At 42.3% G+C, this 115,343-nt stretch carries 110 protein-coding genes, 1 pseudogene and 1 riboswitch (2 of these 112 only partly in view); of the genes and pseudogenes, 85 read left to right on the top strand and 26 right to left on the bottom strand.

From position 1 onward, the window contains the following. The 7 genes from JOC95_RS05785 to JOC95_RS05755 form a co-directional block, all read left to right on the top strand. Positions 1 to 298, top strand: partial view of an alpha/beta fold hydrolase gene (locus JOC95_RS05785; protein ID WP_204414327.1) — the 3' end only. It extends 449 nt beyond the left edge of the window; the window shows 298 of its 747 coding nt (coding positions 450-747); the start codon falls outside the window, past its left edge; it ends in the stop codon at positions 296 to 298. Between the two features lie 77 nt (positions 299 to 375). Further along, the gene (locus JOC95_RS05780; protein WP_204414326.1) at positions 376 to 798 is read left to right on the top strand and encodes a GNAT family N-acetyltransferase; all 423 of its coding nucleotides are present in this window, start codon (positions 376 to 378) and stop codon (positions 796 to 798) included. Between the two features lie 594 nt (positions 799 to 1,392). Next, positions 1,393 to 1,932, top strand: coding sequence for a sigma-70 family RNA polymerase sigma factor (locus tag JOC95_RS05775; protein ID WP_239582714.1), 540 nt, complete (start codon positions 1,393 to 1,395; stop codon positions 1,930 to 1,932). A gap of 3 nt (positions 1,933 to 1,935) precedes the next feature. Continuing rightward, complete coding sequence (locus tag JOC95_RS05770) at positions 1,936 to 2,913, top strand: DUF4179 domain-containing protein (RefSeq protein ID WP_204414325.1); 978 nt, start codon at positions 1,936 to 1,938, stop codon at positions 2,911 to 2,913. 175 nt (positions 2,914 to 3,088) lie between these two features. Continuing rightward, positions 3,089 to 3,835: an ankyrin repeat domain-containing protein gene (locus tag JOC95_RS05765; protein ID WP_204414324.1), complete on the top strand. Its 747-nt coding sequence runs from the start codon at positions 3,089 to 3,091 to the stop codon at positions 3,833 to 3,835. A 186-nt stretch (positions 3,836 to 4,021) separates the two neighbouring features. Continuing rightward, positions 4,022 to 4,531 (top strand): RNA polymerase sigma factor, encoded by a 510-nt coding sequence (locus tag JOC95_RS05760; RefSeq protein WP_204414323.1) that lies wholly within the window; start codon positions 4,022 to 4,024, stop codon positions 4,529 to 4,531. Next, positions 4,528 to 5,406: a hypothetical protein gene (locus tag JOC95_RS05755; RefSeq protein ID WP_204414322.1), complete on the top strand. Its 879-nt coding sequence runs from the start codon at positions 4,528 to 4,530 to the stop codon at positions 5,404 to 5,406. Before JOC95_RS05760 ends, JOC95_RS05755 begins: the two co-directional genes overlap by 4 nt. A 78-nt stretch (positions 5,407 to 5,484) precedes the next feature. On the opposite strand, the gene JOC95_RS05750 is transcribed toward JOC95_RS05755, so the two are convergent. Beyond that, positions 5,485 to 6,003, bottom strand: coding sequence for a gamma carbonic anhydrase family protein (locus JOC95_RS05750; RefSeq protein WP_204414321.1), 519 nt, complete (start codon positions 6,001 to 6,003; stop codon positions 5,485 to 5,487). Positions 6,004 to 6,116: 113 nt separating this feature from the next. Between JOC95_RS05750 and JOC95_RS05745 the strand changes: the two genes are divergently transcribed. The 16 genes from JOC95_RS05745 to JOC95_RS05670 all read left to right on the top strand — a co-directional run bounded on the left by JOC95_RS05745 (position 6,117) and on the right by JOC95_RS05670 (position 24,034). Next, entirely contained in the window at positions 6,117 to 7,064 is a 948-nt protein-coding gene (locus tag JOC95_RS05745; RefSeq protein WP_204414320.1) for an NAD(P)H-dependent flavin oxidoreductase, read from the top strand. A 757-nt stretch (positions 7,065 to 7,821) separates the two neighbouring features. Then, the gene (locus JOC95_RS05740; protein WP_204414318.1) at positions 7,822 to 8,826 is read left to right on the top strand and encodes an ABC transporter substrate-binding protein; all 1,005 of its coding nucleotides are present in this window, start codon (positions 7,822 to 7,824) and stop codon (positions 8,824 to 8,826) included. A gap of 30 nt (positions 8,827 to 8,856) precedes the next feature. Further along, a complete protein-coding gene (locus JOC95_RS05735) occupies positions 8,857 to 9,879 on the top strand; it encodes an ABC transporter permease (RefSeq protein WP_204414316.1) in 1,023 nt (340 codons plus the stop codon). After that, entirely contained in the window at positions 9,857 to 10,651 is a 795-nt protein-coding gene (locus tag JOC95_RS05730) for an ATP-binding cassette domain-containing protein (protein WP_204414314.1), read from the top strand. Before JOC95_RS05735 ends, JOC95_RS05730 begins: the two co-directional genes overlap by 23 nt. 205 nt (positions 10,652 to 10,856) lie before the next feature. After that, positions 10,857 to 11,246 (top strand): thioesterase, FlK family, encoded by a 390-nt coding sequence (locus JOC95_RS05725; RefSeq protein ID WP_204414312.1) that lies wholly within the window; start codon positions 10,857 to 10,859, stop codon positions 11,244 to 11,246. 70 nt (positions 11,247 to 11,316) lie between these two features. Continuing rightward, a complete protein-coding gene (locus JOC95_RS05720; RefSeq protein WP_204414701.1) occupies positions 11,317 to 12,423 on the top strand; it encodes a Leu/Phe/Val dehydrogenase in 1,107 nt (368 codons plus the stop codon). A gap of 18 nt (positions 12,424 to 12,441) precedes the next feature. Next, positions 12,442 to 13,512: a pyruvate dehydrogenase (acetyl-transferring) E1 component subunit alpha gene (pdhA, locus tag JOC95_RS05715; protein WP_204414310.1), complete on the top strand. Its 1,071-nt coding sequence runs from the start codon at positions 12,442 to 12,444 to the stop codon at positions 13,510 to 13,512. Further along, on the top strand, positions 13,509 to 14,504 hold the full coding sequence (locus JOC95_RS05710) for an alpha-ketoacid dehydrogenase subunit beta (protein ID WP_204414308.1): 996 nt from the start codon (positions 13,509 to 13,511) through the stop codon (positions 14,502 to 14,504). Before pdhA ends, JOC95_RS05710 begins: the two co-directional genes overlap by 4 nt. Positions 14,505 to 14,521: 17 nt before the next feature. Then, entirely contained in the window at positions 14,522 to 15,772 is a 1,251-nt protein-coding gene (locus tag JOC95_RS05705) for a dihydrolipoamide acetyltransferase family protein (protein ID WP_204414306.1), read from the top strand. 1 nt (position 15,773) lies between these two features. Further along, positions 15,774 to 17,207, top strand: coding sequence for a dihydrolipoyl dehydrogenase family protein (locus JOC95_RS05700; protein WP_204414304.1), 1,434 nt, complete (start codon positions 15,774 to 15,776; stop codon positions 17,205 to 17,207). 119 nt (positions 17,208 to 17,326) lie between these two features. Continuing rightward, entirely contained in the window at positions 17,327 to 18,445 is a 1,119-nt protein-coding gene (gene hppD, locus JOC95_RS05695) for a 4-hydroxyphenylpyruvate dioxygenase (RefSeq protein ID WP_204414302.1), read from the top strand. A 590-nt stretch (positions 18,446 to 19,035) separates the two neighbouring features. After that, complete coding sequence (gene hisC / locus JOC95_RS05690) at positions 19,036 to 20,148, top strand: histidinol-phosphate transaminase (protein ID WP_204414301.1); 1,113 nt, start codon at positions 19,036 to 19,038, stop codon at positions 20,146 to 20,148. After that, entirely contained in the window at positions 20,145 to 20,762 is a 618-nt protein-coding gene (locus JOC95_RS05685) for a flavin reductase family protein (protein WP_204414300.1), read from the top strand. The genes hisC and JOC95_RS05685 overlap by 4 nt, the downstream gene beginning before the upstream one ends. A 1-nt stretch (position 20,763) precedes the next feature. Beyond that, entirely contained in the window at positions 20,764 to 21,675 is a 912-nt protein-coding gene (locus tag JOC95_RS05680; RefSeq protein WP_204414299.1) for a fumarylacetoacetate hydrolase family protein, read from the top strand. Positions 21,676 to 21,705: 30 nt separating this feature from the next. Further along, the gene (locus JOC95_RS05675) at positions 21,706 to 22,842 is read left to right on the top strand and encodes a homogentisate 1,2-dioxygenase (RefSeq protein ID WP_204414700.1); all 1,137 of its coding nucleotides are present in this window, start codon (positions 21,706 to 21,708) and stop codon (positions 22,840 to 22,842) included. Between the two features lie 379 nt (positions 22,843 to 23,221). Beyond that, positions 23,222 to 24,034 carry a CAP domain-containing protein gene (locus JOC95_RS05670; RefSeq protein ID WP_204414298.1) on the top strand — a complete coding sequence of 271 codons (813 nt, stop codon included), beginning with the start codon at positions 23,222 to 23,224 and terminating at the stop codon, positions 24,032 to 24,034. Between the two features lie 62 nt (positions 24,035 to 24,096). Here JOC95_RS05670 and JOC95_RS05665 read toward each other — a convergent pair whose 3' ends face one another. Both JOC95_RS05665 and JOC95_RS05660 read right to left on the bottom strand, forming a co-directional pair. After that, a complete protein-coding gene (locus tag JOC95_RS05665; RefSeq protein WP_204414297.1) occupies positions 24,097 to 24,474 on the bottom strand; it encodes a hypothetical protein in 378 nt (125 codons plus the stop codon). A 107-nt stretch (positions 24,475 to 24,581) separates the two neighbouring features. Continuing rightward, complete coding sequence (locus tag JOC95_RS05660; protein ID WP_204414296.1) at positions 24,582 to 25,949, bottom strand: MATE family efflux transporter; 1,368 nt, start codon at positions 25,947 to 25,949, stop codon at positions 24,582 to 24,584. 165 nt (positions 25,950 to 26,114) lie between these two features. Here JOC95_RS05660 and JOC95_RS05655 point away from each other — a divergent pair, with 165 nt between their 5' ends. From JOC95_RS05655 to JOC95_RS05610, 10 genes are all read left to right on the top strand, one after another. After that, the gene (locus JOC95_RS05655; protein ID WP_239582712.1) at positions 26,115 to 27,038 is read left to right on the top strand and encodes a YncE family protein; all 924 of its coding nucleotides are present in this window, start codon (positions 26,115 to 26,117) and stop codon (positions 27,036 to 27,038) included. 279 nt (positions 27,039 to 27,317) lie between these two features. Beyond that, positions 27,318 to 28,100, top strand: a complete 783-nt coding sequence (locus tag JOC95_RS05650; protein ID WP_204414293.1) for a TerC family protein — start codon at positions 27,318 to 27,320, stop codon at positions 28,098 to 28,100. A gap of 128 nt (positions 28,101 to 28,228) precedes the next feature. Next, on the top strand, positions 28,229 to 29,104 hold the full coding sequence (locus JOC95_RS05645; RefSeq protein ID WP_204414292.1) for an ATP-binding protein: 876 nt from the start codon (positions 28,229 to 28,231) through the stop codon (positions 29,102 to 29,104). 11 nt (positions 29,105 to 29,115) lie between these two features. Continuing rightward, on the top strand, positions 29,116 to 31,035 hold the full coding sequence (locus JOC95_RS05640; RefSeq protein WP_204414291.1) for a vWA domain-containing protein: 1,920 nt from the start codon (positions 29,116 to 29,118) through the stop codon (positions 31,033 to 31,035). Between the two features lie 75 nt (positions 31,036 to 31,110). Then, positions 31,111 to 31,749, top strand: a complete 639-nt coding sequence (locus JOC95_RS05635; RefSeq protein ID WP_204414290.1) for a phosphatase PAP2 family protein — start codon at positions 31,111 to 31,113, stop codon at positions 31,747 to 31,749. 60 nt (positions 31,750 to 31,809) lie between these two features. Then, positions 31,810 to 32,325 (top strand): YusW family protein, encoded by a 516-nt coding sequence (locus JOC95_RS05630; RefSeq protein WP_204414289.1) that lies wholly within the window; start codon positions 31,810 to 31,812, stop codon positions 32,323 to 32,325. Between the two features lie 107 nt (positions 32,326 to 32,432). Next, positions 32,433 to 33,635: an MFS transporter gene (locus tag JOC95_RS05625; protein WP_204414288.1), complete on the top strand. Its 1,203-nt coding sequence runs from the start codon at positions 32,433 to 32,435 to the stop codon at positions 33,633 to 33,635. A gap of 105 nt (positions 33,636 to 33,740) precedes the next feature. Continuing rightward, positions 33,741 to 35,156 carry an NAD-dependent succinate-semialdehyde dehydrogenase gene (locus tag JOC95_RS05620; RefSeq protein WP_204414286.1) on the top strand — a complete coding sequence of 472 codons (1,416 nt, stop codon included), beginning with the start codon at positions 33,741 to 33,743 and terminating at the stop codon, positions 35,154 to 35,156. Positions 35,157 to 35,318: 162 nt separating this feature from the next. After that, positions 35,319 to 35,942: a 5-bromo-4-chloroindolyl phosphate hydrolysis family protein gene (locus JOC95_RS05615; protein WP_204414284.1), complete on the top strand. Its 624-nt coding sequence runs from the start codon at positions 35,319 to 35,321 to the stop codon at positions 35,940 to 35,942. A 15-nt stretch (positions 35,943 to 35,957) separates the two neighbouring features. After that, positions 35,958 to 37,151, top strand: a complete 1,194-nt coding sequence (locus tag JOC95_RS05610; protein WP_204414282.1) for a toxic anion resistance protein — start codon at positions 35,958 to 35,960, stop codon at positions 37,149 to 37,151. Between the two features lie 29 nt (positions 37,152 to 37,180). Here the strand turns inward: JOC95_RS05610 and JOC95_RS05605 are convergent, their stop codons facing one another. Beyond that, entirely contained in the window at positions 37,181 to 37,717 is a 537-nt protein-coding gene (locus tag JOC95_RS05605) for a YhcN/YlaJ family sporulation lipoprotein (protein ID WP_204414279.1), read from the bottom strand. Positions 37,718 to 37,828: 111 nt separating this feature from the next. Here JOC95_RS05605 and JOC95_RS05600 point away from each other — a divergent pair, with 111 nt between their 5' ends. Next, positions 37,829 to 38,689, top strand: a complete 861-nt coding sequence (locus JOC95_RS05600) for an alpha/beta hydrolase (protein ID WP_204414277.1) — start codon at positions 37,829 to 37,831, stop codon at positions 38,687 to 38,689. Between the two features lie 51 nt (positions 38,690 to 38,740). Beyond that, the gene (locus tag JOC95_RS05595) at positions 38,741 to 38,932 is read left to right on the top strand and encodes a DUF2187 family protein (RefSeq protein WP_204414275.1); all 192 of its coding nucleotides are present in this window, start codon (positions 38,741 to 38,743) and stop codon (positions 38,930 to 38,932) included. A 43-nt stretch (positions 38,933 to 38,975) separates the two neighbouring features. On the opposite strand, the gene JOC95_RS05590 is transcribed toward JOC95_RS05595, so the two are convergent. Together JOC95_RS05590 and JOC95_RS05585 are read right to left on the bottom strand one after the other, a co-directional pair. Beyond that, positions 38,976 to 39,563, bottom strand: coding sequence for a cell wall hydrolase (locus JOC95_RS05590; protein WP_204414273.1), 588 nt, complete (start codon positions 39,561 to 39,563; stop codon positions 38,976 to 38,978). 235 nt (positions 39,564 to 39,798) lie between these two features. After that, positions 39,799 to 40,500 (bottom strand): class I SAM-dependent methyltransferase, encoded by a 702-nt coding sequence (locus JOC95_RS05585; protein WP_204414264.1) that lies wholly within the window; start codon positions 40,498 to 40,500, stop codon positions 39,799 to 39,801. 116 nt (positions 40,501 to 40,616) lie between these two features. Between JOC95_RS05585 and JOC95_RS05580 the strand changes: the two genes are divergently transcribed. The 4 genes from JOC95_RS05580 to JOC95_RS05565 all read left to right on the top strand — a co-directional run bounded on the left by JOC95_RS05580 (position 40,617) and on the right by JOC95_RS05565 (position 44,397). Further along, positions 40,617 to 40,820: a DUF6501 family protein gene (locus tag JOC95_RS05580; RefSeq protein ID WP_204414262.1), complete on the top strand. Its 204-nt coding sequence runs from the start codon at positions 40,617 to 40,619 to the stop codon at positions 40,818 to 40,820. 102 nt (positions 40,821 to 40,922) lie between these two features. After that, positions 40,923 to 42,017 (top strand): PQQ-dependent sugar dehydrogenase, encoded by a 1,095-nt coding sequence (locus JOC95_RS05575; RefSeq protein WP_204414260.1) that lies wholly within the window; start codon positions 40,923 to 40,925, stop codon positions 42,015 to 42,017. Between the two features lie 44 nt (positions 42,018 to 42,061). After that, entirely contained in the window at positions 42,062 to 42,847 is a 786-nt protein-coding gene (locus JOC95_RS05570) for an STAS domain-containing protein (protein WP_204414258.1), read from the top strand. Between the two features lie 107 nt (positions 42,848 to 42,954). Continuing rightward, positions 42,955 to 44,397: a phospholipase D family protein gene (locus JOC95_RS05565; RefSeq protein WP_338083059.1), complete on the top strand. Its 1,443-nt coding sequence runs from the start codon at positions 42,955 to 42,957 to the stop codon at positions 44,395 to 44,397. 41 nt (positions 44,398 to 44,438) lie between these two features. Here JOC95_RS05565 and trhA read toward each other — a convergent pair whose 3' ends face one another. The 4 genes from trhA to JOC95_RS21370 form a co-directional block, all read right to left on the bottom strand. Continuing rightward, positions 44,439 to 45,086, bottom strand: coding sequence for a PAQR family membrane homeostasis protein TrhA (gene trhA, locus JOC95_RS05560; RefSeq protein WP_204414254.1), 648 nt, complete (start codon positions 45,084 to 45,086; stop codon positions 44,439 to 44,441). Between the two features lie 128 nt (positions 45,087 to 45,214). Then, positions 45,215 to 46,315 carry an AI-2E family transporter gene (locus JOC95_RS05555; RefSeq protein WP_204414248.1) on the bottom strand — a complete coding sequence of 367 codons (1,101 nt, stop codon included), beginning with the start codon at positions 46,313 to 46,315 and terminating at the stop codon, positions 45,215 to 45,217. Positions 46,316 to 46,436: 121 nt separating this feature from the next. Then, on the bottom strand, positions 46,437 to 48,056 hold the full coding sequence (locus tag JOC95_RS05550) for an ABC-F family ATP-binding cassette domain-containing protein (protein ID WP_204414246.1): 1,620 nt from the start codon (positions 48,054 to 48,056) through the stop codon (positions 46,437 to 46,439). Positions 48,057 to 48,171: 115 nt separating this feature from the next. Then, positions 48,172 to 48,633, bottom strand: coding sequence for a cupredoxin domain-containing protein (locus JOC95_RS21370; protein ID WP_204414243.1), 462 nt, complete (start codon positions 48,631 to 48,633; stop codon positions 48,172 to 48,174). Between the two features lie 169 nt (positions 48,634 to 48,802). Between JOC95_RS21370 and JOC95_RS21605 the strand changes: the two are divergent. Beyond that, positions 48,803 to 49,261, top strand: a pseudogene (locus JOC95_RS21605) (DUF3231 family protein); the annotation flags it as partial. Beyond that, positions 49,253 to 49,783 carry a DUF3231 family protein gene (locus JOC95_RS21600; protein ID WP_338083064.1) on the top strand — a complete coding sequence of 177 codons (531 nt, stop codon included), beginning with the start codon at positions 49,253 to 49,255 and terminating at the stop codon, positions 49,781 to 49,783. The pseudogene JOC95_RS21605 and the gene JOC95_RS21600, both read left to right, overlap by 9 nt. A 38-nt stretch (positions 49,784 to 49,821) precedes the next feature. Here JOC95_RS21600 and JOC95_RS05535 read toward each other — a convergent pair whose 3' ends face one another. Both JOC95_RS05535 and adh read right to left on the bottom strand, forming a co-directional pair. Then, a complete protein-coding gene (locus JOC95_RS05535; protein ID WP_204414240.1) occupies positions 49,822 to 50,151 on the bottom strand; it encodes a DUF779 domain-containing protein in 330 nt (109 codons plus the stop codon). A 1-nt stretch (position 50,152) separates the two neighbouring features. Next, on the bottom strand, positions 50,153 to 51,673 hold the full coding sequence (gene adh, locus JOC95_RS05530) for an aldehyde dehydrogenase (protein ID WP_204414238.1): 1,521 nt from the start codon (positions 51,671 to 51,673) through the stop codon (positions 50,153 to 50,155). A 197-nt stretch (positions 51,674 to 51,870) separates the two neighbouring features. On the opposite strand from adh, the gene JOC95_RS05525 reads away from it, so the two are divergent. The 3 genes from JOC95_RS05525 (at position 51,871) to JOC95_RS05515 (ending at position 55,068) form a co-directional block, all read left to right on the top strand. Further along, positions 51,871 to 52,428 (top strand): HD domain-containing protein, encoded by a 558-nt coding sequence (locus tag JOC95_RS05525; protein ID WP_204414236.1) that lies wholly within the window; start codon positions 51,871 to 51,873, stop codon positions 52,426 to 52,428. Between the two features lie 120 nt (positions 52,429 to 52,548). Beyond that, positions 52,549 to 54,705 carry a DNA helicase RecQ gene (gene recQ / locus JOC95_RS05520; RefSeq protein WP_204414235.1) on the top strand — a complete coding sequence of 719 codons (2,157 nt, stop codon included), beginning with the start codon at positions 52,549 to 52,551 and terminating at the stop codon, positions 54,703 to 54,705. A gap of 96 nt (positions 54,706 to 54,801) precedes the next feature. Beyond that, complete coding sequence (locus tag JOC95_RS05515) at positions 54,802 to 55,068, top strand: hypothetical protein (protein WP_204414234.1); 267 nt, start codon at positions 54,802 to 54,804, stop codon at positions 55,066 to 55,068. Between the two features lie 46 nt (positions 55,069 to 55,114). On the opposite strand, the gene JOC95_RS05510 is transcribed toward JOC95_RS05515, so the two are convergent. Then, positions 55,115 to 56,650: a hypothetical protein gene (locus JOC95_RS05510; protein ID WP_204414233.1), complete on the bottom strand. Its 1,536-nt coding sequence runs from the start codon at positions 56,648 to 56,650 to the stop codon at positions 55,115 to 55,117. A gap of 243 nt (positions 56,651 to 56,893) precedes the next feature. Here JOC95_RS05510 and msrA point away from each other — a divergent pair, with 243 nt between their 5' ends. Genes msrA through JOC95_RS05495 form a run of 3 tightly spaced genes read left to right on the top strand, consistent with a single transcriptional unit; the run spans position 56,894 to position 59,085 of the window. Further along, a complete protein-coding gene (msrA, locus tag JOC95_RS05505) occupies positions 56,894 to 57,439 on the top strand; it encodes a peptide-methionine (S)-S-oxide reductase MsrA (protein WP_204414232.1) in 546 nt (181 codons plus the stop codon). Positions 57,440 to 57,489: 50 nt separating this feature from the next. Continuing rightward, positions 57,490 to 58,677 carry a DHH family phosphoesterase gene (locus JOC95_RS05500; RefSeq protein ID WP_204414231.1) on the top strand — a complete coding sequence of 396 codons (1,188 nt, stop codon included), beginning with the start codon at positions 57,490 to 57,492 and terminating at the stop codon, positions 58,675 to 58,677. A 21-nt stretch (positions 58,678 to 58,698) separates the two neighbouring features. Then, on the top strand, positions 58,699 to 59,085 hold the full coding sequence (locus tag JOC95_RS05495) for a VOC family protein (RefSeq protein WP_204414230.1): 387 nt from the start codon (positions 58,699 to 58,701) through the stop codon (positions 59,083 to 59,085). Positions 59,086 to 59,326: 241 nt separating this feature from the next. Here JOC95_RS05495 and JOC95_RS05490 read toward each other — a convergent pair whose 3' ends face one another. Next, positions 59,327 to 60,388 carry a DUF3900 domain-containing protein gene (locus tag JOC95_RS05490; RefSeq protein ID WP_204414229.1) on the bottom strand — a complete coding sequence of 354 codons (1,062 nt, stop codon included), beginning with the start codon at positions 60,386 to 60,388 and terminating at the stop codon, positions 59,327 to 59,329. A gap of 89 nt (positions 60,389 to 60,477) precedes the next feature. Further along, entirely contained in the window at positions 60,478 to 61,710 is a 1,233-nt protein-coding gene (locus JOC95_RS05485; protein ID WP_204414227.1) for an MFS transporter, read from the bottom strand. 126 nt (positions 61,711 to 61,836) lie between these two features. Between JOC95_RS05485 and ltaE the strand changes: the two genes are divergently transcribed. Beyond that, entirely contained in the window at positions 61,837 to 62,871 is a 1,035-nt protein-coding gene (gene ltaE / locus JOC95_RS05480) for a low-specificity L-threonine aldolase (protein ID WP_204414225.1), read from the top strand. A gap of 377 nt (positions 62,872 to 63,248) precedes the next feature. Here ltaE and JOC95_RS05475 read toward each other — a convergent pair whose 3' ends face one another. From JOC95_RS05475 to JOC95_RS05455, 5 genes are all read right to left on the bottom strand, one after another. Then, a complete protein-coding gene (locus JOC95_RS05475; protein ID WP_204414223.1) occupies positions 63,249 to 64,886 on the bottom strand; it encodes an AMP-binding protein in 1,638 nt (545 codons plus the stop codon). 89 nt (positions 64,887 to 64,975) lie between these two features. After that, the gene (locus JOC95_RS05470; RefSeq protein ID WP_204414221.1) at positions 64,976 to 65,773 is read right to left on the bottom strand and encodes a hypothetical protein; all 798 of its coding nucleotides are present in this window, start codon (positions 65,771 to 65,773) and stop codon (positions 64,976 to 64,978) included. 154 nt (positions 65,774 to 65,927) lie between these two features. Next, entirely contained in the window at positions 65,928 to 68,084 is a 2,157-nt protein-coding gene (locus tag JOC95_RS05465) for an MMPL family transporter (RefSeq protein ID WP_338083058.1), read from the bottom strand. Positions 68,085 to 68,349: 265 nt separating this feature from the next. Further along, positions 68,350 to 68,553 (bottom strand): hypothetical protein, encoded by a 204-nt coding sequence (locus JOC95_RS05460; protein WP_204414219.1) that lies wholly within the window; start codon positions 68,551 to 68,553, stop codon positions 68,350 to 68,352. Between the two features lie 190 nt (positions 68,554 to 68,743). Then, on the bottom strand, positions 68,744 to 69,721 hold the full coding sequence (locus tag JOC95_RS05455) for a Gfo/Idh/MocA family protein (protein ID WP_204414217.1): 978 nt from the start codon (positions 69,719 to 69,721) through the stop codon (positions 68,744 to 68,746). A 369-nt stretch (positions 69,722 to 70,090) separates the two neighbouring features. On the opposite strand from JOC95_RS05455, the gene JOC95_RS05450 reads away from it, so the two are divergent. From JOC95_RS05450 to JOC95_RS05350, 21 genes are all read left to right on the top strand, one after another. Continuing rightward, entirely contained in the window at positions 70,091 to 71,227 is a 1,137-nt protein-coding gene (locus tag JOC95_RS05450) for a M20 family metallopeptidase (protein WP_204414216.1), read from the top strand. Between the two features lie 111 nt (positions 71,228 to 71,338). Further along, positions 71,339 to 72,376, top strand: coding sequence for an N-acetyl-gamma-glutamyl-phosphate reductase (gene argC, locus JOC95_RS05445; RefSeq protein ID WP_204414698.1), 1,038 nt, complete (start codon positions 71,339 to 71,341; stop codon positions 72,374 to 72,376). Between the two features lie 21 nt (positions 72,377 to 72,397). Beyond that, positions 72,398 to 73,639 (top strand): bifunctional glutamate N-acetyltransferase/amino-acid acetyltransferase ArgJ, encoded by a 1,242-nt coding sequence (gene argJ / locus JOC95_RS05440; protein WP_204414697.1) that lies wholly within the window; start codon positions 72,398 to 72,400, stop codon positions 73,637 to 73,639. A gap of 13 nt (positions 73,640 to 73,652) precedes the next feature. Continuing rightward, positions 73,653 to 74,447, top strand: coding sequence for an acetylglutamate kinase (gene argB / locus JOC95_RS05435; RefSeq protein WP_204414215.1), 795 nt, complete (start codon positions 73,653 to 73,655; stop codon positions 74,445 to 74,447). A 25-nt stretch (positions 74,448 to 74,472) separates the two neighbouring features. Further along, positions 74,473 to 75,624 carry an acetylornithine transaminase gene (locus JOC95_RS05430; RefSeq protein ID WP_204414694.1) on the top strand — a complete coding sequence of 384 codons (1,152 nt, stop codon included), beginning with the start codon at positions 74,473 to 74,475 and terminating at the stop codon, positions 75,622 to 75,624. Positions 75,625 to 75,626: 2 nt separating this feature from the next. Further along, positions 75,627 to 76,703: a carbamoyl phosphate synthase small subunit gene (locus tag JOC95_RS05425; RefSeq protein ID WP_204414214.1), complete on the top strand. Its 1,077-nt coding sequence runs from the start codon at positions 75,627 to 75,629 to the stop codon at positions 76,701 to 76,703. Then, on the top strand, positions 76,690 to 79,920 hold the full coding sequence (carB, locus tag JOC95_RS05420) for a carbamoyl-phosphate synthase (glutamine-hydrolyzing) large subunit (protein WP_204414213.1): 3,231 nt from the start codon (positions 76,690 to 76,692) through the stop codon (positions 79,918 to 79,920). Before JOC95_RS05425 ends, carB begins: the two co-directional genes overlap by 14 nt. Continuing rightward, the gene (gene argF, locus JOC95_RS05415) at positions 79,905 to 80,879 is read left to right on the top strand and encodes an ornithine carbamoyltransferase (protein ID WP_204414212.1); all 975 of its coding nucleotides are present in this window, start codon (positions 79,905 to 79,907) and stop codon (positions 80,877 to 80,879) included. The genes carB and argF overlap by 16 nt, the downstream gene beginning before the upstream one ends. Positions 80,880 to 80,947: 68 nt before the next feature. Then, the gene (locus JOC95_RS05410; RefSeq protein WP_204414211.1) at positions 80,948 to 82,162 is read left to right on the top strand and encodes an argininosuccinate synthase; all 1,215 of its coding nucleotides are present in this window, start codon (positions 80,948 to 80,950) and stop codon (positions 82,160 to 82,162) included. Between the two features lie 32 nt (positions 82,163 to 82,194). Continuing rightward, on the top strand, positions 82,195 to 83,568 hold the full coding sequence (gene argH / locus JOC95_RS05405; protein WP_204414210.1) for an argininosuccinate lyase: 1,374 nt from the start codon (positions 82,195 to 82,197) through the stop codon (positions 83,566 to 83,568). Positions 83,569 to 84,315: 747 nt separating this feature from the next. After that, positions 84,316 to 84,425, top strand: a riboswitch (SAM riboswitch). Positions 84,426 to 84,508: 83 nt separating this feature from the next. Beyond that, entirely contained in the window at positions 84,509 to 85,603 is a 1,095-nt protein-coding gene (locus JOC95_RS05400; RefSeq protein WP_239582711.1) for an iron-containing alcohol dehydrogenase family protein, read from the top strand. After that, positions 85,600 to 86,415, top strand: coding sequence for a MetQ/NlpA family ABC transporter substrate-binding protein (locus JOC95_RS05395; protein WP_204414207.1), 816 nt, complete (start codon positions 85,600 to 85,602; stop codon positions 86,413 to 86,415). The genes JOC95_RS05400 and JOC95_RS05395 overlap by 4 nt, the downstream gene beginning before the upstream one ends. A gap of 71 nt (positions 86,416 to 86,486) precedes the next feature. After that, positions 86,487 to 87,527 (top strand): methionine ABC transporter ATP-binding protein, encoded by a 1,041-nt coding sequence (locus JOC95_RS05390; protein ID WP_204414205.1) that lies wholly within the window; start codon positions 86,487 to 86,489, stop codon positions 87,525 to 87,527. Continuing rightward, on the top strand, positions 87,499 to 88,173 hold the full coding sequence (locus JOC95_RS05385) for a methionine ABC transporter permease (protein ID WP_204414203.1): 675 nt from the start codon (positions 87,499 to 87,501) through the stop codon (positions 88,171 to 88,173). Before JOC95_RS05390 ends, JOC95_RS05385 begins: the two co-directional genes overlap by 29 nt. A gap of 11 nt (positions 88,174 to 88,184) precedes the next feature. Then, the gene (locus tag JOC95_RS05380; protein WP_204414201.1) at positions 88,185 to 89,306 is read left to right on the top strand and encodes an alpha-hydroxy-acid oxidizing protein; all 1,122 of its coding nucleotides are present in this window, start codon (positions 88,185 to 88,187) and stop codon (positions 89,304 to 89,306) included. 68 nt (positions 89,307 to 89,374) lie between these two features. Continuing rightward, entirely contained in the window at positions 89,375 to 89,893 is a 519-nt protein-coding gene (locus JOC95_RS05375; RefSeq protein ID WP_204414692.1) for a DJ-1/PfpI/YhbO family deglycase/protease, read from the top strand. A 66-nt stretch (positions 89,894 to 89,959) separates the two neighbouring features. Continuing rightward, entirely contained in the window at positions 89,960 to 90,919 is a 960-nt protein-coding gene (locus JOC95_RS05370; RefSeq protein ID WP_204414199.1) for a Gfo/Idh/MocA family protein, read from the top strand. 172 nt (positions 90,920 to 91,091) lie between these two features. Beyond that, positions 91,092 to 91,277 (top strand): hypothetical protein, encoded by a 186-nt coding sequence (locus JOC95_RS05365; protein WP_204414197.1) that lies wholly within the window; start codon positions 91,092 to 91,094, stop codon positions 91,275 to 91,277. Positions 91,278 to 91,336: 59 nt separating this feature from the next. Continuing rightward, positions 91,337 to 92,179, top strand: coding sequence for a CAP domain-containing protein (locus JOC95_RS05360; protein ID WP_204414195.1), 843 nt, complete (start codon positions 91,337 to 91,339; stop codon positions 92,177 to 92,179). Positions 92,180 to 92,352: 173 nt separating this feature from the next. Next, entirely contained in the window at positions 92,353 to 93,210 is an 858-nt protein-coding gene (locus JOC95_RS05355) for a dimethylarginine dimethylaminohydrolase family protein (protein WP_204414691.1), read from the top strand. A gap of 27 nt (positions 93,211 to 93,237) precedes the next feature. Further along, positions 93,238 to 94,095 carry a YihY/virulence factor BrkB family protein gene (locus JOC95_RS05350; RefSeq protein WP_204414193.1) on the top strand — a complete coding sequence of 286 codons (858 nt, stop codon included), beginning with the start codon at positions 93,238 to 93,240 and terminating at the stop codon, positions 94,093 to 94,095. Between the two features lie 50 nt (positions 94,096 to 94,145). Here JOC95_RS05350 and JOC95_RS05345 read toward each other — a convergent pair whose 3' ends face one another. Further along, positions 94,146 to 94,460, bottom strand: coding sequence for a hypothetical protein (locus JOC95_RS05345; protein WP_204414191.1), 315 nt, complete (start codon positions 94,458 to 94,460; stop codon positions 94,146 to 94,148). Between the two features lie 180 nt (positions 94,461 to 94,640). Next, positions 94,641 to 94,811 carry a hypothetical protein gene (locus JOC95_RS05340; RefSeq protein WP_204414189.1) on the bottom strand — a complete coding sequence of 57 codons (171 nt, stop codon included), beginning with the start codon at positions 94,809 to 94,811 and terminating at the stop codon, positions 94,641 to 94,643. A 246-nt stretch (positions 94,812 to 95,057) separates the two neighbouring features. Here JOC95_RS05340 and JOC95_RS05335 point away from each other — a divergent pair, with 246 nt between their 5' ends. The 4 genes from JOC95_RS05335 (at position 95,058) to JOC95_RS05320 (ending at position 98,982) form a co-directional block, all read left to right on the top strand. Continuing rightward, entirely contained in the window at positions 95,058 to 95,423 is a 366-nt protein-coding gene (locus JOC95_RS05335) for a hypothetical protein (protein ID WP_204414187.1), read from the top strand. Between the two features lie 67 nt (positions 95,424 to 95,490). Continuing rightward, positions 95,491 to 95,793, top strand: a complete 303-nt coding sequence (locus tag JOC95_RS05330; RefSeq protein WP_204414185.1) for a hypothetical protein — start codon at positions 95,491 to 95,493, stop codon at positions 95,791 to 95,793. Between the two features lie 101 nt (positions 95,794 to 95,894). Next, on the top strand, positions 95,895 to 98,153 hold the full coding sequence (locus tag JOC95_RS05325; protein ID WP_204414183.1) for an AAA domain-containing protein: 2,259 nt from the start codon (positions 95,895 to 95,897) through the stop codon (positions 98,151 to 98,153). Between the two features lie 121 nt (positions 98,154 to 98,274). After that, positions 98,275 to 98,982, top strand: a complete 708-nt coding sequence (locus JOC95_RS05320; protein WP_204414181.1) for a DsbA family oxidoreductase — start codon at positions 98,275 to 98,277, stop codon at positions 98,980 to 98,982. Between the two features lie 146 nt (positions 98,983 to 99,128). Here the strand turns inward: JOC95_RS05320 and JOC95_RS05315 are convergent, their stop codons facing one another. After that, a complete protein-coding gene (locus JOC95_RS05315; protein WP_204414179.1) occupies positions 99,129 to 100,208 on the bottom strand; it encodes a citrate synthase/methylcitrate synthase in 1,080 nt (359 codons plus the stop codon). A 115-nt stretch (positions 100,209 to 100,323) separates the two neighbouring features. Between JOC95_RS05315 and JOC95_RS05310 the strand changes: the two genes are divergently transcribed. The 8 genes from JOC95_RS05310 to JOC95_RS05275 all read left to right on the top strand — a co-directional run bounded on the left by JOC95_RS05310 (position 100,324) and on the right by JOC95_RS05275 (position 109,422). Beyond that, positions 100,324 to 101,202 carry a LysR family transcriptional regulator gene (locus JOC95_RS05310; protein ID WP_204414177.1) on the top strand — a complete coding sequence of 293 codons (879 nt, stop codon included), beginning with the start codon at positions 100,324 to 100,326 and terminating at the stop codon, positions 101,200 to 101,202. A gap of 35 nt (positions 101,203 to 101,237) precedes the next feature. Continuing rightward, on the top strand, positions 101,238 to 102,011 hold the full coding sequence (locus tag JOC95_RS05305) for an NUDIX domain-containing protein (protein WP_204414175.1): 774 nt from the start codon (positions 101,238 to 101,240) through the stop codon (positions 102,009 to 102,011). Positions 102,012 to 102,260: 249 nt separating this feature from the next. Further along, the gene (locus JOC95_RS05300; RefSeq protein ID WP_204414173.1) at positions 102,261 to 103,091 is read left to right on the top strand and encodes an electron transfer flavoprotein subunit beta/FixA family protein; all 831 of its coding nucleotides are present in this window, start codon (positions 102,261 to 102,263) and stop codon (positions 103,089 to 103,091) included. Beyond that, a complete protein-coding gene (locus JOC95_RS05295; RefSeq protein ID WP_204414171.1) occupies positions 103,088 to 104,113 on the top strand; it encodes an FAD-binding protein in 1,026 nt (341 codons plus the stop codon). The genes JOC95_RS05300 and JOC95_RS05295 overlap by 4 nt, the downstream gene beginning before the upstream one ends. After that, the gene (locus JOC95_RS05290) at positions 104,106 to 105,401 is read left to right on the top strand and encodes an FAD-dependent oxidoreductase (protein ID WP_204414169.1); all 1,296 of its coding nucleotides are present in this window, start codon (positions 104,106 to 104,108) and stop codon (positions 105,399 to 105,401) included. Before JOC95_RS05295 ends, JOC95_RS05290 begins: the two co-directional genes overlap by 8 nt. Beyond that, positions 105,401 to 105,697: a ferredoxin family protein gene (locus tag JOC95_RS05285; RefSeq protein WP_204414168.1), complete on the top strand. Its 297-nt coding sequence runs from the start codon at positions 105,401 to 105,403 to the stop codon at positions 105,695 to 105,697. The genes JOC95_RS05290 and JOC95_RS05285 overlap by 1 nt, the downstream gene beginning before the upstream one ends. 258 nt (positions 105,698 to 105,955) lie before the next feature. Continuing rightward, positions 105,956 to 108,289, top strand: a complete 2,334-nt coding sequence (gene helD, locus JOC95_RS05280; protein ID WP_204414161.1) for an RNA polymerase recycling motor HelD — start codon at positions 105,956 to 105,958, stop codon at positions 108,287 to 108,289. Next, complete coding sequence (locus tag JOC95_RS05275; RefSeq protein ID WP_204414159.1) at positions 108,286 to 109,422, top strand: SMP-30/gluconolactonase/LRE family protein; 1,137 nt, start codon at positions 108,286 to 108,288, stop codon at positions 109,420 to 109,422. Before helD ends, JOC95_RS05275 begins: the two co-directional genes overlap by 4 nt. Positions 109,423 to 109,533: 111 nt before the next feature. On the opposite strand, the gene JOC95_RS05270 is transcribed toward JOC95_RS05275, so the two are convergent. Both JOC95_RS05270 and JOC95_RS05265 read right to left on the bottom strand, forming a co-directional pair. Beyond that, positions 109,534 to 109,872: a hypothetical protein gene (locus JOC95_RS05270; protein WP_204414157.1), complete on the bottom strand. Its 339-nt coding sequence runs from the start codon at positions 109,870 to 109,872 to the stop codon at positions 109,534 to 109,536. 293 nt (positions 109,873 to 110,165) lie between these two features. Further along, positions 110,166 to 110,492, bottom strand: a complete 327-nt coding sequence (locus tag JOC95_RS05265; protein ID WP_204414155.1) for a hypothetical protein — start codon at positions 110,490 to 110,492, stop codon at positions 110,166 to 110,168. Positions 110,493 to 110,596: 104 nt separating this feature from the next. On the opposite strand from JOC95_RS05265, the gene JOC95_RS05260 reads away from it, so the two are divergent. The 3 genes from JOC95_RS05260 (at position 110,597) to dat (ending at position 113,224) form a co-directional block, all read left to right on the top strand. Beyond that, a complete protein-coding gene (locus JOC95_RS05260) occupies positions 110,597 to 111,502 on the top strand; it encodes a DUF899 family protein (protein ID WP_204414153.1) in 906 nt (301 codons plus the stop codon). 90 nt (positions 111,503 to 111,592) lie between these two features. Beyond that, a complete protein-coding gene (locus tag JOC95_RS05255; RefSeq protein ID WP_204414151.1) occupies positions 111,593 to 112,354 on the top strand; it encodes an exodeoxyribonuclease III in 762 nt (253 codons plus the stop codon). A gap of 15 nt (positions 112,355 to 112,369) precedes the next feature. Next, positions 112,370 to 113,224, top strand: a complete 855-nt coding sequence (dat, locus tag JOC95_RS05250) for a D-amino-acid transaminase (protein WP_204414149.1) — start codon at positions 112,370 to 112,372, stop codon at positions 113,222 to 113,224. A gap of 44 nt (positions 113,225 to 113,268) precedes the next feature. On the opposite strand, the gene JOC95_RS05245 is transcribed toward dat, so the two are convergent. Continuing rightward, positions 113,269 to 114,024, bottom strand: coding sequence for a helix-turn-helix domain-containing protein (locus tag JOC95_RS05245; protein ID WP_204414147.1), 756 nt, complete (start codon positions 114,022 to 114,024; stop codon positions 113,269 to 113,271). Between the two features lie 212 nt (positions 114,025 to 114,236). On the opposite strand from JOC95_RS05245, the gene JOC95_RS05240 reads away from it, so the two are divergent. After that, positions 114,237 to 115,343 carry the 5' portion of a hypothetical protein gene (locus JOC95_RS05240; RefSeq protein ID WP_204414145.1) on the top strand. Its footprint extends 180 nt past the window's final position, so only the first 1,107 of its 1,287 coding nucleotides appear in the window; it begins with the start codon at positions 114,237 to 114,239; its stop codon lies off the right edge, out of view.

The raw sequence follows: 115,343 nt of genomic DNA, 5'->3' as shown, positions 1-115,343 counted from the left end.
AAATAAAATTGTGCACCGATCACTTATTGATTCCTGGCGAGCTTTCATTAAGCAGCCGAGTCTACTGAGGGACATTTCAGAACTGGATCTTCCGACTCTCTTTGTGTTTGCAGAGAAAGATATTCGCCCCTCCTGGCCCATACAGCAACTGTCCTTTCTGATGAAAAATTCTAGATACATAGAGTTAGAGGGGGCGGAGCACTATATTTGGCAAACGAAGCAAGACGAGTTGGCAGAAGTGCTTCGAGAGTTTATAAAAAGAATAAATTATACTAAAGTGAAACCGATGATAAAGTAACAGAGATAAAGGTTCGACACGGTCAATATGATACTTACTAATAAGAGCTGATTGAAAAATAGAAGGGGAATGACAGAATGAATTTACACATTACAAAAGAATCAGATGACAAGAAGAAGCGCCATGTAAATAAGATGCTATATGAATATAATCTGCAACACTTCCCCGAGGATTTAAGAGGTAGATACAAGGAAATCAATCTATATCTCACAGACGAAGATCAGAACGTTCGCGGCGGTTTATTGGGAGAGGTCTGTTGGAACTGGCTTGAAATCCATATCCTGATGATCGATGAAGACCTACGTAAACATGGTTACGGCTCCAAGCTAATGCAAGAAGCCGAGAAAGTTGCCATGGAAAACAAATGCGACTTCATCAAGGTGGACACACTAAGCTTCCAGGCATTGGACTTCTACAAGAAGCACGGCTATGAAGTGTATGGCGTGCTCGATCAGGTCGGCAGGGATCATGAGCATTATTTTTTGAGGAAGGTTTTATAAATTTAAGCTGATGATCCAAAGAGATTTTGGATAAAACGGAGAGATTAGGAATAATCTTTACCTAAAAAGATGCAAGCAGAGGGGAAATTCCCGGATAACTGCTTGCTTTTTTAGATTGTGATACGGCGAAAAGGGAAAAACGACGTTAGAGGCCTTTCAACTTCACCCCCAAAATGCATTATGCAGAAAAAAGAGATTTGCGATGAAAAATCATTGCCTTTCGATGAAAAAAATCAAAATATGCACAATTAACCTTGGTTTACGGTGAAAAAATTAAAAATATGCACAAACCGCATAATGCGATTTTTTCCGACACGTGTATTCAAAAGACACTATGAGAAAAAATTTATATTGTACTCCCCCGTCTGTTTTGAAATAATTGGTATATACTGCTTAAACTTTTGGGATTAATGTTCGACAAAAAGATAGAGTAAGCGATCATTCCACTTATGGAAAATCTAAAACCAGTACCATAAAAAATGGTGGAAGACAGGATGGATGCCGAATTCCGTCTTTTTTTTTATTTTTTGATAGGTTTCCAATATCCAGTACGTATTAATAGGCAGGTACCGAACATCGAGTAAGGGAGGGAACATGTTGAAGATAACCGAAGAAAATGTTGTACAACAAATAAAGCTGAAAAATGAAGATAGCGTTTCTTTTCTGGTTGAAAAGTATGGCGGCCTGATCCATGCAATTGTCCGGAAATACCTTGCAGGCAATCAGCAGGATATAGAGGAATGTGTAGCTGATGTATTGGTGGCCATCTGGTTCCATATCGAATCTTTCAATCCGGATAAAAATGAATTCAAGCAATGGGTTGCAGCAATCACCAAATATCGATCCATAGATTATGTGCGCAAAATGGAAAAGGCTAAAAATCAAAGAACTACGTGGGAGTTCGATGAAAACAGAGTAATCGTAAAAGATAGAAGTGAATCAGTGCCGGATGTACGCAGTATGATCAAGGATTTGAATGAAACCGAACGGGTTGTAATGGAAAGGTACTATTTAGATGGGATTTCTTCTAAAGAGATTGCAAATCAATTCCACTCAAAAGAATCCTGGGTCCATAACAAGCTTTCTAGAGGCAGGAAGCGATTAAAAACGATTCTATTAAAAGGCGAGGTGTAGGGAATGAGTATTTATAAAGAGTTGAATGATGTGCAGCTTGATATTAGTGAGTTTGAAGAGAAATCTTTATCAGAGAGTGAAAGAAAGCGTATTATCAAGAATGTCCAGAAAAAGATCCGTCCCTATCAAAGGAAGAATAACTGGACTTGGGCAGGTATAGCGGTTGTAGCTGCCTGTGTAATCGGTGCCACTACATTAACATTGGACAAAGGAACAATTGCAAGTATGCCCTTTGTTGCAGAACCGATTGAGAAATACATTAATGAGTTGCAGCCAAGTGATTTTTCCTCCTATAAAACAGCAATTGGAGAAACTGCAGAGAACGGTCTAGGAAAATTGACATTAAACGAGGTCATGATGGATGATCAGCAACTATACTTCAGTGCGACGTTCCAGCCAGCGGAGGGTGTGGAATTTGACTATCAGACGAATATTTTCCCGACAGTGAAAATCAATGGTGAGGATTATACGGTTTCTTCTGGTGGGCAATCCATTGAACTAAATGACAGCATGTTCACCATATACAATGATATCGATTTAAGACAATCCATCGACTCTGAGGAGCTTAACATAGAGATCAGTTATGATAAGTGGGAATATGATACGTTCATTGATCAGCCTTGGACTTTCGATGTGAATGTGTCGCAAAAGAATTTGCTCGAACAGAAGAGAGTCTTTACCCTGAATAAAGAGGTCACTTTAAATAATGGTGAGATCGTCACAATTGAAAAGGTGGTTTCAACTCCTATTTCCACTGCTATTTATTATGATCTTACACGGAGCTCAACCGAGGATATTTATTTTTCTATAAAGTCAGCAGATGGAACAGAGGTAAATGGGGGAAGCTCTTTTGTTTCCAATGAACCTGGGGAAGTATCCACGATTCGAATAAACGGATTGTCCATGAATGATGAGAAATATTTCTTGGTAGCCCATAATTCGGAGGATGTGGTTTTAAGCGACCCGATACCGATCAATTAGATTTGAAAAAGTACCATTCAAAAGGCATTACCGGTATTTAGGTAATGCCTTTTGAATGTTTGAGGAACCATTTTAAGTGTTAATTGTAAATAAAGAGGTCTAGTGAGTTTTATGTCGAATTTAAATCCTTATAGAATAACCAGTCACCACATCAACGCCATAGGAGGAATACATCATGAAATATATATACGAAGATAACAGATTGGGTGCCGAAGTTGTAAATGCCATTCGTTCGGGTGATACTCTCACGTTAAAAAGATTGCTGGCGGAGAATCCAGGGCTTACAGATGCGAGACTTATCGGAAATGATTATGAGGAAACTGGAACTTCACGGACCTTGCTGCATGTTGTGGCAGATTGGCCAGGTCACTTCCCGAACGGTGCTGCATCTGTGGGGGTGTTGGTGGATGCCGGAGCGGATGTGAATGCCAGATTCACCGGACATCATTCCGAGACGCCTCTTCACTGGGCAGCCAGCAGCAATGACTTAGAAGTACTTGACGCGCTACTTGATGCCGGTGCCGATATGGAGGCTGATGGAGCAGTCATCGCAGGCGGCACACCGCTAGATGATGCAGTGGCTTTTGCACAATGGCAAGCCGCTCGCAGGCTGGTAGAACGTGGTGCAAAGACAAAGCTCTGGACCGCAGCCGGGCTCGGATTGATGGATCAGGTCCAAAAACGGTTTGCGGGTGGCACAAGTCCAACCGAATTTGAGATCACACAGGCATTTTGGCTCGCGTGTCACGGTGGCCAACTCACTGCAGCGCAGTATCTGTTAAAACAGGGAGCTGATTTACAATGGATTGGTTACGATGGTCTAACTCCATATGATGCAGCAGTTCGTAGTGAAAATGACGAATTGATTGAGTGGTTAAGTAGCAAGGGAGCAAAATCCGCAGGTGGAAGAAAGCAAGATTAATTGGACAATTATTAGGAATTTATAATCATTGGTAGAAAAGCAAATCATGTTCTGTTGAAGGCATCCTATTTCTCTACGATGAAATAGGGGCCTTTTTGATTTGGTGAAGATAGTTTTCTAGCAAAGTGAAAGTATCCGGGAAAAGTGGCGTCTAATATGTATCAAGTGTTTTACGGGGGAGAAGGAATGAGAGAAGAGAACGAGATAACAGATTGGTTCAGGGCCTATCACAATGACATCTATAATTTCCTAATTTATTATACTGGTGGGGTGGATGTGGAGGATCTTGTGCAGGAGACCTTTGTAAAGGCTGTACGAAACATACATAAGTTTAAGGGAGACGCCAGCCCAAGGACCTGGCTGATAAGCATTGCCAGGAATGTGGCGATTGACGAAAGCAGAAAGAAAAGGAAAGAGAAAACGAAGAGAACACGTCTTTTCCGATTCAGTGATTCAGCAAAGGTATCAGATTCTCCAGAAGAAATTGTCGGCTTAAGCGAGACAAAGGCGGAACTCTATATTGCAATAAGGACGTTGAAGCAAAGCTATTATGATGTACTCATGTTAAGGGGAATCAATGAGCTGTCCGTACAAGAGACTGCACAAGCACTGAAGTGGAGTGAAAATAAAGTGAATCTCAGCTATCATCGGGCTTTGAAAGCACTGGAGAAAAAAATGGGAGGGCTGAAATTATGAAGGAATCCAGACTCCATGATGAACTTCGATCGTTTCCTAAGAATCATAGTTTAAAGGAAGAAAGCATAAGGAAAATAAAAGGCAACATAGAAAAGGAACTGGCAGAAAGACAAAGGAAATATCAAAATGGTACTTTTTTTAATAAAAAAGTAATTGCTATCGGATTTCTGACGATGACTTTGGCAGCAATTTTAATTTGGGTCATAGGTGCTCAGGAAGTGAATCTGCAAAAGCATGCTGGAAACCATAGTGATAAAATATTAACGATAGAAAACAAACAGAATGTAAGCATCCAGGATGAGATAAGGCCAGAGGATATTCATTCTGTCTCTCAAAGCGAGAACATCTGGGCATGGAATCCTAAAGAACCAAGGATTATACTTATGAATGTGGACGGTGCATCTGTAGTTCATTTAAACGTTCAATCCACCGGGGAGGCAGAAATCCTTCCTAAATTTGAAAATTTCTATACCTATATGCCATACACACCCTTGGAAGTTGAGATAAGTGAAACCCTCTATGGCAATGCATCAACTGGGAAAAAGACGATCTACATCCAAGGTGGGGACATAAGAATATCCAACTTGCTCGATTCTTGGGTAGGGGAAGAATATGATGGTTTAGAAAAAATGGGTCTAACCAAACTGTCGAGAGAAGAACAGGAAACCAAATTTATTTCTTATACATCTGAATACGATTATAAGATGGAGCCAGGAAAAGAATATGCCGTAATTTTAGCAAAACAGCCAGCAGATGATGAAATCTACACAGTCATCGAACGTGGATATGGGATCTTTGAAATAGAAGAGACAGAACAAGGTGAAAAAATATATAGAAATGTCATAACCGGAAAAACTTTGAATCTGAATTTCTGAAATTAAATAAGCAGCAGATCAAAAGGTGGTATGCACCAGTTGTTTTGCTGCTTATTTCAAGAAGAGAATATGTAAAAGCTATTTTTCCTTAAGTTCCACCATATATTCTTTTCCTTTTTGAACATAGGTATCAATCGAAAGCTGAATAAGATCTACGTCTTTATCCGTGATCTCCCGAATGACCTTTCCTGGAGAGCCGACAACAAGGGAACGCGGTGGAATCTTTTTACCGGAAGGGATCAATGTGTTTGCGCCAATGATACTTTCTTCCCCGATTTCAGCCCCATCCAAGATGGTTGCCCCCATTCCGATGATACATCTCTTTTTAACGGTACATCCGTGCAGGATGGCATTATGACCCACTGTTACCTCGTCTTCAATTACTAGAGGAAACCCTTCATACAGATGAGCTGTCACGTTATCCTGTATACTGCATTTCTTCCCGATGCTGATTGGTCCTTCATCCCCACGAAGAACGGCATTAAACCATACTGTCGATTCCTCGCCGATAGTAACATCACCAATAATATGAGCCCCTGGTGCAATGAACACTGATGAATCCACATTTGGACCCTTACCGCCATATCGGTATAACATAGGAAATTTCCCCCTTCGATTTTTGTCGGGCCTGCCCAAGCCGGCTCCACTTTTCGTATTGTCTAAATATTAAAATTAGTATAACATTATTTTTACGAGGGGTGAAAGAATAGATGAATAAATTAATAGAAATATTGAATATAAATCTACCAATCATACAGGGGGGGATGGGGAATATCAGTAATGCCCCGTTAGCTGCCGCTGTCTCGAATGCCGGGGGACTGGGAACAATCGGTGCCGGTACGATGACACCGGACGAGGTGGAAAAGATCATACTTGAGACAAAACAGCTTACAATGAAGCCATTTGCAGTCAATGTTGCTCTTTCGGTGTCTCCCTATACTAAAGAAATTTTAAGCTTGGTCATCAAGCATGGGGTCCAAGCGGTCTCTCTTTCTGCAGGTAATCCTGCTCCATTTATTCCAAAGCTGAAGGAGCATGGAGTCAAGGTCATTTGTGTGGTGGCCTCCCCGAAGCAGGCGGTCAAGGCTGAAACTTCAGGGGCTGATGTTATAGTAGCAGAGGGATATGAAGCGGCAGGCATCAATTCGAATCTGGAAACGACCACTTTCACCCTGATCCCGCAAATCGCTTCAAGGGTATCGATTCCAATTGCCGCTGCGGGAGGGATAGGTAATGGAAAAGGGCTTGCCGCGGCTATTGCTCTCGGGGCATCAGGTGTCCAGATGGGGACAAGGCTGATTGCAACAAGAGAAGCTCCTTTTCATGAGGAATATAAGAATGCGCTCCTTGCTGCCGATGATGGGGGAACAGTCATTGTAGGACGTTCTGTCGGGAGAGTCAGAAGGGTACTGAAAACGCCCTATTCAGACTATCTATTACAAAAAGAGGTAAATGGAATAACGCTTGAAGACTTCAATAGTTTGACGACAGAGGAGCACCACAGACTCGGGGCCCTTCATGGAAAACTTGACAAAGGCTTTATCAATGGGGGTCAGATTTCCAGCATCATTTCAGATATACCAAGTGTTGAAGATCTGTTTACTAGTATGATGAAGGACGCGAAGGAAGAATTAATACGTGCGGGTAACCTAATATAGTGCACCACATCTTCAGTACACGAAAATTTGATGTATCCGGCGCATATGATGTACCTTTTAACTCGCCTGACCGGCGAAAAGGGCGTTCATCCCGCTTATGATAGACCTTTTACCTCGCTCGACCGGCGAAAAGGGCGTTCATCCCGCTTATGATGGCCCTTTTAACTTGCCTGACCGGCGAAAAGGGCGTTCATCCCGCTTATGATAGACCTTTTACCTTGCCCAAGCGACCAAAAGGGCGTTCATCCCGCTTATGATGGCCCTTTTACCTCGCCCGAGCAGCGAAAAGGTCTTTCATCCCGCTTATGATAGCCCTTTTACCTCGCCCGAGCAGCGAAAAGGTCTTTCATTCCGCATATGAAGGACTTTTACCTCGCCCGAGCGATCAAAACATTCTTCATCCGGCATATGGGGCCTTCTAATACCACTAACATAAGAACCTTTTCAACTAAAAAAGGTTCTTTTAACTTTAATCTTAAACGAATTTATCCTCGACTTCCCCTAATCTGGAAGTCTTTTTTAATCTGATAGAAAAAGGTTTTTTTGACATAGAAGGCGTATTTATCTTAAAATAATAAAATATATAAAATTTTTAGAATATATTGACATTGAGAAAAATGGAGTGTTAATATAACGTTGAAAAAACGAATCTCTCTTTTTGCATGATAGAAATACATAATCTGTCAGTGCTATGTTATCCAGGGTTTACAGCTTGTAACTTTTTGCAAGCTTTAAAAATATTATTAGGGGGATATCTATGAAAAAGTTTCGAATGAAATCTGCATTGGCACTAATGGCAAGCTTCATGTTAATGGCTGGGTGTGGCTCAAACTCCACAGGCTCAGGGGATGATGAAAAGAAACAGGTAGTCATCGGTGTAACTCAGATTGTGGAACATCCTTCCTTGGATGCAGCTTTTGCCGGGTTTAAGAGGGCGCTAGAAGAAAACGGCTACAAAGAAGGAGAAAATGTAAAATATGATGTTCAGATTGCACAAGGGGAAATGAGCAACAGCCAAACGATCGCTCAGAATTTTGTTGCGGATGAAGTGGATCTAATTTTTGCCAACTCCACTCCTAGTGCACAAAGTGCGCTTCAGGCAACAAAGGACATCCCTATCGTCTTCACTTCAGTAACTGATCCTGTTGGGGCGGAATTGGTCGAGTCGTTTGACAAGCCAGGCGATAACATTACAGGAACTTCCGATACGCATCCAGATGCACTATCAAGTACAGTAGATTTTATGACTGGTGAGATCGGCGCGAAATCCATTGGCGTACTTTACAATGCAGGAGAGCAAAACTCTGTGGTGCAGGTAGAAGCGTTAAAAGAACTGGTGAAAGCAAAAGGTGCAAAATTGGTGGAAGCGTCCGTTTCCAATTCTGCTGAGGTCAAGCAGGCTGCAGAATCCTTCATCGGACGTGTTGATGCCATCTATATCCCTACTGATAATACAGTTGTATCAGCATTCCAGACGGTAGTCGGTGTGGCCAATGACGAACAGATCCCATTGTTTGCAGGTGAGCTTGATTCCATGAAGCTTGGAGCTGTGGCTGCCAGCGGCTTCAGCTATGAAGACCTTGGATATGAAACAGGCCTGATGGCAGTGAAGATATTAAAAGGCGAGAAGAAAGCATCTGAAATCCCAGTATCCTATCCACAGAACCTGAAGCTTGTCATCAATACAAAAGCGGCAGAAGCACAAGGTGTGGAAGTGAAGGATGCTTGGACGGAAATAGCTGAATTCTTTGATGGAAAATAATTATTAGGACAACAAGGAGATGATTCTAACATGAGTACAGCACTATTTGGTTCAGTCGAATTAGGAATCATCTACGCAATCATGGCCCTAGGGGTATATTTATCCTTTAGGGTCCTTGATTTTCCCGATCTTACCGTAGATGGTAGCTTTGTAACAGGGGCTGCAGTTGCAGCGACAATGATTGTGAACGGGTCCAACCCGATATTGGCAACTGTAATAGCGATGCTTGCTGGTTTTCTGGCAGGATGTATCACTGGTGCCTTACATACTTTTGGTAGGATCAATGCATTGCTGTCAGGTATCCTGATGATGATTGCTTTGTATTCCATCAATTTGCGGATCATGGGAAGGTCGAATGTCCCCATGCTGAATACGGAGACATTCTTCACTAAGCTCCGTACATGGTGGGAGGGAACGGGGATCGATCCACTCATCAATAACGCTTTTGGCTCCATCGGGTTAGGGGAATTCGTCCCAAGAACGTGGAGTGTCATATTTGTCATGATCATCGTAACGCTGGCAATCAAGTTCATAACAGATTGGTTCCTGAAGACGGAAATTGGACTTGCGATCAGAGCTACCGGTGATAACAAAAGAATGATCAGAAGCTTCTCGGCAAATACAAATGGCCTTGTCATCCTTGGTCTTGGAGTATCAAACGCAATGGTCGCTTTCTCTGGTGCGCTCATTGCCCAGCATGGAGGGTTTGCCGATGTTGGTATGGGTATCGGGATGATCATTATCGGACTTGCCTCGGTCATCATCGGGGAAGCGCTTTTCGGGACAAAAACGATTGCAAGGACGACACTTGCTGTAATCGGTGGAGCGATCATCTACCGGATCGTCGTGACACTTGCACTCCGCGTTGACTTCCTTGAGACTGGGGACATGAAGATCATCACGGCAACCATCGTGATCATCGCCCTGGTTGCACCTAAAATGATGGATGCGTATAAGGAGAGAAAGCGAAAACGGCAAAAAATGATGAAGCTGCAAACATTAAATGCAACCAGAGGAAAGGGTGATCAGCGTGCTTCACTTAACTCAGATTAACAAGGTGTTCAACGAGGGTACTCTTGATGAAAAGAATGCATTGGATCATGTGAATCTTTCCTTGAATGAAGGTGATTTTGTCACGATCATCGGAAGCAACGGTGCCGGAAAATCGACACTGATGAATATGATATCCGGTGTATTGACACCTGACACCGGAACGGTCGAAATCGATGGGAAAAATGTAACCTTCATGTCGGAGCATAAACGTGCAAGATATATCGGTAGGGTGTTCCAGGATCCCATGGCCGGGACTGCACCAACCATGACCATTGAGGAAAATCTCGCAATGGCCTATTCGAGAAACAGAACCCGCACATTCAGGCGGGGTGTCTCAAAGGCAAGAAGAACTTATTTCAAAGAGGTGCTTGAAACGCTTCATTTAGGGCTTGAAAATCGCTTGAATGCAAAAGTCGGAATGTTATCAGGTGGAGAAAGACAAGCGCTCTCCCTGTTGATGGCCACTTTTACCGAGCCTTCGATCCTCCTGCTTGATGAGCATACCGCTGCCTTGGACCCATCACGAGCCGAGCTTATTACCAACATCACAAAGGAGATTGTGGCTGATAAAGGATTGACCACTCTCATGGTGACGCATAATATGCAGCAGGCACTTGATCTTGGGAACCGCCTGATCATGATGGACAAGGGTCAGATCATACTGGAAGTCGGGGAAGAAGAGAAAAAATCGTTGACCATCGAGCGACTGCTACAGGAGTTCCAAAGAATCCGCGGTGAGCAGATGGCCAATGACCGGGCTTTATTGAGTTGAATGAAATTTAAAGTGATTTAAGCCGGAGCACTGAATGTGTTCTGGTTTTTTTGTTTGGGATATGGTCCACCCAGGGGTTGTCGCGAATTTACCAATTATCAAAATGAAATGATTATTTACAAAATTTCTACAATTTATTGACGGTTTATTTAACGAAATGTTATTATAGCGTTGAATAAACGTTATACGTTTTGAGGTGAAAAAGGTGAAGCCTGGACTAAAGGAAGGCTCTCATAAAAGCCTGACCATCAAAGTTACCCCATCCATGTTTGCACAATTCGAAGGGCAAGTGGTGCACCCCGTCTACTCCACGGCCACCATGGTCTATCATATGGAGTGGGTCTCGCGGCAGATCATCCTTCCCTTTTTGGAAGAGGAAGAAGAGGGGATGGGCGCGGAGGTTTCCGTAAAGCACCTCTCACCTGCTGCAGAAGGAACAGAATTGATTTTACATGCACTAGTCACCAATTTGACCCGCAACAGCATACATACAGAAGTCACGGTAAAAGCTGGGGATAGGGTAGTTGGTGAAGGAAAAGTAAAACAGGCTGTGCTGTCAAAAAGTAAGATAAATAGAATAATAGGGCAAGACTAAACAAGAATATGAGATAAAAAGGGTGATCGTGTTGACAAATTTGAAAACGCTTACTTCCGAAGTGGGGGGAATGGATATGTTCGACAAAATCCAAAATCATCAGCAGGTGGTCTTTTGTAACGATCCTGATACAGGCTTAAAAGCAATTATCGCCATACATAACACAACATTGGGACCAGCCCTAGGAGGCTGTCGCATGCAGCCTTATCAATCTGTTGACGCGGCACTTTTTGATGTATTGCGCCTGTCAAAGGGGATGACTTATAAATGCGCTGCAGCAGACGTGGATTTTGGTGGAGGGAAGGCCGTCATCATCGGGGATCCCAATAAGGACAAATCCCCCGAGCTGTTCCGCGCATTCGGACAGTTTGTGGAATCCCTCAATGGCCGATTTTATACAGGAACGGATATGGGGACTTCTCCGGAGGATTTTGTTCATAGCTTGAAAGAAACAAACTGTATCGTCGGAGTGGATGAAGTTTACGGCGGCAGCGGCGATTCTTCTGTACCGACAGCCCAGGGCGTCATCTATGGAATCGAGGCAACAAACCTGACAGTCTGGGGATCGAAAAACCTTTACGGTAAAAGCTATGCGATCCAGGGCCTTGGAAAAGTCGGGGCTAAAGTGGCGGAACAGCTTCTGCATGCGGGAGCCGATCTGTACGTTTCGGATATCAATGAGTTTGCCATCAATCAATTGGTCACGAAAGCAAAAGAGATAGGTGCCGGAATCAAAGTGGTAGGCGGCGATGAAATCTATTCAGTGGAAGCGGATGTCTTTGTGCCATGCGCGCTAGGTGGCATCATCAATGATCATACGGTGGAGCAATTGAAAGTGAAGGCTGTAGTCGGATCTGCAAACAATCAGCTGATTGAAAATCATCATGGTGCGATGCTGCAGGCTAAAGGCATCCTCTATGCACCGGATTACATTGTAAACGCCGGCGGACTCATCCAAGTGGCTGATGAGCTATACGAACCTAATAAAGAAAGAGTCCTGAGAAAAACGAAAGCCATCTATAATTCTTTGATGGATGTATATAAAGAGGCGGAGAAAATGAACATCACGACGGTGGAGGCTGCAAATAATTTCTGTGAACAGCGTCTTGCCGACCGTACGCGCCGAAACAGCTTTTTCACTCATTCAAAACGTCCTAAATGGTCTGTGCGAGTTTAATAGATGGAGGGGAAAGCGATGGAGAATCAATTTCCGATAAAAACATTGATGGATGAGAACGGAAATCTCACTGATGAGAACTACGCATCAAAAATCTCAAAAGAGCTTACAGAAACTCTTTATAGAAATATGCTCAGGATCCGTACATTCGATAAAAAGGCGATCAGCCTTCAGCGGCAAGGAAGAATCGGGACTTATGCCCCTTATGAGGGACAGGAAGCCTCCCAGGTTGGAAGTGCCCTTGCTTTAAATCAAGAAGACTGGCTGTTTCCATCCTATCGTGATCACGGAGCAACAATGACATTCGGACATTCCCTGAAAAATATCCTGCTATTTTGGAATGGACGGAACGAGGGCTGCGTCCCTGCTGATGGCAAAAAGGTGTTTCCTCCTGGAATTCCTATTGCAACTCAACTTCCCCATGCTGTTGGGGCAGCTTACGCAGAAAAAAGAAAAGGAACGAAAAATGCGAGTATCGTCTATTTTGGAGATGGAGCGACATCAGAAGGCGATTTTCACGAGGGATTGAACTTTGCAAGCATTCTCCAGGCTCCAGTCGTGTTTTTCAACCAGAACAACGGGTATGCCATTTCTGTTCCCATGTCGAAGCAGATGAAGACTGCAACAATTGCCCAGAAAGCCCTGGCCTACGACATGCCTGGCCATCGGATCGACGGCAATGATATATTTGCTGTTTATTTCCTTACACAAGAAGCCTTGGAACGGGCACGGAACGGGGAAGGCCCTACTCTGATAGAGGCGGTCACCTGGCGCTACGGTGCCCATACCACAGCTGATGATCCGACCAAATATCGAAACCAAGAGGAAAGTGAAGAAAGAAGGGAAAAGAAAGATCCCATCCTTCGCCTGGAGCGTTTTATGAAAAATAAAGGCTGGTTCGATGACGAAGCGAAATCCAAATGGCTTGCCCAAGTATCAGAAGAAATTGACAGTGCGATAGCGGAAATGGAGAGTTTTCCTAAGGCAGATCCTACAGATATGTTCGACCATGTCTTTGAAAAGCCGACATGGGGAATACAACAGCAAAAACAAGATCTTCTTCAACTGTTAAGGGGTGAATCAAGATGAAAACTGCAATCAAAACGAATACCTTGACGATGGTCCAGGCGATCACGGATGGGTTGGATACTATGTTGAAAACGGATGAGAACGTTGTATTGATGGGCGAGGATATCGGGCTCAACGGTGGAGTGTTCCGGGCAACAGAAGGATTGCAGGCTAAATTCGGGGAAGAACGCGTCATGGATACCCCTCTAAGTGAAGCAGGATTTGTCGGTGCTGCAATCGGTATGGCTATAAACGGTTTCAGGCCTGTGGTGGAGATTCAGTTTCTTGGATTCATCTATCCTGCCTATGAACAGATCATGACCCATGCCTCCAGGCTCCGCGCAAGAACGATGGGGCATTTCACTGCACCGATGGTGATACGCGCCCCCTATGGAGCTGGAGTTAGAGCCCCGGAAATACATTCGGACTCAACAGAAGCACTTTTTACGCATATGCCTGGAATAAAAGTGGTCTGCCCTTCCAATCCATATGATGCAAAAGGTCTCTTGATCTCTGCAATCGAGGATCCCGACCCTGTCCTGTTTTTGGAGCCGATGCGCTGCTATCGCTCGCAAAGAGAGGAAGTGCCGGAAGGGAAGTATACGGTTGAGATCGGTAAAGGCAAGATCTGCAAGGAAGGCGACGATGTAACTGTCATTGCCTGGGGTGCCATGATCCCTGTCGCCATGCAGGCAGCAAAGGAAATGGAACGAAAGGGAGTAGGCTGTGAGGTAATCGATCTTCGAAGCCTTTACCCGATAGATAAGGATATCATAGCTGAATCGGTCCAGAAGACAGGAAGGACAGTCATCATCCATGAAGCACATGCCGCTACGAGTGTCAGCGGAGACGTGATGGCCATCATCAATGAAACGTCCTTCCTTTACCAAAAGGCCCCGATTGAACGTGTGACAGGCTTTGATGTGCCGGTACCATATTTCGGTTTTGAAGATTATTATCTGCCGACAAGCAAAAGAGTTGAGGCAGCCATAGAAAAAGTGATGAAGTTTTAGCTCTTGGAGGTGCAGTGATGATAGAAGTGAAGCTACATGATATAGGGGAAGGCATGACCCAGGCAGATGTGTTGGCACTCTTCGTCCAGCCGGGAGACCGGGTGAACCCAGATGAGCCGTTGGTCGAGGTTCAGACAGATAAGATGACTGCGGAAATTCCTGCTCCCTATGCCGGTGTGATCAAAGAGGTGAAGGTCGAGGTCGGCCAGACGATTTCAGTTGGAACGACAATTTTTCTCCTGGATAGAATGTCACAAGACAGTGAAGCCGAGGTTGCTTCTGCTGTTGAAACAATTCCCGTTCCAGACACCTCCCCTGAAATTAATATAAAAGCATTGAATGAAGCAACGTCCGATCATGTGAAGTCGCAAGTCAAACGAACAATGGCATCTCCCTATACAAGAAAGCTAGCAAGGGAAAATGGAATAGATATTGAAAAGATCTCAGGTACTGGTCCAGCCGGGAGAATAACGGATCAAGATGTACTGAATTACGAAAAAGGGAAACGCCAACAAGGCTTAACATCTGAATCACCTACACAAAACAGCGTAGAAAAGAATCATTCAGAAGCCAAACCTACGACCATTCCTTTTAAAGGAAGAAGAAAGCAGATTGCCGCCAAGATGACACAATCTTTGTTAACGATCCCTCATTGCACCCATTTTGAGGAAGTGGATGTAACAAACATTTTGGAGATGCGTGAATTTTGGAAAAAGCGCAATGCGAGCATTTCTGCGACGGCGCTATTTGTAAAGGCGATAAGCATTTCGTTGAAAGAATATCCAATCTTCAATGCACGCTTGAATGAGGAAAAAGCACTTATCGAGCTACATGAGGAGCATCATATCGGAGTGGCAATCGATACACCGGATGGTCTGATTGTCCCTGTTGTACGAAATGTTGAGAAGAAGTCGCTGATTTCAATTCATAATGAGTTGAAGGAGCTTACTGCCAAAGCACAGGAAAACAGGCTTAACGTCGGCGAAATGACAGGAAGCACATTCACAATAAGCAATGTCGGTCCATTAGGTGGAAGCATAGGTGCTACACCGATCATAAATCAGCCTGAGGTAGGCTTGATTTCCTTCCATAAAACAAAAAAGCGGCCAGTAGTAAATGAAAAAGATGAGATTGTCATCAGGTCGATGATGAATATTTCCATGAGCTTTGACCACCGTGTGGCAGATGGTGCGACTGCAGTGGCTTTCACAAACCGGCTGACTGAATTATTGGAAGAACCAAAACTTTTATTGCTGGAGCTGGTCTAATATGGTAGTTGGAGAACTGACTCAAGAAAGGGACCTTGTGATCATTGGTGCCGGGCCAGGGGGATACCATGCCGCCATTCGGGCAGCACAGCTGGGTCTTGGGGTTACCCTGATCGAAAAAGGGGAAATGGGTGGTTTGTGCCTGAATGAAGGGTGTATCCCTTCCAAGGTACATACAGCAGCAGCCCAAAACCTGCATCGATTGAATGGCATGAAAAGCATGGGTATCCAAACTAATGATCCCACTTTTGATATGAGGACCTTGCAGGAGTACAAGAATGTCACAATCCAGCAGTTGAAGCAGGGAATCGAGGCGCTCTGTAAAGCGAATAAAATAGAAGTTTTAAAAGGCGAAGCGATGTTCCTTTCCCAAGACAAAATAGGGGTGGAAAATGGACATCAATATGATACTTACTCTTTTAAGCATGCAATCATTGCTGCCGGGAGGGAAAAGAAACCCATAATAAACTTAGAGGGAAATTACTTAACTATAACAACGTTATGGAAACTAGATGATATTCCTCCTTCGTTAATTTTATATGGGAATGATGATTTTACGGTGGAAGCTGCGATGTGCTTCAGTAAAATGGGCTCGGATGTGACAATGATTTTCCCACTAGGACAAAATGATTTCACTTTTGATGATGCAATAAATAAAGAGCTTACGCGGCAATGTAAAAAGCAGAAATTAAAACTGATCAAAGATGTGAAGGTAAATAACATCCATTATTCGGACAACAGCTGGGAAGTGGAAGTTCAAAATCCAGACGGCAAACTCCAGACATTGAAGGGCTCTCATCTTTATGTGGAGTCTAAGCCTGAGGGAATCAAGGAAGGATTAGGTATGGATAGGGCAGGCATCGAACTGGATGATAACGGAGCTGTAGTAGTGAATCACGCCTGCCAGACATCCGTTGGGCATATTTACGCAATCGGGGATATCACAGAGGGACCTGCGCTTGCAGTAAAAGCGATCAAACAAGCAAAAGTTGCAGCAGAAAATATCGCAGGCTTCCAATCAGAAGTAGACCTCACATTCGTTCCAAGAGTATTGCAGACGATCCCTCCCATTGCCTCTGTGGGGTTTAGCGAGAAACAAGCTATCGATGCGGGATATGAAATTACCGTCGGGGAATCGGCATTCAGGACCAATGGGTATGCATCCATCATGGGACAGAAGGATGGCATGATAAAAACAATCAGTGAAGCAGGGACGGATCTTATCCTTGGCGTCCACATGATTGGAGAAGGCGCGATCGAACTCATTTCTTCAGGTATTGTGGCACTTGAAATGGTGGGCAGGCAAGAAGATCTGCTCTTTCCGTTGTATCCACATCCGAGCCTTAATGAAAATTTCCTGGAGTCCCTTGAAGACCTATCCAACAAAGCGATTCACAAGCCACCCGCAACAAAAAAACATAAAGTGAATGTTTAAATGCTTTTGCACGTCAAAGCATTCTAGCTTTAAATGGGACTCTTGCTAGGGGAATGAATTTTCCATTATATTAAATTCAGAATAAAAATATTTTTCAATATATTTATGGAGGGGTCAAAATGAACGTAGAAAAAACGATGCAAAACCAGCCGCAAACAGAAGATTTCTTTCCAGTCAGGGATGTTGATTACTTAGAAATATTTACAGGGAATGCAAAACAGGCTGCCCACTTTTTTACGACTGCATTCGGTTTTGAACCAATCGCTTATTCCGGACTTGAAACAGGCAACAGGGAAAATGTCTCTTACGTGCTGAAACAGCGCAATGTACGTCTTGTTATTTCCGGCTCCCTTAAGCAAGATACAAGAATTTCCGAGTTTGTCAAAAAGCATGGAGATGGCGTGAAGGATATTGCCCTTTTGGTGGATGATGTTGAAAAGGCTTACAATACTGCCGTTGAAAGAGGCGCTATCGCCCTGCAGCCTCCACAGGAACTGACAGATGAAAATGGAAGCATCAAAAAAGCTGTCATTGGTACATATGGTGATACAATCCATACCCTGGTTGAAAGAAAGAATTATTCAGGTGTTTTCATGCCTGGTTTCAGAGCATACAAAAATTCCACTCCTGTGAAGGATGCAGGGATCATCGGCATCGATCATGTTGTCGGAAATGTTGAGAGTATGGAGGAATGGGTTGCATATTACGAAAAAGTGATGGGTTTCAAGGAAATGACCCATTTCACTGATAAGGACATCAACACTGAGTACTCGGCTTTAATGTCAAAAGTGATGCATAACGGCGGACGCATCAAATTCCCGATAAATGAGCCGGCTGAAGGGAAAAGAAAGTCACAGATCGAGGAATACCTGGAATTCTATAATGGCGCAGGAGTGCAGCATATCGCCATCCTTACGGAAGACATCGTTCAAACGGTCAGCAGGCTCAAAGAAAACGGTGTGGAATTCTTAAACACTCCTGATACGTATTATGAAATGCTATCTGAAAGAGTCGGGGAGATCGACGAAGAAATTGCCAAGCTGCGTGAATTGAGCATCCTCGTCGACCGTGACGACGAAGGCTACCTGCTTCAGATTTTCACCAAGCCTATAGTCGACAGACCGACACTATTCATCGAAGTGATTCAACGAAAAGGCGCCAAAGGATTTGGAGAAGGAAACTTCAAAGCACTATTCGAATCCATCGAAAGAGAACAAGAACTAAGAGGAAATCTTTAAGACTGGCTCTATATGCAGAGATTCTTGATATTGAATAATTCTTGGATAAAAATTTGACTTTAAACTCCCTGTTGGTCTCCGTTTCAGGTGTTCGCTTATCCAGGAAGGCCTCGGGAGCCTCCTCGGTGCTTGCGCACCTGCGGGGTCTCCCTTGACACGCTGCTCCCGCAGGAGTCTCACACCTTGCTCTCCAACCAACAGGGGTGACTGCTAGTATAAATTCGCCTTCCTAACGTGCAAAAATTGCAATTTATAAATATTTTTCAATTCAATAGAGTATTTAATCTGTTCTAAGACCATTTTTATTAACAAACAATGTTTAACCTGTGAGTTGATTGTAGCGGAGGACACTTGACTCCTGCGGGAAAGTAGAGGGCATGGGAGACCCCGCAGGCAAAGCCGAGGAGGCTCCCATCCGTCCCCGCGGAAAGCAAGTGTCTGGAGCGGAAATCAATGGGCAATATTTAATAACAACATTTTTACGTTTATTTAAAAAGCAAAAATCTTTGCGAAAACAGTCTATAGATTATATAAGCTTCAAAGAAAAAAGGAGGTATCTTACCCTCCTTTTTTTAAAAGGGGGATAAAAGATGGCAGTGAAAGTGAAGAGCAGGAAAATTCTACAGATGGTGACTGCCTATCCATTGGGAAAGAGTGTCTTCGATCTGCAAAAAGAAATGGGCTTGCCGAGCATCATCAATTTATCTGAAATTGAAAATGTCTTTGGATGCTCCCCTTATGTGAAAAACCATTTGACGCAACAGCTTGATCATTTATTTACATACCCGGACGGGTCGGCGAGATTGCTAACTGCCAAACTGGCTGAATTTTTAAACGTAAAAAGTGACCGTCTTTTTATTGGTAATGGATCTGATGAAATCATCCGTCTACTATTAAGGGCCTTTTTGAATGCGGGGGATGAAGCTGTCATGGCGGAAATCACCTTTCCTAGATATAAAACGAATGTCACCATAGAGGGAGGACGACCGGTATTAGTCCCGCTAATTGAAGGTAAACATGACCTTGATGGGATGCTCTTAAGCATCACGGAGAAAACAAAGCTGATTTTCGTATGCAACCCCAACAATCCGACAGGGACGATTGTGGAAAAAAAGAAGCTGGATGATTTTATTTCAAAGGTCCCTGAACATATTTTGGTTGTCTTGGATGAAGCGTATTACGAATATGTAATGAACGATGAATATCTTCAGTCTGTGCCTTACTTAAAGAAATACAGTAATCTGGTGATCCTGAGGACTTTTTCAAAAGTATATGGACTTGCAGGTCTAAGGATTGGATATGGATTGATGGATCCTTTTATTGCTGAGGAACTGAATAAGGTAAAAGAGGTATTCAATGTGAACCAGCTTGCCCAGGCTGCAGCGATCTCAGCATTGGATGATCAGGAGTTCCGGGTGGAATGTGTGGAAAGAAATGAAGAAGGTAAACGATTTTTGGAAAATGAACTGACCAAAATGGGCTACACTTTTTTCCCTACCCATGCCAATTTCATGATGATCCATACAGGACAGCCTGGGGATGTTGTCAGAAATGAGCTATTGAAAAATGGCATCCTCGTAAAATCCGGCTCCGCATTGGGATACCCAGATGCAATAAGGGTCACAATCAGCTCCATGCAGGACAATCATTATTTTATTAAATGCTTGAAAAATATCGAAAGTGGAAATGGTGGGATCTCATGAATGTTCAGCCAAGCAGTCTTGAATGGAAGGATGCCTATAAACTCTTAGTGGGTTCCATCCTGCCAAGACCGATAGCACTAGTATCCTCTATTGATAAAGATGGCATTGCAAACATTGCTCCTTTCAGTTTCTTTACTGCCATATGTGCAGACCCGATGCTTGTCTGTTTTTCCCCGATGAGAAGGGGGACCGATGGGGCAAAGAAGGACACGCTCCAAAACATAGAGGCAACAAAGCAATTTGTCATCAATATCGTGAGTGAGGATATGGTGGAGAAAATGAATATCACTGCAACTGAATTTCCTAGTGTTGTGGATGAGTTTCATGAGTCGGGCTTCACTAAAATCGATAGCCACGTAGTTTCATCCCCAAGGGTCAAGGAAAGTGCCGTTCAATTAGAATGCACGTTACACGAGGTGCTGCACTTCGGGGATGAACCTGGAGCTGGAAGCCTGGTAATCGGAAAAGTGGAAATGGTACACATTTCGGATGACCTTTATTATGAAGGCAAGATAGATACGAAAAAGCTGAACCCTGTGGGGAGAATGGCAGGTAATATTTACTCACGGGCAACCAGTGATATGTTTGAGCTAATCCGTAAAAGAGGCGATTAACATGAAATATATTAGCTTTACCCTTGGAAATGGGGAACAGCGGGCAGGATGGCTTGATGGTGACTTTGCTGTCGATATGCACGTGGCATCCGGAGGGATACTCCCAAAAGATATGCTGACTTTTATTGAGCATCACGAAAGCTTAGCTGAAAAGGTAAAAGAAACAGCTAAATCTCAAATTACTCAGGGCCGCTATCCATTAAATGATGTTGAGCTAATCTCGCCATTACCAAGACCGGTGAGTGTAAGGGATTTTTACGCTTTTCTTGAGCATGTGAAAACAGCTAGGGCAAAAAGGGGTCTTGAGGTCGTCCCTGAATGGTATGAAATACCCGTGTTCTATTTCACAAATCATTTGGCGATAAAAGGGCCAAATGAGCAGATCGAAAAGCCTGAACAATGTGAATGGCTTGACTATGAGTTGGAAATAGCCTGCATCATCGGGAAACAAGGAAAGAACATAAGTGCCGAAGACGCAGAATCACATATTTTCGGATATTGCATCATGAACGACTGGAGTGCCAGGGACCTTCAGGCAAAAGAGATGAAAGTCGGATTGGGTCCTGCAAAGGGGAAGGATTTTGCCACATCACTTGGCCCTGTGATTGTGACCAAGGATGAACTGGAAATATATAAAAGGGATGACAGATATGATTTAGCCATGACTGCCAGTGTCAACGGACGGCAGCTCTCGTACGGGAACTTCAATCAAATTCATTATACTTTTGCTGAGATGATCGAGCGGGCATCAGCGGGTGTGACATTGTATCCGGGAGAAGTGATCGGGTCCGGAACCGTAGGCACAGGCTGTATCTTGGAGCTGGGAACCGATGTCCATCCTTGGTTAAAATCAGGCGACTCGGTGGAATTATCCATTACCGGACTTGGTAAGCTTGTAAATTCCATAAAATAGATAGGAGGGTGCAAAGTGTATTATCGTAAAATGGGGGAAATCCCACATAAGCGTCATACGATGTTCAAAAAGGAAGATGGGACATTATACCGGGAGCAGGTGATGGGTACGAAGGGATTTTCAGGGTCACAATCCATACTCTATCATCATTTTTTGCCGACGGAAGTGGTGAAATCTGAGGTTCTGTACAGTTATCTTCCTGAATATGAAGAGCATACTGCCTTGAATCACCGTCATCTAAAGACAACTTCCATCGAAAAGAAGGGCAATGCATTGGATGCAAGGGAGTATTTGCTTGGCAACAATGATCTTTTGATTGGGACAATACTCGTCACTGAGGACATGAAGAGCTATTATCGCAATGGTGATGGAGATGAGCTGTTATACATCCATTACGGCTCAGGGAAAGTGGAGACGATGTTCGGGACCTTGACGTATAGACCTGGGGATTATGTAACCATTCCGATCGGCACCATCTATCGTGTGTTGCCGGCGGAGGAAACGAAGATCTTATTCATTGAATCCTTCAGTCAGTTGACGACACCAAGAAGATATCGGAATGAATATGGTCAACTATTGGAGCATAGTCCTTTTTGCGAAAGGGACTTCAGGGGTCCGGAGGTATTGGAAACCTATAGTGAAAAAGGTGAATATGAAGTACTTACCAAATCACGCGGTTTTGTCCACTCCCATATCCTTGGGCACCATCCATTGGATGTCGTCGGCTGGGACGGCTATTTGTATCCATGGGTATTCAATATAGAAGATTTTGAACCGATCACAGGCCGGGTGCATCAGCCGCCTCCAGTACATCAAACGTTCGAAGGGCATAATTTTGTCGTCTGCTCCTTTGTTCCAAGATTGTATGACTACCATCCGGAGGCAATTCCAGCACCTTACTACCATAGTAATGTGAACAGCGATGAGTTGCTTTATTATGTGGAAGGGAATTTTATGAGCCGGAAGGGCATCGAAATAGGTTCCATTACCTTGCATCCTTCAGGAATCCCGCATGGACCGCATCCAGGGACGACGGAAGCCAGCATAGGTAAAAAGGAGACTTTGGAACTTGCAGTCATGATAGATACATTCAAACCTCTAAAAATAGTGAAAAAAGCACAAGAAATAGAGGATAGGAACTATATGTTTACCTGGATTGAGAAATAATTGATCAGATGAGCCAAGCTTCTTCCAATAAGAAGTCTTGGTTTTTCTTTTTCATGTTACAGATGAGTGAATTTGTGTAACTCCTGTAATCAAAAGGCCGTGTTTGTAATAATTGAGGCTATTATTTATGCTTGTCAACACTCATTTACTAGAATAATTTATACAAACTGGATGATTGTGGGGAATTTCTCGATATGATTAAAAAAGTTTGTTGTCCTTCTACGTCTTGATATGCTTGGGTAGACTCACGATTTGGAATTATTATGAAAATAAGTGGATTTTAATTTCAAAAAATATCCAGTATTATTACATAAAACCCGTGATATGATTTTCGTGTAGCAAAAAACACTACAAAAAATTTCAAGGGGGAATTTCACCTATGAAAATCAACAAGAAATCCATTATTACAGCTGTGACTACAGCAGCGGTATTAACAGCAGCGCCATTCGGAATGAATGCAAAGGCTGAAGGTAATGCTCCTTCAAAGCCTACATGCGATCTAGGATCAAATGTTCAAACATTTAATAATCAAGAGGATGCTAAAGCATTTTTAGATAACTATATGAAAGATCTTGAAAATAAATTTGGTGTGAAGGTACAGTTTGGCCAAGGACAAGCACCGGCTCAAGCTGAGACACCACAAACTGAAGCACCAGCACCACAAAAGCAGGATGAACAAAAGCCTGCTGAATCAGTGGAAGCACCAAAAGCTGAGGAAAAACCAGTGGCAGAAGCCCCTGCTCCACAGCAACCGGCTCCACAACAGCAAGCTGAAGCACCAGCTGAAAATAAGACAGAACAACCTGCAAGTGCAGTAAGTGAATTCGAAAAGAAAGTGGTAGAACTTACGAATGCCGAACGTGCAAAGCAAGGATTGGCACCACTTGAGCTTGATGAAGAATTAAGTAAAGTAGCAAAAGAAAAATCAAATGATATGAAGAAAAACAACTACTTCGCCCATAATAGCCCAACTTACGGATCTCCATTTGACATGATGAAGCAATTTGGAATCGAGTACCGTACTGCAGGGGAAAACATTGCAATGGGTCAGCAATCACCTGAAGAAGTGGTGAATGCGTGGATGAATTCAGAAGGACACCGTGCGAATATCATGAATGGTGAGTTTACTCATATCGGTGTGGGTCATGTTGAAGATGGTAACTACTGGACTCAAATGTTCATCGGTAAATAATAGTTGATGGAAAAAAGACAGCCGAACTGGCTGTCTTTTTTTTTCGGATTATAGATTAACATCTATTGATCATTTACAAGCTGAGAATGATATTTCTGAATGAATCCGTTAGCTTTAACGGCAAGTTGCCTGACCTTGTGAATGCTGTTTGGGTTGATCCGATTGATACCGGTATCCTGGAAATGCGTAGAAGCTACACATAATGGTGGAAGGAGATAATCGACAACCAAGGCGTTTGCATCGTATTCAATCAACACTTTTATCTGCTTTTTCAACTCATCTTTTACATATTTGAATTGCTGTTTTATTTCAGCTTGCAAGCTGGATTTTTCACCGAATGGTGTATCTTCATATTTGACCAGTAAATGGATGAGCACATTTAATTCCTGTTGGAAAAAGTTAAGAACGGATACTGCTTTATTGAAATCATAGCTATTCATATAAGATCTCCTCATAATTTGTAGTAAATAATGTTTATTCTGCTTTATTCGACAATAAACTACAAAATCCTTTAATTATTCCTATAAGAATAGTGTGATACGTTTCATCAGCTTGCTTTTTGATTTTGAACGATCAAATACTTCTTTTGGATAATGGAGAGTCTAGATGCTAGTCCGATTGCTCCAGCAGCCAATCCTCCAATTAACCCGAGCCAATATCCGAAGGCCTCAAATCCCGTAAAGTTGGCAAGAACATATCCCAATGGAAGGCCGATTACCCAATAAGAAACGAGTGCTATGATAAAAGTAATATTAACGTCTTTATATCCTCTTAATGCACCTTGAATAGGAGCAGCGATGGCATCAGAAAGCTGAAAGAAAATCGCATACAGTAAAAAGGAAGTGGTCAATAGGATTACGTCTTCATCTTTTGTGTAAAGTCCGGCAACTTCTGCCTTGAAGAAATACAGGAAAATTGCACAAAGTGATGATAGAACAACAGCTGAAACAACACCGATAATGGTGTATTGCTTGGCATCCTTGATTCTTTTGGCTCCCACTTCAAAGCCAACGAGGATGGTTAATGCCATCGAAATGCTTAAAGGGATCATATAAAGTAAGGAAGCAAAATTCAATGCAACCTGATGAGAGGCGATCGTCACGGTATCGAAGGAGCTCATCAGAAGTGTCACTGCAGAGAAGATGCTTGTTTCGAAAAATATTGATAACCCGATAGGTACACCAATCAGCAAGATTTCCTTCCATTTTGTAAAGCTGACAGGATATAAAACCTTAAATAGGTTAAATTGGGTAAATGGCTTTTTCTTCAACACTATATAAAGCGAAATGATCAAGATGACCCAATAGGTGATTGCAGATGCAATCCCAGCCCCGATTCCTCCCAATTGCGGCAGACCGAATTTGCCGAAAATCAGCAAATAGTTGAGCACGATATTGGTCGGCAAGGATAGCAAGGTGATGATCATTGAAATTCGCGTATGGCCCAGTGCATCTATAAAACAGCGTATGACAGTGTAACAAAATAACGGGACGACACCAAAACCTAAAGCCATCAAATAATGTTTTGCAACATACCGAACCTCTGTTTCAAGGTTCATATTCTGAAGTATGGGATCCATGAATAATGCACCCGCAGTTAACACTAACAGACTCATGGTAATTGCCACGTACAGTCCTTGAGTTAAGGAGAAAGGGACACTTTCAGTTTTCTTCGCACCAACAAGCTGAGCGACTATAGGGGTTATGGAGAGAAGAATTCCGCTTAGACCTGTAAATATAGGGACCCAGAGACCTGATCCTATCGCGACACCTGCAAGGTCCTTGGCTCCGACATTCCCGGTCATCATGATATCGAACAGGTTCATGGAAAAGAGCCCGATCTGGGTGACAAGGATGGGAATGACAATTTTTATGAATAGTTTGATGCGTTCTTGGTAGGAGAATACCTGTCTCATTCGATTTCACTATCCTTCTATTTCATAGTAATTAAGAGATTATACCATAACCGGATTATTTAGAGTGCAGAAATAAATCAAACAATCCATTATCTGAATAATGCCGCTTTTTCGAAAAAACATGATATAGTATTATCGTTGATTGAAAATGAGGAGTGAGTGATAATGGAGTATTTATTGGTCCTAAATAAAGATGAAGATACCGTTTCCATTGTATGTATGAAAACAAAAGCAACAATCAAGAAGGTTGAAACGGATTATAATCCGCATGAAATAATTGTTTCAAAGGATGGTAAAAAGACGTATATCACATGTTCCCAAGGGAATAAGATGAACATCTTGAACAATGAAACCTTTGAAATTGAAAGACGACTGGAGCACCCCGATTTTCAATTTCCTCATGGTCTTGGTCTATCCCAAGATGGAAGGAAGCTTTATATGGCAAGTACATTCAGTGAAAAAGTATTCATTTTTGATACTGAAACAGATGAAATTACGAAGGTTCTTTCTACAGACCAGAAGCATTCACACATGGTGGCGGTCTCCCCTGATGGTAAGAAACTATACATACCAAACATAGGCAGCCATACAATAACCGTGGTTGATACGGGAACAGAGGAGATCTTGACACATTTTCCTGTCGGGAAAGGACCGGAAGGAGTAGCGGTCCATCCTGATGGTAAAAGCATATATGTTGCTAATCAAGAGGATGACACCTTATATGTTATGGATACCGAAAAATATGAGATGAAATTTAAACGCAGAATAGGACATGTACCCATAAGAATCGTTTTTTCCCCAGATGGAAAATATGCTTTGATTCCAAACCGTGAATCAGGGGACTTGTCCATCATCGAATCGGAACATGAATTGAAGGGGAATGTCCGGCCTTGGGAAGTGAAACGGATCCGGGTGGGGGTCTGGCCAGGTGGTACTGTCTTCAATGAGGAGGGTACATTTGCTTATGTTGCAAACAACAAGACCAACGATATTTCCATCATTGATATGGACCTTCTAGAAGAGGTTGAAAAAATAAAAGTGGGGATTCACCCTGATGGGATTGCATATTTAAAGGTAAATAAGCAATAGGCATTTAACTATATCTTGACAGGATACTAAGTTGCTACTAGAATAGTAATATATTAAAACTATATACTTACAAGCCCATCAAAGGGGAGTAGCTATGAAAACAATATTGCCGTCATTACGTGACTGTTCAGCAGCCACCGGCTTTATTGGCAACGATTCCGTTGTTAGCAAGACCTTTGCCTAAACTTAACACAGGTCTAGGTGAAGGTCTTTTTATGTTGTATAAAAAGCCTTTTCCGATGATCTAGGTAGAGGCTTTTGTAATTAGGAGGAGAAAAAATGGAACTTCAGTTGTTATTGGAGTATGGTTGGGTACTTCTTGTCCTGATCGGTCTTGAAGGTATACTGGCAGCAGACAATGCACTGGTACTAGCCATCATGGTAAAGCATTTACCTGAAGAACAAAGAAAAAAGGCATTATTTTACGGCTTGGCCGGAGCATTAGTGTTCAGATTAGGGTCCTTATTCATCATTTCATTTCTTGTTACTATATGGCAGGTTCAAGCAATTGGTGCAGCATACCTGTTATTTATCGCCATCAATCACCTATGGCGCAGATTTATAGTCCACAGAGCTGAAACAGCGGTGGCGGTTGACAAGCCGGAAAAAGCTTCCGGTTTCTGGATGACTGTCCTGAAGGTTGAAATTGCAGACATCGCTTTTGCAGTGGATTCCATTTTAGCTGCATTCGCGCTTGCATTGACTTTGCCAGAGACAAATCTTCCAACAATAGGAGGAATCGATGGTGGACAGTTTATCATCATTTTCCTAGGAGGATTCATCGGGGTAGTCATCATGCGTTTCGCTGCAACTATGTTCGTGAAGCTTTTAAAGGAGCGCCCAAGCTTGGAAACAGCGGCATTTGTCATCGTAGGTTGGGTCGGATTCAAGTTATTGGTGTTCACGCTTGCACATCCTAAAGTCGGGGTATTGCCATACCACTTCCCGCACTCCCCGCTATTTAAGACAATGTTCTGGGTTGTACTGATCGGTATCGCAGTTGGTGCTTGGATCATTTCCGGGAAGAAGAAAAACGTTCAGGAAGTAGACAGCATCAAGTAAAATACTTTAAGTGGATCATATATACTGCTATAATAAACTTTAGCTGTTGACAATACTTTGTCAGCAGCTTTTTTCTAGTTTGTGTAACAATAGTAATACAATATCCTCTACATAGAAAAGGAGCTAATATGTTGTTTAATATAAATAGCCTTCCAAGTGATATCCAAGAGAAAATCAATAATGCTGCAACAGTTACATCCCGATCAAACCTGATTGGTAAAGGAGGATACTCCGCCTCTGATGAGAGCATCATCCTTGATGCCATCATTGCCCTGTCACTAGGGAAAAATGTACTGTTGAAAGGCCCCACCGGTTCAGGTAAAACGAAGCTTGCCGAAACCTTATCCTCCATCTTCCAAAAACCGATGCATAGCATCAACTGTTCAGTCGATCTTGATGCAGAGGCACTGCTCGGTTTTAAAACGATTCAGAATATTGAAGGGCATGCATCCATTGAGTTTGTACCAGGCCCTGTGATTGAGTCCATGAAGGAAGGTCATCTGTTATATATCGATGAAATCAACATGGCAAAGCCTGAAACATTGCCCATCCTGAATGGCGTCCTTGACTACCGCAAAACCATCACCAATCCATTTACGGGTGAGGTCGTGACCGCTCAACCAGAATTTGGGGTGATTGCGGCTATCAACGAAGGCTATGTGGGAACGGTACCACTAAACGAAGCACTGAAAAATCGATTTGTTGTCATTGATGTCCCTTATATTCAGGGCGATGTCCTATTGCATGTACTCCGTGAACAGTCCCGGTTAAAGGACGAGAAACTACTGAAGAAATTCGTCACACTGTCATCAGACTTGATTGCACTTGTCAAAGGCGGCCAGCTTTCGGAAGAAGCGGCATCAGTCCGTGCTCTACTCGACACTTGCGATTTGAGTGTCTATATCCCGCCAATCCGCGCCATAAAAAGAGGAATCATGGAAAAGCTGGAAGATGAACGTGAGAAGGCAGCAGTAATCAATGTTGCCCAAACATTGTTTGATTGAGGGATGTCCAATTGAGACCTATAGTTTTTAACGACAAGAAAATCGATTCCTTTCTGTTCATGGAGCTTGCAGACCTTGCAATGTCACTGGCAAAGAAAGATTCCCTGGAAGTGTCATATGCTTTTAAATCCTACTATGACCCATATGAAAATACGGTATTTATCAGCCTTTTCTGGGATAACCATCCTCATGTAGAAAAGATTCATGGATTAAAAAGCGATGTTTTTCTGAGGACCATCGGAACAATAACCCATACAGATTTTTCGAGCGTTTCCCGTTTCATGACAAAAGCGAGGACTTCTCATTTATTCAGTTTCAGCAGACAGCTGTTCATGCTTTTGGAGGACCTTCGCCTGGAGGAACTCTGTAAAAGGGAAAGACCCGGCACCACCAAGTCTTTCCTCGTTAGAAGAGCGGAATATCGCAAATATTTCCGAAGCCAGTTAAAGGTGAACCTTGATAGGGCTATTAGTACGGATGCCTTATACAATCTCTTGTATCTCCTGTTGACGACTGATGATCCATTGGAGGAAATCCCTTCTATAAATAACGAGATAGATCCTGCGCTCCCTTTTATCATAGCGGAAGCTTCTAAATGCTATGAAGTGAGCTCAACTGTTGAAATTGAGAAAATATGTCGGAATATCTTGGAAGTACTCTATGAACTTTTGGATAAAGATATGCTCAATATGTATTTTCTTCTGCCTGATTTTACGGAAAAAGAAGAAATGGATGACACAATGACATTTGACGATTTAAAGCGAAACAGCGACTTGAAAAATGACGATAAGAAAGACAAAGAAACAGAAGACGAAGATATCCATGAGGAGAAGCTTCCGACTTGGCACAGGGAATCCGAGTCCAATTCCCAGAGCTTCTTGCAGTTTGATCTAGAGCAGGGTACGAAAATGGACCTGATGGGCGAAGGAGGCCGTGAAGGGGAAGACGGAGATCAGGCGATGGGATATGTGCAAGGGTCCAGTAAGCAAACGAATAAAAATGACTATTCCTCCCGCGATTTGGATGTCCTGCATAATGACGAGAAAAAGGAAGGGGGGGCACATTTGGAATTCGGGAAGGAGAATAAATATGCCTACCCAATTTTCTTAAACCCTTCCACAGTAACGAATGATCAAAAGAACGAGTATGAAAAATACAAACTGTTCATCTCTTCTTATCAAAAGAAACTGAAGCAGCTTATACAAAAGACGCTTGAACATAAAAAAATCCTTCCTAGAAGTGAATTGGCCTTCGGCAGGTTAAGCAAGAAACTGCTACCTTGGTTTGTCGAAGAAAACCCAAAAATGTTTTACAAAAGGGACAACCCTTCCATTGAGATAGATGCTGTTTTTACACTGCTTGTAGATTGCTCCGCCTCTATGTTTGATAAAATGGAACAGACCAAATTTGGAATAACCTTGTTTCATGAAGCACTGAAATCAGTACAGGTTCCCCATGAAGTTGTGGGCTTCTGGGAAGATACAAATGATGCAACATCAACCAGCCACCCCAATTATTTCAAGTCAGTGATTGATTTTTCTTCAAGCACAAGGAATAAATCTGGCCCGGAGATCCTCCAATTGGAACCCGAAGAGGACAATCGTGATGGATATGCGATCCGACATATGTCAAAGAGATTGTTGAACAGAAGTGAAAAGCAGAAATTCCTGCTCGTCTTTTCAGACGGAGAGCCTGCAGCGATGCAATATGAACAAAATGGAATAGTCGATACACACCAGGCAGTAATGGATGCACGCAAAAGTGGCATTGAAGTAATCAATGTTTTTCTCAGTAATGGTGAAATCGAGGAAAGCCAGGTGAAAACAATTCAAAACATGTATGGAAAATATAGTATCCTTGTTCCTGATATTGAAGAACTTCCTGATGTTTTGTTCCCGCTTCTGAAAAAATTGCTTCTTAAAAGTTTATAAAGAAATACATTGGCTAACTATACCTATTAGGGTAAGTTAGCTTTTTTGGTTCAGATCCGGATTGGGGTGTAATAAATGAACATTCAAGCAAAGTATCTATTTCTATGTAGTTTTCTATTGATCCTCTTATTTCTTCTGCTGGGATTTTTATTGGAGTTTCAGTCAGTGGAAAATCTGGATGTGCGATGGGGGAGAATGGGGTACCAGTTTTGGGAAGCAGATTCGTTTTTTATTTTCATGTCATTTTTAGGTTCAAGGAACTTTTTATATCCAGTGATGATCTTGGTTTCCATATATTTGATTGTAAGGAGATATTATTTTGCCGTCATGGTGGTCTGGGTGAATATATTAGGTGTGCGCCTTCTCAATACTATTATCAAGGGTCTATTCCAGAGAGAACGGCCCAGCCTGGATCATATTGTCGACGTTCACTTTTATAGCTTTCCAAGTGGTCATGCCATGAATTCCATGGCTGCATATGGGATGCTTGCATTATTATTTCACTTGATTGTCCGTAATAGAGTGATCAAAATCTTAACAGTAGTTATCGCCTCCATCATCATTTTGTTGATTGGGACCAGCCGGATCTATTTGGGAGTACACTTTCCGTTGGATGTTTTTGCTGGATACATAGCTGGGGCAGCGTGGCTGACATTATTAATCGGCATATGGAAAAAGCTAAGAAGTGAAAGCAAGGAGAGAAAATTCATGTAAATGGTTTTTTTATTGATAAATGGGTAAAATATCCGGTAAATTGACTTAGGAGGAAACCAGATGAAAAAATTCATTACTTTTAAATCGGTTCTATCAGTGCTTTCCATACTCCTGTCTGCTGTTGTCATTTCAGGCTGTGGGACTGACAATGATAATATGTCCGCACCACCAGAAAATGCCCCTGCACAGGATGAAACCCAGGCACCGGGAGATGAAAATACAACTGAAGAAGGCGTAGACCAAGATCAAGAATCTCAAACTGGTCATACTTTCACAAAATTTGATTTGGATGTCGAATATAAGGATAATAAAAAGTTTGAAGCAGAATACGAAGCAGAAGGAAACGGAGAAGCGGAAATTAAGGACACCTTGAATGATAAGTCATCAAAGGGTGATGATGCATACAAGGAATTATCCCCATTGCTTGAGCAACTGAAGATTGACGCGAACTCAGACGAGCAAGAAGTTGTCACACAAGTCATCGAAGTCTTCGGCCTGGAGAAGGACTACACAGAATTTGAATTGGAAGTCACCTATGAAGACGGAACCTCAAAAGAATATAAACTGAAACAATAAAAACGGGAGCTTATCCCGTTTTTATTTTTACAAAAAATTTCGTGTGGCGAAAAGAATTTAACCGTGTTATGATTTTACTATTATAATAGGAAACAGGGGAACATAACATGTGGAAAAATAGAAATGTATGGATTATTTTAATGGGGGAGTTTATCGCTGGTATAGGATTGTGGACCGGAATAATCGGAAACCTTGAATTTATGCAAGCTCACGTTCCATCTGACTTCGCAAAATCCCTGATTCTATTTATCGGCCTTCTCGCAGGAGTCCTCGTCGGACCATTGGCAGGAAAAATAATCGATTCCTACAGCAAGAAAAAAGTGATGATCTATTCAGGTTTCGGTCGCATGCTCAGTGTGTGCTTCATGTTCCTGGCAATCGAATACCAATCCATCCTTTTTATGATTTTGTTCATGATTGCCATTCAGCTTTCTGCGGCATTTTATTTCCCTGCACTTCAGTCTTCCATTCCGCTTATCGTCCCGGATAAGGATCTACTGCAAATGAATGGGGTACATATGAATGTTTCCACCGTTTCAAGAATAGCAGGAACCGCAATGGCCGGGGCGATGCTTGTCATTATGAGCCTATCGTCTTTGTATTTGGCTTCGATGGTGGCATACGGGATCCTATTTTTGTCCACATTTCTTCTTGATTTTGAGGATAAGGCAGCAGATGAGCGGAAAAAGGATGGAAAGGGATCTGGCAGTTTCAAGGAAATTATGCCGGTGCTCAAAGAAACACCTATTGCACTGACTGTCTTGATTTTGACAATAGTCCCGATTCTCTTTATCGGTGGATTCAATCTGGTAGTCATCAATATAAGTGAAATACAGGATGATCAGACCATCAAGTGTCTTATATACACAATTGAAGGTATCTGCTTTATGATCGGGGCATTCGGCGTGAAAAAGTTATCAAATGACAATAACATGGTACAGCTTATGTTTATCTTCGTTACACTGATCGCTGTGGCTCATCTATCCTTGTTCTTTGCAGATATGAAAATCATGACACTTATCTCATTTGGAATATTCGGTTTGGCTGTAGGATGCTTTTTCCCGATCGCGGCAACCATATTCCAGACAAAAATTCCAAAAGAGTATCATGGCCGATTCTTTTCATTCCGTAATATGCTTGATAGGGTCATGTTCCAGGTAGTGCTTCTTGGTACAGGATTATTTCTTGATACGATCGGATTGCAGATGATGGCTCTTGTATTTGGATTCCTATCCTTGACACTTATAACCATGTATGGACTTAAGCTGTTCAGGCAGCCAATGAAAATTGCACATCAGAAGACACCTTAATGACCTTAGGGTGTTTTTTTCTTGTTTGTAGAGGGAATGAGAGATAGATAGTGAATATATTAGGTAGATGAACAGAAGCTTTATATTTTGAAGGAGGTAATAACGATGGAGAAATATTCTATGTACATAAATGGTGAATGGGTCAGATCTGAAGATGAGATAGAGGTAACCAATCCGGCAACTGATGAGGTGATTGGCACAGTTCCGAGTATTGACGAAGAGCAGTTGGATCAGGTCATAGACCATGCATCTGTTGCCTTCCAATCCTGGAGAAAAAAGACGGCATACGAACGTGCAGATCTCCTAGGCAAGTGGTATCAATTATTGGATGAAAATAAAAAGAAGATCGCCGAGACATTGACGGTGGAGCAGGGCAAGCCTTTCAAGGAAGCTCTTGGAGAAGTAGTATATGCGAATAATTTTGTTGATTGGTATAAAGAGGAAGCGAAGAGAATCTACGGCGAAACCATGCCCGCAAATCAGGATAGTAAACGAATCTTGATTCAAAAGCAGCCGGTTGGTGTGGTTGCGGCCATCACACCATGGAATTTTCCAGCAGCCATGATTACACGTAAAGTTGCACCTGCTCTTGCAGCAGGGTGTACTGTCATAATCAAACCCGCGAGCCAAACACCGTTAACAGCACTGCTGCTTGCCAAGTATGCCCATGAAGCAGGAATCCCCAAGGGTGTGATACAGGTGGTGACAGGTAAATCAAGCCTTATTGGAGAAAAGCTGATGAAAAGCAATAAAGTGAAGAAGCTGACATTCACCGGCTCGACCGAAGTAGGTAAAACACTGATGAAAATGGCTTCTGATACTGTAAAAAAGCTATCTCTTGAGCTTGGCGGACATGCACCGTTTATCGTATTCGAAGATGCCGATCTTGAAAAAGCGGCAAAAGGGCTCATCCAATCGAAGTACCGCAATGCAGGCCAGACTTGCATTTGTGCGAACAGGATATATGTTCACGAAAAAGTGGCCGAATCCTTCACTTCCCTATTCATTGAGGAGGTCTCCAAGCTGAAGGTTGGAAATGGCCTGGAGAGAGGCATTGATATCGGCCCTTTGATAGACCGGGATGCCTTGGATAAGGTTCAAGAGCATATCGAGGACGCGAAAAGGAAAGGGGCGGAGGTCATCCACGGTGGCAAGGTAATGGATAAGACCTTTATGGAGCCTACCGTCTTGTCCAATGTGAAGGATGATATGATTTGTATGCAGGAAGAAACATTTGGACCGTTGGCGCCAATCAGTACTTTTACAGAAGAAGCGGAAGTGCTCGATAGGGCAAATAATTCACCATATGGTCTGGCAGCTTATGTATATACCGAAAGTCTTGGCAGAATGTATCGCGTCACCGAAGCTTTGGAATATGGCATCATCGGTGTCAATGATGGTGCACCATCTTCAGCACAGGCCCCATTCGGAGGGCTTAAGGAAAGCGGTATCGGAAGAGAAGGCGGACATCATGGATTGGAAGAATATCTGGAAGTGAAATATATATCTATCGGAATATGAACAAAATCTTTACAGCCTGACTCGCCAAGTAAGGAGTTAGGCTTTTTTTTATATGCAGAAATCATATATAATGAATTTAACGAAAATGAAACTTTTTTTCTAAATATCCGTATATAAAGCATAAGGATGATATGCCTACAGGAAAGGGCGAGGAGTGATAGGATGAAACGATTTTTAAAGAGAGCATTTATTTTTGTTGCTTCTTCCAATATAGCGATCATGTCCTTTGTGATCGTATTTTTCTCAACAGAAAATCAGGTCCTGCTTGGTGGGATCGGTGCTATTTCAGCGTTTTTGGTTAGCCACTTGCTTCTGAAGCGCAAATTATTGCCACAAGATGAGTTGGATAAAGTGGAACGGAAAGAGAAGAAATATGTTCTCGCGCAAGTCAAGGACGCAAAGATGAAGCTGCAAAAGCTGAATAGTAACAGATTTAAAGTCAGGAGCATCTTTGTCTATCAAAATATAACGAAGCTTTATAAAATATCCCAAAAAATCATTAAAATGGTGGAAAAAGAACCTATCCGCTATAGAAGTGCACAAACCTTCTTCCACCAGCATTTGGACTCATCGGCGATTATCGCTGAAAAATATGTACAATTATTGTCCCAGCCTGTCAGGACACATGAAGTATCAGCAGCATTGAGAGAGACGGAAAATGCACTTAAACAAATGGAACGCAAGATGGAGAAAGAACTCATGGTGGTCCTTGAGGGTGATATGAACAATCTGAACACAGAGATCAAATTGATGAACCAGCAATCCCTTACAATAGAGAAGAAGTAATGATGAGGTGAAAAGATGAATAATAAAGAGAAATTGGATGAAAAAATCAAAAATGATACATTAAATGACCTGCTCAGCAACCCTTTTTCCACACCTACGATGGAGAATGAAGTTGCAGCCCAAAGCGGGCAGCAACCGGAACCCAAAAGGGAAAAAGTGATGGATAGCCTTTCAGAAGACATGAAGCTTAGAGCGATGGAAATAGCCAAACAGATCGATCCGAATGATCAACATGCCATTTCTTCCTATGGGATTACCGCCCAAAACGAGCTCTCGACCTTTTCAAATTCCATCCTATCCCATGTTCAGGCGAAGGATGCTGGACCTGTGGGAGAAGTGGTATCAGATTTGATGCGAAAAATCAAAGAAGTGAAGCCTGGGGAACTTGAACCGCAAAAGAAGGGCTTTTTTGGCAGGATTTTCGGCAGCGTAAACAATTCGGTGAATCAGCTTTTTGCCAAATACCGAAAAATCGGGTTTGAAATCGACAAAATTGCCGACCAGCTCGAAAGCTTTAAGAAAGTGCTGCAGCGGGATAATATTATGCTTGAGTCCTTGTATGACAAAAACAAAGACTATTTTAAGGCATTGAATGTATATATTGCAGCAGCAGAACATAAGCTTGAGGAGATCCAGACGAATCTTATACCCGAGATGGAACGAAAAGCACGTTCAACAAATGATCAAATGGATGTGCAAGCAGTCAGTGACATGATGCAATTTGCAGATCGCCTGCAAAAGCGTACACATGACCTTAAAATCAGCAGGCAGATCACCTTGCAAATGGCTCCACAGATAAGGATGATCCAGCATACAAATCAGACCTTGGTCGAGAGGATCCAGTCCTCGATCCTTACAGCTATTCCGCTATGGAAGAACCAACTGGTGATTGCCGTATCCCTTTATAATCAGCAAAAAGCCGTCGATACACAAAAGAATGTTTCGGAAACAACAAATGAACTGTTGCTGCGCAATTCCGAAATGCTGAAGCAGAACACTATTTCAGCAGCTAAAGAGAATGAGCGTGGCCTTGTGGATATCGAAACTTTAAAGAAAACACAGGAGAACCTGATCGAAACCTTGGAAGAAACACTTCAGATACAGCAGGAAGGTCGCCAAAAACGCCAACAGGTTGAACTGGAGCTTGTACAGATGGAAAACGAATTAAAAGACAAGCTGCTTAATATACGTGCAAAATCACAAAAATAGAGAGAGGAACTAGCCTCTCTCTTATTTTATTATCTGTTTGTCGGGAAGACACGTTGAACCGTTTGTGTAAATTCATCGAGCAATCCGCTTACCGGTCTTCCTGAACGCAGGTCGTTTGCATAGCCATCCATGCGCTTTACAAAGTCAGGGTTAACGGAAACAAATACATCGTTAATATCCTTGTCTGTTTTACGCACTTGATCTGCAATTTTACGTTCCACATCTTTCGTGACCTTATCTTCACCATTTTCAAGAACTGCTGCTACATATGCATTTTCATCTGTAACTATGACATTGCAGGTTTCCACTTCTTTCAATGCTGTTACCTTATCTGCCGCACGGTCAGCAATCGCCATCCTTGGTTCATTCTCATCATTCACTCTGCGTGGGTTGATGTTATTACGGACATTTTCCGGCCTGTTAAACCGATCCTGATCATAATTCACATTTAATGAATCGTTCGGAGCGTTTCTTTTTTCAGCGCCATAATCATTTACATTCCCACAACCACTAGCAAAGATAGTGAATGCTAGTCCTGTAATAACAAAGCCTTTGATGTTCATCATTTTCACCTCTTTCCATTTCTGATTACAGTTAGAATTCATCAAATGAAGAAACTTTATACAATCATCAGGGTAAACTAGTGATGATCATTTTAGAAGATAAGGAATGACAGTATGTCTGTATTCGAAAAAGAAACGTATCTCAATCAATATGATCTATCCGGTTTATCTTCCATACATCATTTTCAGTTCATTACTACTGATTATGGAACGATATTCAGGCAATCTTTTTTGCCGGCAGCATCCAAAGGGACCATCTTTTTGGTGCATGGATATTTGGATCATTCCGGATCATTATCGCTCCTCATCCGATTTCTTGTTTCAAACTCCTTTTCTGTCATAACCTTCGATTTGCCCGGACATGGGTATTCTTATGGTCCAAGGGGCGATATCGATTGTTTTGGTGAATATGTAAATGCTTTAGATGGTGTGATATCTTCAACAATCGAATCTGATCAAAACAGAAGTTATCATATAATAGGGCATAGTACAGGTTGTTCGGTCATTACCGAATATCTTATTCATCATCCGCCTATTTTTGAAAAAGTTATTTTTGTAGCGCCACTTATCAAGCCTTATTTATGGTCATTTTCACAGATAGGGGTTAAACTGATAGGGAAGAGGTTGAAAAGCATTAAAAGAAAGTATAGGAAGAATGCTTCCAATAAACATTATCTTGAATTTGTGAAAAATGATCCATTACAATTTGATACATTACCGACCAATTGGGTTGTTTCACTATCAAAATGGCATGAGGATGTCTTTGAATACCCTATTCAAAAGCAGAGATTGCACCTGATACAGGGGAATAGGGATACAACGGTTGATTGGCGATTCAACGTATCATTTTTACTCGGCCTTTTTCCAGGTAGTGATGCAATATTGATTGATGAAGGAAACCATCAGCTATTCAACGAAGCGGAGGAAATTCGCTCCATATGTTTTAATTGTATAAAAAGTATTTTGCTTTCTTAGGTTTAAGGGTAATAATAGAGAAGTACATAAATTTTAAAGGTGGAATGAAAAATGGAAGAGACAAAAGCCAATGGGATTCAAATAGGTGATACCATCCTGATTAAAAATGGCACGAATAAAGGAAGCAAGGGGAAGGTAATTGTCGTCCGTGACAGTTCCGTAATTGTTGAACTCGGAAAGAATCCAAACACAGGCGAACCGATCCGCACTGTCATTAATCATAAAAATTACAAAACGGTATAAAAAAGAAGGTGCGTAATCCGCACCTTCTTTTTTAAGTTATATATTATTGTGCAAATACATGGTTTCCGATTGTTTTTGTTACAGTTCTTGTGCGGATCCATTCGTCACTTGTTTTGTCAGGATTGAAGAAGTAAAGTGAGTTGTTTCCATCACCACGGAAGGCAATCGCTTCTTCTACAGCCTTGATTGCTTCTTCATCCGCTTTTTTGTTGATTTCACCATTTTTCACTGGAGAGAACTGATACACTCCACCAGCAGAAGTCTCAGTCACCACTTCTTTGATTGAATCTGGAAAAATATCACTATCTACACGGTTTAGGACCACTGTTGCCACAGCTACTTTCCCTTCATATGGTTCACCCTTGGACTCGGCGTGAACAAGGCGGGCAAGTAGATCTTTTTCTTCCTCAGATACTGGGGTTGGCAACTTTAAAGCTTCTCCAGGGAAGATTAAATGATTACCTTTATTATTGATGGCTTGTACCTCTTTTACAGATACACCATATGTTTTACCAATATTCCAAAGGCTGTCGCCTGATTGAACTTTATATGTTTCTTCAGCCTGCGCACTGAATCCTGTACCAGAAATAAATGCTGCTGCTAAAGTTGTAATCGCAATAAGTTTTTTCATGAATTGAATTCCTCCTTGTGTTGTTTATTAGCAACTCTCGGACACTCTAATGTAAATGGTAACAAGACCAAGGAATCATTTCACTATATAAATGTTGCCAACATAACATAATAATTGTAGATATTGGCTTTATCTCACAATAATATGGGAATATGTAGGATGGTAATTTGAAAAAATAACTATAAATACGTATTCTTGGAAAAATAGCTAATGCCTTAAAAGACATTAGCCTTGTTTATTTAGTGCAACTGATCACACAAAGTTCTATATATGGACGGGACAGGGATGTGAGTTCTTCATGTTCCTGCATTACTTGAAAGTATTTTTCTTCAATATCTGAGGAGGGGTTGAAATCGGGTTCGACCGGTTCTAAATCATCTAAAGGAATAGACTTAAGGGAAATGCTTGAAAAACCACTCTCCTTCAAAACATGCTTCCAGCCATCGAAAGAGTAAATGTTCGATAAACCATAGAATTCTTTCATTCTGTTTTCAATGACTTCAGGGAGAGTGTTTTTCTTCACCATTTCAATTCCCATAAAAGTACCACCGAAATTCAATAGCCGATGTATTTCTTTCAATGAAGGAAGTGTATCTGTAAAAGAAAGGACTGATTCTGCAAGAATAAAGTCGAAAGTATTTGAAGTGAAATCTGATTTTTCAATATTGCCTAGCATTGCCCTGCATGCCAGACGCATTTCAATGAACCTTGTGTTTGCCTTTTCCACCATCAAAGAATGTGCATCCATGGTGGTGAGTAAAGCTCCTCTATCGTGGAGATAGGCACTTGTTTGCCCGGTGCCACAACCAACTTCCAAGAATTTCTTATCTTTGATGTCGAACTCCATCATAATATCTTTCGTAAGTTCTATCCCGCCAGGATGGGCACCTCCAATTCCGAGTAAAGCAAGCAGGTCTGTATAGTAGGATTTCTTCATATTAATCACCTCCATTATTCATATGAGTATAAGTGGTGGAACGTTCAAAAGTGACTGGCAATTATACATAAGTTAAGATATGATATGGAGGAAATAGAATCAGGAGGTGCTTTTAGATGATACATGCAACATGGAAAGATCGTACCAGCGTTAAGATGATCAAATGTGTACATACAAATGCAGAAAAATATGTAGTTAACAATATGCTGACCGCCGGGAAGACATATGAAGTAAAAAACGAAACCGAGGAATTCTTCTTTGTAGTGGACAACAGCGGTCACATCGGTGGTTATTATAAGGATTATTTCGAGACTGTCTGATAGATATTTCCTAAAGCATGACAATAAATGTCGTGCTTTTTTATTTTTCTTAAAAAAGGTTAGAATGAAGAAAATAGGGTATAAAAATGGAGGAGTGAGCTCATGAAGAAAAGGATGATTTTCTGCTTTGCTCTATATTTTATCTTTGCCAGCGGATGTATTGTAAAACAGGAAAATGACACAAATGATACAAGCACCCAACCCGCTAAGGAAGTAACGAACCCTTTGGGGTCATCAGTTGAAACTGTTGCAGAAAAACTGGATGTTCCCTGGGCAATCACCAAATATAAAGATACTTTTTATATCACTGAAAGAAACGGAACAATCGCCAGGATCTCAGATGGTAACTTATCCAGGGAATCAGTTCATCTAGATAAGGATGTTCTCCGATACGGAGAGGGAGGGCTACTGGGGTTGGCACTGCATCCCGATTTTGCAGCAAACAACCAGGCATTTGTCTATCATACATACGGTACAAAAGAGTCTGTCAAAAATCGTTTAGTACTACTTAAATACGAAAATGGAGCCTGGAAGGAAGAGCGCGCACTATTGGAGGACATACCTGGAGCAATCTATCATAACGGAGGAAGAATTGCGATCGGACCTGATAACATGCTGTATGTTACAGTCGGGGATGCTACCATACCTGAGGAAGCTCAGAACACTGGTAGCCTTTCTGGCAGCATTCTGAGGATGGAATTGGATGGGTCCATCCCAAAGGATAATCCAATTCCGGATTCCTACGTATATTCATTTGGTCATCGGAACCCCCAAGGTCTAGCTTGGGATAGAGAAACAGGCATGCTTTATGAATCTGAGCATGGACCTTCTGCAAGAGATGAAATAAACATCATTGAACCAGGCAAAAACTATGGCTGGCCGGTCATTTCTGGATCGGAAGAAGAGAACGGAATGGAAACGCCTTTATTTAATTCAGGGACCAATACTTGGGCTCCTTCCGGCCTGGTTTATCATAATGGTTCGTTATTCGTTGCAAGCCTAAGGGGAGAAATGATCCGGAAATTTGAACTCGAGAGTAAAAAGGAATATGCACTTGTTGAAGGGTTTGGGAGAATGAGGGATGTTCTAGTGGATGGGGACACTATATATGCAGTGACGAACAATACTGATGGTCGAGGTAACCCTATCCCTGAAGATGATCGACTGATAAAAATACCACTAAATAGAGAAGATTGATCCACATGAAATTTTGCTGAAAAATGTGGTGAGGGGGAGAAGTAATGGATTCAAACAAAATTGAAATGTTTAAAGGCTTGAATGTATTAAGGCTATTGGACAGTATAGGGGAAAGCCTGATTTTTGCTGATGAAAATCAAATTATCAGGTGGATGAATGTTCCTGCAAAAGAGCTTTTAACAAAGATCGGGCCATTTGTAAAAATCAATGATCCCGAAGACTTTATCGGTGTCAATCTTTCCATGTTCCATGGTCCAAGACAGAATGGTATACTGGCTGGGGAAACGTTCCCCCATACAGCACATATAAAGCTTTTTAACCGTTTTTCAGCGAAAATTGTGGTGGATAAGGTGTTTAGTGAAACCGGCGACTTTTCTGGATATGTATTGACTTGGAAGGACGTATCGGATTTTCAGCAGGAGCTTGAGGTCCAGCAGAATATGTTAAAGAGCCTATATACACCTATCATCGGCACAGCCATCGATTCAGTCCTGCTCGTAGCATTGACCGGGTTGTTGACCGAGGAAAGAATGCAATACACGAAGGATGCCATCCTCCTTGCATGTGCTGAAAAAAAGGCGGAATACGTCATTTTCGATTTTACAGGGATAGTGGATGATATCGACGATGTGGTTGTATTTCACCTGGACCAAATAGCTGAAGCTTTAAGATTGATGGGTTCCGAGGCAATATTCGTAGGATTGAACTCCCAATTTGTCCAACAGATGATAAGGAAAGGACTGAAGGTACGTGTGAAAACCTGTCAGTCGTTCAAGCAGGGTGTAAATTACGTATGGTCAAAAATGGGATACAAACTTGTTAAAATTTGATAAGGGCTTAATAAATAGGCTTGATGACTAACTGGCCTATTTTTTTTATGTTTTAATAAGGAAAATGGAGGAAATATATTATATACATGAATGTAGGGGGAAGCTTTGTGATCAGGCTGATAAAAAAATATAAAATTTCGCTTTTCATTGGATTTATTGTTCTTATAGTCATTGGTACAAGTATCTATCATAGCTACAAACCATTGCCGGAAAATGTTTCTTTTGAAGGGAAAGAGCATTATGTCGATGACGTAGAATTCCTTTACGATTTGACTTATAAAAGAAATGATGAGGTTGTTACGGAACATGAAATATTCGACCGAATATTCGAAGTAATCGAAGAGGCTGAGGAATTTGTGGTTATCGATATGTTTTTATTCAATGGCTACAATGATGGGGAGAGAGACTTTCCACCCTTAAGTGAAAACTTATTGAAGGCGCTTCTTGACAAAAAGAAGAAAAACCCTCAAATGGAAATGGTTTTTATAACGGACGAAATTAATACCACATATGGCTCCCATGAAGCGGAGGAGCTGAAGATGCTCGATGAAAGTGGAATAAAAGTAGTGAAAACAAATTTGGACGTGCTTCGCGATTCAAATCCACTGTACTCAGGTGTATGGAGAGTGTTTTTTCAATGGTTCGGGCAGGGAGGGACTGGCTGGATAAAGAACCCGATGTCTAAAAATGCTCCAGAAACAACCGTTCGTTCCTATTTAAAATTACTTAATGTTAAAGCTAATCACCGCAAAGTTGTCATTACAGATAAGACAGCAATCATTTCATCTGCAAATCCTCATGATGCTAGTGGCTACCACTCCAATACGGCATTCGAAGTTTCAGGTCCCATCATAGGAGATCTTCTCAAAACTGAGCAGGCTGTCCTTGATTTTTCTGATGAGGGAGAATTACCAGCCTATGATAATAAGGCAGACCTAGAGGAAACTGATAATAAAAATATTGCAGTACAACTGTTGACAGAAGGGAAGATCCTAAAACATCTTGTAGAAGAAATCAAACAAACAGAAAAAGGAGAAGATATTTGGGTTGGGATGTTCTATCTAGCCGAAAGAAAAGTAGTGGATGAGCTGATAGCAGCTTCTCAAAGAGGGGTAACGATCAAGATGGTCCTCGATCCGAATGAACATGCTTTTGGGCAACAAAAAATTGGAATGCCAAATAGACCTGTGGCAGCGGAGATGGTAGAGGAAGGGAAAGGGAAAATAGAGATAAAATGGTTTAATACCGGCGGAGAGCAGTATCACCCAAAAATGATTTATTTCAAACGTCCAGAAGAGTCGACAATCATTGGAGGTTCTGCAAACTTTACAAGAAGGAATCTGTTTGATCTTAATCTGGAAACGGATATTAAAATTATGGCACCGAATAATGAAGATATCATAAAGGAAATGGACAGCTATTTCCAAAGATTATGGAATAATGAAGATGCAGAGTTCACCCTTCCATTGGAAAAGTATCAGGATGAAACGACTCCTGTCAAAAAAGTATTATATCGCATACAGAAGCTACTGAGGTTTACGACCTATTAAATAGCAAAGCAAAATAAAACAAGCAGGGATTCCTGCTTGTTTTATTTTATAGGAAGCACATAAAGCAACACGAAGAAGAAGTGAAGCACTGTACCTCCAAGCACAAAGACATGCCACACTGCATGATGATAGGGGAATGCCCGCCACATATAGAAAATGGCGCCAAGGCTATATACGACCCCACCTGTGACTAAGAAGGCGATACCTGTCATACCCACCTTTGCAGTAATTTCACTCCAGCCGAAGATAGCCAGCCAACCCATCAATACATATAGGATGGTGGAGGCAAAAAGAAATTTGCGTACAAAGAATACTTTGAAAACCGTGCCTGCCAGAGCAAGCGTCCAAACGATTCCGAATAGGGTCCATCCCAAAACCCCATCCATGATGATCAATGTAATGGGAGTATAGCTCCCAGCTATAAAAAAGTAGATGGAGGAGTGGTCCAGGATCTCAAAGACGTTCTTTGCCCTGCCTTTAGGCAATGCATGCAACAAAGTGGAGGCGGTATATAACATCAGCATCGTCACGCCATAAACGATGAAGGTGAGTATATGTAGTTGTGTCCCATTCATTGCCGAAAAAACGATGAGAAGTACCAGTGCCGCTGCACTAAGCAGAATGCCGATGCCATGTGTAATGGAATTGGCAATTTCCTCTCCTTTTGAAAAAGTATGTGTTTGAGCCATCACTTATCCCCACGCTTTCTCAAGTTAATGAACTAAAAACTTAATACCATCATATCAGGAAATTAATTCTAGTTCCATTGAAAAGAAAAAAAGCATGGGAAGGAGCAGACCTTCCCATGCTTTAAGAATCATAAAAGTGTATCTTCAGTCACTTTTACCTTTCTCAAGTTAATGAAACGAATCGTATGGAGAACCACGACTTTGGATATGGCATATGTCGGTACTGCGAGTAATAATCCCAAAAGGCCGGCAAACTTACTCGCTACAAGCAATAATAAAATGATAGTCAAAGGGTGTACGTCTAGTTTCTTTCCCATCACCTGTGGGGAAACAAGATTACTTTCAAGCTGTTGGACGATAATGACCACAATAAGAACCCAAAGGGCCATGATCGGTTCATCGAAAAATGCCACGATGATACTAGGTATGGTTCCAATGAATGGACCAATGAACGGTATCACATTGGTGAACATCGCAATCAAGGCCAAGACAAGGGAATACTCGAGGCCGATGATCAAAAATCCAATATAGATGAGCACACCTACGAAAATACTTACTATGATCTGACCTTGAATATAGGAACTGATGGCAATATCCATATCTTTTAGGACATCCCGTCCTTCACGTTCATGCTGTCTTGGGATGAATTTTATTATCTGATCAGGAAGGCTGTTTCCATCCTTCAGCATGTAAAAGAGGACAAACGGAATGATGACAAGCAAAACGATAAAGCCTGTTATGGCGCTTATGACATTGATCACGTTCGATCCGAAAGCAGTCAAATAGGCGTTCAGATTATCAGCTATCTTACCGGAAATTTCTTCTAACGAGAACCGCTCGTCCTGTTGGAATCTTGCAATATACTCATTTTCCTGCAATTCAACAGTAAAGTCACGTATATCATTTACAATATCAGGTGTATTTTTCACTAAGCTGTTTACCTGTTGCTGAAGGGTTGGACCGATCAGGAATAGCAATAACGTGATCAATCCAATGAACATTAAATAAATACTTAAAATTGCCAATCCTCTTGGAATATAGCGAGCTACCAGATTCACCAGGGGCCGGAGCAGATAATACATGACTCCCGCCAATATGATTGGCGCAAACAATGTTTTGATCATGATAGTAATAGGGGTGAAAATGAAATTAACAAGGGAAAGCAAGTAAATGATCAATAAAATGACAATCAGCCCATAGCCGATACGAAACCACTTCGATTGTGGCAATTTCTACACCTCTTTTATTAAACTAGTTAAATTGGAAAGCTGGCCTTATCTACGTTTTATTGTCCCAAAAGGTTTCAGTCATTTAGAAAAAAGCCTTCCGAGAAGAAGACTTTTTTCTGAATTATGCGTATAAATCAGCTAATTGCTTTTGTACAGCAGGATCTTCCAAGTACTCATCATAAGTCATTTGCTTATCGACGATACCATTTGGTGTGATCTCAATGATACGGTTTGCAATCGTTTCAATAAACTGATGATCATGGGAAGTGAAGATCATGGACCCTTTGAAACTGATCAGACCGTTATTCAATGCAGTGATGGACTCCAAGTCAAGATGGTTTGTAGGATCATCCAATAAGAGGACATTCGATCCGCTCAGCATCATTTTGGAAAGCATGCAACGTACCTTTTCCCCTCCGGAAAGGACACTTGCTTTCTTTAACACTTCTTCTCCGGAAAATAGCATTCTTCCTAAGAAGCCGCGCAAAAAGCTTTCTGTCTGGTCGTTAGGAGAGAAATCACGCAACCAGTCGACAAGATTTGCATCCACACCTTCAAAGTATTCGGAGTTGTCTCTAGGGAAATATGCCTGGGAAGTGGTGATACCCCATTTATACGTTCCACTGTCCGGCTCCATTTCACCAGTCAAGATTTTCATCAAGGTCGTATTGGCAATTTCATTGCCACCAACCAGGGCAATTTTATCATCTTTATTCATGATGAAGCTCACGTTGTTTAAGACATTTACCCCATCGATCGTTTTCGTTAATCCTTCGACACGAAGTAGGTCGTTACCAATTTCACGTTCAGGAGTAAAGTTAACGTATGGGTATTTTCTTGATGACGGTTTAATATCATCGATGGAAATTTTGTCAAGCAATTTTTTACGGGAAGTAGCTTGCTTCGATTTGGAAGCATTTGCACTGAATCGGGCGATGAATGCCTGAAGTTCCTTGATTTTCTCCTCTTTTTTACGGTTTGCATCAGAAGAAAGTCTTGAGGCAAGCTGGCTTGATTCGTACCAGAAGTCATAGTTTCCGACATAGATCTGTATTTTACCGTAGTCAAGATCGGCAATGTGTGTACAAACTTTATTCAAGAAGTGACGGTCATGGGAAACCACGATGACTGTGTTCTCAAAGTTGATAAGGAATTCTTCCAGCCATTGGATCGCTTTCAAGTCCAAGTGGTTGGTAGGCTCATCCAGTAGAAGGACATCCGGTTTACCGAAAAGGGCTTGAGCAAGAAGGACTTTCACTTTCTCTCCACCAGTCAGTTCCGACATCTTCTTATCATGAAGATCCACAGAGATTCCTAGACCCTTTAATAGGATCGCAGCTTCGGATTCAGCTTCCCAACCGTTTAGCTCGGCAAATTCGCCTTCAAGTTCAGCAGCACGCATACCGTCTTCATCAGAGAAATCCTCTTTCATGTAGATTGCATCTTTTTCCTGCATGACTTGATACAAGCGGGAATGCCCCATAATAACCACTTTCATTACTTCATGCTCTTCATACTCAAAGTGGTTTTGTTTTAGGATGGCCATACGTTCGCCTGGATTCATATGGATATCACCAGTTTGTGCTTCTATTTCGCCAGATAGAATTTTAAGGAACGTAGATTTACCAGCTCCGTTTGCCCCGATAAGACCGTAGCAGTTGCCAGGAGTGAATTTTATATTAACATCTTCAAATAATTTTCGATCACCAAAACGCAGACTTATATTTGTAACTGTAAGCATGTATACTTTTCCTCCAAAATTAATGTCGTTGAAATTATACCATTAAATAGAGGGGTTGCAAAAGAATCATTTCGTTTTTGGGGAAAATAAAAAAGCCGGGTGTGACCCAGCTTCCCTAATATACATAGATATAGGCAATCATTGGAGGGATTTTTTGGTTCGCATGATGTTCATGATTGGTATGTGTTGTACAAACCAGCTGATACACGCCAGGCTTGTCAAAAGTGGTGGTGATCAGCGTCTCTTCGCCCTTTTTTATGACACCAGATATATCGGTACCTTCAATTGTAAAAGGATGCTCAGAACCGTTCACTCCGATGACGCTGATTGTAACTTCCTTGCCTTTTGGAACAGTGAGGGTACCAGGATCAAAACGATAGGCTTCCATTTCGGAGCCATCAGCCAAGGTCGTCTTAAATTCCGAGGTAATCATATGATATATATACTGATCATCCTGTGCAGGTTTCCCTGTGGTCGGTATCACGCCTATATTGACGATATACCAGCCGCCCAAGGCAACTATGAAGAAAAGAAATACTGTAATGATCCAACTCTTTTTTACGATTAAGAATTTCACAGAAAATCCACTCCCTTTTCAAGCATGTCTATCTAATAATAGGTATGCTCGATGTCGGAAAGGGTTGTCTCTTTTTTTATCATAGTGCTGAAAATTTAAGGCAGCATTATCATATCTGTATTATTTCTGTACATACTAAGGTCATTGAAAAGAGTGGAAGGATGGGAATGGAATGGATAAAAAATTATCATCCTCTGAAATAGGAAACCTCTGGATGACCTATCAACAAAAAACGATGCTTGCGAGGATTTTGGAACATTTTTTGGAGACACAGATGCAGGAACAATTAAAAGAACCTATACAAAGTTATTATGATGAGGAACTCAAGTTTATAAACGAAATAAAGAGTATATTTGAAAAAGAAAACATAGCGATTCCCATGGGGTATGTCAGCAATGATGTTATTTCTGGGACTCCTCGGTTGTATGACGAGTATTTTGATTTGCTTTTTTTAAGAATCATGATGAAAGTGACAATCGGCTTGAATGCCCTTCATTTGACCATGACTTATAGAGAGGACATTACAGACCTCTTCATGAGGATGTCAAATCTGTCTCATCATACCTACAATTCAACGACACAGTTTCTTTTAAAGGAAGGGATCCTTGCACGACCACCGATGATTCCGATGCCTGAGAAAGCGGAGTTTGTAAAAGGGGAAGGTTATATGGCTGGATTTAACATTTTAAGTGAAAAAAGGCCATTGAATGTCATTGAGCTTTCTTTGATATATCAAGGGATTGAAACAAATATATTGGGATTCCAGCTTTTAAAAGGATTCGAACAAGTTACAGAAGATAAAGATGTGAAAAAGTATTTCAAGGAAGGAAAGGAGTTAGCAAAGAAAATAATCGATACTTTCAGTGAAATCCTTTTAAAAAGTGATATCCAACCTCCTGCAGTTGCATGGGGTAATCCGACACTTTCTACAAAAGCTCCTTTTTCCGATAAGTTGATGATGTATTTAACAAGCTTGCTCTCAAGCTTTGGATTAACGAGTAATGCTTTGGGTACTTCCTTTAGTCTGCGGTCTGATCTTCCGACAACTATGACAATGATAGCAAAAGATATTTTCGATTATGCAAAAGATGGTGGAAAGTTGATGATTAAACATGGCTGGATGGAGGAGCCGCCTCATACAAAACTGTAATAAAAAGGATGCCCCCTGGAATTTGGGGACATCCTTTCTTAGGAAGGGAAAACTTTGGATCTGGTAAGGAACCTAACACCTTCAGGGCCTTCAAGGGAAAACATCCCGCCCCGTCCTTGAACAACGTCGATGATGAGCTGTGTGTGCTTCCAATATTCGTATTGCTTTTTGTTCATGTAGAAGGGGGTGTCACCAATCTCCCCAAGACACACATCAGAATCACCGATCATAAAGTCATCCCTAGGATAGCACATGGGTGAACTGCCATCACAACAGCCACCGGACTGGTGAAAAAGAACAGGACCGTGTTTGGCTTTCAGCTTTTCTATCAGCTCAATAGCAGCCTCTGTCGCCTTGACCTTTTCCATTTTAGAAGAATCCTAGTTTCTGGGGACTATAGCTCACCAGCATATTCTTTGTCTGTTGGTAGTGGGAGAGCATCATCTTGTGATTCTCCCGTCCGATTCCGCTCATCTTATATCCGCCGAATGCAGCATTTGCAGGATAAGCATGGTAGCAGTTTGTCCATACTCGGCCAGCCTCAATTTGACGGCCGAATCTGTATGCGGTATTTACATCCCTCGTCCATACTCCTGCACCAAGGCCATATAGGGAATTATTAGCGATCTCAAGTGCTTCCTCTGCAGTTTTAAAGGTTGTGACCGATACAACCGGACCAAAAATTTCTTCTTGGAAGATACGCATTTTATTGTTCCCTTTAAAGACAGTCGGTTTTACATAATAGCCACCTGAAAGGTCTCCTTCAAGCACATTTCGCTCTCCGCCAGCCAACAGTTCGGCACCTTCCTCTTTACCGATCTCCAAATAGGAAAGAATCTTCTCCAACTGCTCGGACGAAGCCTGTGCCCCGATCATGGTTTCGGTATCAAGTGGATTTCCTTGTTTGATTTGTGCAACTCGTTCCAATGCCCGTTCCATAAATTTATCGTATATGGATTCATGGATCAGTGCACGGGAAGGGCAAGTACATACCTCGCCTTGGTTAAGGGCGAACATTACAAAACCTTCCACGGCCTTATCAAAGAAATCGTCATCAGCTGCAAGGACGTCCTCGAAGAAGATGTTAGGCGACTTGCCGCCAAGCTCGAGTGTGACAGGGATGATATTCTGTGAAGCGTATTGCATGATCAGTCTGCCGGTCGTGGTTTCCCCGGTAAAAGCAATTTTTGCAATACGGTCACTCGAAGCAAGCGGCTTTCCGGCTTCCACACCAAAGCCATTAACTATATTCAATACCCCAGGAGGAAGGAGGTCAGCTATAAGTTCAGTCAGCTCCATAATGGATGCCGGTGTCTGCTCGGCAGGCTTCAATACTACGCAATTTCCGGCAGCAAGTGCAGGGGCAAGCTTCCAGGTAGCCATCAGGAGCGGGAAGTTCCATGGGATGATCTGTCCAACAACACCTAGTGGCTCATGGAAATGATAGGCAATGGTATCATTATCGATTTCACCAAGCGATCCTTCCTGTGCACGTATGCAGCCAGCAAAATATCGGAAATGATCAATTGCAAGTGGAAGGTCGGCAGCCAGTGTTTCCCTGACAGGTTTACCATTTTCCCAAGTTTCTGCAACTGCAAGCATTTCCAGATTTTCTTCCATTCTATCGGCAATTTTATTTAGTATGTTTGCTCTTTCCGCAACAGAGGTTTGACCCCAGGCTTTCTTTGCCTTATGAGCGGCATCGAGAGCCAATTCAATATCTTCTGACGTGGATCTTGCAACCTCACAGAAGACCTGTCCTGTAATAGGAGTGGTATTTTCAAAATATTCACCTTTAACAGGTGCAACCCATTCTCCACCAATGAAATTGTCATATCGGTTCTTATAGGAAACCATTGAATCTTTTTCACCAGGATTAGCGTAAATCATTGAAAATTCCTCCTAAGTAGATACTAATAGGCTTCCAACTATGTAAGCGGATACAAAACTATCAATACAAGTTGTTAGACAACCTATTGTAAGGTAAATTTTAAACATTCTGAAAATATAAATCAAGCAATACGATGTTATAACATGATAGAATAAGAGAACTGAACTTGGAATTTATAGTAAGGTGGGGGAGTTTGATGGATAAGATTGATAAAGCTTTGAAAGTAGCGGCCAAGGCGCATCAAGGTCAGGTAAGAAAAGGGACAAGCATACCTTATATTGTACACCCTGTAAGAATGGGGATGATTTTGCAGGAGTACGGGTGTTCAGAAGATGTAATCTGTGCTGGCATCCTTCATGATACTGTGGAGGACACTGAAGTTACTCTCTCTGACATTTCTATACTTTTTAACGAAAATGTAGCGAGGATTGTGGAGGGATGTTCAGAGCCAGTCAAGGATGCGCCATGGGAAGAAAGAAAAGATCATACCCTAAAGTACATCATGACGGTGGATAGGGAGACTGGATATGTCATCTGTGCCGACAAAATGCATAATCTCCAAAGTATCATCGAAGACAAAAAAGAGTCGGGAGATGCGATTTGGTCCCGGTTCAATAGAGGAGCAGAACAGCAGGAGTGGTATTACAGGGGCATCCTCGCAAGCTTCGCCAAAAATGAAAATATGCAAGAAACCAATATTCTTCAAGCTTTGATCGAGACCGTCCACGAACTATTCCCTGAGGAAGAAAGTTGAATGCTATCAAAAATTCAGATAGTATGGTGGTAGTTCCCCTTCCACCTACTCTATTCTTTTTCCACGTAACACCTATACTCATTAGTTTACCAATCTACATTTAGTAAAAAGAGGTGCATTATGTACGGACAAGCTGTTGAGATGCTTCAACATTATTACGGTTATCAGGATTTCAGGCCTGGGCAGAAGCAAATCATACAAAACATATTGAATAGAAATAATACGCTGGGTGTCATGCCGACAGGGGGAGGAAAATCCATTTGTTATCAGATACCTGCATTGCTTTTGGATGGGGTGACCATTGTCGTTTCCCCTCTCATCTCCCTTATGAAAGATCAAGTGGATACTTTGAACAGCATCGGGGTGAAGGCTACATATATAAACAGCTCGCTATCCTTCAGTGAAGTTCAGCATCGGTTAGGGCTCATCGAACAAGGTGAAGTGAAGCTTGTTTATTTAGCACCGGAAAGGCTTGATTCCTATGATTTTGTTAATGCGATTCAGCATATCGAGATTTCACTCGTAGCAGTCGATGAAGCTCATTGCATGTCACAATGGGGACATGACTTCAGACCGAGCTACAGGGAAGTGGGCACATTCATACAAAGGCTCGCCGGAAATCCTATCATTGCAGCCTTTACAGCGACAGCCACGAAGGAAGTCATCCATGATATCAGTTCCATTTTGAATATTGATGCGGATTTTACCTTTGTGACAGGATTTACAAGGGAAAACCTAACCTTTTCTGTATTGAGAGGAGTAAATAAAGAGTCGTTCCTAAAAAAATATTTAAAAGCAAATAAGGACGAAGCTGGCATTGTATATGCTTCCACAAGAAAGGAAGTAGATCAACTATACGGTCTTTTAAGCGAAACAGGATATGCAGTGGGGAAGTATCATGCAGGACTTTCTGAAGAGGAACGAAAACAATTCCAGGATGATTTCCTTTTTGATCAGGTAAAAATCATGGTTGCCACCAATGCATTTGGAATGGGCATCGATAAATCGAATGTCCGTTTTGTCGTTCACTATAATATGCCTAAGACAGTGGAAGCATATTATCAGGAAGCAGGAAGGGCAGGCCGTGATGGAGAAGCAAGTGAATGTGTGCTTCTGTTTAACGCAAGGGATGTTCAGTTACAGAAATTTTTGATAGAAGAGAGCATCAGATCTCCCGAAAGAAAGCAGCAGGAATACCAAAAACTACAATCCATGATGGATTATTGCTACACACAACAGTGTCTACAAAGCTATATTGTCCGATATTTTGGAGAGACCACGCAAAAAGACTGTGGGAAATGCAGCAACTGTTCAGATGAATATGTCGAGCAGGATATTACGCTTGAAGCACAAAAGATTTTTTCGTGTATCCATCGAATGAATGAAAGGTTCGGTGCCACGCTTGTTGCAAAAGTGTTGAAAGGCTCAAAGGATAAGCGGATCCAGCAATTCCGCTTCGAACAGTTGCCTACATATGGACTTATGAGCAATTATACGGAAAAGGAACTTGTTGACTTGATAAATATCCTGATTGCAGAGGGTTATCTATATTTGACTGAAGGCCAATATCCTATTGTGAAACTTGGTTCGAGGGCTGTACCGGTGTTAAAGAACCAAGAAAAGGTCCTTTTAAAATTGAAGGAAACGGTGGAACGGATATCGGAAAACAGCGATTTATTTGAAGCCCTGAGAGCGTTGAGGAAGAAGGTCGCCGAAGAGGCCGGGATCCCGCCATATGTCGTCTTCTCCGATAGCACCTTAAGGGAAATGAGCAAGTTCTACCCTCAGGATAAGGATGCCATGCTTGGAATCAAAGGAGTGGGAGAACAAAAATACGAGAAGTTTGGCAGGCTGTTTGAAGAGGAGATAATCAGGTTTGTAACAGAGAATGGCATAGAAATGGATACTTCTTCGAACCTGATGGAATCATCGCAGCGTAAACCATCCCCAGTAAGCACAAGAAACAAAGCTACAACAGGAGAGCCGAGTCATCTTATTACCTACAAGCTTTTCATGGAAGGGTTGTCCATAAAGGAAATAGCAAAAGAAAGAGAAATGAGTACCATCACCATTCAAAACCACCTATTTAAATGTGCAGAAGAGGAAGACGTGGTAATAGATTGGGATGTTTTCATTCCACAAGAATATGAAAAAGCGATCATTCAAGCTGTAGAAGAGGCTGGCGCCGAGAAGCTGAAACCAATAAAAGAGGCTCTGCCGGAAGAAATCGATTATATGGCTATCAAGGCCGTCATGATCAAGCACCAGATGATTTGAATGGCATCTTCAGTTCTCCTGCATGTTTTATACCTCCCATATGGGGTATAAACAAAGAATAATCATAAAACATTTCTAGTAGGAGGTTTATGTAAAATGAATAAAAGTCCACTAAAGTCGTATCTATTAGTAGGAGCAGGGCTTACAGGCGTGGGATTGATTGCATATAATCCAAGCAGGAATAAGCTCGTTTCGTTTACTAAAGGACTTAAAAGCAGAATCGGTTCTTTTAATCTGAAAAAATCAAACCTTCCGATTGAAAAGGCGGGAAATCCGGACCCTGAGGATATCGAGGATAATAAAATGGTAAGTGAGGGTGCGATGTACTCTGTGGATTATTATAATAAAAAGGTACAGGAATAAAAATAAAAGCCAGGAAATCCAAATGATTTCCTGGCTTTTCATATTTTTAAACACCAAAAATGGCAAAAGCAACGCCGGCAACACCTATTAAAGCAAGGATATAAACAGGTTTGATCGGCATTTCACCATTGTTTTCCATGGCTTTACCAAACATGAAAAACACCAACGGGTGAACCAGGAATGGCATGGAGAAGATGAATGGAATCAGGGCAGAAGCCTCCGAGCCAAACATTCCTCCTTGAATGGCTGCAAACAGTCCGAAGTGGGAGATGGCAGAAGATTGAGCCATAGCGGCATAATCAAGACTCATCGTGCTGAGGCTTAAAAGTGCGAGACCGCCAAACACGGCACACATCTGCCAGCCGAATGAAAATTGCATCAAGGCCTTTACTTCCTTCTTATCTTCCCCGGCAGATTTTCTTAAATTTATCAAGGAAAGAACAGTAAGGAAGATACCTACTGCTACAATAAGTAGCGATGGCCAGATCCAGAGGCTTCCGCGCTCTGCACTGATGGCCAATACGGAAAACACGAAAATATGCCCGAAAAATGGGATGTTGATCATGATTGGTGCCCTTTTTGCAGCAGTCGCACCGAAGTCACCTGCGGTACAGGCCCCGGTCAAACCTGAGTGAGACAAGGAACCAGCCATACCAGGTGCAAGGTTGCGAGCGTGGGCTGTTTTGGCAAAAAACATGACAAGTGCGATCCCACCGAACATCCAGAACAACTGGCCGAAAAACCCGTATGCCAACACTGCGTTCATTCCGGTGATAGAAAAAGCATCACCGATCCTCGAACCACCGACCATGAAGTTTGCAGCAAGTACTACAGGAATACCGGCATATAAGAGCGCACGGACAGTAGGACCAAATGTCCAATTATATAGTATTGCACCTAAAGCAGCAGAAATCATCATGGCAAAGAATATCTGCGGCAGAGCAATGAAAGGTTTCACGAGAGTGGCGATATGAAAAGAAAATACCAACACAAGAACAATGGTACCCATTTCAAGGAGCCCTTTACGTATATATTGATGTTTGTTATTAATTTTTGCACGATTATCGATGAAGAGAACTGCTCCGATGATTCCGATATACGCAATCAAAGGATAGGTGCTGCTGAAAATACTCCCCTCATCGTTCAATAGTAGGCGAGTTAAGCCTTCAAGCCCGAATAATAGGAAAAATGCGCGAATGATAAAAATGAATTGACTGCGATTTGTTCCTAGGATCGTTTCTTCATCAGAAGGTGTGATGATATCCTCAGAATCGAGATCTTTGTTCCCGAGAATTTTTCGAAGCTCCTGGCCTCCAACAAAGAATGAGACAATCAGGGCAATGATGGTCGTCCTTGCCATAAAGTCAACCAATGGAAATTCCGCCAATCCAGGTGTAGCGACACCAGTGTAAACCAGCAAGTAACCCAAGGATAATCCTAATATGACAATGATCAAGATAGGGGAAAAGCGTGTGCCTGCAACTGCCATCCTTGAAATCAAGACCATCGGAATCAAAAAGAGGAGAAGAAGCCAAAATTGATTCATTAATTGCAGATGTGTAATCTGTTCTATTATTTGCATGAGTGTACTCCAATCGTTCTATTATAGATATGTTTTTGACAGAAAGGATTATCGTACAATACTACGAAAAGATAGTAAATGTATGTAAACGCAACCACGAAAAAGTTTAAAGATTAAGTTTATATTTCTTAATCATAATTTTATTATGTAAACTAATCGGAGAACAAATTCATTGTATCAACCTCATAATTAGTGTAAAATTCCATCAAATACATAATTGCTTTAAGAGGAGGGTTTTGTTTAATGACAACTGTAAAAACAGAAGTGGCAACTTTTGCAGGAGGTTGCTTCTGGTGCATGGTTAAGCCTTTTGACGAGATGCCCGGGATAGTCAGCGTCATTTCAGGCTATACGGGAGGAAAAAGCATCAATCCTGTTTATGAAGAAATTAAAAAAGGGGACTCTGGTCACTACGAAGCTGTTCAAATCGAATTTGATCCTGAATTGTTCCCATACACACGGTTGCTTGAGCTCTATTGGCCGCAAATTGATCCGACTGATGACGGCGGCCAATTCTTTGATAGAGGGAGCCAATATAGAACAGCAATATTCTACCATAATGATCAACAACGAAAGCTTGCAGAAAGCTCCAGAAAAGAGCTTGAAGAAAGTGGTCGTTTCAAAAAGCCGATTGTTACCGAAATCCTTCCCGCAATGATTTTTTATCCTGCTGAGGACTACCATCAGGCATTCTACAAAAAAAATCCCGAAAAATATAAACAAGAACGGGTCGAATCCGGAAGGGATGCTCATATAAAGGAGTATTGGGGAGCAGAATATACTAAATAAGGAGGTCGAGTTTTTCGGCCTCTATTTTGTTCAGAAAAGGAGTGACTGCATTGATCCACTTGTTTACACACAACGATCTGGACGGGGTCGGCTGTGGAATATTGGCTAAAATCGCATTTCAGGAAAAAGTCGAGGTACACTATAATTCTGTTGGAAGCTTAAATTATCAGGTTGCCAATTACCTTGAACACGCCATTCCCAACAACACCATTTACATAACGGACTTATCGGTCCATGAAGAAAATGCAAAAAAGCTGGATTCCCTAAATAAAGCCGGAGGAAAGGTTCAGTTTATCGATCATCATAAAACGGCACTTACACTTAATGATTATGATTGGGCATTTGTTCAAGTAGAATATGAAGATGGACGTTTGACAAGTGCAACCTCCCTGTTTTATGAATATCTTCAGAACCATCAGCTATTGGAAAGAACAGAAGCGATCCATGAATTTGTGGAACTCATCCGCCAATACGATACTTGGGAATGGGATAGGAACAATAATACTAAGGCAAAAAGGTTAAACGATCTATTGTATATGATGTCGATTGAAGAATTCGAAGCAAGAATGCTTGCAAAGCTTGAGGATTCCACGGATTTTCGATTCGATGACCTCGAAGACCAGTTGTTGAATATGGAAGAGAAAAAGATGGAAAAGTACCTGCGCCGCAAAAAAAGGGAGCTGGTTCAAAAACAGGTTGGAGACAAATGGGCAGGGATCGTGTATGCTGAATCATTTTTGTCGGAGCTAGGAAATGCACTGGGAAAAGAAAATCCACATCTTGATTACATTGCCATGATCAACATGGGAAGCAAGAGAATAAGCCTGCGGACGATCCATGATCATGTTGATGTGTCCGAGGTGGCTGGCAAATTTGAAGGTGGCGGCCATGCGAAGGCTTCGGGATGCAATCTAAATGAATCGGCCTACAAGCTTTATGTGGCTGAATCATTCCCATTGGAGCCGTTGAAAGCAGATGCAGACAAGAATATATTCAATGTCAAGGAATCTCCTAACGGAGTTCTTTATGAATCAAAATCGAAGGGCATCCTATTCCTGATTCCGAGGAAAAATGGTTCATGGGAGATTGAGAATAATGAACAGCTTCTCGATAAAAGTTTTCAGACATTCCAAGAGGCGGAAACGTATATTAAAAGAAACTTTGCTGCATGGCTTGTGAAGGATGAGGAATATGTGACATTCCTTATTGAAAATATCCGCCGCCTGCGCAGCAGCTAATAAGGAAGGGAGAGGTTAACGTTGGCAATAAAACGTCTAGAGCATGTTGGGATAATGGTGAAGGATATCCAAAAATCGACATCATTCTATACAGATGTCCTCGGATTGAAATTGAAAGGGGAGCTCGACCATCCGAACGGAAAAATTAAACTCGCTTTCTTGGGGTTTGAGGTGGAAGGTGAAACAGAAATTGAGTTGATTGAGGGATATAATGATGCTTTGCATGCAGAAGGCAAGGTACATCATATCGCTTTGACTGTGGATGATGTCGAGGCAGAATACGAGCGTCTTCAGAGCATGGATGTCAAATTTGTGGAAAATGAAATCACTACCCTTCCCAATGGAGCAAGATACATCTTTTTTGAAGGACCAGATGGGGAGCGGATCGAGCTTTTTGAGAAAAATTGATGTTAATGAAGAAAGCAGGGGTCAATGGACTCCTGCTTTTTTTAGTTATTCCATTTTTTCTGTTTTCTTTTTAGAACTCTTTATCATTAATGCATAGGTAAAGCCAAGACAAATCATCCCCGAAATAGAGCATGCATAGCGCAGGAACGTCCACCAATCCATTTGCTCACCCCATCTAATTGATAGGGATATGTTTCCACAAAAATCAATCTATATTCATATCCTCTAGATTTCTAATATGCTAATGCTTTCGTTCCAGCTTTTCCACTATCAGCTTCAGATCGCTCGGTTTCAGCATTTCGACAGGGGAGACGTTTTTCTCGAATTGCAGAAAATCCCCCTCCAAAAGGACGACCACCCTATTATTGATCCTTGCGATATGAATATTTTCCCCGAAATCTGCTAGAATGCCTTTAACGGAAAGGTGGTCGAGCTTGAATTTGAGTTCGATATCGGGCGTATGTTCGATTATGCTCGTGGAAGCTTCGATTACTTGTTCATCCGACCAGCGTTCCTGCAGCTCCCGTTTTGGGCTTGTTGCCCACGCTTCCATCGCCGACTCCGCTTTTTCCTTTTCTTCACTTTCGTCCTGATAGGTTTCTGCGAGCTCCTGATGGACCATTCCCATCACTTGGGTCTTGATGATTTCCGGCATCGATTCCCCGTATTCCACATATTTGAGGAAATCCTCAAAATAGCGGGAATGGGAGGATTGATGGATCTTCAGTTCACCTTCCTCAACCATCCCTTCCTCAGGCATGAAAGGGTATTGAATCGACTTCATATTTTTAGTCGTGATGGCCATTTGCACATTATGTATCAATGTCTTTTCATCTGTAATGCTGGCAACCTTCTGTTCAAAGTCACATTTTAGGACAAAAACAAAAGGTTCATCGAAATATTTATTCAATTTGGCACGTGCAATGATCAGCACCCCGCCCCTCACTGCAGTGGTATCGGTATAGGTTCTTGCTACTTCTTCACTTGCCTTGGAGAACTGTTCCATTGTCTCGGCAAATTTAATGCGGTGGAATAGATTGTAGTTTGGATTTGAGCCAAGATCGTAGCCTGGTTCCACTGTGAAACGACCTATCTTTGTTGGCACCTGATCACTTTTGGGGTGACGGTCCACCTTTCGTTTGGAGATTTTCATGAGTTCCCCGTTAAGAAAGGATTTTAAAGGGCTATCCTGATAGTGCGCTTCATCAAGAGTTGCCATTTGCTTATAATGCTTTTTTGCATTATCTCCGCTGCCTTCAATTTCAATCACATAAAAGGCCAGAGACTGAATATCAAAATCCAAGATTAATCACCTAATTCATATTATTATCTTTTAAAAATCACTCTATCAGTATAGGCAACTGACCACGGTGGGTCAATTGCGAGAAGTGTTCACTCTCCATGCATTTCCCTTAACTTCTGATCTGTTGGAAGGAGGAAGGTGAGCAGTCCGATCAACGGCAGGCAAGCTGCAAACATGATGGTGTTATTCAAACCAATCCAGTCAGCTAGGATACCAAGAACTACTGATCCCACAGCACCCATTCCAAAAGCAAGGCCAACAATAAGGCCGGATACAAGTCCTATCCGCCCTGGAACTAGTTCTTGGGCATAAACAACGGTTACTGAGAAACTGGAAAGGATGATGAACCCGATCACACCCAATAGAACATAGGAGAACATCGGACCCGCATAGGGAAGAAGGAAAGCTAGCGGTGCAGAACCGAGCATACTGAGGAGGATCATGTTTCTCTTACCGAATCGATCGGCAAGGGGTCCCCCAAAGAAAGTCCCGACGGCTCCAGTTCCAAGGAAAATGAAAATATAGATCTGTGATTCGGCTATTGACAGGCCATAATTTTTAATTAGGTAGAAGGGATAGAAATTTGTTATTCCTGCATGGAACCAGGATCGGGCGAATACAAGGAAAATTAATAGAGTGATAGAGAATAGTACAAGTTTTTTTTGTTCAAGCTGTTTGTTCCCGGAAACTGTCTTTTTTTTGATCACAGCTTTTGCTGCTGATTCGGAAACCTTCATTTTATACCATCTGGCAATATAGAATAATAGAAACACCCCGAGACCGGCGACCAAGGTGAACCATATTGTACCGAATTGCCCGAATGGGACCAATAGAAATGCTGCGATAAGTGGTGCAAGCGCCTGACCGGAATTGCCTCCGACCTGATAGATGGATTGTGCCAATCCCCTGCGGTTCCCTGCAGCCATATAGGCCACCCTTGAACCTTCCGGATGGAACGTGGCAGAACCAATACCTATAAACATAACAGAGATTATGATCAGCCAGAATGTAGGTGCAATTGCAAGGCCCACAATCCCAACAAATGAAAAGATAAGACCTATTGGAAGAGCATATGGCGAAGGTCGTTTATCTGTATATAATCCGACTACCGGCTGGATCAGGGATGAGGTTGCATTTAACGCGAATCCAATCAGGCCGATTTGCGTAAATGTCAGTCCCATCGAATTTTCGAGAACAGGAAACAAAGCAGGGACAACCGACTGGATGGCGTCATTCAAAAGATGCACCAAGCCGATGATGAATAGGATGGAATAGACTGTTTTGTTTTCTTCTTTAGGTATAGAGATTTTTTGAGCTAACATATTGAATACTCCCTTTGCGCTGAACTATGATAATCATAGCATGACATTTTGTGCAAAAGGTATCGTTTTTTACGGAAAGCGAAATAAATTGGGACAAGGAACCTGTTGTCCCCATGGAGGTTCATAATGATAGATCTAAGAAGTGATACGATTACAAGACCGACGGAAGAAATGCGGAAGGCAGCATATGAAGCGGAAGTGGGGGATGATGTGTATGGAGAAGATCCCACTGTTCGCAGATTGGAAGAGAAAGCTGCTGAAATGCTGGGGAAGGAAGCGGCGCTGTTTGTTACAAGCGGAACGCAGGGGAACCAGATTGCCGTTCTTACACATTGCAGACCGGGAAATGAAATATTGCTGGAAGCGGATTCACATATCTTCTATTATGAATCGGGGGCTGTGGCAGCACTTGCTGGGGTTCAAACAAGAACAATCAAAGGTGAAAATGGGGCAATGAACCCCGATGATGTGCTCGCAGCCATCAGGGCTGAGGACCAGCACTTTCCTGAAACCGGCTTGATCTGCATCGAAAATACCCATAACCGTGCCGGTGGAGCTATTGTTCCTGTATCCAATATGAGGGATATCTATCAGCATGCACAGTCTCATCATATACCTGTCCATGTGGATGGGGCAAGGCTATTTAATGCAGCAGCCGCTGCAAATTGTTCCATTCAGGAATTTACCCAATACTGTGATACAGTGCAGATTTGCCTTTCAAAAGGGCTTGGTGCGCCAGTCGGTTCCATCCTTGCAGGGTCTGAGGAATTCATCAAAAGAGCAAGAAAGTGGAGAAAACGCCTGGGCGGTGGTTTGAGGCAGGTAGGGATCATCGCAGCACCGGGATTGGTGGCATTGACTAAAATGACGGAGAGACTTTCCGAGGATCATGAAAATGCCAGATTTTTGGCTGAGGCACTAGGTGAGGTTGATGGCTTGATCATTACCAACTCCGTGGACACCAATATCGTTGTCTTGGAAGTTTGCGGGCTTGGATGTTCAGCTGATAAGTTCGTCGCTGCGCTGAAAGAAAAAGGAGTCCTTGCCGTGACTTTCGGACCTACACAGGTGAGATTGACAACCCACTATGATGTGAGCCGGGCAGAGTTGGAGAAAGCAGTTGAGGCGATTATTGAGGTAAGGGAAGAGATTAAGAAATAGGGAGAGAATGGGAGGGCCTTAATGTTGGGTCGTCCTTTTCCTACTTTTATAGTAATTATGGCGATTCTATGGAAGCACTATCCGATGTCCCCTTAATGGACTTTTCACGGGGGAAACTTGAATAAAAGTGCCATAGCATGTTGCTAATGGACATTTAAAAGGGTCAAAAGCTCAAAAAGGTCAATAGAAGGTGGCTAATGGCCATTTCTAAGGGAGACATACTCAAAAAGGCCAATAGAAGCCCGCTTAATGGATTTCATAGAAGGAAGCCCGCTAAAAAAAATAAAAGTAAGCTACTAACGTAATCCCAACAAGTGTGTATTTAAAAAGAAGCTGCCCAAAAAGTCAAACCGACTTTCTGGACAGCCTCCAATAGCTTATTTCACAAGCTCCCGCACGGCATATTCCTTTAGCTTGAACTTCTGGATTTTTCCGGACGCGGTCATCGGGTACTCATCTACTATTTCGACATAGTGTGGAATTTTAAAACGCGATATTTTGCCAGAGCAATAGCTTTTTACTTCTTCAGCCGAGAGCATCTCTCCTTCTTTTACCTTGATGAAGGCGGCAACCTGCTCGCCGAACTTTGCGTCGGGGACACCAACAATCTGGACATCGAATATTTTCGGATGTGTGTAGAGAAATTCTTCAATTTCACGTGGATAGATGTTTTCTCCGCCACGGATGATCATGTCCTTCAACCGGCCAGTGATCTGGATATATCCATCATCATCCATCGTGGCAAGGTCACCGGTGTGAAGCCAGGAATCCCTGTCAATGGCAGAAACGGTCTGGTCCTTCATTTTATAATAGCCCTTCATGACGAGGTATCCTCTTGTACAAAGCTCCCCTTGGACACCGTTCGGAACGGTTTCTCCAGTTGTCGGATCGATGATCTTCACCTCTACATTTTCAAGGGCCCTACCTACGGTTGAAACTCTTCGCTCGATGCTATCATCTGGTCTTGTCTGGGTGATGACCGGTGAAGCTTCAGTCTGTCCGTATGCAATCGTGATTTCACTGGCCCCCATTTCATGTACCACTTTTTTCATAACCTCTGTCGGGCAGGTGGAGCCGGCCATGATGCCGGTCCGTAAGCTCGATAGGTCATACTGATGAAAATCTGGATGGTTCAGCTCGGCAATGAACATGGTCGGTACGCCGTAAAGCGCTGTACATTTCTCCTGTTCCACCGCTTTAAGCACAAGAAGCGGATCGAATGTTACGAGAGGAACCATTGTTGCACCGGTTGCAACCGCTGCAAGCGTCCCCATCACACAACCGAAGCAATGGAAGAATGGCACAGGGATACAGATCTTGTCCGCCTCTGTCAGCCGCTGGCATTCCGCGACATTGATGGCATTATTGATAATGTTGGAATGGGAGAGCATGACACCTTTTGGAAAACCGGTGGTACCTGATGTATATTGCATGTTGATCACCTCATCCGGTGAGAGGCTTTGCTGAATTTCCTGCAGTGCTTCATCTGAAATCTCAGTCCCTGCCCGTAATAAGTGATTCCACGTATACATTCCAGCATGAGGATAATCTCCAAGAAAGACGATGTTTTTCAGTTTTGGAAACCGGGAAGATGTCAACTCGCCAGGGGGCTGTTCTGCAACCTCCGGACAGATTTCTTTGAAAGTATCAAGATAGCTGACCCCTTTGAATTCTTCCATAAGAAGGAGGGTGGTAGAATCCGATTGTTTCAGGAGGTACTCAAGCTCTTGGGATTGGTAGCTGGTATTTACAGTTACAAGCACTGCACCTATTTTTGCACTTGCATATTGAGTAATGACCCACTCTGGTTTGTTGGATGCCCAGATGGCGATATGATCACCTTTTTTGACTCCCATGCTCATAAGACCTTTTGCTACAGTGTTGCAAACATCCTGGAACTCGCGATATGTATAGCGAAGGTTTTGCTCCACATAGACGACAGCTTCCTTGGTCGGGAATTTTCCAGCGGTTTCATCCAATAGGTCTCCAATCGTTTTATGTACAAGTTCTGCCATTTGAGATACCTCCAATATATGTGATACTTAAATATTAGTATGAATGTTCTGAAAAATCAATTTAAAAAAGACTAGCTGCATAATAGCAGCTAATCTACACTGACTTTTTCTTTTTCGGTCATTTCAATTGATTCATCCTTTTGTTGAGGGAGCTTCCTAGGAATAATCCGTTTTCCTTTTGTATTAAACAGATTCCCCAAATAGTAGAGAGTTTGTTTGTATTTGGTTTCGAAATAGAGGACTGCAGCATCAATCTTATCTATCATTGTTTGCCTTAATGTATCCATTTTATTTTCAATCTGCTTTGTATTGGCATCCTGTTGATCCATGCGCTGAATGACTGTTTGATGAAACATATCCTGTATTTCAAGTTGTCTATTAATTTGCTCGTAAAGGGATTCCTGATCCTTCATTTTCTGTTGAATATCTTTATATAGCATTTCATAGTCATTCAGCTGATTGTGTATTTTCCTCGTCAAATCCTCTTGATATGACAGTTGATCGATTGTTGCCTGGCTCATCAGACGTTCTTCCTCAAGGGTTCTGCTCACTTCTCCGCTCATTGATTCCAGGGCCTTGAGCCGATCTATTACCTCCTTTGTGTTTCTATCGTTAAGATGTATTTCTTTCTTAAGGAGTTCGCTTGCTTCCTCCTGGATCCCCATTTTGGTTAGGATATTATCGAATTGATGCAGTTGATGGGCATTTGTCTCTTCTAATTTTTCCTGAACATAAAATACAGAATGAGAGAGTGTATCATTGGTTTGGGCTTGCTTGTTCAAAAGCTCCATCAAATAGTTTTTCCTAAGGACACTCTGATTGCTCTCACTCATTATATGGTCGACATATAATTTAGGTTTGGGATGTAACTGTTCTTCGTCGGTCATCTTAACACTCCTTGGTTATGTGATTAAAAACAGAAGGGGGGTACTATATCATATGGAACTTCAGTGAGGATGCGGATTGTCTACTGAAATCTAGGCATTTGACTAGTAAAAAAGAGCAAGAATCCATTTTGAGATCCTTACTCTTTTTCGTACACTATTTAGCTGTCGCTTTTTTGGGCTTCTTAGTATGGAAGAACCACCAATTCCAATCTCCAAGCATTTTCATGAAGGCGGGCACAAGTATCATTCGGACGATGGTTGCATCAATGAAAATGGCAAGAGCGATTCCGACACCCAATTGTTTGACAGGCATGACACCTGTAAAAGCAAATGCGCCTGTGACAACGATCATAATTGCCGCAGCAGATGTGATGATTTTACTTGTTGCTGTCAATCCTTCCAAAGTGGCGCTATCATTATCTCCGCTTTTCAAGTAGTTTTCATGAATTCTTGAAATAAGGAACACTTCATAATCCATACTTAAAGAAAAGACTATCGAAAAGACGAAAATGGGCAGGATCAGTGCCAGGGAAACTGGCTCCATCCCGAAATGACCACCTTGGAAGATCCAGACGACAATTCCAAAAGTTGCAGCAAGACTCAGGATGTTCATCATAATCGCCTTTAGAGGGATAAGTAAGGAACGGAAAGCCACAAGCAATATAAAGAATGTCGTGATAACGATAAAGGCAAATCCATATGGTGCCTTTTCAACAATCTCGTCGAAGATTTCCTGTTCGAATTTAGGTACCCCCCCTAGATGAAGGGTCAAATCAGTATCTTTTTTCTCCCATTCCTTGACCCACTGCTGTGCGGATTTTTCATCCTCAAAATAAACATAAGAGAGCATCATCTCTGAAGATGTAAAATTATCAATGATGGGTGCCAATGAAGATTTGCCTTCAGGCTGCTGCAGAGTGAGGTAAAAGTCTTCGGCATTGTCTATCCCCGACAAGGTAAATGGGGACTCCACAGATACTACGTCATCCGATTCTGTGATGGAGGAGAGCATGCTTTCAGCTTTGATCAGATTATCTTCATCAAGTATCTCTCCGTTGGATTCAAGAATCACAACAGCTTTTACGTCTTCACTTTTATTCTTTTCGACAAAATTCATCTTGTACTTATCATAGGCCACTCTAGAATCATATGAAGTCGGGAGTGCATCAGCCCCAGGAACAACCAAGTTCATATCCTTTACAGGTAACAGTGCAGTTATCAATAGTACAAGCGTCACGAGTACCATGATTACAGGACGGTTCATGACAAATGTAGCGAACCTTCTCCATAATGGGGAACGGACACTTGCAACTTTCAGGATGGAATACTTGTTAATATTTTTGCCTATCAGAGAGAGCACCGCTGGAAGGAACGTAAGTGCAGATAAAACTGAGACGAAAACCACAGTCATGCCTCCCAATGCGACATTTCGGAAAATGTCAATTTCGATGAACATCAATCCAAGAAGTCCGATGAACACGCATAATCCGGAAAAAACAATGGAACGTCCTGCTGTCGCGAGAGTAATTTCAATTGCTTCTTTTATGGAAGCTTTCCTGACTTCCTCCCTGAATCTGTCGATAAACAACAAGGCAAAATCAATACTCAATGCCAAACCGATCATCGGAACTATGTTCAGGATGAAAATGGTCAGATTCATTTGATAGCTGAAAAAATACATGATTCCCATGGTAGAAACAATGGAAACTATCCCGATTAACAGGGGAATACCGGCTGCAACCAGGCTGCCAAAAGCAAGGAGGAGAATGATCAGTGCGATAGGAAGGGCTATCATTTCCGCTTTTGCCAGATCCTTTTGACTAGCTACATTCAGATCTTCTTCAATAACCGGACCACCCGTCATCTCCACATTAAATCCTGGTTTTTCCTCTAGACTTGATGAGAGGCTGCGGATTTCTTTCCCAATATTTTCAGGTTTATCTTCATAGGACAGAACGGCATAAGCTATATTTTCTTTCATCATTTCTTTTTGACCCAATGGACTTAATATTGTGCCCGAGTTGGCGTCTAAATCTATTCGAACCAAAGTATCCTCTATATAATTTTCAAACTCTGCCTGGCTGATTTTGTTTTCCTTTTCAAAAATAAAAAGGATGGAGGATTGATTCTGATTGAACTCCTCTTCTAGAATCGCCTGTGTTCTCATATAGCTTCCATCATATTCAAATCCATTGCCGCTTAATACGGTAGGCAGTTTCGAGGCGAAAAATCCGAAAAAAATGATAAATATGCACCACAACACGATCATCCATTTTCTATGATTATAAATAAAACGTCCAAACCCCTTCACTTGCATCTCCTCCGAATTATGTATTAACCCGATATCCATTATCTTATTTGAAAGGAGGATTGTATACAAATAAGTTTTTCTAACAGTCAAATAAAGAAGACCCCCACTACGGGCCTTCTTTAAGGCTATTAAAAGGTGTGGTTTATTAGAAATTAATTTATAGGAGACTGTAGGCGGCAGTTTCCATGTGTACGAAGGAAGGTGAAGATAGGTGGCCCTTGCAGGTGGCGTTTTAACTTTGGCTAAAAGCTGGCGTTATAGAATATCATTGCGAACTCCGAATGCAGGTAGCTATTGAATAGAACCTGTAAATCCTGAACCAGTTTTTTCGCTGAGATTTTTGCTCGCTCATCAGATTGTTTTTTTCCAGTTTGACATTATGCTTTTTGAGAATATTATCTACTAGAAGATTTGTGCTGTTTAGAGTGAGCTTGGAAATTTCATTTTGAATATCAACACGCTTAGCCATAAATCAACCTCCTTTTAATGCCTCACCACATACTATGTGAGAGAGTAGAAAAAGACTTGGACAAACATCTTCTATCAAAGGACCATTTTTACAATTTTAAATAGAAAGGGCGATAGTATAATAGGGAGTATAGGGGAGATAAGTTTGAGAATAAAAATAAGGCTCCCTAGTAGAGAGCCTTAAAAGAAGGTCAATCAGCCGGATATACCAAGTCTATCTGTTTCCTTGCTTCTTCCAATATTCCATGCGTGGACATTGAATTGGTAAAGCTGTTTATGGTTGGTTCCAGCGTGCCATTATTCACAAGATTCATGAATTCTTGAGCTTCGTAATACATGGAATTTGATTTCTGAGGGACACTGATATCTTCTGACGTGCCATCTTTATAGAAAATCTGGACCATTTCAGGTGTATGGATTTTATCTATCACCATCGTGCCGGCTTCTCCCTGGATTTCAGCAGGTACGTACGAATTGACAATCTTGGAATGGGTAATGACAGCTTCCATTCCCGGATACTCAAATAGGACACTGCCTTGTCCATCTACGCCGGAATCAAGCATCACGGCATTTGCCTTGATCGATAAGGGTGCACCAAAAAGAACGACCATCGGATAAATGGTATAGATGCCGATATCCATTAAGGATCCATTCGAAAACTCAGGCTTGAAGGCATTAAGGATGATACCTTCTTTATACTTATCATAACGGGATGAATATTGACAGTAGCTGGCAGAATATCTTCTGATCTTACCGATCTTATGGAGATTCTCCTTAATTGTAATGAAGTTGGGCAGATAGGTTGTCTTTAGTGCTTCCATAAGAAGTACTTTTTGTTCTTTGGCGACTCTAATCATTTCTTGAAGCTCTCTTGTATTGGAAGCAATCGGTTTTTCGCAAAGTACATGCTTCTTGTTTTTCATGCATAGAATGGCCTGCTCGTTATGTAAAGAATTGGGGCTGGCAATGTAGACTGCATCGATTTTATCACTGGATGCAAAATCATTTAAATCTGTATAAATGTTTTCTGCACCATGTTTGGCGGCAAATTCCTGAGCTCGTTCTTTTGTACGGGAATAAACGGCAGTCAAAGTGAAACCCTCGACTTCACTTGCAGCAGCGATAAAGCTCTCTGTAATCCAGTTGGTCCCAATAATTCCAAATCGCATATGTAACGACTCCTTTATGTATGGATGATGGTACAATCTTATACTAAAAAAAGATAATAGACAAAAAAAGAAGACACCGTTGAAGGTGTCTTCTTTGCGTATTGAGGCGATATTCTGCATGACCACATTCATGCATTGCTACAAGTAGCGTGAATATCGACTTACACAATTCAGCTCATCGCCAAATTAATATATCATATACATAAGAGGGATGCAAGCCATCTTTATTACTTCCTGAATTTACTATGTTTAAACTTATGAAAATAATAGAATAAATGAAATATAGGATATTATGCTTATTTTAAAGTTATAATGGAGAAAAGGTGAAAAACTATCAAATTGTGTTAATCATGTCAGGAGAGAGTAGAAATGCGTCAGTATTTAATGGAAAAACAAAATGAAATGCTAGAACTGCTAGAAAGAATGGTAAATATCGATAGCGGTTCCTATATCAAGGAGGGAGTGGATGAGATCGGGGCAATACTCATGAAGGAGTATAGGGACATGGGTTTTGCTGTACAGGAAGTGAAGCAAGAGGAATATGGTAACCACTTAATCATCCAACACCCACTGGCAAAAAACCCCAAAACGCTCATCATAGCCCACATGGACACCGTATTTCCTGAGGGTACTGCAGAGAAACGTCCTTTTCACATAAAAGATAACCGTGCGTATGGTCCTGGTGTCATCGACATGAAAGCAAGTCAAGTAGCGGTCTTATATGCAATGAAAGCCCTGATAAAGTTTCATTCGAAAGCATACCAGGATGTTCTCATCGTCCTGAACAGCGATGAGGAAATCGGATCGCCGACCTCAAAAGGTCTGATAGAGAATAAAGCGGAAGGAAAGAAATATGCCTTGGTTATGGAGCCGGCCAGGAAAGATGGTTCCGTGGTTACTTCAAGAAGGGGAAAAGGGCATTATACCATCAGTGTAAAGGGCAGGGCTGCCCATTCCGGGATCGAACCGGAAAAAGGAAGAAGCGCTATCGAAGAACTGGCATATAAAATTATCCGTTTGCACGATCTGACCGATCATGAAAAGGGAATCAGTGTAAATGTAGGATTGATAGAAGGCGGATCTTCTGTGAATACCGTATCTGATACCGCCATGGCAGAAGTGGATATTCGTATTTCGGAAAGGGAGCAAGCAAAACCAATGGAAGAAAAAATAGAATCCATTTGCGCATCAACAGATGTAAAAGGGACAGAAATCCATTTGGAAGGAAAGATGAACCGTCTGCCCATGGAGAAAAACGCCCAAACCACTTCCTTGTTGCATATGATTGAAGATGTTGGAGTGGAAATGGGGTTAAAAGTGAAAGATACCGCAACAGGAGGTGGCTCTGATGCTTCCTTTACCGCAGCGATGGGAGTGGCAACAATCGATGGGATGGGACCGGTCGGCGGAAATGCCCATAGTGAAGCGGAATATCTTGAAATACCTTCACTGATCGAACGGATAGAACTCCTTGCTAAAACGATCAATAAGCTTTCAGAAGAATAACCGAAGTCGTCTCTATAAAAAGAGACGGCTTTTCTAAAAATTATTATTGTATTTTTATGCATACGAAGTTATAATGATTCATATTATTAGCGAGAGGAAGCGGTGTTGAAAATGAATGTTGGAATAATCGGGGCTAATGGCTACAGCGGTGTGGAGCTGATACGATTGCTGCATCAACACCCGTTTGTTCAACTGAAATATCTTGCTTCCCATTCTTCAAGCGGCAAGCTGATCAGTGAACAATACCCCCATCTACAAGGGATTATCGAGGATAGAATCGGAGAACTGGATATAAATGAGGCAGCTTCAAAAATAGAATTGATGTTTTTCGCAACTCCATCAGGGGTTTCAAAAGATTTGATTCCGGCTTTCCTTGAAAAAGGCATCACATGTATTGATCTGTCGGGAGACTTTCGGCTGAAGGATGGGACGATATACGAAAAGTGGTATAAAAATGCAAAAGCGTCTGACGAAAACCTACAAAATGCTACATATGGATTACCAGAAATTTTCCGTGAAGAGATAATAGGCTCGACACTGATTGCCAATCCCGGCTGCTACCCGACTGCAACACTCCTTGGCCTTGCACCTGCACTTAACAATGGATTGATATCCGGTGAAAATATTGTAATCGATGGGAAATCAGGGGTTTCCGGAGCAGGAAGAAAAGCTTCTTTGGGAACACATTATGGGGAAATAAATGAAAATATGAAAGCATATAAGCTTGGTTCTCATCAGCATATACCAGAAATCGAGCAAATCATCTCCCATCTTTCCGGCACAGATCATCCTATCACGTTTTCTACACATCTTGTTCCGATGACAAGGGGCATATTATGTACGATTTATGCTGATTTAAAAATAGATACCACAACAGGAGAATTGTTAACACAATATGAGGAATATTATCAAAACAATTTTTTCGTTCGGATTCGACCGCTTGATGTATGGCCGGCCACCAAAGAAGTACTTGGTTCCAATTACTGTGATATTGGACTTAAGGTGGAAGAGAGGACGAACAAACTTATCATCGTTTCAGTGATTGATAATGTCGTGAAAGGTGCGGCTGGGCAGGCTGTACAAAATATGAACCTACTGAATGGCTGGGCGGAAGAGACCGGTTTAACGTTCAGCCCTGTTTATCCATAGAGAAGTGAAAGGACGGATATGATGAATACAAACTTGACGGTAAAAGAAGTGAAATCATGGATAAAAGTGGAAGGTGGAAGCGTTAGTTCCCCTATCGGATTCTCTGCTGGAGGCTTGCATTGCGGAATCAAACGTAAGCGGAAGGATTTGGGCTGGATCTATTGTTCCGTACCGGCCATTTCGACAGCAGTCTATACGACAAATCTATTTCAAGCTGCTCCTCTTAAGGTGACTAAGGAAAGCATAGGTTCAAATGGTAAGCTGCAGGGCATCATCGTCAATTCAGGAAATGCAAATTCCTGTACAGGTGATGAAGGCCTTCAACATGCATATATGATGAGAAGCGCATTTGCAAAGCAAACCGGGTTAGAGGAAGAGGATGTGGCTGTCGTCTCCACCGGGGTCATCGGTGAACAATTGCCAATCAATAAAATACTGAATGGTATAGAAAAGATAACCGGCTTAGAGGAAGGCAACAAAGCCCCGGAATTTGAAGAGGCAATCCTTACAACGGATACTTTCACAAAGAATGAGTGTCTGCAGGTCAAGTTAAAAGATAAAACCATCACCATTGCCGGTGCCGCAAAAGGCTCAGGAATGATCCATCCAAACATGGCAACCATGCTTGGATTCATTACAACAGATGTCCATATTGAGCAGGGTGCCTTGGAAAAGGCCCTTAAAAGCGTAACAGATCAGACCTTTAACATGATCACCGTGGATGGGGACACCAGCACCAATGATATGGTCATCACAATGGCAAGCGGTTTGGCGCATAACGAACTTCTTCAGGAGGACGATCCGGAGTACCCTCTCTTTGTTGAAGGGCTGCAGGAAGTTGCTTTATCTTTGGCCAAACAGATTGCCAGGGATGGAGAGGGTGCGACTAAATTGATTGAAGTGACTGTAGAGGGATCTCTTACTGAACAGGATGCACAAAACATCTCCAAAACCATTGTTGGCTCCAGTCTTGTAAAGACAGCAATTTTCGGGGAAGATGCCAACTGGGGAAGAATCGTGTCTGCCATCGGGTACAGCGGCATCCATATCGATCCAAATTCGATCAGAGTCAGCATCGGGCCAATCAAAGTGGTGGAAAACGGTTTCTCATACGGATTTTCTGAAGAGGAAGCTAAAAGCTATCTTTCAAATGAAGAGATAAAAATTTTTGTTCATATCGGGGCAGGCAATGAAAAAGCTACTGCTTGGGGCTGTGACCTTTCTTATGATTATGTCCGAATCAATGCTTCATATAGAACATAAAGGGAGTGCTGGAATGGAATATCTGGTAATTAAAATCGGCGGAAGTGTCATGGATAAGATTCCACCTTCTTTTTATAAGGATCTTGTAAAGATGAAAGTGCAACATGGGGTACAGCCTGTACTTGTCCATGGAGGAGGACCGAATATCTCCTCCCATTTAGAGTTGATGAAGATTCAAAGTCCATTCATCAATGGCATACGGAAAACAACCGAGCCTGTCCTACAAGTGGTAGAAATGATTCTGTCAGGGAGCACGAACAAAGAACTCGTGCGAAACATCATAAAAGCTGGAGGGAATGCTTTTGGGCTTAGTGGTGTAGACGGAATGCTCCTTGAGGCAAAGCTTTTGGAAAGTGAAGTGGACTTTGGACTTGTTGGTGAAATAGTCTCGGTTAATCAAGGGATATTGCAACAGTTGGCAGCCATTGAAATGATCCCCGTTGTATCACCCGTCGCAGTCGATGGGCTGGGGCAAAGCTATAACATCAATGCAGATTGTGCAGCTGCAGCGATTGCGAAGGCGCTTCACGCATCACTCTGTATCGTTACAGATGTAGATGGTGTTTTTGCCAATGACAAGGTCATTCCGGCTATATCAGATTTGGAAGCAGATCGGCTCATAGAAAATGAGACCATTACAGGTGGAATGATCCCAAAAGTCCAATCTGCTTTTCAAACATTGAATGAAGGTGTCAAAGAGGTTGTCATTCTTAACGGATCTAGCGAGCGAATTCTTTCGGACTTTATTCAGGGCAAAGACGTAGGCACCACTTTTTACCTAAAGGAGGCAATGAAGAACATTGGCTGATTCCATCAAAGCTCTTTCTCCAGTCATGGATACATATAAACGATTCCCAATTAACTTCGTTGAAGGAAAAGGCTGTTATTTATGGGATGAGAATGGTACCGAGTTTCTTGATTTTACATCCGGGATAGCAACATGCAATCTTGGTCATGTTCCTGAAAATGTCAAGAATGCCGTACAATTGCAGCTTACTAAACTCTGGCATACTTCCAATCTATTTCATATAGAGAATCAGGAAGAGCTCGCCAAAAAACTAATTTCACATAGCTGTCTTGATCAGGCATTCTTTTGCAACAGCGGTGCTGAGGCGAATGAAGCTGCCATAAAATTGGTGCGAGCCCATTCAACAAAAAATGGTAAGCGTCCACTGATAGCTGCATTTAAACAGTCGTTCCATGGCAGGACGATGGCAACTGTATCTGCAACAGGCCAGGAAAAGATACGAGCAGGCTTTGAACCATTGCTCGATGGGTTTATCCATTTTCCTTACAATGACTTTGGCGCCTTGGAAATGATGAAAGATGCTTCACCAAGCGCTGTGATGCTTGAACTGATTCAGGGAGAGGGAGGAGTGATTCCGGCAAAACAGGATTGGATAGATGAACTCGTGAAAGTATGTAGTGAGGAAGACATACTGATAATTGTAGACGAAGTACAGACAGGAATGGGCAGAACAGGTAAATTATTTGCCTATGAGCACTACGGCTTCGAACCTGACATCCTCACCCTTGCCAAAGGTTTGGGATCTGGTTTTCCGATTGGAGCCATGCTGGCAAAAGGGAACGTAGGCTCTGCTTTCCAGCCTGGAAGTCATGGCAGCACCTTTGGCGGCAATCCGCTGGCATCTGCTGCAGGGTTGGCAACTTTAACGGAATTGACGAGCTCATCTGTTCTAGAAAATGCCATTAAGGCTGGTGAGAAAATAGGAGCTCTACTTGAAAATTTAAAAGCCAAATTTCCCTTCATCAAAAGCATAAGAGGAAAAGGGCTTCTGATTGGGATCGAAATTGATGGGGAGGCAGTCAACTTGATTGATTACATACTTCAGGAAAAGCTTCTGGTTGTATCTGCTGGTCCAAATGTAATCAGACTACTACCTCCACTCAATATTTCTAAAGAAGAGATTGATATTTTCGAAGTGAAATTCACACGTGCATTAGAACGTTATTTGGAGGCATGAAAATGAAAAAGGGATACTTACTTCTAGAAACAGGCGAGATTTTCCCCGGTACCCTGATAGGCAGTCAGGAGGAGTCTATCGGAGAAGTAGTCTTTAACACAAGCATGACAGGGTATCAGGAAATCATGTCCGATCCTTCCTATGCAGGTCAGATAATCGTATTTTGTTATCCTATAATCGGCAATTATGGTGTGAATGCCAATGACTTTGAAGCGGAAACACTTTATGCAAAAGGGATCATTACAGGGGAGATTTGTAATGCGCCAAATCATTATTCATCTCAAGGTTCTGCCGATATCCTCCTGAAGGGAAGTGAAGTTAGCGGTCTTACAGGGGTGGATACACGCGAGCTCGTGAAAACCATTCGGAAGCGCGGTACTGTAAAGGGTTTGATAACGAGTGATATCAAGCAATTTCCTACAATAGCACATTCCGACTTTTTAGTGAAAGAAGTATCCACTTCACAACCAAAGACTTATGAAAACCCGGGAGCACATATCGCCTTGATTGATTATGGTCATAAAAAATCTATACTTCACGCATTACTGAAAGAAGGCTGCAAGGTAACACTACTTCCTTACGATACTACCTTCAATCAGGTAAAGGCTCTCTCGCCCGATGGAGTCGTATTCAGCAACGGGCCTGGGAATCCTGAAGAACTGAAGGATCATTTAGCTGAAATCAAAATGATAAGCACGCATTATCCATCACTTGGGATATGCCTTGGACACCAGCTGATAGCCCTGGCATTTGGTGCAAGAACGCAGAAATTGCTATTCGGGCATCGGGGAGGAAATCACCCTGTTAAGGAAACCTCTACAGGAAAGGTATTTATCACTTCACAGAACCACAGCTATGTAGTGAAAGAAGAGAGCCTGGATCTGTCAAAATTTGAAGTGCTATTCAAGAATATCAATGATGGGACAGTGGAAGGGATTCGACATAGAAACCTGCCATTAGTGGCCGTACAGTTCCACCCGGAAGCGAACCCTGGACCACATGACACCACATATCTGTTTTCAGCGTTTCTAAAAAGCATCAATGAAAGAACTGAGGTAATGTCTTATGCCATTAATTAAAGAAGTTAAAAAAGTGTTAGTGATCGGATCCGGTCCTATTGTCATCGGGCAGGCTGCAGAATTTGATTATGCCGGCACACAGGCATGCCTTGCCCTGAAGGAAGAAGGCATTGAAGTCATCCTGATTAATAATAATCCTGCCACCATCATGACCGATTCGCATATTGCGGATAGGGTTTACATGGAGCCGCTTACTACTGAAACAGTTGAAGAGATAATCAAAAAAGAGAAACCCGATGGAGTGATTGGAACTCTTGGGGGTCAGACAGCACTTAATCTTGTTGTCCGTCTTCATGATGAGGGTGTCTTCGAAAAATATGGAGTGAGGATCCTCGGTACCTCTGTTCATTCAATCAAGCAAGGAGAAGATCGAGAGAAGTTTCGCCAGTTGATGCTGGACCTTAATGAACCTATACCGGATTCAAGTATTGTCCATTCCTACGAAGAAGGACTGGAATTTGTCGAGTCAGCGGGCTACCCGATCATAATACGCCCAGCGTATACTCTCGGTGGAGAAGGGGGCGGATTTGCCAATAATTTAGAAGAATTGCAGACGATCCTTACAAATGCATTGAAGCTGAGCCCGATTCATCAGGTACTGGTTGAAAAGAGCATCAAGGGATGGAAAGAAGTGGAATATGAAGTGATGCGTGATGTAAACGACACCTGCATCATTGTCTGCAATATGGAAAATTTCGATCCGGTCGGAGTGCACACAGGGGACTCCATTGTAGTGGCTCCTTCCCAGACGTTAACGGACACACAGTATCAGATTCTCCGAAATGCTTCCCTTAAAATCATACGGGAGTTAGAGATAGTAGGTGGGTGCAATATACAGTTTGCGATGGACCCGCAATCAGATGACTATTACATTATTGAAGTCAATCCGCGCGTAAGCCGTTCTTCAGCTCTGGCATCAAAAGCAACCGGTTATCCGATTGCAAGAATTGCTGCGAAATGTGCAATAGGCTACCACTTGGATGAAATCGTCAACCCGATTACAAATAATACATTTGCATCCTTTGAACCTGCACTGGATTATATTGTGGTAAAGCTCCCAAGATTCCCATTTGATAAATTTACCGAAGCAGATCATACACTTAGCACACAAATGAAAGCGACCGGCGAGGTATTGGCGATAGATCGAACGTTTGAAGGCGCATTAAATAAGGGGATCCGATCTCTGGAGATAAAAGTTAAAGGCATTTCACACCCCGGTCTTATCGGGAAAGATGCAAATGAACTGAGAGAGCTGCTGACAGTTCCCACTCACATGCGTTTATTTGCCATTGTTAAGGCATTGCAAGAAGGACTAAGCATAGATGAGATCCATCAGCTGACATCCATTGATAATTGGTTCCTGACCAAGCTTTCGGCAATGGCAGAAATAGAAAGCCAATTGGCCTTGCACTCTTTAGACTCACTTCCCTATGAAACGTTGATGTTAGCTAAATATCAGAACATCAGTAATGCCAAGATATGCTCGCTGCTAGGCTGTACGGAGAATGAGTGGAAAAAGTATTGCGAGTTTAAGGGGATTTTCCCATCCTATAAATTGGTGGATACTTGTGCAGGAGAGTTTGAAGCTGTAACCCCTTATTACTACTCCACTTATTGCGGCAGGGATGAAGTGGAGGTGAGCCAAAAGAAGAAGGCGCTTGTAATTGGTTCCGGACCCATCAGGATCGGGCAGGGAATCGAGTTTGATTACGCATCTGTCCATGCTGTCATGGCCCTGAAGAAGCTCGGATATGAGACGATTGTCGTAAATAATAATCCTGAAACAGTCAGTACAGACTTTTCCATTGCCGATAAGCTGTATTTTGAACCGATCACTGCTGAAGACATTCTTCCCATCATAAAGAAAGAGCAGATAGACATTGCGTTTGTTCAATTCGGTGGCCAGACCAGCATCAATATTGCAGAGGAACTTGAAAGAGAAGGTGTAAACATCGGAGGAAGCTCCATTCAGACTATAGACCAATTGGAGGACCGGGACCTCTTTTATCAATTACTCCAACAATCTGATATCCCACATTTAAAAGGTTTGATTGTTCATAATGCCAAAGAATTGAAGGAGGCTGCTGCTTCTTTAGGATACCCTGTCCTTGTCCGCCCTTCCTACGTGATAGGTGGTCAATCGATGTTTACCCTATATAGCGAGGAAGAAATACTTGAATACCTTGAGCTGGATATGACCGGTGAAGGGAGAAGCTGGCCATTGCTTGTGGATGAATTTGTCCCGGGGAAGGAATGTGAGCTGGATGTAGTATCGGACGGAAAGGATATATACGTTCCTGCTATATTTGAGCATATCGAAAAAGCCGGAGTGCATTCCGGGGACAGTGTAGCAATATTTCCTCCTATCACACTTTCGGCTACTATAAAAGAAACATTATTGAAATATACAAAAGCAATTTGTAGAAACGCCAAGATCGTCGGAATTGCCAATATCCAATTCGTAATAAAGGATAACAAAGTATATGTTTTGGAAGTTAATCCCCGCGCTTCACGTACCGTACCGATCGTAAGTAAAGTGACAGGGGTACCGATGGTTGAGTTGGCGGTAAACGTCATGTTTGGAGAGAAACTTACAGAAAAAGGTTTAAAAGAGGAGCCGGAATTTTTCACGGTCAAGGCACCTGTCTTTTCCATGACAAAATTAAAGGGAGTCGATCATGTACTAGGACCGGAGATGAAATCGACAGGAGAGGTAATCGGATTGGGCAAAACTGTCGAAGAAGCTCTCTCGAAGGCATTCTTCCAAGGAAAGGAAAATCCGTTCGAACCAGTTGAGAAGGCAAACAAGATCTTCTGCTCCTTATCTGATCGGGAAAAACAGGCAGCACTTCCACTTATCAAAAAATTAGTGAAAATGAATTTTAAGATTGCTGCGACCCAAGGAACTTATCAATATCTAATTTCAGAAGGAATAGATGAAGTAGAGGAAATCTCAACTGAAAGCATGACAGAATTCATCCAATCCGGAACGTGTGCTGCAGGGATCATCATTCCAACTAAAGGAAGGGATAAAAACCGAAACGGTATGCATCTTCGGGCGTTATTTACGAGATATAGTATCCCGATCTTCACCAGTCTTGATACAGCACTTATGGCTGCTGGGTTAAGTGCAAAGGTAATGTCTAATTGTGAACCCATGAAAAATTATCTAAGTAATAATAAAAAGGTGGTTGAATATTTATGCAAAGTGTACTAAAATTGGATGCGAAACAAAACACGAAAAAACTATCTAAAAAAGACTTTTTAACACTTGGGTCATTTACATCCAATGAAATAATGATCATGTTGGAAGAAGCAATAGAAATTAAAAGTATGCAAAAATCGGGTAAGGCTCATCCATACTTGCAGGGTAAAGTATTAGGGATGATTTTTGATAAATCCTCCACAAGAACCCGTGTATCCTTTGAGGTTGGAATGCTACAGCTTGGGGGAAACGCAATATTCCTAAGCTCTAAAGATATCCAAATAGGCAGAGGGGAAACAATCCAGGATACAGCCAAAGTGCTTTCCCGCTATGTTGACGGACTTATGATACGAACATTTGCTCATGATTCCATTGAAGAGTTTGCAGAGCACTCGACAGTTCCTGTCATCAACGGTTTGACAGATACCCATCATCCGGCACAGGTAATGGCAGATCTATTGACCATACTGGAGCATAAAGGCAGATTGAAAGGCCTGAAGATGTGCTATTTGGGTGACGGAAACAATAATATGTGCCATTCGCTTTTGGAAGGCGCAGTTAAAGTGGGGATGGATATTTCCATTGCATGTCCTGCAGGTTACGAACCGGATAACTCCATCCTGGAATCGGTGAAGGGAGAGGCAAAACTGACGGGTTCGAAAGTTGAGTGTTCGTCCGATCCAAAAGCGATGATACTGGGTGCGGATGTTGTGGTAACGGATGTATGGACCAGCATGGGACAGGAAGATGAAAAAGCTGATCGCTTAAAAGCTTTCTCACCTTATCAGGTAAATGAAGAGCTTTGCAAACTTGCAGACAAAGATTATATTTTCCTTCATTGCTTGCCTGCACACAGGGGCGAAGAAGTGACAGCTTCCATTATCGACGGTCCGCATTCTGTCGTTTTCGATGAAGCGGAAAACCGACTGCATGCCCAAAAGGCAATTTTGAAATTATTACTGGAAAGATGATTTTTTTTACGTTATAATGTATAAAAATACAACAAGATAGATTTTTATTCTCAGGGAGGAAGATTGACTTGGCTAAAGAAAAAGTTGTTTTGGCATATTCCGGAGGGCTTGATACCTCCGTTTCCGTTAAATGGCTCCAAGAAAAGTATGGATATGATGTTATTGCACTCGGACTGGATGTAGGAGAAGGGAAGGACCTTGATTCCATTCAGCAAAAAGCGTTGAATGTAGGAGCCATCAAAGCAATCATGGTTGATGCAAAAGAACTGCTCGCGAAGGATTATATCGTTCCGGCACTTAAAGCGAATGCGATGTATGAGGGGAAATACCCATTATCCTCAGCACTCTCACGCCCCTTGATCTCCAAGCTGTTGGTAGAAGTGGCTGAACAGGAGGGAGCGGTAGCCGTCGCACATGGTTGTACCGGGAAAGGAAATGATCAGGTCCGCTTCGAGGTAAGCATCCAGGCGCTCAACCCTGACTTGAAGGTAATCGCACCAGTTCGTGAATGGGGAATGACACGTGATGAAGAAATCGAATATGCAATGAAGCATGAGATTCCTATTCCGGTGGACTTGGATAATCCTTTCTCAATTGATGCAAACATTTGGGGAAGAGCATGTGAGGCTGGTGTTTTGGAAAACCCATGGAATGAAGCACCAGAAGCAGCATTTGCATGGACGAATCCGATTGAATTGACTCCAGATCAGCCGGAGTACCTTGAGATCACATTTGAAAAAGGTGTACCTGTAGCACTTAATGATAAGAATATGGATCTTGTACCTTTGATAGAAGAACTAAATGAAATAGGTGGGAAGCATGGAGTTGGCCGCATCGATCATATTGAAAACCGTCTAGTGGGAATTAAATCCCGTGAGGTCTACGAGAATCCGGCAGCTCTAATCCTAATTGGGGCACATAAGGAATTGGAATTTTTGACATTGCCAAGAGAAGTGACCCAATTTAAAACTTCCATCGATCAGCAAATGGCTAAAGTCATTTATGAGGGACTATGGTATTCCCCGTTAGTGGGAGCACTGCAAGCTTTTGTAGAAGAAACACAGAAGCATGTGAGCGGAAAAATTCGTGTTAAGCTCCAAAAAGGGAACCACACTGTAGTCGGGCGCCAATCTGAAAATAGCTTATACAATGAGGAACTGGCAACCTATTCCAAAGGGGATATGTTCGACCATGACGCTGCTGTGGGCTTTATCAAGCTTTGGGGCCTGCCAACCAAGGTATATGCAGGAATTCATAAAAAGGAAAAAGTAGCAAGCTATTAAACTATTACAATGGAAATGGAGGCTTTCACACTATGTCTAAACTATGGGGCGGAAGATTCACCAAAGAAACCGACAAGCTAGTAGAAGAGTTCACTGCCTCTATCACTTTTGATAAAGAGTTGGCCAATGAAGATATCGAGGGCAGTATCGCACATGTGCAGATGCTCGGCGATTGTGACATCATCTCTACGGAAGATGCAAAGACGATCAAGGAAGGTTTAGTAAAAATACAACAAAAAATTAACAAGGGCGAAGTAGAGTTTCTTGTGGAGCATGAGGATATTCATATGAACATTGAAAAGCTGCTAATTGATGAAATAGGAGCTGTTGGAGGAAAGCTTCATACAGGTCGAAGCCGCAATGATCAAGTCGCGACAGATATGCATCTGTATCTTCGCAAGCAGACGAAATCAATTATCGCTCTTTTGAACGATGTGCAAAAAGCGATAGTGGAACAGGCAAAAGAAAATGTTGACACAATTCTTCCAGGTTACACTCACCTTCAGCGTGCTCAGCCTGTTTCCTTTGCTCATCATCTTTTGGCATATTTCTGGATGCTCGAGCGCGACAAAGAAAGATTGCAGGACAGCATGAAACGTATAAACTGGTCACCCCTTGGTGCAGGCGCATTGGCAGGAACAACTTTTCCGATTGACAGACAGCAGACTGCATCATTGCTCGGATTTGAGAAGGTTTACCCGAACAGTATGGATGCGGTGAGCGACAGGGATTTTATCGTTGAGTTCCTTTCACACGCATCACTGATCATGACCCATATTTCACGTCTATCAGAGGAGCTTGTTATATGGTCTAGTCAGGAGTTTCAATTCATAGAACTTGACGATGCTTTCTGTACGGGATCGAGCATCATGCCACAGAAAAAGAATCCTGACGTCCCTGAGCTACTTCGTGCCAAAACAGGCAGGGTATACGGAAATCTCGTCGGTCTTCTTACAGTTTTGAAGGGGCTGCCATTGGCCTACAACAAAGACATGCAGGAAGACAAGGAGGGAATGTTTGACACTGTTGCTACCCTTGACGGCTCATTGCGTCTGCTTGCACCGATGATCCGTACCATGACAGTAAATAAAGATAAAATGCACCAAGCCGTTTCACAGGATTTCTCCAATGCAACCGATATTGCTGATTATCTTGTAACAAAGGGGCTTCCGTTCAGACAGGCACATGAAATCATCGGAAAGATCGTCCTGTATGCCATCAATAATCAAAAATTCCTATTAGATCTGAATATCGAGGAATACCAGCAATTTTCTCCACTCTTCAAGCCAGACATCTATGAAATCCTGCAGCCCAAAAATGTAGTTGGAGCCAGAAACAGCCAAGGCGGCACAGGATTCGAACAAGTAAAAATCCAACTGGCATTCGCTGAACAATTTGTTGAATGATAGATTCATAGATTAGTCAGAAAACAATTTCTAAACCGGATGAAGACCTTAACGGTGGAAGTATTGTAGATAAAAGGGCTTCATAAACCGGATGAAGACTATAACTGCGGCTTTAGTGTTGGAAAAAGGGCTTCATAAACTGAATGAAGACCTTAACTGCGGACTTAGCGGTGAAAAAAAGGTTTCATAAGCTGGATGAAGACCATAACTATGACCCTAGCGTTGGAAAAAGGTCTTCATAAGGCGGATGAAGACCATAACTACGATTATAGTTTAGACAAAAGGTTTTCATAAGTTGTAATAAGCTGTATGAAGACCAAAACTATGAACTTAGTGTAGAAAAAGATCTTTTAAACCGGATGAAGCTTTTCCTCGAGATCCTAAAATTGAGATTTAGCAACTATATTCTTCAACAAAGCCATTTTAAAAAGGCGCTGACATCAAAGGATAAAGTTGTTTGTTAGAATCTAGCTGTTGATTGGAGCATTAGGCGAAGACTCCTGCGGGAGATGACGGTAGGCTTGAGACCCCGCAGGGCGTAGCCCGAGGAGGCTCAAGCACCGCCCCTTGGGTCGCTGCGCCTAATGCGGAAATCAACAGCGGTGTTCAAAGGTGGCACTCCAAAAACAAGATAAGGAGTAGTAAACCGCTTACATTTTATTATTTCAAAAAACTTATTGACAGAATCTTTTCCGCAACATATACTTGCTTTAATCTTTTAATAATTCAATAGTTCAAAAATTACAACTCTTATCAAGAGTGGCAGAGGGACTGGCCCTATGACGCCCGGCAACCTTTCTATATCGATAGAAAAGGTGCTAATTCCTACAGAACATTCATGTTCTGGAAGATAAGAGAGGACGATTTTTTGTATTCTCATCCTCTCTTGTTTTCAAGGGGGGATTTTTGTTGTATTTGATCTTTGGGAGGTTGGAATGAATTGATTAACGTACAGGGTGCACCTGCCATCTATCAGTCAGAGGTTGGTGCGCTAAAGAAACTTCCTGTATTTTTAGAAACAAACGGGTTTCAAAAAGTCTTTGTCGTACACGGAACAAAATCCCTTCGCAGCGTGAAATCACATATTCCGGATTTTGGCTCCCTGCAAGTCCATTATGAGCATTACGGTGGTGAATGTTCGGATGAAGAAATCAACAGGTTGAGAAAAGTCGCAGAATCATGGGACGCTGATATCATCATCGGGCTTGGCGGGGGAAAAGTGTTGGATCTTTCTAAAGCATTGGGGTACGAAATGCGATTGGAAGTTGTCTTGATTCCTACAGTCGCTTCCACTTGTGCAGCCTGGACCCCGTTAAGTGTTTTCTATACGGAGAATGGTGAGTTTGACAGGTATACCATTTTTCCGAAAAGTACGCTTTTGGTGTTGGTTGAACCTGAAATTTTGCTAAAAGCACCCATCCAGTTTTACAAGGCGGGCATCGGGGATACTCTAGCAAAATGGTATGAGGCACAAAGCCTCATATACGATCTCGATCCCGTTCCAGTTGCAGTCAAATTAGGGCTTCAGTCAGCAGATCTTTGTAAAAATATTATATTGGAAGAAGGAATTGAAGCCCTTTCTGATATTGAGAAGGGTAAGCTCACATCCAGTTTCAGGGCTGTCACAGATGCCATCATTATGCTAGGTGGTATGGTTGGTGGTTTTGCAGATCATTTTGGAAGGATTGCCGGAGCTCATTCTGTACATAACGCACTAACGAAAATCCCTTCGACCCATCATCTATTACACGGAGAAAAAGTCGCTTATGGAATTCTCGTCCAGCTGGCATTGGAAGGGAAAGTAGAGGAAATCGGCAATCTGACTGCTTTTTTTGAAAAAACAGACCTTCCCAAAAACCTTCTTGATCTTGGCATATCCAACAAGGATAGACAGACTCTAGAAACTATTGCTGAACATACCCTACTGCCTTCTGAGTCGATCCACTTTATGAAAAGGAAGTTTGAATCAACAGATATTTTGCAAGCATTTGAAGTAATCGAAAAAATAAATGTAAAAAGGGAGAGAACAGGATGAAAAAACTATTAGGATTGTTGGTTACGGTACTTTTATTAACTATTATTAGTGCATGTGGCAGTAACGAATCAGGGGGTAACGAAGCCCTTAATGAAGATAAATTAGTAGTAGGGGTAACAGCAGGACCTCACGAGCAAATACTGGAAAAAGTGAAAGAAGTCGCGGAAAAGGACGGACTGGATATTGAGATCGAAGTCTTCACTGAATATGTAATGCCTAATGTAGCCTTGGATGAGGGTGACCTTGATGTGAACAGCTTCCAGCATAAGCCATATCTGGAGCAGTTCAAAAAGGACCGGGGATTGGAATTGACAGACATAGCCACAACAGTCAATTTTCCGATGGGCATTTATTCTACAAGTGTTAAAGATATAAAAGATTTGAAAGATGGCGATAAAGTCGGTTTGCCAAATGATCCGACAAATGGAGCCCGTTCTTTGCAGCTGTTCGAACTTGCTGGATTAATCAAGCTTAAAGAGGGCGCTGGGGCAAATGCCACCTTGAAGGATATTGAGGAAAATGAAAAAAACCTGGAGTTCATTGAATTGGAGGCGTCCCAGATTCCTCGCCAACTGGAAGAACTGGCAGCTGCTGCTATCAACACAAACTTTGCTGTGGAATTCGGATTTGTTCCGACTAAGGATTCCATTTTCATTGAACCGGGAGACTCCCCATGGGTAAATACATTGGTCGTCCGTACGGAAAACAAGGATGATCCAGTATTGAAAAAGCTGATAAAAGCTTATCATTCAGAAGAAGTGAAGCAGTTTATCGATGAGACGTTTGAAGGATCTGTAGTCCCTTCTTGGTAAAAGTAAGCAAAGGAAAGCCGCCATTGATGCGGCTTTCTACAATATAAATTCAGAAAATGGAGGGGTACATAATGATTAGACTCGATAACATCTCCAAAAGCTATGTTACCAACAGATCCAGCATCGATGCATTGAAAGGTGTAACGTTGGAGGTAAAGAAAGGCGAAATTTTTGGTGTAATCGGCTACAGTGGTGCAGGAAAAAGCACCTTGATCCGCTGTGTGAATCTTCTTGAAAAACCATCAAAGGGCAAGGTGTTTGTTGACGGGCTGGAATTGACGTCACTATCCTCTAAGAAGCTATTAGCATCAAGACGCAAAATAGGAATGATTTTTCAGGGGTTCAATCTTCTCAAGACTGCTACCGTATATGACAATATTGCCATTCCGCTGAGACTGACAGGGGTTTCAAAAAGTGAGATAGGGGCAAGGGTCGATAAGTATTTGGAGATTGTCGGTCTATCGGATAAAAAGGATGCTTATCCAAGCCAGCTTTCGGGTGGTCAGAAACAGCGTGTAGCCATCGCACGGGCGCTATCGAACGAACCGAGCGTTCTCCTAAGCGACGAGGCTACCAGCGCTTTGGACCCGGATACAACAGAAGCCATCCTCGAACTATTATTAAAAATAAATGATGAGTTAGGTATAACCATTCTTTTGATCACACATGAAATGCATGTCATTCAAAAGGTCTGTGACCGGGTTGCTGTTATGGAAAATGGGGAGGTTGTCGAACAGGGACTTACAAAGGATGTGTTCACCTCGCCCAGTCATCCAACAACGAAGAAATTTGTCAATAGTATTTTCAATCATCAACTAACGAATGAGCTATTGGAGAATTTAGGGGACAATGGAGAGATTGTATCTTTGAAATTCCTCGGGCATTCCTCCAAGGATCCTGCACTGGCTGTCGTGAGCAAAAAATTCGATGTGTATCCCAATATCTTATCTGGAAACATCACGCAGTTAAAGGAACATCCTTTTGGAAGTCTTCTCGTTCATATCAAGGGGGAGGAGTCGGAGGTCCAACGAGCGATACAATACTTAAAAGAGCAAAATATTCAAGTGGAGGGAGCAGGTCATCATGTTAAAAACAATAAGCGAATTTCATAATGACTGGGGAGATGCTGTCTGGCAAGCTGTTCTGGAAACACTGCAGATGGTCGGGATCGCACTTTTCATTTCTGTACTTATCGGTCTTCCGCTTGGGATCCTCCTTGTCCTGACAAGACCAGGAAAGAATTTGGAAAACAAATATATCTACGGTCTCTTAAATATTTTGATCAATGTCGTACGTTCCATACCTTTCATCATCCTCCTATTCTTTATCCTGCCTTTTACGAAACTAGTTGTAGGAACTACAATGGGTGTGGCAGGTGTCATGGTACCGCTAGTCGTGTATACTGCTCCATATATTGCAAGACTGATGGAGAATTCCCTGCTTGAAGTGGATAAAGGCGTGTTGGAAGCATACGAAGCAATGGGAATAAAAAGCAAGGATATCATCTGGAATGTCATGATTCGAGAAGCAAGTCCTTCCATTGTACTCGGATTGACGATTGCAACAATCGGCTTGATCGGGGCAACAGCGATGGCTGGACTTGTCGGTGCAGGTGGACTTGGTGACCTCGGTTACCGTTATGGTCATCTGAGGTATGTAGAAGAAGTAATGTATGTTACCGTCTTCCTGTTAATCCTTTTGGTACAGGGCATACAGACCCTTGGAAATGTTGTGGCAAGAACACTTAAAAAGGATTAGGAGGGGGGAAAGTGGCAAATGACCTTTTGAAAAAAAGAGTAATTAATTTCACTGATTGGGAACAAGAAGCTGAAAAACGAATAACGCCACACGCCTTTACATACATCAAAAGTGGTGCAGGTAATGAGGAGACATTGAGGGCAAATGAGGAAGCTTTTTACAGGTGGAAAATAAGACCGAGGTTTTTGAAGGACGTCTCAGAAAGAAATCTTTCCATTACCCTTTTTGGAAAAAAACACCCTACTCCATTCATATTGGCTCCAATTGGAATGCAGGGAATTGCACATCCGGAAGGAGAGAAAGCAACTGCAAAAGCAGCCCAAAATATGAACGTACCATTTATTGCAAGTTCGGTATCCACTTATTCATTGGAGGAAATAGCACATGAATCAGTTGATAATTCAAGGTGGTTTCAGCTTTATTGGAGCAAGGATTGGGAGATTACTTCAAGCTTTGTGAAAAGGGCTGAACAAGCTGGATACGAGGCAATTGTCGTAACGATAGACACGGCTTTATTGGGAATCAGACAAGGAGACCTGACCCATGGTTATTCACCTTTGAAACTTGGCGAGGGAGCAGGCAACTATTTTTCCGATCCGGTTTTTCTATCTCGATTAAACGAAAGCCCAGCAGCCAATATTGAAGCTGCGTTAAAGGAACTTGTCAATGTAGTGTACGAACCATCCCTCTCCTGGGAGGACTTGAGTTTTCTGAGAAAGCATACGAATCTTCCTATTCTTTTAAAAGGTATCCTACATCCCGAAGATGCCAGACTTGCCCTTGAACATAGTGTGGACGGAGTTATCGTTTCCAATCATGGCGGGAGACAATTGGATGGATGCATTGCGGCATTGGATGCCTTGGAGGAAGTAGCAAAAGCAGTAGGTGGTAAAATCCCAGTCCTGTTCGACAGTGGAATCCGCAGAGGGCCTGATGTGATAAAGGCGCTTGCGCTTGGAGCAGATGCAGTACTGATTGGCCGCCCATATATTTATGGATTGGCAGCTGACGGGCAAATGGGTGTGGAACAGGTGCTACTTAATCTTGGGGCTGATGTGGATGCATCTTTGGCACTTAGTGGACTTTCCTCGATAAAACACATATCGCCCGAAATTATAGTGAAAAAAGGCTAAGTATTATTTGCAAAACTCAATATACTCCTTCACAATGACAGTAGACCATTATAGAAGGAGGGTTTCCCATCAAACTACATAACAAAAAAATCATCCAGCTCGTAAGTGACGATTTTGAAGATCTTGAACTTTGGTATCCGGTTCTTCGTCTGAGAGAAGAAGGAGCAACTGTCGTCATTGCCGGTGAAAAACCCAATGAAACATATATCGGTAAGTATGGCGTTCCGATTGAGTCGGATGTGTCATTCCATGACCTGGACCCAAATGATTTTGACGCAATCCTGGTACCTGGTGGTTGGTCACCAGATAAATTGAGAAGATATGATGACATTCTTTCTCTTATCCGGGTAATGAACGAACAGCAAAAACCGATCGGGCAGATTTGTCATGCAGGCTGGGTATTGATTTCAGCGAAGATCCTCGAAGGGAAAAAAGTGACAAGTACTCCTGGAATAAAAGATGACATGATTAATGCAGGAGCAACCTGGGTGAATGAACCGGTAGTAGTGGATGCTAACCTCGTATCCAGCCGTCGTCCACCAGATCTGCCTGATTATATGCGAGAATTCATCAAGGTATTAAGCTAGATAGTTTCCCGTTACGACGGGAGACTATTTCTTTTCATCGTTTTACAGATACAAGGGGGAAGTAGCATGAGTAATATAAAAAGAGTAGGAATTGTCGGACTTGGGGTAATCGGCCAACGTTTAATTTCAGAATTTAAAAAGTCTTCAGCCATTGAGATAGCAGGCATTTGCGACAGACAAGTGGAATTGGCAAAACAAACATCAACTCAATTGGAGGGGGTTCCCTTTTATACAGATTATGAGGATCTCATACAACAAGATGATGTTGATTTCGTTTATGTGGCAGTGCCGCCGGCTATCCACCATGATGTAGTGATGGCTGCTTTCGCACATAAAAAGCATGTTCTTTGCGAAAAACCTTTGGCGAATTCAGATCAGGAAGGATTGAACATGCTTAATGAAGGTCAAAAGACCGGGCTTATCCATGCCATGCATTTTCCTTTAGCATATCAAAAAGCATTCTTTTTTATGAAAGGACTTGTGGATGAAGGCTCCTTAGGCGACATAAGGAGAATTTATTTAAAAATGCATTTTCCTGAATGGCCGAGGCCATGGCAAAAGACTCCTTGGATAGGAAAGAGAGAACAGGGAGGGTTTATCAGAGAAATCACCCCCCATTACCTCCAAATGATTCTTGCCTTGTTCGGGCCGGTAAAGAAGGTGACAAGTTCCGTTGAATTCCCAGAGGATGAAACAGCTAGCGAGCTTGGCGTCATTGCAACAATCGAACTGGAAAGTGGACTAAAAGTATTGGTGGATGGCCTTGTCGGACAAGCAGGAAAAGAACATATTTCCTTTACCATTCACGGCACAGAGCAATCCGTCGCACTCGATGATTGGAGAGTCGTCAAAACCGCATATAAGGGTGAAGATTGGCAGCAAGTTGATTTGAGCGAAACTAACCTCCCTCATTACAGCCTGATTGATGAAATGGTCAAAAAGCTTGATGGGGAAGATGCCTATTTAGTGGGTTTTGACGAAGGGTACGCTGTGCAAAAAGTGTTGGAAAAATTACTGGAAGGTTAATGAAAGGCCAGATACTCACTAGGTTGGAGTTGTGAGGATCTGGCTTTTTTGTTCTCAGTAAGGATCAGGACGTCAGCTTTAAAGAATTAACTATGTGACGGTATGAAAGTCGTTGTATCATGCCGTCACACCCAGCAAAACACCTATGCGGCGGTAGGAAAGAGGCCGAATCATGCCGTCACTCCCAGGAAAACACCCGCGCGGCGGTACGAAAGAGGCCGTATCATGCCGTCACACCCAGCAAAACACCTATGCGGCGGTACGAAAGCGCGTTATTTCTGATCTCCCGCTTTATAAAGACCTTTACCTGATTGGCCTGGCTCCTTCTTTCTCCTTTTTTCACGTTTATTACCAATAATACTTTTCCCAATAAAAGAAAAGCTATTATCGTAATAACTTTGCAAAAGGAGATGTCACATGAAAAAATTACTTTATCTAGGTTCAGTAATCGCATTAACACTTTCCATGCTTGTTGCATGTGGAGACAATAACAACAATATGGAAAACAACGCTGCACCTGAAAACACTTCCTATAACAATCCCTTGGACGATACAGTAAGAAATATCGGCAATGATCGCAATGTAAAAGATGGCGTAAGCGGAGAGGTACAAAAGATTAATAATGGATTTTTAACTATCGATCCAAACTCTTTTAGCACAAGTACGCCAAGCAACAAGTTTCCACACTCCCAAAAAGTAGAGCAGTATGGACAATTTGGAGTGTATAAGTTCCAACAGGAAGTACCTAAAGGTGAACAGCCTAGAACGCCGCAAGGGCAACCCGCACCAGAGCAAGGTCAGCCTGCACCTGCCCAGGAACAACCTGAAGCTCAGCCTGAAGCGAAACAAGATCAGGCACCAGCCGCTGAATCAACAGAGGGTATTTCAGAAACAGAACAGAAAGTAATTGAATTGACGAATGCCGAGCGCCGCAAGAATGGCCTTTCAGATCTTAAAGCAGACTCTGACCTAAGTAATGTAGCAAGGGAAAAATCCAAGGATATGAAAGCTAAGAATTATTTCTCCCACACCAGTCCGACTTATGGGTCTCCATTTGATATGATGAGGGATTTTGGAATCAGCTATAATACGGCTGGAGAGAATATCGCAATGGGTCAACGCAGTCCAGAGGAAGTAGTACAGGCATGGATGAATTCCGAAGGCCATCGTAAAAATATCTTGAATGGGAACTTCACCCATATTGGTGTAGGTTATGTGGAAGACGGAAACTACTGGACGCAAATGTTCATCGGAAAATAATATATGAAGATGGAGAGGGCAAATTTAATGTATGTTAAATTTGCTCTTTTTCTATAAAATTCTTTCTTCCTATAATTTAATTGGTCAAAAAATGTTTAATGGTTTTCCACTTTCGGGAATGTACCTTATAAAAACAATGGATATTGAACGGGGGATTTAAAGTGACTATCGAAATGGAAGCAACTAGAAAAAATATGGATTTACAATGCAATAGTGAATTTGAACAATTGGAAAAGGTGTTGGTGTGTCCGCCAACATACATGAGCATCAGTGAAATTATCAACGAAACCCAGAAACATTATGCGGATGACAATATTGATGAAAGTGTGGCATCCAAACAGCACCGAAACTTTGTTGCAAAAATGAAAGAGGAAGGAATCGATGTTATCAGCCTCGAAGCGTTAGAGCAATTTCCAGAGCAGGTGTTCACGCGGGATATAGGCTTTACACTTGGTAGTACTGTGTTTGTTTCCAATATGGGAAGTGATGTCAGACACGGCGAAGAACAACTGTTTAAGAATTGGCTTGATGAGCACGGCGCCTCCTATTTTGCACTCACAGAAAACAGCATAGAGGGTGGAGATGTGATTATAGACCGTGACATCGTTTATATAGGCATAAGCGGTCGTACTTCACGCGAGGGCATACATAAGCTTTCTGAAGCGCTGCCGGGGGTTACGGTGAAGGAACTACCTATAGATAAATCTTATCTTCACTTGGACTGCGTATTTAACATCCTTTCTCCAACAGAGGCACTCGTATACCCTCCAGCTCTTAGAAAAGAGGAGCTTGATTTTCTTGCAGCACGTTATGAGCTGATCGAAGTCACAAAAGAAGAGCAGTTCACCATGGGAACGAATGTGCTTTCCATAGGGGATAAAAAGGTCTTCAGCCTTCCTTGTAATAGAGTGGTGAATGAGGCTATGCGCAAAAGGGGATATAAAGTCATAGAGGTGGACATATCCGAGATCATCAAGTCGGGTGGTTCTTTCCGTTGTTGCACTTTACCTGTAAAGCGTTCCAATCGATAACAAACATATAGAAGGAAGTGGGAGAGAATGGGAAGGGCTATCAGATTCGGTAAGCGGCTAGGTAAGGAAATGAAGGATGATCGTGCAACAGGGCTAGCAGCAGAACAGGCATACTATTATATGCTGGCAATTTTCCCCTTGTTGATTTTAACACTTTCCATCCTTCCTTATTTATCCATAGATCCGGTGAAAGCGATCGAATTTTTAAATACAATCATGCCTCAGCAAACTGTGGAACTAATTGAGGACAGCATATATGAATTTATCAATAAGCCTAATGGCGGATTGCTCACATTCGGTGTATTGGGCACCATCTGGTCTGCCTCCAATGGCATGAATGCATTTATTAAGGCTATGAATGAGGCATTCAATGCAGAGGAAACTCGATCGTTCATTATTGTCAGACTGCTTTCCATCGGCCTTACAATTGGCTTGATTTTCGCTTTTTTGATTGCATTTTTCCTGCCGATATTTGGCGGCGTGATAATAAGCAACCTGGAGAAGTTCATATATATTCCTGGAGGGACTTCATTACTCCTGAATGTTCTTCGTTTCATCATTGCATTTGTAGTCATTTTTGCCATCATTACTATTCTTTACCGAGTTGCTCCGAATGTGGATAAAACGTTTAAGGAAGTCATACCGGGCTCACTTGTAGCGACCATCATATGGCAGGTGATTTCGCTAGGGTTTTCATTCTACGTCAGCAATTTCGGAAATTATTCATCTACGTATGGAAGTTTAGGTGGAGTGATTGTGCTTATGCTATGGCTATTTTTGACAGGCCTGGCTCTTGTCATCGGTGGAGAAATAAATGCCATCTATCATAAGGATAATATCAGGACGAATAAATTGTATCATGATGAAGAATTCACAGCCTTATAAAAAATGCGGAAGCACAATAGCTTCCGCGTTTTTTATGTTTCAGTTTACTTCTACCTGGGATGATAATTCGTCTTTTGTTTGGAACTTGTTTTAAATAATGTTTCAGGGAGCCGTTTTAATTCATTGATCGTATTGGTGAAAACTGATTTTTTCCAATCCAGGTCATTCTTGATTTCCATCCTCTTGACTTTAAAATTTTCATTTTGGACATTGATTGCTTCCTTTTCTTCCTGCATTCTCGACTGAATACTTTGAATGGAGTCTAAAGTGGGTTTTGTCTCTTTTCGAAATGAAACTGCCGAGAAGACGAATAGCACTACGGAAATCAGTAAAATAACACCACTGATGTACACCAAATAAAACATGATATCCCTCCATTTTTCTTAATTATTATTTATCTACCCAAATAAAAAAACCAGCTAACCTTAGCCGGTTTTCATGGTGTGCTTAAGAAAAATGGAGGTGACAAAATGATTTTTATAGAGGGCTGCAATCTGAAGGGGACCGCTATGATCTTAGTCATCTGTTTACACCTGATGGGATTATTAGAGTTGTTTGATTTCTTCCTCAAAATAGAAAGTTTTTGGATACTCTTTTAGTGTGTAGGAATATCTCTTCAGATTAGGAACATAGTTGAACTTGCTGATGGTTACTTGCTCGCCTGTACTTTTTAGAACAACCTTTTCATTGTCTTGAAATTTATTTTTTAGTTTCAATATTTGTTCCTTCTTCCATTGTGAAGTTTTAATCATTCATTCATTATCTCATATTATCTTCATTATGCCCATGAAAACCGCAAATATATTTTCGACAGGCTATAACTACCAAGATAAAAAATATAATCGTGGTAGTAATTGGCATTAAGGGGTATACTAATGGGAGAAGGAAACTTCCTTTGGTATCCTGGTGTACAGACTCACCGTCTAAAGGTGTGAATCCGACATAAGAAAGGATGACCAAATATGTCAGTAACACTTTATCAAGCAAGAGCTGGAGACGGCATGAAAAAACGCGGGCTAAAAAGGGCGGATACATTTTTCCGGACGCCTGCTGAAGCAGTATCAGAAGCATTGGCGTTAAAGGAAAGAATGGATAGTACCTATAAAAATGAAATCGACTGGGATTATAAGGCTATGCTGAAAGGGTCGACAAGCAAATTGAAAATCTTGAAAGGCTATCTAGGCGGGGATAAAGCTTCAAACCCGTTTTATCTGGAGATAAGCGCTACTGAAAATGTGAAAGCAGAACCAGTTGCACCAATCAAGCCGAAAAATGTATCCAAAGAGGATAAAAAGGTCGAAAAAACCGTAGTGAAGTTTTATAAATAGAATGAAAAGTGTCCGAACTCTTTTTCATAAGAGATCTGGCACTTTTTTGTATAACAAGGAGGTCCTGATGGAAGATAAAGTGATGGACAGCTTACAAACGACATTGGAAGATTGGAAAATGATGCAGCAGACAGATGGTGACGAGGGTGCGGACTGGGCTGAGAAATTCGAACAGGACTTCTATCTTTTCATCGATGAGTTTGAAAAATGGTTTACTGCTCTTTCTAACAGACCCATACTGCAGGAAGAAGCGGAATCCCTGGACCTTGTTATCAAGATCCAGGATATGCTCCCGGGACCACTTCAATTAAACTTTCTAAATGAATTAGAGCGGATGGTGGACGGTGAAACAGATCAAAGGTTCGATTAGGAGTTAGTATCAAAATCAAGAATATGCTATAGTATAGCAACAATAAAAAGAAACCCTGTCTAATTTGGACGGGGTTTCTTCAGGTACGAAGGAAGAATGAAATGAAAAAAAGTTTACTGGGCTATATAAAGGAATGGCAGAAAGCCATAAAAATCGAAATCATGCATCTAAAGCAGTATGGAAGCACCAAGTATCTTGTTCGCAATGGGAATCTTTTTTCACGAGAAAAAGGCTTTACCTATTTCTTTGAAGCAACTCAGTCGATCCGGATACCAGCAGGAAGCAAGATCAAACTGGAATGGGGCACCCTGAAGAAAGAAGGGAAAGTTCTTACTTCTGAAGGAAAGAGTGTCATCCTGAGTTTTGAAGAGTCCTTGGGCAACAGCCTGACAGATGCTTATATCCATTATGATCCATGGGAGCTGTTAGATAACCTTTTTGAGAGGATTGAAGACCTTAAGGATAATAAAAAGCGACGTTTGAGGGTTAAAAGGCTTTTAAATCCAAGCGAGAAAGTAAATCACCCGATGGACATTATAAAAAGCAATGTGCACGAACTCATACTCAGGTCAAAGTATAACCCTGTCACATTTGTATGGGGACCGCCTGGCACCGGCAAAACTTATACTCTTGCCAGGGTCGCTGCCAATAAATATTTTAAAAAGAAAAAAGTGTTGATCCTTTCCCACAGTAATCAGGCAGTGGATGTTCTGATCAAGGAGATCGCTTCCTTTATTTCGAAAAAGGAACGGTTTGTGGAAGGAGATGTGTTACGTTATGGGACACAAAGCCTTGCCATGCTTTCACAGCCATTTGCACTTTCTACCAGCCAGCTTATAGAAAGTGACCATCCAGAGCTTGCAAAGCAAAAAAATAAGTTGATGGAAGAACGGGGGCTTCTGAACAGGGACTTGTACAAGTCTTTCAGTAAGAAAGATTCCGCACAGCTGTTGGAAATTGAAAACAAGCTCGGGAGGATCATGGAGAAGATACGCCAGAAAGAAATGGATTTCCTGGAGGATGCTTTTATTATAGGTACCACTTTAGCCAAGGCTGCAGGAGATAAAACGATCTATGAAAAGGATTATGATGTGGTAATCGTCGACGAAGCAAGCATGGCATACGTGCCTCAAGCCGCATTTGCTGCTTCATTAGGCAGGCATGTCATCATCTGTGGTGATTTCAAACAGCTCCCACCGATTGCTTCCGCAAGGCATGAACTGGTGGATAAATGGCTACGTGAAGACATATTTCATCTTGCAGGTGTGGCAGACACAGTGGGTAACGGGATGCTACATCCTCAATTGCTGCTATTGAAAGAGCAGAGAAGAATGCATCCGGACATATCCTCTTTCACGAATATGCATATCTATCACTCCCTGGTTGGAGACCATCCTGAAATCAAGAAACAGAGGGAGGCTTTGGCCAAGAGCTTGCCATTTGCCGGGCAAGCTTCAGTCCTTTTGCATACAAGCTTTACAGGGGAGTATGGGATTATTGATAGGGTGTCAAGGTCAAGGGTGAACCTATGGCATCTGCTACTTTCTTTTCAAAATATCCATGAAGGAAATCTTGCGGGTATACGCTCTATAGGATATATTTCTCCATACCGCGCACAGGCAAATCTTATGGAATCCTTTCTGGAGGAAGTTTATCTGGAAGAAATGGCAAACGCAGAGATACTTTCTGCAACTGTCCACAGATTTCAAGGAAGTGAAAAGGATCTGGTTATTTTCGATTCAGTGGACAGTTATCCTGTAAATCGACCTGGAATGCTATTGATGGGAAAAGAGAGCGAACGTTTATTAAATGTGGCTATTACAAGGACAAGAGGGAAATTCGTCCATATATGTGATACCCATTTCATGAAAAGCAGAATCGGCTCACAAAAAACGATACGAAAACTGATTCTACACCAGGAGTCCCGCCAATATCAGGTTTTTCCGAAAGATATCGGGATATGGGTAAAAAATCAGCATGCAAAAGTTCAGTGGATGCATGCGTTAAAGCTGGAAAAGGTACTCTATGATATGGCCCAATCCAAAAAGTCCGTCATTATCGGCGTACCTAGCATTTCCACCCTTTCCTCGCAATGGCTGGAAGTAATAAAGAAATTTAATGCTCGTTCAACATTAGTGATTGTCACAGGTCAAAATCTCGATCAGCCTCTTTTTACGGTAAAGAGAGTGGTGGAAGAGCTGACTTTTCCATTTGTGATGATCGATGAAGAGATCCTTTGGCTTGGCACACCTTATGAAACCGGAAGGAATTCAAGGCCTCCTTATGTTTCAGTGAGAGCGGAGTCATCCGTCCTTTGCAGATATTTATTAAATCAATTTAATCTGACAGATGTAACATGATGTTGCTAAATATTTATAAAGCTTCCAGATCGCTTTTCCTTTCTAAGCAAAATAGGAGAGGATAATGTTGCAGTATGTTAAGATGTATCAAACAACATTCAGAAAGAGGTGCGATAAAACAATGAAGATAGAAGTTTGGTCCGACTTTGTTTGTCCATTTTGCTATATAGGGAAAAGAAGACTTGAGGAAGCGTTAGAGAAGTTTCCACATCAAGATAAAGTGGAAGTACAATATAAAAGCTTTGAATTGGATCCTAATGCAAAGCGTGATACGGATCTCTCCATTCATGAAATTCTTGCTAAAAAATACGGCATGCCTGTTTCGGAAGCAAAGAAAATGAGCGAGGGAGTTGCCGCTCAAGCAGCAACTGTCGGGCTTGAATTTAATTTTGATTCAAACATCCCTACCAATACCTTTGATGCGCACCGCTTGGCAAAGCTCGCAGAAAAAAAAGGCAAAGACCAAGAATTAACGGAAAGCCTGTTAAAAGCGCATTTCACAGATTCGAAGCATATAGGAAGTCCGGAGTACTTGAAGGAGCTTGCCATTGAAGTCGGGCTTGATTCTGCAGAAGTGGAAGAGGTCTTGAACAGCAACCACTATGAGCAAAACGTCCGTGCGGATGAAGCTGAAGCCCGTGAGATAGGGGTTCAAGGTGTTCCATTCTTTGTATTGAACCGTAAGTATGCCATTTCGGGTGCTCAGTCTGTAGAAACATTCGTACAGGCTCTTGAAAAGGTCTGGGAAGAAGAGAATGAAAAACCTGTGCTACAGTCACTTGACTCGAAGGATAAAACTTCGTACTGTTCAGATGAGGGCTGTGAATAAGGAAAGTAAAAGTTGCCGAGAGGATGATTCCCCTCGGCTATTTTTATGAATTCCATCATGTATCACATAATATAGTTATGTAAAGTGAATTCCATAAAAACAGCTGCATTTGTAAAAATCCATACAGCTGCTCCAGTTACTTATGATCATTTACCAATATACCTTGATAAAGGACGGAAAATTGTGTTGTTTTCTGCCTGTTCCAGAACATGGGCCGTCCAACCCACCATCCTGCTTGCTGTAAATGTAGGTGTGAAGAGGGATGGGTCAAGTTCAATTGCCTTCATGATCGCTGCCGCATAAAATTCCACATTTGTATACAATGCTCTTCCGGGTTTATGCTCCTCGAGGGCTGCAATCGCAGCCACTTCCACCGATAGGGCAAGGTCGAGCCATTCATCTTTACCTTCCTGCTCCATCAGTTTCTCCTTTAACGCAAGAGCACGTGGGTCATGTGTTTTATAGACACGATGGCCAAACCCCATCAGTTTTTCTCCAGCCAATATTTTTTGACTAAGGAATGACCTGACATTCTGCTCTTGCTTCACCTCATCCAAAAGCGCAATTACTTCAGATGGTGCTCCGCCATGAAGCGGACCCTTCATTGTGCCGATTGCTGCACATATTGCTGAAACCAAATCCGATTCCGTTGATGCGGTGACCCTTGCAGAAAATGTGGAGGCATTCATCCCATGCTCCATGGTAAGGATCATATATGTTTCAAGTGCTCTTACATGTTCTGCTTTTGGCAATGAACCATGTAACATATATAAGTAATTCTCTACATGGCTGAGGTTGTTATCAGGATCGATTAACGGCCGTCCCTCGAGGGTGTTTTTCCTACTTGCAATAATGGTAGGGATTTTTGCAGTCAGTGACACTGCCTGATCGAGGGTAGGTTTCCATCCGTAAGTGGAATCCCCTTCGGCAGAAAGTACGGTACGAAGCACGCTCATCATGTCCATATTATCAGGGAGTGCATCCAGTACATTCATCATGACCGGCGTCAATTGTCTGCTTTGATGAAATAGTCTGTGAAACTGGAGAAGTTCTTCCGGTTCAGGGATCTTTCCATACCACAAAAGATAGGCAACTTCTTCAAACGTCCGTTCCTTTGTCAATTCCCTGATTTCATAACCTCTGTACACCAGCCTTCCATTCAATCCATCCACTTCACCGATTTTCGTTTCAGCTGCAATGACACCTTTCAAACCTGGCTTCATCATTCAATTCTCTCCTTTCCTTTCTATTCAATATTTTATAAAATAAAAGTAATTATGAATATTGAATATAATTAATCGAATTAATTATATTCTTTAATCGATAGGAGGATGATCTCAAATGGATTTCAACTGGCTCCGGACCTTTGTTTCCGCTGCAGAAACTGCAAACTTCCGGAGGACTGCCGAGCTATTATTCCTATCACAGCCAACGGTCACTGTCCATATCAAGCTGCTAGAAAAGGAAATAGGAGCGCAATTGTTCGTTCGTGAAGGCAGAAATATCGTGCTTACTGAAGAGGGCAGACGGTACTTGAGTTATGCAAAAAGGATGCTGGCGGTTTATGACGAGGGAGTTGCTGACCTGCATTCCTATCAACAAGGTTTCAGTTCCACCCTTACGATTGCCATTTCACCTTTGATTGCCGACACCATACTGCCGTACGTGCTTAAAAGATTTATCAACAAATACCCACAAGTAGAGATATCCATCAGGATCATTGAATCGATTGATATAGAAGCTTCCATAATGGCCGAGGAAGTGGATATAGGATTATCCTGTTTGCCTGCTCGCGACCCTAAAGTGAAGAACCATTCCCTGTACCGTGATTCACTGGTTTTTGTGGCTCCGCATGATGGCTTTGATTCGGAGCGTGCCCACCCGTTGGATGCAGAGGAAATCCTTGAAACAAATACCCTCCTGACCCATAATCATCCCGGTTATTGGGAGGAGCTATGCCAGATTATCAAAGTGAAATATCCAAGGGTCAAAATGATGAAGGTCTCGCAGGTGCATATTACAAAGCGATTCATTGTCGAGGGTCTAGGGGTGTCATTCTTGCCGGGGTCCACTGTAAGAAGAGAACTTTTGGAAGGGCGCCTTCTGGAAATAGACTGCCCCTCCATCCCTTTACCAGAGGCTCATACTTACGCCCTTATGAAATATGAACATTCAGTGCAAAAGGAGTTTCTGAAGTTTCTGTCGAACTATAGGATATAGGCTTATTTGGAAAAAGATAGCAAGGAGGGGGAAATATGATTTATAGGAGAAAAACTTACAAAATAATTCCCGAAAAATTGGAGGAATTCACAGCTTTTTTTCATGAATATCTCTATCCGAATCAAATCACCAATGGAGCAAAGCTAGTCGGCCGCTGGGTGACCGAGGATAAAAGTGAAGTCGTCGCCATCTGGGAATATCTCAATCAGGAACATTATGAAAGTATTGAAAAAGCTATCCGAAGCAGTGAACTCCATAGAAGGGCCCAGGCTAGGAGAAAAGAGCTTGGGGAAGTTTTTGTGACAAGCAGCCAGGATTTCATGCATGCAACCGGTACATATCATCCACCAAGGCATATTGTAGCCGTAAGTGCATTGATCACAAACGATAAAGGGGAAATCCTGCTCGTGAAAAATCATCACCGCGCAGACACTTATGAAATCCCAGGAGGGCAGCTGGAAAATGGTGAAACATTGGCGGAAGGTGCAATAAGGGAAGTGTTGGAGGAAACCGGTGTATCGGTTTCCTTGACCGGAATAACCGGAATCTATCAGAACATGACAAAAGGGATTGTAAGTGTAGTGTTCAGAGGGGAATATATTTCAGGAGAGCCACTGCCTGATGGGGTGGAAACGAAGGAAGTTTTTTTCCACAAGCTTGATAAGAATAATGCAGGAGCATGGATAACAAGACCACATTTCCTCACCAGGGTACTCGATGCATTGGAACCGACCTATCTTCCTGCAGAAGCATTCAATCTGCATCCATATGAACTGATCAGCAGGTTTGAAGCGGAGAAGGAAAAGTAGGTTGATAGCTAGATTGTTAATTGCCATTTAATATAAAAGTATTCAAAAGCAACAGGAGTCCTTTCACAAAAGGGCTCTTTTTTACATTCACCCCATAAATATACTCCTGAGTATCCCCACCACCCAGTCAATTTCAAAAAAAGGAATGTTCCTTTCCCCTTGTCCATATATATGAATAATAATGGGACAGTTATCTACTTATACATCATGAAAAATAGTGAAATAGATGAAGGCTAGGAGGGGAAGGGATTGCTTCATATTGTCGCATGTATCAAACAGGTGCCGGATACGAAGGTCATTAAGATGAACCCGAAAACGAATACGATGGACCGCGCAAGTGCACCCGCCATTTTGAATCCATATGACGCACATGCAGTCGAGGAGGCCGTGCGCCTCAAAAATAAATATGGTGGAACCGTTTCGGTAGTGACGATGGGCCCGCCGCCAGCGGTGAAAGCCATCAGGAAATGCATCGAAATCGGTGCAGATGAAGGGTATATGATATCAGACCGGGCATTTGCCGGGGCTGATACACTGGCAACAAGTTATGCATTAACGAAGGCAATTGACAAAATAAGTGAGATCAAACCGATTGATCTGATCATATGTGGAAAGATGACCATCGATGGGGATACCGGGCAAGTCGGACCGGGCATAGCGAGGAGATTGGATATTCCACCATTGACGTCTGTCAAAAAAGTAGTGGAGATCAATAAAGAAGAAGGCTTCATGGTGGTCCATCGCAAGCTCGAGGACGGTTATGAGGTAGTACGAACAGATTTGCCTTGTCTATTATCTGTCGAAAAAGAAATCAATGAGGTGCCATATTCCACATTCCCCAATATGTTGAGGGCCGCGAGATATAATCCTCACATCTGGTCTGTCAATGATCTAGCCGATATCGACAGGACACAGCTTGGCCTGAAAGGCTCTCCGACCATCGTGGCAAAGGTTTGGGCGCCGCCAAAGCCAGAAGGGGGCAAGCTGTTGGAAGGAGAAGCCAATGAACAGGTCAAGCAGATCCTTTCCATTGTACTGGAAAAGAAAGAACTGTTTGCAGAAAAGAGGGGATTAGAGTGAGCTTTGAAGATTACCGAGGTGTCTGGGTTTTTATTGAAGAAAAAGAAGGGAAAATAGCTCCCGTTTCCCTTGAACTTCTTGGTGCAGGGAGGAAACTTGCGGACAAAAGGAAAGTGGAACTTGGGGGTGTACTGATAGGAGACGGTGTGAAGAACCTGGCATCTACGGTATTCGAGTATGGTGCAGATACCGTCTATATATACGATCAGCCGATCTTCAAGCTCTATCGCACGGAATCATTTATGAAAGCACTCCTTCACTGCAGCGAAAAGCATAAACCGGAAATCATCCTGTATGGTGCCACTTCGACTGGAAAGGATTTGGCCAGTGCTGTTGCTACAGATCTCCCTACCGGTTTGACAGCAGATACAACCGAGCTTGATGTTGAAGAGGATACAGGGCTTCTCTTGGCAAGCCGACCAGCCTTTGGCGGGAATATCATGGCGACCATCCTATGCAAAAAATACAGACCGCAGATGGCGACGGTGCGACCAAAGGTGATGAAGGCCCTCTCCCCTGAAGCTGGCAAAACCGGAACAGTGGTAGAGGAGTACATCGATCTTAGAGAAGAGAATATGAGAACAAAAGTCTTGGAGATTGTAAGGGAAACTACTAAAAAAGTGCGGATCGATGAAGCGGACATCGTTGTTGCGGGTGGCAAAGGACTTGGCAGTGCAGAAGGTTTCAAGCTGATTCATCAACTGGCAGATACGCTAGGTGGAGTCGTCGGTGCCAGCAGGGATGTGGTGGAAGCTGGCTGGATCGAGCATCATCATCAAGTTGGACAGACCGGAGTGACAGTGACTCCAAAAATATATTTTGCCATAGGCATTTCAGGTGCCATCCAGCATATTGTCGGAATGAAAAATGCCGGGCTCATCATTGCGATCAATAAAGATCCTGATGCAGCCATATTCCAATCGTGCCATTACGGGATCGTAGGTGATGCCTTTGAGATTATCCCTTTGATGGTTCAGGAATTCAAAAAGGAGCTAGTCGGGGAGGAGGCAAATCATGTCTGAGAAATTTGACGCCATCGTAGTAGGAGCAGGACCAGCGGGTATTTCCTGTGCCTTTGAATTGGCAAAGGGCGGGGCAAACGTCCTTTTGCTTGAACGCGGGGAATATCCCGGCTCAAAGAATGTGATGGGTGGAGTGCTGTACCGCAAGATGATGGAGGATATCATACCGGATTTTCATAAGGAGGCCCCGCTTGAGCGGCCGATTGTCGAGCAGCGCTTCATGATGATGGATAAGGAGTCTGCAGTGACATTCGGGTATAAAGGCCTTGAATGGGCACAGGAGCCCTATAATAACTTTACAGTGCTTAGGGCAAAGTTCGATCAATGGTTTGCGGGTAAAGCGGTGGAGCAGGGCGCATTGCTTGTCAATGAAACAGTGGTGCTTGAATGCATTGTAGAGGACGGCAAGGTGATAGGAGTAAGGACCGATCGTCCCAACGGGGAAGTCTACGCTGATGTCGTCGTACTTGCGGACGGTGTCAACTCCCTATTAGGAAAATCCCTAGGCTTCCATAAAGAATACCGTCCGGATGAAGTGGCGCTTGCTACCATGGAAATCATCAAGCTGGACAGCAAAACCATCGAGGAGCGCTTTAACCTCGAAAAGAACCAGGGTTGTACGATCGAGCTATTTGGAGACGCAACAAAAGGTATTCTTGGAACCGGTTTCCTTTATACAAATAAAGATACTTTAAGTATTGGTGTCGGGACACTTCTTTCTGGTCTGATCGAGCATAAAATAAGACCATATGAGCTATTGGAATATGTCAAAAACCATCCGATGGTAAGACCGTATCTTGCTGGGGGGGAGCCTGTTGAATATCTGGCACATCTCATTCCGGAGGGCGGTCTCAAATCGATGGGCAGGATTGTCGGCAATGGGGTTGTCGTGGTCGGAGACGCTGCACAGCTTGTCAATGCCATTCACCGGGAAGGTTCCAATCTTGCGATGACTTCCGGAAGACTTGCTGCCGAAACGATTCTTTCAGCAAAAGAACAGGGTGATTTCTCTGAAACAACCCTGGATCAGTACCGGATCAACCTGATGAAAAGCTTCGTCGGGCAGGATATGAAGAAATATAAAGATTCAACACATCACTTCAATAAATTCCCTCAATATTTCGATCAGTATATCCCGATGGTCAATCGTGCAGCAAGCCAGATGTTTACGGTCGATGGAAAATCCAAATGGGAAAAACAAAAAAAGATCTGGAAGGACCTAGGCTCACCGAAAGAAAAACTCAAACTGGCTCGAGATGCCTATCGAGCGTGGAAGGTGATGAAGTAATGACGGAACAAAAGAAATGTCAGACTATCGAAGAGAAACAGTACCTTGTTCGTTTCAATGCAGACACCAAATCACATCTCCATGTCATGGATGAGGACATTTGCCTGACAAAATGTCCTGACAAATTATGTACCATATTTTGCCCAGCTGAAATCTACAAATGGGAACAGATCAGGATGCATGTCGGATATGAAGGGTGTCATGAATGCGGAAGCTGCCGGATCGGCTGTCCGCATCAGAATATAAAGTGGGAATACCCAAAGGGCGGTCATGGGATTGTTTTCAGACTTGCCTAGAAAAAGATGAGTCTATCAAATTGATAGGCTTCTTTTAATTGCAGGAACTCCATGCATACTTACATAAAAAAAGCCAAACACCTTAGCTAAAAGGTATTTGGCGACAAATTAGTCATTGATAAACATGAAATATTATGGTAAATTTATATAGATATGCATTGTGTTTTAAAATTTAATATATTTTCCCTATTTTAATTATACAATGTAATCCAAGCGTAAGTCAACTCTTTTACTAAATTTTTTTAAGGAGTGTTTGCCGTGAATTCAGGATTTCAAAAAGAGCAGGAACGAGTAGACAGGGTGATGGAGACGATTTCGGATGAAATCACCAGTTTGGAAGAGGAAACTGCCAGGCGTCGGAACGAAGTGGTTCATATCCGAAAACACTTTTGGGATGAAGTAAAGGTGAGTACAGATAGCTTTGATGATTACCTTGAGACCATTATTGGCTTGCGTCAAGAAGCTCAAGCCTTGTCGGTAAGCCAGAGCACCCATAGACATGCAGCCAAACGATTATCCACGCTTCGCAGAATGCAGGCGAATCCTTATTTTGGTCGGATCGATTTTATTGAAGAAGGGACTTCAAATGTGGAACAAATCTATATTGGCATATCCTCTCTCAGTGATGCTGGTGGGGAAAATTTTCTGATCTACGACTGGAGGGCCCCTGTCTCGAGTGTCTACTATGATTACCAGCCCGGTGCTGCCAAGTACTTGACTCCGGAGGGAGAAATCCACGGCATATTGGAGAAAAAGTGGCAATATCTCATTCGCGGCGGTGCTCTGATATCCATGTTTGATACGAGTATTACCATTGGAGATGAGATTTTACAGGAGGTTCTTGGCAAAGGTACCGACAAACAGATGCACAATATAGTAGCCACCATTCAACAAGAGCAAAATAGGATCATCCGTCATGACCAAGGGCGGCTACTTATTGTCCATGGTGCAGCAGGTAGTGGGAAGACGTCAGCCGCCCTCCAAAGAATTGCCTATTTGCTCTACAAATATCGGGATAGCCTGAATGCTGACCAAATCATTCTTTTTTCACCAAATTCCATGTTCAGCAGTTACGTGTCCAATGTACTGCCGGAACTTGGTGAAGAAAACATGCAACAGGTCACCTTCCAGGAATACTTGGACCACCGTCTGAGTAAAGAGTTCCACGCAGAAAATCCCTACGAACAGTTGGAATATGTTTTAACCGAGGTTCATAATCCTTCCTATGGAACAAGACATGCAGGTATCCGTTTTAAAGCATCCACAAGGTTTTTTGAGGCGATTCAATCTTATAGAGAGTCACTCGAGTCTTCGGGAATGCTTTTTGAAGATATTACATTCAGGGGGAAGACAATTATTACCGGCCAACAAATTGCAGATAGGTTTTATAGTCATGACACGGCACTCCGTTTCCATAATAGACTTGAAAAATTGAAGGATTGGTTAATCAAGAAGATAAGCGAGGTCCAAAAGGCAGAGAGGACAAAACCCTGGGTACAGGAGGAGATAGAGCTGCTTAGCAACGATGATTACCATAAGGCACATAAGTTCTTGGCAAAAAAACGCGGGTATGAAAGAGAATCGATCGGCGACTACGAAATGGAGCCGGAAGCACTTTCACGTTTGATTGTGCACCAAAAATTGAAGAAGGCAAGAAAACAAGTCAGAGCGTTCCGATTTATCGACTTCAAGGGGTTATACAAGCAACTTTTTACTGTTCAACCTCAGATCGAGCGTTTGATGGAAGGGAAGACTCCCGCAGAATGGCCAGATATTTGTGAGGCGACCCTGGAAAGACTGAATGAAGATAAACTTTTTTATGAGGATGCTACTCCGTTCCTCCTTTTGAAAGAGCTGATACTTGGCTTTCAGATAAACAGCTCCATTAAACATATAGTTATTGATGAGGCACAGGATTATTCCCCCTTCCAGTTTGAATTCCTGAAGCGGTTGTTTCCTGCAGCAAGGATGACCGTTCTCGGAGACTTTAACCAGGCGATATTTGCCCATGCCAGTGAAGAGGTTGATTTCAACACACTTACAGGCCTTTACGGACCCGCAAAAACAGAAATGATCAATATCTCGCGGAGTTACCGTTCCACTAAACCGATCATTGAATTCACCCGAAGACTTGTTCCAAATGGAGAAGGGATTATTCCTTTTGAACGCGACGGAATGAGACCTTCCCTAGAACAATTAGTTGATCACGATGAACTGCATCGTAGGATCGCATCCAAAGTCAAAGATTTGCGAAAACTTGGTTTCGATAGTATCGCGATCATCTGCAAATCTGCCGAGGAAAGCTTACGTGCATATGAATCTCTTACTAACATCGATGAAATTAAACTCTTAAAGAGCAATTCGATGGAGTATGAACAAGGTGTAGTCGTGGTACCATCTTATTTATCAAAGGGCATCGAATTCGAAGCCGTCATCATCTATGATGCATCTGAGATTGTATATGGTGAGGAGAGTCTGTGCAGGGTGTTCTACACCGGCTGTACCAGAGCCATGCACCATTTGCAGCTATACACTGTGGGGAAACCGAGCCCGTTTTTACGAAGCGCGTTGCAGGAGGGCTTCATTCAATGAATAAAAGAAAAAAGGGAATCTGGCTTGCTATTGGAGGATCCATGGTTTTAATGTCACTTTACTTCGCATTATGGCCAATCCCAATTGATCCGATCAATTGGGATGCTCCTAAAAGCGATGGCTACAAAGGCTTTCACCGTCAGAACGATAAGCTGTCCAATATGAAGTTTATACGTTTAGATCATTACAGTCAGCCAGAGCATATCGTTTTCAAGGATGGATGGCTCTTCGCCTCAGTAAAGGAAGGGGCCATCATCCGCATGCGACCGGATGGTTCTGAAATCGAAGAAGTTGTTAATACAGGTGGCAGGCCGCTTGGATTTGATTTTGACTATGAGAACGCACTGATCATCGCAGACCCCATGTACGGATCACACGGGGGAATACTAAGAGTGAAGAACTGGCAATCAAAAGCGGATATTGAGCTCCTTACTGCTTCCGTGGACGGAAAAGCCATATATTTTGCAGATGCCCTTGTCGTAGCACGAACCGGAAAAATATACTTTACTGATGCTTCATCAGAAGTGATACCAGAACTAGTCGGGGATGTTCTAGCAGCAGGGGAAATCGATATACTGGCACAAACCTCAACAGGCAGGTTACTGGAGTATGATCCCACTTCAAAGGAGACGCGAGTATTGATGCATGGCCTGAGTTTTGCCAATGGCATTGCTTTGGACGAGAAACAGGAGAATATCCTGTTAAATGAAACAGGTAAGTACCGGGTATGGAAGATAAGTACAAAAGCGGATAATATAAGTCCAATAGATTCAGGGGAAAAGGCTCAAGTAATGGTTGATAATCTACCTGGCTTGCCTGATAACCTACTTCAGGGGAAAGACGGGAAGTATTGGATCGGGTTGGTCAGTCCAAGAAACACATTTTTGGATTATAGCGCAGATAAAGCCTGGCTCCGTTCGGTGGTGATGCGCATCCCCCACAGCTTCTGGCCTAGGGGTCAAGGATATGCACATGTCATAAGCATCAATGAGGAAGGGGTTGTAGTATCTGACTTTCAAGGGCCGGGATTGTCCTACCAACAGATCACCGGAGTGACGGAAACGGATGATAGGCTATATTTTCATCATATTGGAGAACTGGATAAAATAGGTTGGATGGAAAATGTAAAATAGATATGTCTTACGAGGCAGATGCAATTTGAGGGATTTATGTATACTTTTCTTTGTACACTGTTTCACATATACCTTTAAAAAGAAAAACAGAGATGTTTTTCTTTTTTTGTTTCACCCTGCGATAGTGAACAGTTGACCGTCTTTAGCGATTTTTTCGACTTCCGTGATGTATTCCAGTGCTTCGTCGATGGAAAGGAAGAACGAGGAGACATATAAAGGGTATTTATAATCGAATCCGCCATTCAGTTCTGCCGGGAAGACCACTATCTGCCAATGGTAGAAATCTTCGCCGAGATTCATCTCTTTTCCTTCCAGCGCAATCAACCAATGACTGAAATGATCACATGAATCGATATCCGTCACTTTCTCCAAGAAAATCAACAGATCATCATTTTTGATCGGTACAAGAGATTTTGGATAAAATTCACCGAAGTTCGGCATATCTCTCATGAACATCGCTCCTTTTTGCTTATTAAAAAATGATAAGTATTAGTTGTATTAATATATGTAAGTACCAACGAAATATTTTGTATTTTCGGAAAATAATTATCATTTTGCAAAAGAAAAAACCGCACCAATGAATGCGACTTTTTCGATATCTTTATTTCGAATGGAAATAATCTGTAAAAGCTTTCACGACCTCAATGCCCTGAAATGTGAAAAGGCTGAGGGAAGTCAGGGAGAAAAAGCAAATGACAATTATGCGAACCCACATCATGATAACTCCTCCTTTTATTATTAGGTTAAAAGGTGAGATCTTTCATGAGATGGCCCTTATAGTTCCCCTGATGGAATACGGTAACAAGATGCAGCAGACAAGAAGGCAGCTGCTCATCTGCACCCTTCACGATTATTGCAAGACTTAAATATCGCTTAAGGGCAAAAGGTTCGGCATGCAGCCCTGTGTAGTGTTTATCAGAGCTTTCATCCGAATTCATAGAGTCCTGATCCAAAAAGAAGGAATCCTTCACCAAAGAGAGAATTGTATTGGATGAAGGATGACTGGTTAGATGAAACGTGATGGATGCTATGAAAATAGCGATGATAATCATATATTTTGTCAGTTTCATCCCGCCACTCCTTCGAAAAGTTATTATTCCTATCATAAAGCAACCTTGACACAGTTGAAAGGACTATTTTTATCCTTAAATATAACTTATAGGAGGGACAGGCGATGAGTCAAACCCAAGTGATGAACGAAATTCAGAAACTTGAAATGGAGATTATCGAAAAGAAAAAAAGGCTGGCCGAAATGAGAAGAGGGATCAAAGGGGAACAGGTCGCAAACTATTCTTTTGTCACATCACATAATAAACCTATCTCCCTGCTGGAACTGTTTGGGGACAAAGAAGAGCTGCTGGTCGTACATAATATGGGGAAGAGCTGCTCTTATTGCACAATGTGGGCAGACGGATTCAACAGTGTGTATCACCATATTATCAGAAAAGCATCCTTTGTAGTATCCAGCCCGGACAGTCCGGCCGATCAGGAGAATTTCGCAGCGGAAAGAAGATGGATTTTTCCGATGGTTTCCACAAAAGAAAACTCTTTTAAAGAGGACATGGGATTTGTACTTGAAGGAATGAACTACCCTGGGGTATCGGTCTTCACGAAAGACGAGGAGGGGAAAATCTATCATCATGCGAAGACCTTTTTTGGACCAGGTGATGATTTCTGTTCTGTCTGGTCGTTTTTTGACCTTCTTCCATCGGGCTATGAAGAGTATCGACCGGGAAAGAAGATAAACGGCGAGACCCCCTATCAACTTACTAACAATATCGCCATTAGAGTAAAAGATTATGAGAATGCACTACAATTTTATGAGAAGACCCTCGGAATGAAATTGGTGGAGTCAAATGAAACGGAAACTAAATTCACGATGAACGGGACCAATTTCTATATGGAAAAAAGCGGAGGGATGAATCAAAAGGTATTCTTTGAGTTCGCTGTGGAGGATGTGGATTCCATTAAAGATTCGCTCCTTCATCAGGGTTGTACCATAACAAAAGAGTATAGCGAAAAGAGCCTCATGTTCGAGGATCCATTTGGAATGAACTTTCACCTATTTGAAAGCAAATAGACTGCTTGGACCTTTTCATGGGAAAGGTCCATTCTTTTTGCTATACTGTGAGAATAAATGGTTAATAGTAAAAAGGAGTACACCTACAACATGAAATTGATATCTTGGAACGTCAACGGAATACGAGCATGCGTAAAAAAAGGGTTTTTGGAATTTTTTCATGAGATGGATGCTGATATCTTCTGCATACAGGAAACAAAGCTGCAGGAGGGGCAGATTGATTTAGACCTGCCAGGGTACCATCAATTCTGGAATTATGCGATAAAAAAGGGTTATTCAGGTACCGGAGTTTTTTCTAAAGTGAAGCCTCTCCACGTTACATACGGCCTTGATATGGAAAATTACGAGGAACGGGAGCCTGAAGGAAGAATCATCACCTTGGAATATGATGAGTTTTACCTTGTCAATGTGTATACTCCCAATTCGCAGAGGGATCTTGCACGCCTGGATTTCCGCCTCGACTGGGAAGACAGGTTCCTAAGCTATATCCAAACGTTGGATAAAGAGAAGCCTGTCATTGTATGCGGTGACCTGAATGTTGCTCACACCGAAATAGATTTGAAAAACCCTAAATCAAATCAGAACAATTCAGGTTTCACTTTAGAAGAAAGAGGGAAGATGACTAGGATGCTCGATTCCGGCTTCCTGGACACGTTTCGGCATTTTTACCCCGACCATACAGACCGCTACACTTGGTGGTCCTACATGAATAAGGTCAGAGAGCGCAATATTGGCTGGCGGATCGATTATTTCCTTGCATCCGAAAGGCTTCAAACAAGACTAACAGATGCAGAGATCCATCACCACATTCTTGGAAGCGATCATTGCCCAATAGCGTTACAATTAACATAGAACGGAGGGATTGTTATGAAGGTCCTTGTGGATGGAGAAATAGTTGCAAGATCAGTTGTAAAGGTGGATATGGAAGACAGGGGCTACCAATTCGGGGACGGGGTTTATGAGGTCATCAATATTTACGACGGAGTCCCCTTCACTCTGGATGAACACATTGAAAGGCTTTATCGGAGTGCGAAGGAAATAGGTATGTCAATTCTATTCGAATCAGATCATCTCAAACAGGATATCCGTAAGCTCATTAAGGAAAATAATATGAAAAAGGGCGGACTTTATCTCCAGGTGACAAGAGGGGTGGCACCAAGGACACACCAATATCAAAAGGATATCTCATCCAAATTGATTGCATATCCTTTACCTTACAAAGAAATGGCCGAAACAAGATCCTCTGGCGTTACTGCCATAACCGAACAGGATCTTCGTTGGCTGCGCTGTGATATTAAAAGCCTGAATCTCCTCTATAATATCATGATCAAGCAAAAATCCTATGAACAGGGTGCATTTGAGGCGATTTTGATAAGGGACGGCCTGGTGACAGAAGGAACATCATCCAATGTATTCATCATCAAGGATGGCACCATCTACACCCACCCTGCAACCAATCTCATATTGAATGGCATAACAAGGCAGAAGCTGCTCGAAGTTTTTCTGGAAAATGGATGGACCTGCAAAGAACAGCCATTCACCACTAAAGAGCTTATGGAGGCAGATGAAGTCTTCGTCACCTCCACGACCAGTGAAGTGGTACCTGTCATTTCTATTGATGGAAAATCCATCAACAATGGAATTCCGGGTAGCTTAACAAGAAAAATACAACAGGCTTTCTCCAATACAGTGAAAAAGGAAACTTCATCTGCAGTATTATAAATAAAGAAAGGCAGTGTTCATCCAGTATCATGAACACTGCCTTTTTATACTCTTACATGTGTAGGGGCCATCCCCATCCATTTTTTGAACATTCGATTAAAATAGGATTGATCGCAATATCCCAGATACTCGGCCACTTCACGCACGGACATGCCGGTGCTTTGCAACAGGTTCCATGCAGTGTTTATTCGTGTCTGATGAAGATATTGTATGGGAGTGACACCGAGCACTTCTTTAAATAAAACAGTCACATAATTACTCGTTACACCTGCAAGCTCGGCAAGCTCCTCAATCGTAATATTCCTGCGATAGTTATATAGAATATGCTCCTGGATTTTCCTTACCGTTTTTTCCTTGATAGGAGAAGTATGCCACTCTTCCTTTTCCTGAGCAATCAGAATGAAAATTTCGGAAAGGATATTCCGCGACATCTCCCGATAAAAGCTTCTTTGGCTTAGCCATTGAACATAAAGGAATGTAAGTCGCTGTTCGTAGTAGGCTGCTTTTCTTGGCTTGAAACGAATAAGATCCTCCTTGTTATCAGAAAATAACGGTTGATGAATGTCGTTTGAAAAGACTACGGTATATTTCTTGTGTGTCATGTGTACCGCATTACTCCATGAACGCTTAAGATATGCCGGTATATATAAGAGCTCTCCCTTTTCCAAAGATATTTTTTCACCTTCAATTAAATAATCCACAATCCCATCTGTCACAAAAACCAATGTTGAGCGCCCGCTATCACTATTGATGCCCCAACTCGGTTCTACGTCATGAAATACCCCGCTAATGTCAATCATTCTGCCAAACTCCTAAAAAAAATTGATGTATCGTCCAAAAAAAATCGTTTTATCCATTTCGAATTAATCCGCTTTCATATATGATAACTATAACATCATCCTTGTCCTTGGACTAGATGGTGATCTCAAATCACTTTACATAAAAACCATTCACACAATGAAATATTCAAACAATTGTGGAATTAATTGTAACCAGGAAAGGGGTACAAAAAATGACAAGCACAACAGATATGTATAAAAACCTGCCACCAAAAGTAAAAACATTCTTTGATCGACAATATAAGGATTCCTACCTGCTTTTTGAAGCATCACGCAACGAGCGGACAGGCCTTTATGCAGACGCATACTTCTCATTTGATCAAAATCCCGATTATCGCTGTTCCATCGCTGCAACAGGTGTAGGGCTGATCAGTTTATGTGTGGCAGATAAAGAAGGCTGGGATGAAAAGGCTGCTGAAAAAGCTATCCTCACACTTCGTGGCGTTTCAGGTGAAATCGAGGGATGCGAGGTTGCAAGGGAAGAAAAAACAGGCTTCTTTGCTCACTTTGTTGATATGGAAACAGGTGAAAATCTTAATTCCGAGTATTCTACCATCGATTCTACACTACTTATTACCGGTGCATTATTTGCGGGACATCACTTCCTTGATCGTCACCCGGAAATATTGGAGATGGCCCATAAGCTCCTAAAGTCCATCGACTGGAGCATTGTTGTCGCAGACAAGGAAACAGGCGTTATCAACATGATCGCAAAAGACGGTGAAGGGATCGCCCCGCTGCCTGCCTATAACGAATATGTAATGGTTTCGTATCTTGCGATGCTTGGCCAACCAGAAAACGAGGATATTCAAGCATTATGGAACAACAATTTCGCCGAGGACAAGATTTCCCAATTGCCACAGGAGGAATTCCGTGGACTGCCGGTTTTGAATGATCGTCCTGGCACTTTCCTGTCTTCCTTTGTTCAGCAGTTTCCATTCTTCCTTGTACCTGAGTATGCTGAAAGCCCGACCTATCTGGAATATTACAAAAATGCCTGCCTGGCGGACCGTTTTAAATGGAAAGAGCTCGACGATGTACCTTCCTATATCTGGGGTTATGGAGCAGGTCCGAATGATGGCCTGTTTGGCGGTTACCATGCAGATAAAATCAACAACGCCCCCCATGATATTTCATCTTCCTATATCATCGGCGGCTATCTGCCTGTATATCCTGCTGGCATCTATGACCTTTATGCACAATACTCCTTGCATATTCCATATGATGTCTATACAAATGACGAGGATAAGGAAGATGAGGCTAAACTCCGTGCTGCCTAT

This window comes from Sutcliffiella tianshenii, from assembly GCF_016908565.1.
Lineage (GTDB): Bacteria > Bacillota > Bacilli > Bacillales > Bacillaceae_I > Sutcliffiella_A > Sutcliffiella_A tianshenii.
The sequence above is the reverse complement of the archived record's forward strand: the minus strand, read 5'-3'. Positions and strand labels throughout refer to the sequence as shown.

Excerpts from the sequence above, each read along its gene's own strand:
- argC (WP_204414698.1), top strand. The coding sequence starts at position 71,339 with ATGAATGTTGGAATAATCGGGGCTAATGGCTACAGCGGTGTGGAGCTG.
- JOC95_RS05485 (WP_204414227.1), bottom strand. The coding sequence starts at position 61,710 with ATGTTAGCTCAAAAAATCTCTATACCTAAAGAAGAAAACAAAACAGTC.
- JOC95_RS05720 (WP_204414701.1), top strand. The coding sequence starts at position 11,317 with ATGGATATGTTCGACAAAATCCAAAATCATCAGCAGGTGGTCTTTTGT.
- JOC95_RS05700 (WP_204414304.1), top strand. The coding sequence starts at position 15,774 with ATGGTAGTTGGAGAACTGACTCAAGAAAGGGACCTTGTGATCATTGGT.
- JOC95_RS05260 (WP_204414153.1), top strand. The coding sequence starts at position 110,597 with ATGAGTCAAACCCAAGTGATGAACGAAATTCAGAAACTTGAAATGGAG.
- JOC95_RS05350 (WP_204414193.1), top strand. The coding sequence starts at position 93,238 with ATGGGAAGGGCTATCAGATTCGGTAAGCGGCTAGGTAAGGAAATGAAG.
- hppD (WP_204414302.1), top strand. The coding sequence starts at position 17,327 with ATGAACGTAGAAAAAACGATGCAAAACCAGCCGCAAACAGAAGATTTC.
- JOC95_RS21600 (WP_338083064.1), top strand. The coding sequence starts at position 49,253 with ATGATTCCGATGCCTGAGAAAGCGGAGTTTGTAAAAGGGGAAGGTTAT.
- JOC95_RS05645 (WP_204414292.1), top strand. The coding sequence starts at position 28,229 with ATGTTGTTTAATATAAATAGCCTTCCAAGTGATATCCAAGAGAAAATC.
- argH (WP_204414210.1), top strand. The coding sequence starts at position 82,195 with ATGTCTAAACTATGGGGCGGAAGATTCACCAAAGAAACCGACAAGCTA.
- JOC95_RS05290 (WP_204414169.1), top strand. The coding sequence starts at position 104,106 with ATGTCTGAGAAATTTGACGCCATCGTAGTAGGAGCAGGACCAGCGGGT.
- trhA (WP_204414254.1), bottom strand. The coding sequence starts at position 45,086 with ATGGCTCAAACACATACTTTTTCAAAAGGAGAGGAAATTGCCAATTCC.
- carB (WP_204414213.1), top strand. The coding sequence starts at position 76,690 with ATGCCATTAATTAAAGAAGTTAAAAAAGTGTTAGTGATCGGATCCGGT.
- JOC95_RS05390 (WP_204414205.1), top strand. The coding sequence starts at position 86,487 with ATGATTAGACTCGATAACATCTCCAAAAGCTATGTTACCAACAGATCC.
- JOC95_RS05550 (WP_204414246.1), bottom strand. The coding sequence starts at position 48,056 with ATGCTTACAGTTACAAATATAAGTCTGCGTTTTGGTGATCGAAAATTA.
- JOC95_RS05475 (WP_204414223.1), bottom strand. The coding sequence starts at position 64,886 with ATGGCAGAACTTGTACATAAAACGATTGGAGACCTATTGGATGAAACC.
- JOC95_RS05570 (WP_204414258.1), top strand. The coding sequence starts at position 42,062 with ATGGATTCAAACAAAATTGAAATGTTTAAAGGCTTGAATGTATTAAGG.
- JOC95_RS05265 (WP_204414155.1), bottom strand. The coding sequence starts at position 110,492 with ATGAAACTGACAAAATATATGATTATCATCGCTATTTTCATAGCATCC.
- JOC95_RS05710 (WP_204414308.1), top strand. The coding sequence starts at position 13,509 with ATGAAAACTGCAATCAAAACGAATACCTTGACGATGGTCCAGGCGATC.
- JOC95_RS05755 (WP_204414322.1), top strand. The coding sequence starts at position 4,528 with ATGAAGGAATCCAGACTCCATGATGAACTTCGATCGTTTCCTAAGAAT.
- JOC95_RS05325 (WP_204414183.1), top strand. The coding sequence starts at position 95,895 with ATGAAAAAAAGTTTACTGGGCTATATAAAGGAATGGCAGAAAGCCATA.
- JOC95_RS05665 (WP_204414297.1), bottom strand. The coding sequence starts at position 24,474 with ATGAATAGCTATGATTTCAATAAAGCAGTATCCGTTCTTAACTTTTTC.
- JOC95_RS05525 (WP_204414236.1), top strand. The coding sequence starts at position 51,871 with ATGGATAAGATTGATAAAGCTTTGAAAGTAGCGGCCAAGGCGCATCAA.
- JOC95_RS05590 (WP_204414273.1), bottom strand. The coding sequence starts at position 39,563 with ATGAAAAAACTTATTGCGATTACAACTTTAGCAGCAGCATTTATTTCT.
- JOC95_RS05655 (WP_239582712.1), top strand. The coding sequence starts at position 26,115 with ATGGAGTATTTATTGGTCCTAAATAAAGATGAAGATACCGTTTCCATT.
- JOC95_RS05245 (WP_204414147.1), bottom strand. The coding sequence starts at position 114,024 with ATGATTGACATTAGCGGGGTATTTCATGACGTAGAACCGAGTTGGGGC.
- JOC95_RS05315 (WP_204414179.1), bottom strand. The coding sequence starts at position 100,208 with ATGATGAAGCCAGGTTTGAAAGGTGTCATTGCAGCTGAAACGAAAATC.
- JOC95_RS05580 (WP_204414262.1), top strand. The coding sequence starts at position 40,617 with ATGATACATGCAACATGGAAAGATCGTACCAGCGTTAAGATGATCAAA.
- JOC95_RS05470 (WP_204414221.1), bottom strand. The coding sequence starts at position 65,773 with ATGACCGACGAAGAACAGTTACATCCCAAACCTAAATTATATGTCGAC.
- argJ (WP_204414697.1), top strand. The coding sequence starts at position 72,398 with ATGAATACAAACTTGACGGTAAAAGAAGTGAAATCATGGATAAAAGTG.
- JOC95_RS05735 (WP_204414316.1), top strand. The coding sequence starts at position 8,857 with ATGAGTACAGCACTATTTGGTTCAGTCGAATTAGGAATCATCTACGCA.
- JOC95_RS05455 (WP_204414217.1), bottom strand. The coding sequence starts at position 69,721 with ATGCGATTTGGAATTATTGGGACCAACTGGATTACAGAGAGCTTTATC.
- JOC95_RS05355 (WP_204414691.1), top strand. The coding sequence starts at position 92,353 with ATGGAAGCAACTAGAAAAAATATGGATTTACAATGCAATAGTGAATTT.
- JOC95_RS05610 (WP_204414282.1), top strand. The coding sequence starts at position 35,958 with ATGAATAATAAAGAGAAATTGGATGAAAAAATCAAAAATGATACATTA.
- JOC95_RS05600 (WP_204414277.1), top strand. The coding sequence starts at position 37,829 with ATGTCTGTATTCGAAAAAGAAACGTATCTCAATCAATATGATCTATCC.
- JOC95_RS05620 (WP_204414286.1), top strand. The coding sequence starts at position 33,741 with ATGGAGAAATATTCTATGTACATAAATGGTGAATGGGTCAGATCTGAA.
- JOC95_RS05770 (WP_204414325.1), top strand. The coding sequence starts at position 1,936 with ATGAGTATTTATAAAGAGTTGAATGATGTGCAGCTTGATATTAGTGAG.
- JOC95_RS05285 (WP_204414168.1), top strand. The coding sequence starts at position 105,401 with ATGACGGAACAAAAGAAATGTCAGACTATCGAAGAGAAACAGTACCTT.
- JOC95_RS05680 (WP_204414299.1), top strand. The coding sequence starts at position 20,764 with ATGAAATATATTAGCTTTACCCTTGGAAATGGGGAACAGCGGGCAGGA.
- JOC95_RS05515 (WP_204414234.1), top strand. The coding sequence starts at position 54,802 with ATGAATAAAAGTCCACTAAAGTCGTATCTATTAGTAGGAGCAGGGCTT.
- JOC95_RS05345 (WP_204414191.1), bottom strand. The coding sequence starts at position 94,460 with ATGTTTTATTTGGTGTACATCAGTGGTGTTATTTTACTGATTTCCGTA.
- JOC95_RS05760 (WP_204414323.1), top strand. The coding sequence starts at position 4,022 with ATGAGAGAAGAGAACGAGATAACAGATTGGTTCAGGGCCTATCACAAT.
- pdhA (WP_204414310.1), top strand. The coding sequence starts at position 12,442 with ATGGAGAATCAATTTCCGATAAAAACATTGATGGATGAGAACGGAAAT.
- JOC95_RS05370 (WP_204414199.1), top strand. The coding sequence starts at position 89,960 with ATGAGTAATATAAAAAGAGTAGGAATTGTCGGACTTGGGGTAATCGGC.
- JOC95_RS05535 (WP_204414240.1), bottom strand. The coding sequence starts at position 50,151 with ATGGAAAAGGTCAAGGCGACAGAGGCTGCTATTGAGCTGATAGAAAAG.
- JOC95_RS05625 (WP_204414288.1), top strand. The coding sequence starts at position 32,433 with ATGTGGAAAAATAGAAATGTATGGATTATTTTAATGGGGGAGTTTATC.
- JOC95_RS05385 (WP_204414203.1), top strand. The coding sequence starts at position 87,499 with ATGTTAAAAACAATAAGCGAATTTCATAATGACTGGGGAGATGCTGTC.
- JOC95_RS05330 (WP_204414185.1), top strand. The coding sequence starts at position 95,491 with ATGGAAGATAAAGTGATGGACAGCTTACAAACGACATTGGAAGATTGG.
- JOC95_RS05605 (WP_204414279.1), bottom strand. The coding sequence starts at position 37,717 with ATGATGAACATCAAAGGCTTTGTTATTACAGGACTAGCATTCACTATC.
- JOC95_RS05360 (WP_204414195.1), top strand. The coding sequence starts at position 91,337 with ATGAAAAAATTACTTTATCTAGGTTCAGTAATCGCATTAACACTTTCC.
- JOC95_RS05460 (WP_204414219.1), bottom strand. The coding sequence starts at position 68,553 with ATGGCTAAGCGTGTTGATATTCAAAATGAAATTTCCAAGCTCACTCTA.
- JOC95_RS05670 (WP_204414298.1), top strand. The coding sequence starts at position 23,222 with ATGAAAATCAACAAGAAATCCATTATTACAGCTGTGACTACAGCAGCG.
- hisC (WP_204414301.1), top strand. The coding sequence starts at position 19,036 with ATGGCAGTGAAAGTGAAGAGCAGGAAAATTCTACAGATGGTGACTGCC.
- JOC95_RS05775 (WP_239582714.1), top strand. The coding sequence starts at position 1,393 with ATGTTGAAGATAACCGAAGAAAATGTTGTACAACAAATAAAGCTGAAA.
- JOC95_RS05585 (WP_204414264.1), bottom strand. The coding sequence starts at position 40,500 with ATGAAGAAATCCTACTATACAGACCTGCTTGCTTTACTCGGAATTGGA.
- JOC95_RS05745 (WP_204414320.1), top strand. The coding sequence starts at position 6,117 with ATGAATAAATTAATAGAAATATTGAATATAAATCTACCAATCATACAG.
- JOC95_RS05425 (WP_204414214.1), top strand. The coding sequence starts at position 75,627 with ATGAAAAAGGGATACTTACTTCTAGAAACAGGCGAGATTTTCCCCGGT.
- JOC95_RS05270 (WP_204414157.1), bottom strand. The coding sequence starts at position 109,872 with ATGAGAGATATGCCGAACTTCGGTGAATTTTATCCAAAATCTCTTGTA.
- JOC95_RS05510 (WP_204414233.1), bottom strand. The coding sequence starts at position 56,650 with ATGCAAATAATAGAACAGATTACACATCTGCAATTAATGAATCAATTT.
- JOC95_RS05430 (WP_204414694.1), top strand. The coding sequence starts at position 74,473 with ATGGATACATATAAACGATTCCCAATTAACTTCGTTGAAGGAAAAGGC.
- JOC95_RS05395 (WP_204414207.1), top strand. The coding sequence starts at position 85,600 with ATGAAAAAACTATTAGGATTGTTGGTTACGGTACTTTTATTAACTATT.
- JOC95_RS05595 (WP_204414275.1), top strand. The coding sequence starts at position 38,741 with ATGGAAGAGACAAAAGCCAATGGGATTCAAATAGGTGATACCATCCTG.
- recQ (WP_204414235.1), top strand. The coding sequence starts at position 52,549 with ATGTACGGACAAGCTGTTGAGATGCTTCAACATTATTACGGTTATCAG.
- JOC95_RS05635 (WP_204414290.1), top strand. The coding sequence starts at position 31,111 with ATGAACATTCAAGCAAAGTATCTATTTCTATGTAGTTTTCTATTGATC.
- JOC95_RS05750 (WP_204414321.1), bottom strand. The coding sequence starts at position 6,003 with ATGTTATACCGATATGGCGGTAAGGGTCCAAATGTGGATTCATCAGTG.
- JOC95_RS05765 (WP_204414324.1), top strand. The coding sequence starts at position 3,089 with ATGAAATATATATACGAAGATAACAGATTGGGTGCCGAAGTTGTAAAT.
- argB (WP_204414215.1), top strand. The coding sequence starts at position 73,653 with ATGGAATATCTGGTAATTAAAATCGGCGGAAGTGTCATGGATAAGATT.
- JOC95_RS05450 (WP_204414216.1), top strand. The coding sequence starts at position 70,091 with ATGCGTCAGTATTTAATGGAAAAACAAAATGAAATGCTAGAACTGCTA.
- JOC95_RS05255 (WP_204414151.1), top strand. The coding sequence starts at position 111,593 with ATGAAATTGATATCTTGGAACGTCAACGGAATACGAGCATGCGTAAAA.
- argF (WP_204414212.1), top strand. The coding sequence starts at position 79,905 with ATGCAAAGTGTACTAAAATTGGATGCGAAACAAAACACGAAAAAACTA.
- JOC95_RS05705 (WP_204414306.1), top strand. The coding sequence starts at position 14,522 with ATGATAGAAGTGAAGCTACATGATATAGGGGAAGGCATGACCCAGGCA.
- JOC95_RS05630 (WP_204414289.1), top strand. The coding sequence starts at position 31,810 with ATGAAAAAATTCATTACTTTTAAATCGGTTCTATCAGTGCTTTCCATA.
- JOC95_RS05650 (WP_204414293.1), top strand. The coding sequence starts at position 27,318 with ATGGAACTTCAGTTGTTATTGGAGTATGGTTGGGTACTTCTTGTCCTG.
- dat (WP_204414149.1), top strand. The coding sequence starts at position 112,370 with ATGAAGGTCCTTGTGGATGGAGAAATAGTTGCAAGATCAGTTGTAAAG.
- JOC95_RS05335 (WP_204414187.1), top strand. The coding sequence starts at position 95,058 with ATGTCAGTAACACTTTATCAAGCAAGAGCTGGAGACGGCATGAAAAAA.
- JOC95_RS05615 (WP_204414284.1), top strand. The coding sequence starts at position 35,319 with ATGAAACGATTTTTAAAGAGAGCATTTATTTTTGTTGCTTCTTCCAAT.
- JOC95_RS05310 (WP_204414177.1), top strand. The coding sequence starts at position 100,324 with ATGGATTTCAACTGGCTCCGGACCTTTGTTTCCGCTGCAGAAACTGCA.
- JOC95_RS05685 (WP_204414300.1), top strand. The coding sequence starts at position 20,145 with ATGAATGTTCAGCCAAGCAGTCTTGAATGGAAGGATGCCTATAAACTC.
- JOC95_RS05575 (WP_204414260.1), top strand. The coding sequence starts at position 40,923 with ATGAAGAAAAGGATGATTTTCTGCTTTGCTCTATATTTTATCTTTGCC.
- JOC95_RS05275 (WP_204414159.1), top strand. The coding sequence starts at position 108,286 with ATGAATAAAAGAAAAAAGGGAATCTGGCTTGCTATTGGAGGATCCATG.
- JOC95_RS05740 (WP_204414318.1), top strand. The coding sequence starts at position 7,822 with ATGAAAAAGTTTCGAATGAAATCTGCATTGGCACTAATGGCAAGCTTC.
- JOC95_RS05365 (WP_204414197.1), top strand. The coding sequence starts at position 91,092 with ATGCCGTCACTCCCAGGAAAACACCCGCGCGGCGGTACGAAAGAGGCC.
- JOC95_RS05305 (WP_204414175.1), top strand. The coding sequence starts at position 101,238 with ATGATTTATAGGAGAAAAACTTACAAAATAATTCCCGAAAAATTGGAG.
- JOC95_RS05320 (WP_204414181.1), top strand. The coding sequence starts at position 98,275 with ATGAAGATAGAAGTTTGGTCCGACTTTGTTTGTCCATTTTGCTATATA.
- JOC95_RS05780 (WP_204414326.1), top strand. The coding sequence starts at position 376 with ATGAATTTACACATTACAAAAGAATCAGATGACAAGAAGAAGCGCCAT.
- ltaE (WP_204414225.1), top strand. The coding sequence starts at position 61,837 with ATGATAGATCTAAGAAGTGATACGATTACAAGACCGACGGAAGAAATG.
- JOC95_RS05675 (WP_204414700.1), top strand. The coding sequence starts at position 21,706 with ATGGGGGAAATCCCACATAAGCGTCATACGATGTTCAAAAAGGAAGAT.
- JOC95_RS05660 (WP_204414296.1), bottom strand. The coding sequence starts at position 25,949 with ATGAGACAGGTATTCTCCTACCAAGAACGCATCAAACTATTCATAAAA.
- msrA (WP_204414232.1), top strand. The coding sequence starts at position 56,894 with ATGACAACTGTAAAAACAGAAGTGGCAACTTTTGCAGGAGGTTGCTTC.
- adh (WP_204414238.1), bottom strand. The coding sequence starts at position 51,673 with ATGATTTACGCTAATCCTGGTGAAAAAGATTCAATGGTTTCCTATAAG.